At 64.2% G+C, this 111,842-nt stretch carries 106 protein-coding genes and 6 tRNA genes (2 of these 112 cut by a window edge); 81 read left to right on the plus strand and 31 right to left on the minus strand.

What is annotated here, in order from left to right:
• From DNK34_RS06670 to DNK34_RS06680, 3 genes are all read left to right on the plus strand, one after another.
• Nucleotides 1–574 carry the 3' portion of an RES family NAD+ phosphorylase gene (locus tag DNK34_RS06670; RefSeq protein ID WP_131173933.1) on the plus strand. 179 nt of this gene lie to the left of the window's left edge, so only the last 574 of its 753 coding nucleotides appear in the window; the start codon falls outside the window, past its left edge; it ends in the stop codon at nt 572–574.
• Between the two features lie 532 nt (nt 575–1,106).
• Nucleotides 1,107–1,514: a tetratricopeptide repeat protein gene (locus DNK34_RS06675; protein WP_131173934.1), complete on the plus strand. Its 408-nt coding sequence runs from the start codon at nt 1,107–1,109 to the stop codon at nt 1,512–1,514.
• A 220-nt stretch (nt 1,515–1,734) separates the two neighbouring features.
• A complete protein-coding gene (locus tag DNK34_RS06680; RefSeq protein ID WP_131173935.1) occupies nt 1,735–3,222 on the plus strand; it encodes a DNA recombination protein RmuC in 1,488 nt (495 codons plus the stop codon).
• A gap of 329 nt (nt 3,223–3,551) precedes the next feature.
• Here the strand turns inward: DNK34_RS06680 and DNK34_RS06685 are convergent, their stop codons facing one another.
• Nucleotides 3,552–4,802 (minus strand): MgtC/SapB family protein, encoded by a 1,251-nt coding sequence (locus DNK34_RS06685; protein ID WP_131173936.1) that lies wholly within the window; start codon nt 4,800–4,802, stop codon nt 3,552–3,554.
• Nucleotides 4,803–4,948: 146 nt separating this feature from the next.
• Nucleotides 4,949–8,419, minus strand: coding sequence for a hybrid sensor histidine kinase/response regulator (locus DNK34_RS06690; protein ID WP_131173937.1), 3,471 nt, complete (start codon nt 8,417–8,419; stop codon nt 4,949–4,951).
• A 252-nt stretch (nt 8,420–8,671) separates the two neighbouring features.
• Here DNK34_RS06690 and DNK34_RS06695 point away from each other — a divergent pair, with 252 nt between their 5' ends.
• The 5 genes from DNK34_RS06695 (at nt 8,672) to DNK34_RS06715 (ending at nt 13,317) form a co-directional block, all read left to right on the plus strand.
• Entirely contained in the window at nt 8,672–9,241 is a 570-nt protein-coding gene (locus DNK34_RS06695; protein WP_131173938.1) for a GNAT family N-acetyltransferase, read from the plus strand.
• Nucleotides 9,242–9,243: 2 nt separating this feature from the next.
• A complete protein-coding gene (locus tag DNK34_RS06700; protein WP_131173939.1) occupies nt 9,244–10,092 on the plus strand; it encodes an AraC family transcriptional regulator in 849 nt (282 codons plus the stop codon).
• A gap of 180 nt (nt 10,093–10,272) precedes the next feature.
• Nucleotides 10,273–10,983 (plus strand): AzlC family ABC transporter permease, encoded by a 711-nt coding sequence (locus tag DNK34_RS06705; RefSeq protein WP_131173940.1) that lies wholly within the window; start codon nt 10,273–10,275, stop codon nt 10,981–10,983.
• Nucleotides 10,983–11,306: an AzlD domain-containing protein gene (locus DNK34_RS06710; protein WP_131173941.1), complete on the plus strand. Its 324-nt coding sequence runs from the start codon at nt 10,983–10,985 to the stop codon at nt 11,304–11,306. Before DNK34_RS06705 ends, DNK34_RS06710 begins: the two co-directional genes overlap by 1 nt.
• A gap of 136 nt (nt 11,307–11,442) precedes the next feature.
• The gene (locus DNK34_RS06715) at nt 11,443–13,317 is read left to right on the plus strand and encodes an MFS transporter (RefSeq protein WP_131173942.1); all 1,875 of its coding nucleotides are present in this window, start codon (nt 11,443–11,445) and stop codon (nt 13,315–13,317) included.
• A gap of 185 nt (nt 13,318–13,502) precedes the next feature.
• Here DNK34_RS06715 and DNK34_RS06720 read toward each other — a convergent pair whose 3' ends face one another.
• Together DNK34_RS06720 and rdgC are read right to left on the minus strand one after the other, a co-directional pair.
• Complete coding sequence (locus DNK34_RS06720) at nt 13,503–14,441, minus strand: bile acid:sodium symporter family protein (protein WP_131173943.1); 939 nt, start codon at nt 14,439–14,441, stop codon at nt 13,503–13,505.
• A 172-nt stretch (nt 14,442–14,613) separates the two neighbouring features.
• The gene (gene rdgC, locus DNK34_RS06725) at nt 14,614–15,534 is read right to left on the minus strand and encodes a recombination-associated protein RdgC (RefSeq protein WP_131173944.1); all 921 of its coding nucleotides are present in this window, start codon (nt 15,532–15,534) and stop codon (nt 14,614–14,616) included.
• 279 nt (nt 15,535–15,813) lie between these two features.
• Here rdgC and DNK34_RS06730 point away from each other — a divergent pair.
• Nucleotides 15,814–15,889 (plus strand) — tRNA-Val (locus tag DNK34_RS06730).
• Between the two features lie 12 nt (nt 15,890–15,901).
• Nucleotides 15,902–15,978 (plus strand) — tRNA-Asp (locus tag DNK34_RS06735).
• A gap of 307 nt (nt 15,979–16,285) precedes the next feature.
• On the opposite strand, the gene DNK34_RS06740 is transcribed toward DNK34_RS06735, so the two are convergent.
• The 5 genes from DNK34_RS06740 to DNK34_RS25385 form a co-directional block, all read right to left on the minus strand.
• On the minus strand, nt 16,286–16,915 hold the full coding sequence (locus tag DNK34_RS06740) for a DUF3618 domain-containing protein (RefSeq protein WP_131173945.1): 630 nt from the start codon (nt 16,913–16,915) through the stop codon (nt 16,286–16,288).
• On the minus strand, nt 16,912–17,316 hold the full coding sequence (locus DNK34_RS06745) for a phage holin family protein (RefSeq protein WP_131173946.1): 405 nt from the start codon (nt 17,314–17,316) through the stop codon (nt 16,912–16,914). Before DNK34_RS06745 ends, DNK34_RS06740 begins: the two co-directional genes overlap by 4 nt.
• A complete protein-coding gene (locus DNK34_RS06750; RefSeq protein ID WP_131173947.1) occupies nt 17,313–17,735 on the minus strand; it encodes a hypothetical protein in 423 nt (140 codons plus the stop codon). Before DNK34_RS06750 ends, DNK34_RS06745 begins: the two co-directional genes overlap by 4 nt.
• A gap of 96 nt (nt 17,736–17,831) precedes the next feature.
• The gene (locus DNK34_RS06755; protein WP_165496917.1) at nt 17,832–18,239 is read right to left on the minus strand and encodes a YgaP-like transmembrane domain; all 408 of its coding nucleotides are present in this window, start codon (nt 18,237–18,239) and stop codon (nt 17,832–17,834) included.
• A gap of 68 nt (nt 18,240–18,307) precedes the next feature.
• Nucleotides 18,308–18,457: a hypothetical protein gene (locus tag DNK34_RS25385; protein ID WP_165496916.1), complete on the minus strand. Its 150-nt coding sequence runs from the start codon at nt 18,455–18,457 to the stop codon at nt 18,308–18,310.
• Between the two features lie 348 nt (nt 18,458–18,805).
• Here DNK34_RS25385 and DNK34_RS06760 point away from each other — a divergent pair, with 348 nt between their 5' ends.
• Nucleotides 18,806–20,605 carry a thiamine pyrophosphate-requiring protein gene (locus DNK34_RS06760; RefSeq protein WP_131173949.1) on the plus strand — a complete coding sequence of 600 codons (1,800 nt, stop codon included), beginning with the start codon at nt 18,806–18,808 and terminating at the stop codon, nt 20,603–20,605.
• Between the two features lie 4 nt (nt 20,606–20,609).
• Here DNK34_RS06760 and DNK34_RS06765 read toward each other — a convergent pair whose 3' ends face one another.
• A complete protein-coding gene (locus DNK34_RS06765; protein WP_131173950.1) occupies nt 20,610–21,107 on the minus strand; it encodes a CinA family protein in 498 nt (165 codons plus the stop codon).
• A 138-nt stretch (nt 21,108–21,245) separates the two neighbouring features.
• Between DNK34_RS06765 and DNK34_RS06770 the strand changes: the two genes are divergently transcribed.
• Together DNK34_RS06770 and DNK34_RS06775 are read left to right on the plus strand one after the other, a co-directional pair.
• Nucleotides 21,246–22,046, plus strand: coding sequence for a glucose 1-dehydrogenase (locus DNK34_RS06770; RefSeq protein ID WP_131173951.1), 801 nt, complete (start codon nt 21,246–21,248; stop codon nt 22,044–22,046).
• Nucleotides 22,039–23,853, plus strand: coding sequence for a glycoside hydrolase family 15 protein (locus DNK34_RS06775; protein WP_131173952.1), 1,815 nt, complete (start codon nt 22,039–22,041; stop codon nt 23,851–23,853). Before DNK34_RS06770 ends, DNK34_RS06775 begins: the two co-directional genes overlap by 8 nt.
• Nucleotides 23,854–23,860: 7 nt before the next feature.
• Here DNK34_RS06775 and DNK34_RS06780 read toward each other — a convergent pair whose 3' ends face one another.
• Both DNK34_RS06780 and DNK34_RS06785 read right to left on the minus strand, forming a co-directional pair.
• A complete protein-coding gene (locus tag DNK34_RS06780) occupies nt 23,861–24,112 on the minus strand; it encodes a hypothetical protein (protein ID WP_131173953.1) in 252 nt (83 codons plus the stop codon).
• A 195-nt stretch (nt 24,113–24,307) separates the two neighbouring features.
• Nucleotides 24,308–25,162 (minus strand): DMT family transporter, encoded by an 855-nt coding sequence (locus DNK34_RS06785; protein WP_131173954.1) that lies wholly within the window; start codon nt 25,160–25,162, stop codon nt 24,308–24,310.
• 107 nt (nt 25,163–25,269) lie between these two features.
• On the opposite strand from DNK34_RS06785, the gene DNK34_RS06790 reads away from it, so the two are divergent.
• Both DNK34_RS06790 and DNK34_RS06795 read left to right on the plus strand, forming a co-directional pair.
• On the plus strand, nt 25,270–26,136 hold the full coding sequence (locus DNK34_RS06790) for a LysR family transcriptional regulator (protein WP_131173955.1): 867 nt from the start codon (nt 25,270–25,272) through the stop codon (nt 26,134–26,136).
• A gap of 59 nt (nt 26,137–26,195) precedes the next feature.
• Nucleotides 26,196–27,251 (plus strand): NAD(P)H-dependent flavin oxidoreductase, encoded by a 1,056-nt coding sequence (locus DNK34_RS06795; RefSeq protein WP_131173956.1) that lies wholly within the window; start codon nt 26,196–26,198, stop codon nt 27,249–27,251.
• 16 nt (nt 27,252–27,267) lie between these two features.
• Here the strand turns inward: DNK34_RS06795 and DNK34_RS06800 are convergent, their stop codons facing one another.
• The 7 genes from DNK34_RS06800 to DNK34_RS06830 form a co-directional block, all read right to left on the minus strand.
• Nucleotides 27,268–27,633, minus strand: a complete 366-nt coding sequence (locus tag DNK34_RS06800; protein WP_131173957.1) for a VOC family protein — start codon at nt 27,631–27,633, stop codon at nt 27,268–27,270.
• A 38-nt stretch (nt 27,634–27,671) separates the two neighbouring features.
• Nucleotides 27,672–28,028, minus strand: coding sequence for a DUF5064 family protein (locus DNK34_RS06805; RefSeq protein ID WP_131173958.1), 357 nt, complete (start codon nt 28,026–28,028; stop codon nt 27,672–27,674).
• A 37-nt stretch (nt 28,029–28,065) separates the two neighbouring features.
• A complete protein-coding gene (gene arcC / locus DNK34_RS06810; protein WP_131173959.1) occupies nt 28,066–28,995 on the minus strand; it encodes a carbamate kinase in 930 nt (309 codons plus the stop codon).
• 232 nt (nt 28,996–29,227) lie between these two features.
• The gene (locus tag DNK34_RS06815; RefSeq protein WP_131173960.1) at nt 29,228–30,238 is read right to left on the minus strand and encodes an ornithine carbamoyltransferase; all 1,011 of its coding nucleotides are present in this window, start codon (nt 30,236–30,238) and stop codon (nt 29,228–29,230) included.
• Between the two features lie 45 nt (nt 30,239–30,283).
• Nucleotides 30,284–31,534: an arginine deiminase gene (gene arcA / locus DNK34_RS06820; RefSeq protein WP_131173961.1), complete on the minus strand. Its 1,251-nt coding sequence runs from the start codon at nt 31,532–31,534 to the stop codon at nt 30,284–30,286.
• 13 nt (nt 31,535–31,547) lie between these two features.
• Nucleotides 31,548–32,975 (minus strand): arginine-ornithine antiporter, encoded by a 1,428-nt coding sequence (arcD, locus tag DNK34_RS06825; RefSeq protein ID WP_131173962.1) that lies wholly within the window; start codon nt 32,973–32,975, stop codon nt 31,548–31,550.
• Nucleotides 32,976–33,123: 148 nt separating this feature from the next.
• Nucleotides 33,124–33,393: a hypothetical protein gene (locus DNK34_RS06830; RefSeq protein WP_131173963.1), complete on the minus strand. Its 270-nt coding sequence runs from the start codon at nt 33,391–33,393 to the stop codon at nt 33,124–33,126.
• Nucleotides 33,394–33,866: 473 nt separating this feature from the next.
• Here DNK34_RS06830 and DNK34_RS06835 point away from each other — a divergent pair, with 473 nt between their 5' ends.
• The 14 genes from DNK34_RS06835 to DNK34_RS06900 all read left to right on the plus strand — a co-directional run bounded on the left by DNK34_RS06835 (nt 33,867) and on the right by DNK34_RS06900 (nt 47,773).
• The gene (locus DNK34_RS06835) at nt 33,867–35,090 is read left to right on the plus strand and encodes an aspartate aminotransferase family protein (RefSeq protein ID WP_131173964.1); all 1,224 of its coding nucleotides are present in this window, start codon (nt 33,867–33,869) and stop codon (nt 35,088–35,090) included.
• 139 nt (nt 35,091–35,229) lie between these two features.
• Nucleotides 35,230–36,246, plus strand: a complete 1,017-nt coding sequence (aruF, locus tag DNK34_RS06840; RefSeq protein ID WP_131173965.1) for an arginine/ornithine succinyltransferase subunit alpha — start codon at nt 35,230–35,232, stop codon at nt 36,244–36,246.
• A 96-nt stretch (nt 36,247–36,342) separates the two neighbouring features.
• A complete protein-coding gene (gene astA, locus DNK34_RS06845) occupies nt 36,343–37,359 on the plus strand; it encodes an arginine N-succinyltransferase (protein WP_131173966.1) in 1,017 nt (338 codons plus the stop codon).
• Nucleotides 37,360–37,449: 90 nt separating this feature from the next.
• The gene (astD, locus tag DNK34_RS06850) at nt 37,450–38,913 is read left to right on the plus strand and encodes a succinylglutamate-semialdehyde dehydrogenase (protein ID WP_131173967.1); all 1,464 of its coding nucleotides are present in this window, start codon (nt 37,450–37,452) and stop codon (nt 38,911–38,913) included.
• Complete coding sequence (astB, locus tag DNK34_RS06855) at nt 38,910–40,271, plus strand: N-succinylarginine dihydrolase (protein ID WP_131173968.1); 1,362 nt, start codon at nt 38,910–38,912, stop codon at nt 40,269–40,271. The genes astD and astB overlap by 4 nt, the downstream gene beginning before the upstream one ends.
• Nucleotides 40,272–40,317: 46 nt before the next feature.
• Entirely contained in the window at nt 40,318–40,602 is a 285-nt protein-coding gene (locus DNK34_RS06860; RefSeq protein WP_131173969.1) for a topoisomerase II, read from the plus strand.
• Nucleotides 40,603–40,611: 9 nt separating this feature from the next.
• Nucleotides 40,612–41,619, plus strand: coding sequence for a succinylglutamate desuccinylase (astE, locus tag DNK34_RS06865; protein WP_131173970.1), 1,008 nt, complete (start codon nt 40,612–40,614; stop codon nt 41,617–41,619).
• Nucleotides 41,620–41,681: 62 nt separating this feature from the next.
• Complete coding sequence (gene ltaE, locus DNK34_RS06870) at nt 41,682–42,683, plus strand: low-specificity L-threonine aldolase (protein ID WP_131173971.1); 1,002 nt, start codon at nt 41,682–41,684, stop codon at nt 42,681–42,683.
• Nucleotides 42,684–42,946: 263 nt separating this feature from the next.
• Nucleotides 42,947–45,571: an alanine--tRNA ligase gene (gene alaS / locus DNK34_RS06875; protein WP_131173972.1), complete on the plus strand. Its 2,625-nt coding sequence runs from the start codon at nt 42,947–42,949 to the stop codon at nt 45,569–45,571.
• Between the two features lie 111 nt (nt 45,572–45,682).
• Complete coding sequence (locus DNK34_RS06880; RefSeq protein ID WP_131173973.1) at nt 45,683–46,921, plus strand: aspartate kinase; 1,239 nt, start codon at nt 45,683–45,685, stop codon at nt 46,919–46,921.
• 180 nt (nt 46,922–47,101) lie between these two features.
• Complete coding sequence (gene csrA, locus DNK34_RS06885) at nt 47,102–47,287, plus strand: carbon storage regulator CsrA (protein ID WP_025165378.1); 186 nt, start codon at nt 47,102–47,104, stop codon at nt 47,285–47,287.
• 62 nt (nt 47,288–47,349) lie between these two features.
• Nucleotides 47,350–47,440 (plus strand) — tRNA-Ser (locus tag DNK34_RS06890).
• Nucleotides 47,441–47,549: 109 nt separating this feature from the next.
• Nucleotides 47,550–47,626, plus strand: a tRNA-Arg gene (locus tag DNK34_RS06895).
• A gap of 70 nt (nt 47,627–47,696) precedes the next feature.
• Nucleotides 47,697–47,773, plus strand: a tRNA-Arg gene (locus tag DNK34_RS06900).
• Nucleotides 47,774–47,836: 63 nt separating this feature from the next.
• Here the strand turns inward: DNK34_RS06900 and bamE are convergent.
• Nucleotides 47,837–48,343 carry an outer membrane protein assembly factor BamE domain-containing protein gene (bamE, locus tag DNK34_RS06905; protein WP_131173974.1) on the minus strand — a complete coding sequence of 169 codons (507 nt, stop codon included), beginning with the start codon at nt 48,341–48,343 and terminating at the stop codon, nt 47,837–47,839.
• A gap of 308 nt (nt 48,344–48,651) precedes the next feature.
• Here bamE and mgtE point away from each other — a divergent pair, with 308 nt between their 5' ends.
• Nucleotides 48,652–50,094: a magnesium transporter gene (gene mgtE, locus DNK34_RS06910; RefSeq protein WP_131173975.1), complete on the plus strand. Its 1,443-nt coding sequence runs from the start codon at nt 48,652–48,654 to the stop codon at nt 50,092–50,094.
• Between the two features lie 223 nt (nt 50,095–50,317).
• Here mgtE and DNK34_RS06915 read toward each other — a convergent pair whose 3' ends face one another.
• Nucleotides 50,318–50,653 (minus strand): Arc family DNA-binding protein, encoded by a 336-nt coding sequence (locus DNK34_RS06915; protein WP_131173976.1) that lies wholly within the window; start codon nt 50,651–50,653, stop codon nt 50,318–50,320.
• Nucleotides 50,654–51,252: 599 nt separating this feature from the next.
• Between DNK34_RS06915 and phnC the strand changes: the two genes are divergently transcribed.
• From phnC to phnP, 13 genes are all read left to right on the plus strand, one after another.
• Entirely contained in the window at nt 51,253–52,089 is an 837-nt protein-coding gene (phnC, locus tag DNK34_RS06920) for a phosphonate ABC transporter ATP-binding protein (protein WP_131173977.1), read from the plus strand.
• Between the two features lie 41 nt (nt 52,090–52,130).
• The gene (phnD, locus tag DNK34_RS06925; protein ID WP_131173978.1) at nt 52,131–53,135 is read left to right on the plus strand and encodes a phosphonate ABC transporter substrate-binding protein; all 1,005 of its coding nucleotides are present in this window, start codon (nt 52,131–52,133) and stop codon (nt 53,133–53,135) included.
• 64 nt (nt 53,136–53,199) lie between these two features.
• Nucleotides 53,200–53,994, plus strand: coding sequence for a phosphonate ABC transporter, permease protein PhnE (phnE, locus tag DNK34_RS06930; RefSeq protein WP_131173979.1), 795 nt, complete (start codon nt 53,200–53,202; stop codon nt 53,992–53,994).
• Nucleotides 53,995–54,027: 33 nt separating this feature from the next.
• Entirely contained in the window at nt 54,028–54,762 is a 735-nt protein-coding gene (phnF, locus tag DNK34_RS06935; RefSeq protein WP_131173980.1) for a phosphonate metabolism transcriptional regulator PhnF, read from the plus strand.
• Between the two features lie 29 nt (nt 54,763–54,791).
• Complete coding sequence (gene phnG / locus DNK34_RS06940; protein WP_411269295.1) at nt 54,792–55,238, plus strand: phosphonate C-P lyase system protein PhnG; 447 nt, start codon at nt 54,792–54,794, stop codon at nt 55,236–55,238.
• Nucleotides 55,238–55,849: a phosphonate C-P lyase system protein PhnH gene (gene phnH, locus DNK34_RS06945; RefSeq protein ID WP_131173982.1), complete on the plus strand. Its 612-nt coding sequence runs from the start codon at nt 55,238–55,240 to the stop codon at nt 55,847–55,849. Before phnG ends, phnH begins: the two co-directional genes overlap by 1 nt.
• Nucleotides 55,849–56,943: a carbon-phosphorus lyase complex subunit gene (locus DNK34_RS06950; protein WP_131173983.1), complete on the plus strand. Its 1,095-nt coding sequence runs from the start codon at nt 55,849–55,851 to the stop codon at nt 56,941–56,943. Before phnH ends, DNK34_RS06950 begins: the two co-directional genes overlap by 1 nt.
• A complete protein-coding gene (locus DNK34_RS06955; RefSeq protein ID WP_131173984.1) occupies nt 56,940–57,809 on the plus strand; it encodes an alpha-D-ribose 1-methylphosphonate 5-phosphate C-P-lyase PhnJ in 870 nt (289 codons plus the stop codon). The genes DNK34_RS06950 and DNK34_RS06955 overlap by 4 nt, the downstream gene beginning before the upstream one ends.
• Nucleotides 57,806–58,615, plus strand: a complete 810-nt coding sequence (gene phnK / locus DNK34_RS06960; protein ID WP_131173985.1) for a phosphonate C-P lyase system protein PhnK — start codon at nt 57,806–57,808, stop codon at nt 58,613–58,615. The genes DNK34_RS06955 and phnK overlap by 4 nt, the downstream gene beginning before the upstream one ends.
• A gap of 22 nt (nt 58,616–58,637) precedes the next feature.
• Entirely contained in the window at nt 58,638–59,357 is a 720-nt protein-coding gene (gene phnL / locus DNK34_RS06965; RefSeq protein ID WP_131173986.1) for a phosphonate C-P lyase system protein PhnL, read from the plus strand.
• Nucleotides 59,347–60,492 (plus strand): alpha-D-ribose 1-methylphosphonate 5-triphosphate diphosphatase, encoded by a 1,146-nt coding sequence (locus DNK34_RS06970; RefSeq protein WP_131173987.1) that lies wholly within the window; start codon nt 59,347–59,349, stop codon nt 60,490–60,492. The genes phnL and DNK34_RS06970 overlap by 11 nt, the downstream gene beginning before the upstream one ends.
• Nucleotides 60,493–61,059, plus strand: coding sequence for a phosphonate metabolism protein/1,5-bisphosphokinase (PRPP-forming) PhnN (phnN, locus tag DNK34_RS06975; RefSeq protein WP_131173988.1), 567 nt, complete (start codon nt 60,493–60,495; stop codon nt 61,057–61,059).
• Complete coding sequence (gene phnP, locus DNK34_RS06980) at nt 61,050–61,802, plus strand: phosphonate metabolism protein PhnP (protein WP_131173989.1); 753 nt, start codon at nt 61,050–61,052, stop codon at nt 61,800–61,802. The genes phnN and phnP overlap by 10 nt, the downstream gene beginning before the upstream one ends.
• Nucleotides 61,803–62,223: 421 nt before the next feature.
• On the opposite strand, the gene DNK34_RS06985 is transcribed toward phnP, so the two are convergent.
• The 4 genes from DNK34_RS06985 to DNK34_RS06995 all read right to left on the minus strand — a co-directional run bounded on the left by DNK34_RS06985 (nt 62,224) and on the right by DNK34_RS06995 (nt 63,507).
• Entirely contained in the window at nt 62,224–62,409 is a 186-nt protein-coding gene (locus tag DNK34_RS06985; RefSeq protein ID WP_131173990.1) for a PA3371 family protein, read from the minus strand.
• 30 nt (nt 62,410–62,439) lie between these two features.
• Entirely contained in the window at nt 62,440–62,589 is a 150-nt protein-coding gene (locus tag DNK34_RS25390) for a hypothetical protein (RefSeq protein ID WP_165496915.1), read from the minus strand.
• A gap of 13 nt (nt 62,590–62,602) precedes the next feature.
• Nucleotides 62,603–62,839, minus strand: coding sequence for a hypothetical protein (locus DNK34_RS06990; RefSeq protein WP_131173991.1), 237 nt, complete (start codon nt 62,837–62,839; stop codon nt 62,603–62,605).
• Between the two features lie 200 nt (nt 62,840–63,039).
• Nucleotides 63,040–63,507 carry an Lrp/AsnC family transcriptional regulator gene (locus tag DNK34_RS06995; RefSeq protein ID WP_131173992.1) on the minus strand — a complete coding sequence of 156 codons (468 nt, stop codon included), beginning with the start codon at nt 63,505–63,507 and terminating at the stop codon, nt 63,040–63,042.
• A gap of 201 nt (nt 63,508–63,708) precedes the next feature.
• Here DNK34_RS06995 and DNK34_RS07000 point away from each other — a divergent pair, with 201 nt between their 5' ends.
• The 4 genes from DNK34_RS07000 (at nt 63,709) to DNK34_RS07015 (ending at nt 70,409) form a co-directional block, all read left to right on the plus strand.
• Nucleotides 63,709–67,179, plus strand: a complete 3,471-nt coding sequence (locus DNK34_RS07000) for an indolepyruvate ferredoxin oxidoreductase family protein (protein WP_131173993.1) — start codon at nt 63,709–63,711, stop codon at nt 67,177–67,179.
• 120 nt (nt 67,180–67,299) lie between these two features.
• Nucleotides 67,300–67,374, plus strand: a tRNA-Arg gene (locus DNK34_RS07005).
• 708 nt (nt 67,375–68,082) lie between these two features.
• Nucleotides 68,083–68,757, plus strand: a complete 675-nt coding sequence (locus DNK34_RS07010; protein ID WP_131173994.1) for a YceH family protein — start codon at nt 68,083–68,085, stop codon at nt 68,755–68,757.
• Between the two features lie 287 nt (nt 68,758–69,044).
• Nucleotides 69,045–70,409: an MFS transporter gene (locus tag DNK34_RS07015; RefSeq protein ID WP_131173995.1), complete on the plus strand. Its 1,365-nt coding sequence runs from the start codon at nt 69,045–69,047 to the stop codon at nt 70,407–70,409.
• Nucleotides 70,410–70,462: 53 nt separating this feature from the next.
• On the opposite strand, the gene DNK34_RS07020 is transcribed toward DNK34_RS07015, so the two are convergent.
• The 4 genes from DNK34_RS07020 to flgA all read right to left on the minus strand — a co-directional run bounded on the left by DNK34_RS07020 (nt 70,463) and on the right by flgA (nt 73,097).
• Nucleotides 70,463–71,212, minus strand: a complete 750-nt coding sequence (locus DNK34_RS07020) for a flagellar brake protein (RefSeq protein WP_242675160.1) — start codon at nt 71,210–71,212, stop codon at nt 70,463–70,465.
• Between the two features lie 81 nt (nt 71,213–71,293).
• Nucleotides 71,294–71,761, minus strand: coding sequence for a flagella synthesis protein FlgN (locus tag DNK34_RS07025; RefSeq protein WP_131173997.1), 468 nt, complete (start codon nt 71,759–71,761; stop codon nt 71,294–71,296).
• 51 nt (nt 71,762–71,812) lie between these two features.
• The gene (gene flgM / locus DNK34_RS07030; RefSeq protein ID WP_131173998.1) at nt 71,813–72,151 is read right to left on the minus strand and encodes a flagellar biosynthesis anti-sigma factor FlgM; all 339 of its coding nucleotides are present in this window, start codon (nt 72,149–72,151) and stop codon (nt 71,813–71,815) included.
• 145 nt (nt 72,152–72,296) lie between these two features.
• Nucleotides 72,297–73,097, minus strand: a complete 801-nt coding sequence (gene flgA, locus DNK34_RS07035) for a flagellar basal body P-ring formation chaperone FlgA (protein ID WP_131174077.1) — start codon at nt 73,095–73,097, stop codon at nt 72,297–72,299.
• 112 nt (nt 73,098–73,209) lie between these two features.
• On the opposite strand from flgA, the gene DNK34_RS07040 reads away from it, so the two are divergent.
• From DNK34_RS07040 to DNK34_RS07195, 32 genes are all read left to right on the plus strand, one after another.
• Nucleotides 73,210–74,136, plus strand: a complete 927-nt coding sequence (locus DNK34_RS07040; protein ID WP_131173999.1) for a chemotaxis protein CheV — start codon at nt 73,210–73,212, stop codon at nt 74,134–74,136.
• A gap of 132 nt (nt 74,137–74,268) precedes the next feature.
• The gene (gene cheR / locus DNK34_RS07045) at nt 74,269–75,096 is read left to right on the plus strand and encodes a protein-glutamate O-methyltransferase CheR (RefSeq protein WP_165497289.1); all 828 of its coding nucleotides are present in this window, start codon (nt 74,269–74,271) and stop codon (nt 75,094–75,096) included.
• A gap of 767 nt (nt 75,097–75,863) precedes the next feature.
• Nucleotides 75,864–76,271 (plus strand): flagellar basal body rod protein FlgB, encoded by a 408-nt coding sequence (gene flgB / locus DNK34_RS07050; protein WP_131174078.1) that lies wholly within the window; start codon nt 75,864–75,866, stop codon nt 76,269–76,271.
• 14 nt (nt 76,272–76,285) lie between these two features.
• Nucleotides 76,286–76,729 carry a flagellar basal body rod protein FlgC gene (gene flgC, locus DNK34_RS07055; protein ID WP_131174001.1) on the plus strand — a complete coding sequence of 148 codons (444 nt, stop codon included), beginning with the start codon at nt 76,286–76,288 and terminating at the stop codon, nt 76,727–76,729.
• A gap of 22 nt (nt 76,730–76,751) precedes the next feature.
• Nucleotides 76,752–77,420, plus strand: a complete 669-nt coding sequence (gene flgD / locus DNK34_RS07060; RefSeq protein ID WP_131174002.1) for a flagellar hook assembly protein FlgD — start codon at nt 76,752–76,754, stop codon at nt 77,418–77,420.
• A gap of 44 nt (nt 77,421–77,464) precedes the next feature.
• Complete coding sequence (flgE, locus tag DNK34_RS07065; protein ID WP_131174003.1) at nt 77,465–78,778, plus strand: flagellar hook protein FlgE; 1,314 nt, start codon at nt 77,465–77,467, stop codon at nt 78,776–78,778.
• A gap of 192 nt (nt 78,779–78,970) precedes the next feature.
• Complete coding sequence (locus tag DNK34_RS07070; protein ID WP_131174004.1) at nt 78,971–79,711, plus strand: flagellar basal body rod protein FlgF; 741 nt, start codon at nt 78,971–78,973, stop codon at nt 79,709–79,711.
• 46 nt (nt 79,712–79,757) lie between these two features.
• Complete coding sequence (gene flgG / locus DNK34_RS07075; RefSeq protein ID WP_131174005.1) at nt 79,758–80,543, plus strand: flagellar basal-body rod protein FlgG; 786 nt, start codon at nt 79,758–79,760, stop codon at nt 80,541–80,543.
• A gap of 62 nt (nt 80,544–80,605) precedes the next feature.
• Nucleotides 80,606–81,301 carry a flagellar basal body L-ring protein FlgH gene (flgH, locus tag DNK34_RS07080; RefSeq protein ID WP_131174006.1) on the plus strand — a complete coding sequence of 232 codons (696 nt, stop codon included), beginning with the start codon at nt 80,606–80,608 and terminating at the stop codon, nt 81,299–81,301.
• A 12-nt stretch (nt 81,302–81,313) separates the two neighbouring features.
• Nucleotides 81,314–82,411 (plus strand): flagellar basal body P-ring protein FlgI, encoded by a 1,098-nt coding sequence (locus DNK34_RS07085; protein ID WP_131174007.1) that lies wholly within the window; start codon nt 81,314–81,316, stop codon nt 82,409–82,411.
• Nucleotides 82,412–82,424: 13 nt separating this feature from the next.
• Nucleotides 82,425–83,630, plus strand: coding sequence for a flagellar assembly peptidoglycan hydrolase FlgJ (flgJ, locus tag DNK34_RS07090; protein WP_131174008.1), 1,206 nt, complete (start codon nt 82,425–82,427; stop codon nt 83,628–83,630).
• 9 nt (nt 83,631–83,639) lie between these two features.
• Complete coding sequence (gene flgK, locus DNK34_RS07095; protein WP_131174009.1) at nt 83,640–85,679, plus strand: flagellar hook-associated protein FlgK; 2,040 nt, start codon at nt 83,640–83,642, stop codon at nt 85,677–85,679.
• A 105-nt stretch (nt 85,680–85,784) separates the two neighbouring features.
• Nucleotides 85,785–87,029, plus strand: coding sequence for a flagellar hook-associated protein FlgL (gene flgL, locus DNK34_RS07100; RefSeq protein WP_131174010.1), 1,245 nt, complete (start codon nt 85,785–85,787; stop codon nt 87,027–87,029).
• A 194-nt stretch (nt 87,030–87,223) separates the two neighbouring features.
• Nucleotides 87,224–88,339, plus strand: coding sequence for a DegT/DnrJ/EryC1/StrS family aminotransferase (locus tag DNK34_RS07105; RefSeq protein WP_131174011.1), 1,116 nt, complete (start codon nt 87,224–87,226; stop codon nt 88,337–88,339).
• Between the two features lie 67 nt (nt 88,340–88,406).
• Nucleotides 88,407–88,631 carry an acyl carrier protein gene (locus DNK34_RS07110; protein ID WP_131174012.1) on the plus strand — a complete coding sequence of 75 codons (225 nt, stop codon included), beginning with the start codon at nt 88,407–88,409 and terminating at the stop codon, nt 88,629–88,631.
• 2 nt (nt 88,632–88,633) lie between these two features.
• Nucleotides 88,634–89,674, plus strand: a complete 1,041-nt coding sequence (locus DNK34_RS07115) for a ketoacyl-ACP synthase III (protein ID WP_131174013.1) — start codon at nt 88,634–88,636, stop codon at nt 89,672–89,674.
• A 1-nt stretch (nt 89,675) separates the two neighbouring features.
• A complete protein-coding gene (locus DNK34_RS07120; protein WP_131174014.1) occupies nt 89,676–90,446 on the plus strand; it encodes an SDR family NAD(P)-dependent oxidoreductase in 771 nt (256 codons plus the stop codon).
• Entirely contained in the window at nt 90,443–91,177 is a 735-nt protein-coding gene (locus tag DNK34_RS07125; RefSeq protein WP_131174015.1) for an SDR family NAD(P)-dependent oxidoreductase, read from the plus strand. The genes DNK34_RS07120 and DNK34_RS07125 overlap by 4 nt, the downstream gene beginning before the upstream one ends.
• On the plus strand, nt 91,174–91,821 hold the full coding sequence (locus DNK34_RS07130) for an acetyltransferase (protein WP_131174016.1): 648 nt from the start codon (nt 91,174–91,176) through the stop codon (nt 91,819–91,821). The genes DNK34_RS07125 and DNK34_RS07130 overlap by 4 nt, the downstream gene beginning before the upstream one ends.
• Nucleotides 91,822–91,929: 108 nt before the next feature.
• On the plus strand, nt 91,930–92,979 hold the full coding sequence (locus tag DNK34_RS07135; RefSeq protein ID WP_207401583.1) for an aromatic ring-hydroxylating oxygenase subunit alpha: 1,050 nt from the start codon (nt 91,930–91,932) through the stop codon (nt 92,977–92,979).
• Nucleotides 92,969–93,592 carry a DapH/DapD/GlmU-related protein gene (locus tag DNK34_RS07140; RefSeq protein ID WP_131174018.1) on the plus strand — a complete coding sequence of 208 codons (624 nt, stop codon included), beginning with the start codon at nt 92,969–92,971 and terminating at the stop codon, nt 93,590–93,592. The genes DNK34_RS07135 and DNK34_RS07140 overlap by 11 nt, the downstream gene beginning before the upstream one ends.
• A gap of 3 nt (nt 93,593–93,595) precedes the next feature.
• Nucleotides 93,596–94,831 (plus strand): FkbM family methyltransferase, encoded by a 1,236-nt coding sequence (locus tag DNK34_RS07145; RefSeq protein WP_242675159.1) that lies wholly within the window; start codon nt 93,596–93,598, stop codon nt 94,829–94,831.
• A gap of 7 nt (nt 94,832–94,838) precedes the next feature.
• Nucleotides 94,839–96,731, plus strand: a complete 1,893-nt coding sequence (locus DNK34_RS07150; RefSeq protein WP_131174019.1) for a class I SAM-dependent methyltransferase — start codon at nt 94,839–94,841, stop codon at nt 96,729–96,731.
• Nucleotides 96,731–98,557: an FkbM family methyltransferase gene (locus DNK34_RS07155; protein WP_131174020.1), complete on the plus strand. Its 1,827-nt coding sequence runs from the start codon at nt 96,731–96,733 to the stop codon at nt 98,555–98,557. The genes DNK34_RS07150 and DNK34_RS07155 overlap by 1 nt, the downstream gene beginning before the upstream one ends.
• 61 nt (nt 98,558–98,618) lie before the next feature.
• Complete coding sequence (locus DNK34_RS07160; protein ID WP_411269293.1) at nt 98,619–102,140, plus strand: glycosyltransferase; 3,522 nt, start codon at nt 98,619–98,621, stop codon at nt 102,138–102,140.
• Between the two features lie 404 nt (nt 102,141–102,544).
• On the plus strand, nt 102,545–103,741 hold the full coding sequence (locus DNK34_RS07165; RefSeq protein ID WP_131174021.1) for a flagellin: 1,197 nt from the start codon (nt 102,545–102,547) through the stop codon (nt 103,739–103,741).
• 82 nt (nt 103,742–103,823) lie between these two features.
• Nucleotides 103,824–104,189 (plus strand): flagellar protein FlaG, encoded by a 366-nt coding sequence (locus tag DNK34_RS07170; RefSeq protein ID WP_131174022.1) that lies wholly within the window; start codon nt 103,824–103,826, stop codon nt 104,187–104,189.
• Nucleotides 104,190–104,341: 152 nt separating this feature from the next.
• Nucleotides 104,342–105,757, plus strand: coding sequence for a flagellar filament capping protein FliD (gene fliD / locus DNK34_RS07175; protein ID WP_131174023.1), 1,416 nt, complete (start codon nt 104,342–104,344; stop codon nt 105,755–105,757).
• Nucleotides 105,758–106,144 carry a flagellar export chaperone FliS gene (gene fliS / locus DNK34_RS07180; protein ID WP_131174024.1) on the plus strand — a complete coding sequence of 129 codons (387 nt, stop codon included), beginning with the start codon at nt 105,758–105,760 and terminating at the stop codon, nt 106,142–106,144. It begins immediately after the preceding gene.
• 262 nt (nt 106,145–106,406) lie between these two features.
• The gene (gene fliS / locus DNK34_RS07185; protein WP_131174025.1) at nt 106,407–106,787 is read left to right on the plus strand and encodes a flagellar export chaperone FliS; all 381 of its coding nucleotides are present in this window, start codon (nt 106,407–106,409) and stop codon (nt 106,785–106,787) included.
• Between the two features lie 26 nt (nt 106,788–106,813).
• The gene (locus DNK34_RS07190; RefSeq protein ID WP_131174026.1) at nt 106,814–107,110 is read left to right on the plus strand and encodes a flagellar protein FliT; all 297 of its coding nucleotides are present in this window, start codon (nt 106,814–106,816) and stop codon (nt 107,108–107,110) included.
• 233 nt (nt 107,111–107,343) lie between these two features.
• On the plus strand, nt 107,344–108,816 hold the full coding sequence (locus DNK34_RS07195) for a sigma-54 dependent transcriptional regulator (protein WP_131174027.1): 1,473 nt from the start codon (nt 107,344–107,346) through the stop codon (nt 108,814–108,816).
• Nucleotides 108,817–108,965: 149 nt separating this feature from the next.
• On the opposite strand, the gene hepT is transcribed toward DNK34_RS07195, so the two are convergent.
• Nucleotides 108,966–109,253: a type VII toxin-antitoxin system HepT family RNase toxin gene (gene hepT, locus DNK34_RS25555; RefSeq protein ID WP_278248866.1), complete on the minus strand. Its 288-nt coding sequence runs from the start codon at nt 109,251–109,253 to the stop codon at nt 108,966–108,968.
• Between the two features lie 133 nt (nt 109,254–109,386).
• The gene (mntA, locus tag DNK34_RS07205; RefSeq protein WP_131174028.1) at nt 109,387–109,770 is read right to left on the minus strand and encodes a type VII toxin-antitoxin system MntA family adenylyltransferase antitoxin; all 384 of its coding nucleotides are present in this window, start codon (nt 109,768–109,770) and stop codon (nt 109,387–109,389) included.
• Nucleotides 109,771–110,182: 412 nt separating this feature from the next.
• On the opposite strand from mntA, the gene DNK34_RS07210 reads away from it, so the two are divergent.
• Both DNK34_RS07210 and fleR read left to right on the plus strand, forming a co-directional pair.
• A complete protein-coding gene (locus DNK34_RS07210; RefSeq protein WP_131174029.1) occupies nt 110,183–111,388 on the plus strand; it encodes a sensor histidine kinase in 1,206 nt (401 codons plus the stop codon).
• A 3-nt stretch (nt 111,389–111,391) separates the two neighbouring features.
• Nucleotides 111,392–111,842 carry the 5' end (the start) of a sigma-54-dependent response regulator transcription factor FleR gene (gene fleR, locus DNK34_RS07215; protein WP_131174030.1) on the plus strand. Its footprint extends 959 nt past the window's final position, so the window shows 451 of its 1,410 coding nt (coding positions 1–451); the start codon lies at nt 111,392–111,394; its stop codon lies beyond the right edge, outside the window.

The following is a 111,842-nucleotide window of genomic DNA, read 5'->3' on the forward strand; positions in this document are numbered from 1 at the left end:
CGATGGTCTGCATTACCTGCTCAAGACGCCTTTCCGCTATCCGCCTTTGCGCTGGGGCTCGCGCTTCGGCACGGTGCATGAGCCCAGCCTGTTCTATGCCGCCCAGCGTCTGGACACCGCGATGGCCGAGTCGGCCTACTACCGCTTCGTGTTATGGAGTGGCATGGCAACGGCGCCGCCCAGCGGCCGCATCCTGTCCGAGCATTGTTCCTTCGAAGCGCGTTACCAGGTGGAGCGGGGCGTGCGCCTGCAGCGTCCCCCCTTCGATACGTATCGCGATCGGCTCGCCGATCCCCGGCATTACGCCGCCACCCAGGCCCTCGGCGCAGCCATGCGGGCGGCCGGCGTGCAGGCTTTCGAGTACCGTTCCGCGCGCTGCCCCAGGGGCGGCGTCAACGTGGCGCTGTTGTACCCGACGGCGCTGGCGGAAAAGCGCCCGCGCAACCTGCTCGCCTGGTTGTGCGAAACCACCGCCGACTATGTCGCCTTCAAGAATGCCCAGACTGCGGATGCGCCCAGTCTGTTTCCCCGCGAGCGCTTTTTGCTGGATGGTCAGTTGCCGATGCCAGCCTGACGGTCGCATTGATGACCCAGGCTTGCAGAGCACCCGGATTGGCAAGCCATTCGTCGGACAGTTGGCAGAAAAATGCGCAAGGCGGTGGGTTTATCGATGCACCTGAGGTGTGCATCGGCACCGGGATTTCTCGCCGTCAGGCTCCAGGGCGCATGGTTGCGAGGCCCGCGCCCTGCGCCCCGAAAAAGGGCGTTCGCGCGGCCCTGCGGAAAAACTTGTGCACAATCACGAAGCGCCTTGTCAAGGCGCATATTGTGGCTTGCATAAATCCATGATTTCTCGTAGGAGTTTTTTAACTCACTGAAAAATATGGATTTTTTAAACTGGTGAAAAAATCGTCAGTTTGACTTCAGGCCCCGTTCCATAGGCGCTCGGGGCGCTTGCTCCCATGTTGCGCACAGAGTTATCCACAGCTTCTGTGGATTGTCTGAGCAGGCCTTTCTGCAACGCGGCCTTGGCCGATTCGCAGGGCTTTACCTTGAATGAAAAAAGAGTAGAGTGGCGCGCCTGTCCCGTTACCCCGCTGTTTCCTATGCCCCGCGCACTGCATCGTTCCGCCAGCGAATCGTCCTCTGCCCGTAGCCGATTACCCGTCCGTGTTGCCTCCTGGCTGCTGGACAGGCCACGTCTGGGGCGTGCCCCCAGCATCAAGCGCTTTGCCGGGCGCCTGCTCAAGCAGCCGGCCCGTGAGGGCGTGGTCCAGGCGCAGAGCCGCCTGGGGCAGATGCTCTGCCGCGACTGCGGCAATACCCGTGATCGACGTATCGGTGTGGAACTGCTGCGCCAGGCCGCCCGTGCCGGCGACTGCGTCGCCCAGCTGGAGCTGGGCCGCCTGTACTGCCAGCCGCGCACGCACGAGCCGCAGCAGGCCCGGCACTGGTTGGAGCTCGCGGCCCTGCACGGTTCCGAGGAAGCCAGAAGGCTGCTGGACGAGCTCTGATCCGCGCCCGTGCCTGGGTATACTCTTAAGGTCATGCCTTTCAACATGTTGTCGGCTCGAGAAGAGCGCTGGAGGCTTGAGGCTGGACGAAATGCGGCGTTGCTCTTCTCGTCCAGCCTTCAGCGCTGTTTGCGGCTTTATAGCTGTTGTTACCCGATAGCCGTCTTTCGAAGACGTTGAAAGGCATGACTCTTAAGGCCCTTCTTGCGCGGATCTCTGTATGCCCTCCGATTTTGCTTCCCTGTTGCCGGCCTTGCTGCTTGGCGTGCTGCTCACGGCCATGCCCCTGCTGGCCTGGGTCTGGACGTTGCTGCGGCGGAGCGAGCGTGCGCGGCTGGAATGCGGCGTGCTGCAGGAGCGTCTGAGTGCGGCGCAGTTGGCCCAGGCGGGCCTCGGCGCGCAGCTCGATGGCTGTCGCGAGGAACTGGCCGAGATCGCTGAAATCAAGGCCGACCAGCAGGCCGAACTGGCCGCCCTGCGGCGTGAGGCCGATCTGCTGCAGCACGAGCGCCAGCTCGCTCGCGAGCAGGCCCAATCCGCTCAGGTCCTGCGTGAGCGACAGGAGGCCGAATTGCGCCGCCTGGGGGCCGAGCGCGCGGCACTGGCGGCCGAATTGCACGAGCAGCAGGAGCACCAGCAGCAGCGTCTGGACGACCTGCAGGGCTCGCGCGATGCCCTGCGGGCGCAGTTCGCCGAGCTGGCGAGCAAGATCTTCGACGAGCGCGAGCAGCGCTTCGCCGAAACCAGCCAGCAGCGTCTCGGCCAGTTGCTCGATCCGCTCAAGGAGCGCATCCAGTCGTTCGAGAAACGGGTCGAGGAGAGCTACCAGCAGGAAGCCCGCGAGCGCTTTTCCCTGGGCAAGGAGCTGGAGCGCCTGCAGGGGCTCAATCAGCGCCTGAGCGAGGAGGCCACCCATCTGACCCAGGCGCTCAAGGGGCAGAAAACCCAAGGCAACTGGGGCGAGCTGGTGCTCGAGCGTGTGCTCGAGCATGCCGGCTTGCAGAAAGGGCGCGAGTACCATACCCAGGTCAGCCTGAAGAGCGTCGAGGGCGAACGCTTCCAGCCGGACGTGCTGATCCAGCTGCCTGGCGACAAGCAGGTGGTGGTCGATGCCAAGGTCAGCCTCACGGCCTATCAGCAGTACGTGGCCGCCGATGACGAGGCCACGCGGCAACTGGCCCTGAAGCAGCACGTGCTGTCGCTGCGCGGTCACCTCAAGGGGCTGTCGCGCAAGGATTACCAGCACCTCGACGGTTTGCACAGTCTGGATTTCGTGCTGCTCTTCGTGCCCATCGAGGCGGCGTTCGCCGCGGCCTTGCAGGCTGACCCGGGGTTGTTCCAGGAGGCCTTCGACCAGCACATCGTGGTCGTCAGCCCGACCACCCTGCTGGCCACCTTGCGCGTGATCGACAGCCTGTGGCGCCAGGAGCGGCAGAGCCAGAACGCCCGCGAGATCGCCGAGCGGGCCGGGGCGCTGTACGACAAGTTCGTCGCCTTTATCCAGGACCTGGACGAAGTCGGCATGCGCCTGCAACAACTGGACAAGGCGTATGCCGGGGCGCGCAACAAGCTGTGCGACGGGCGCGGCAATATCGTCGGCCGGGTGGAAAACCTCAAACTGCTTGGCGCCAGGGCCAGCAAGAGCCTGCCGGTCGACCTGCTGGAACAGGCCGCCGCGACCTCCCTGCCGGATGAGCGTGACGAATAGGCCGAGGAAAGCGTATCCGTGTGGGGCGGCCGCAATAAGGCGCAAGCGGCCTTCGGCCTTCGATTAAAAGCGCTTGAGGCTGGAAAGCTGGACGAAAGAGCCCATGGGGTTTGCTTGTCGTTCAGCCTCCAGCCGTAGGGTGGATGACGCTCTTTTCATCCACCATTGCGATTGCCGAGCGGTGGACGGATCGGGCCGCAATAAGGCGCAAGCGGCCTTCGGCCTTCGATTAAAAGCGCTTGAGGCTGGAAAGCTGGACGAAAGAGCTCATGCGGTCTGCTTCTCGTCCAGCCTCCAGCCTCCAGCCTCCAGCGCTCCTGTCGGCCTGGCTAGAGCAACAACGCCGCTCCCGCCAGCAAGCCGGCGGCCATCACCGGCAGCGTCAGCAGCGCCAGTTGGCGGCCGCCGATCAGGGCGATCAGCAGGGCCTTCACCAGGCTGTTGCTCAGGGCTGCGATGAAAATGCCGCGTACGGCCACCTGGGTGTCCAGTTCGCTGCGCGCGCTGCGTGCCAGCGACAGGGTGATGGCGTCGACATCGGCCAGCCCCGAGAGCGCGGCGATCAGGTAGACGCCGACATCGCCCAGCCATTGGCGCGCGCCTTCGACGAGCAACAGGATCAGCGCCAGCAACGCGGCGAAGCGCAGCGCCGCGCCCAGCTCGAAGGGGTTCTTCAGGGGAGGCTCGGTACTCTCTCCGGCCTCGTCGCTCGCCCGCAGCAGGTAGAACAGCGCGCCGCCCGCGTAGACCAGCGTGGCCATGCCCAATGGCCAGAGCAGGGGCGGTAGCAGTTCGGGATTGACCAGGCCGACCTCCAGCAGCACGCGCGGGAACATCAGCGCCGAGGTGGCCAGCAGGCCGCAGGCCAGCACGGCGCGCAGACCGGTGCTGCGCCCGAGACGGGAGAGCGACGCGGTCATCGCCGTGGACGAGACGATGCTGCCCAGCAGCGCGGTGATCAGCAGGCCATGGCGGGTGCCGACCAGGCGTACCGCGACATAGGCGACGAAACCTATGCCGGCGATCAGCACCACCATCCACCAGACGGCATAAGGGTTGAAGGCCTGCCAGGGACCGTATCCCTGGTTGGGCAGGGCCGGCAACAGCACCAGGGAGATGAACAGCAGCTTCAGCGCCCCGGACAGTTCCGCCTCGCCGAGCCGGCGCAGGGCCGCGTGCAGGACGCGTTTGAGGCTCAGCAACAGGGCCACCGCCACGGCCCCGGCGGCGGCGAGCAGGGAATGCCCGGCCAGCGCCAGGCTGCCGAGCAGGAAGGTGATCAGCAGAGCCACCTCGCTGGTCATGCCCATGTCGCCGAAATGCTGCAGTTCGGCAAAATAGGAGGCGATCACCAGGGCGGCGAAACCGGCGAACACCACCGCCCAGGCGGCCACGCCGAAATGCTCGCCGAGCAGCATGGCAAAGCCGCCGAGCAGGCCGGTCAGGCCAAAGGTGCGGATACCGGCGACCAGGTGTTCGTCTTCGCTGTCGCGCTCCTGCCAGCCGCGTTCGGCGCCGATCAGCAGGCCGGCGGCCAGGGCGCTGGCGAAGTTGAGCAGGGTGAGCAGGGCGTCGGACATGGCGTTGGGCTTTGGCGTGGGCGGATTCGCGTAGTCTAGGCCGCTACAAGCTACAAGCTACAAGCTACAAGCTACAAGCTACAAGCAAAAGCAAAGGTGTTACGCCTGACCGCTTTTAACTTGCGGCTTGCGGCTTGCCGCTTGCCTTACCGCAGCGTCAGGTGACGGCTGATCAGGGCGCGCAGGGCCGCCGGTTTCACCGGCTTGGCCAGGAAATCCAGGCCGGCGGCGTGCACCTGGGCGATCAGTTCCGGGCGGCCATCGGCGCTGATCACCACGCCGGGCACCGGTTCGCCCAGGCGGGTGCGCAGCCAGGCCATCAGCTCGGTGCCGGTCTCGCCTTCGTCCAGGTGGTAATCGACCAGGGCCAGGTGCGGGTGCAGCGATTCGCCGAGCAGGGATTCGCATTCGGCGCGGTTGCGTGCCGTCCACACCTGGCAGCCCCAGCGCGAGAGCAGGCTGTGCATGCCGGTGAGGATGCTGTCTTCGTTATCGATGCACAGCACCTGGGTGCCGGTCAGCAGTTGTCCCTTGGGCTCGCCGGCCTGGCGCTGCAGCGCAGGCGCCGGTGTGCGCGCCAGGGGCACGCTGACGCTGAACACGCTGCCCTTGCCTGGCCAGGAGCGCACCTCCAGGCTGTGGCCGAGCACCCGGCACAGGCCGTCGGCGATCGCCAGGCCGAGGCCGAGGCCTTTTTCCGCGCGGGTCTGGTGGCTGTCCAGGCGTTTGAATTCCTCGAAGATCACCTTGCGCTTGTCTTCGGGGATGCCCGGGCCGCGATCCCAGACTTCCAGGCGCAGCTGTCCGGCCTGGCGGCGCACGCCGAGCAGCACGCGGCCCTTGGCATAGCGGAAGGCGTTGGTCAGGAAGTTCTGCAGGACCCGGCGCAGCAGCTTGATGTCGCTGTCGACCCGCAACCGGCTGCCGCGCAGGCGCAGGTCGATGCCATGCTCCACCGCCAGTACCTTGAATTCCGTGCCCAGGGTGTCGAACAGCGTATTGAGGACGAAGGCGTTGCGATCCGGGGTGATGCGGCCGTTTTCCAGGCGCGAGATGTCCAGCAGGTCGGTGATCAGGTCTTCCGCCGAACGCAGCGAGCTGTCCAGGTGACGCACCAGCTCCTGGGCCTCGCGGGGCAGGCTGTCTTCCTGGTGGGAGAGGGCGGCGGAGAACAGCCGGGCGGCGTTCAGCGGTTGCATCAGGTCGTGGCTGACGGCCGCCAGGAAACGGGTCTTGGAGGCGTTGGCCGCTTCGGCGATACCGGTGGCCACGGTCAGCGCCTTGTTCAGTTGCGACAGCTCAAAGGTGCGTTCGGCGACACGCTGCTCCAGGCCCTCGTTGGCGGCCTTGAGGGCGCGTTCGGCTTCGCGGAACTCGGTGATGTCGGTGAAGCTCATGACGAAGCCGCCGCCGGGCATGGGGTTGCCGATCAGTTCGATGACGCGGCCATTGGGAAACACCCGCTCGTAGCTGTGCGCGGTGCCCTGGCGCATCCAGTACAGGCGCTTGGCCACGCTTTCTTCGACATCGTTGCTGCCGAGCATGCCGCGTTCGGCATTGAAGCGGATGATCTCGGCTATCGGTCGGCCGACGCAGATCAGGCCGTCCGGATACTCGAAGATTTCCAGGTAGCGGTGGTTCCAGGCGACCAGGCGCAGGGACTGGTCGACCACGCTGATGCCCTGGGTGATGTTCTCGATGGCGCCCTGCAGCAGGGCGCGGTTGAACTGCAGCACTTCACTGGCTTCGTCGACGATGCGCACCACATCCTCGACCTGCATTTCCCGGCCCTCGATGGCCGCCTTGACCACCGCCCGGGTCGAGGACGCGCCGAGCACGCCCGCCAGCAGGCGCTCGGTGTGGGCGATCCATTCGCTGTTGGCCGGTTGCGCGGCGTTGAGCGGTTTGCCCTGGCGCGAGGCGAAGCGGTTGAAGCTCTGCTGCGCACGCTCCTCGCCGACGAAGCGGCCGGCCAGCAGCAACAGGTCGTCGACCTGCACGGCGAGCATATTGCGTCCGCTCGGTTTGCTGCCGAAGTCATGGTTGACGAAACGCCCGGCCTGCCAGTGTTCGGAGACCCGGGTACGCGAGAAATACGAGACCCAGGCGAACAGCGTCATGTTGCCGGCCAGCGACAGCACCACGCCACGGGTCAGGGCGTCGACCTCGAAGCCCAGCGGCATGTACAGCAGGGTCTGCAGGCCGGGGAAGTGTTCCAGCGGCCAGCCCAGGCCGCGGGCCAGTACCGGCACCACCAAGGTGTAGAACCACAGCAGCGCGCCGCAGATCAGGCCGGCGAACACGCCGCGGCGGTTGGCCTGCTTCCACACCAGGGCGCCGAACATGGCCGGCGCCAGTTGGCCGATGGCGGCGAAGGAAATCTGGCCGATGGTCGCCAGGCTGGCGTTGGCGCCGAGCAGGCGGTAGCAGACGTAGGCCAGCAGCAGGATCAGCACGATGCTCACCCGGCGGGCGGTGAGCATCCAGTGGCGGAAGGCCTCGAACGGGCGCTCGGTGCTTTTGCGGTGCAGCAGCCAGGGCAGCAGTATGTCGTTGGAGATCATGGTCGACAGCGCCACCGAGGCGACGATCACCATGCCGGTCGCCGCCGAGGCGCCGCCGATGAACGCCAGCAGGGCCAGCGCCGGGTGCGCTTCGGCCAGCGGCAGGCTGATGACGAAGGAGTCGGGGCTGATGCCGGGCGACAGCAGCATCTGCCCGGCCAGGGCGATGGGGATGACGAACAGCCCGGCGAGGATCAGGTACAGCGGGAAGACCCAGCGGGCCAGGCGCAGATCCCGGGGCTCGGTGTTCTCCACCACGGTGACGTGGAACTGCCGCGGCAGGCAGACGATGGCGATCATCGCCATGCAGGTCTGCACCAGCATCGCCGGCCAGTTCACCGCCACGGCCCAGTAGGCTTCCAGTTCCGGGTTGCGCTGCGCCTGCTGGAACAGGTCGCCGAAGCCGTTGTACAGGCCGAAGGTGACGAAGGCGCCGACGGCGAAGAAGGCCAGCAGCTTGACCAGCGATTCGAAGGCGATGGCCAGCACCATGCCGCGGTGGTGTTCGGTGACGTCCAGGTTGCGGGTGCCGAACAGGATGGTGAACAGTGCCAGGATCAGCGACACCACCAGGGCGGTGTCCTGGGCGCGGGTGCCACCGGAATCGCTGCCGATCAGCAGGTTGACGCCGAGCACGATGCCCTTGAGCTGCAGGGCGATGTAGGGCAGCACGCCGACCAGGCAGATCAGCGCCACGACGATGGCCAGCGACTGCGACTTGCCGTAGCGCGCGGCGATGAAGTCGGCGATCGAGGTGATGTTTTCCTGCTTGCTGATCAGCACCATCTTTTCGATCACCCAGGGGGCGAACAGCAGGAGCAGGATCGGCCCCAGGTAGATCGGCAGGAACGACCAGAGCTGTTCGGCGGCCTGGCCCACGGCGCCGAAGAAGGTCCAACTGGTGCAGTACACCGCCAGCGACAGGCTGTAGACCCAGGCCCGTACCTTCGGCGACAGGGGCGTGCGGCGACGGTCGCCGTAGAAGGCAATGGCGAACAGGATGGCCATGTAGAGCAGGGCGACCGCGGCGATCAGCCCACTGGACAGCGACATGCGCACTCCGGGAGCAAACTAAGTGGGGCTTGTTCGGTCGTATCATTGCACGTTCGCGTGTGGCCGTTCGGGCCTGCGTCGCGTGCCGTTCAAGCTATTGCCAGGATTTTGCATAGTGTCGCAGCAAAGTGGCGCAGCGTCAGGCGCGACCAAGGTCGCAGGTGCGGGGCGCGGAGCGATGCGGCACCCTGGCAGCGATTGTGAGCGGATTTACAGATTGATATGTTGTGCCCATGGCCGTGGAGGTAACCAATGTTCAAGCCGCAGTTGATCACCCTGCAACGCGGTGCCCTGCGCATCGAGCCGATGCTCGATGCCGATATCCCGGCATTGGTGACCCTGGCCGAGGCCAACCGTCAGGAACTGGTGTACATGAACGGCACCCTGCGCCTGGACTGGTATCGCCAGGGCCTGCTCGATCAGCGCGAGGACAAGGCGCTGCCTTTCGTCATCCGCCTGGGCGATCAACTGGTCGGCACCACCCGCTTCGCCGAGTTCATGCCCACCCTGCCGGCCACCGAGATCGGCTGGACCTGGCTGGACAAGAGCCAGCACGGCACCGGCCTCAACGGCATGATCAAGTACCTGATGCTGCGCCATGCCTTCGAAAGCTGGCAGATGGTGCGCGTGCAACTGAAAACCGCGGCCAGCAACCAGCGCTCGCAGCGCGCCATCGAAAAGCTCGGCGCCGTGCGCGAGGGCCTGCTGCGCAACCACCGCCGGCTGGCCGACGGGCGTCTGGACGATAGTGTGCTCTACAGCATCACCGATCAGGAGTGGCCGGCGATCAAGCAGGAACTGGAGGCGCGTTTCAGCGGTTGACGATGCAGCCGGGAGATCGAGAGCAGGCGCGTTTCAGTTCCTGTGCCGATGTGGGGGGCGTGGAGCTGCTGACCGCGCGTTTCGTCGAGCATCGCTATGCGCCTCATGTGCATCAGAGCTACGCCATTGCGGTGGTCGAGGCGGGTGCGGAACGCTACCGCTATCGCGGTGAAGAGCATGTGGTGAGTGCCGGGCATCTGGCCCTGCTCAACCCGGACGAGGTGCACACCGGTCGCAAGGCTACCGACGATGGCTGGCGCTACCGGGTCTTCTACCCCGAGCCGCAGCAGTTTCAGGCCCTGCTCAAGGAGCTGGAGTTGCCCTCCGCCGTACCAGCCCTGCGTGGCAGCGTGCACCGCGATGAGCTGCTGGTGCCGGCGTTGCTCGACCTGCATCGCCAGTTGCAGGACCCGCTGGTCAGCGTTCTGCAGCGTCAGACGCGCTGGCGCGAGGTGATGCTGCAACTGCTGCAGCGCCATGCTCAGGCGCCGGTGACCGTTGCCGCGGGTAACGAGCCCTTGGCGGTAAGCCAGGCCAGGGAGCTGCTCGCCTCGCGCCTGGCCGAGCCGCCTTCGCTGGAGGCGCTGGCTGCTGCGGTGAATCTCTCGCCCTTTCATTTCGCCCGGGTGTTCCGGCGCTCGACCGGCCTGCCGCCCCACGCCTGGCTGCAGCAGCGTCGGCTGGAGCAGGCGCGGACGCTGTTGCGCGACGGCTGCGCCCCGCTGAGCGTGGCACTGCAGCTGGGTTTCTCCGACCAGAGCCACCTTGGGCGGCAGTTCAAGCAGGCTTATGGCGTTGCGCCCGGCGAGTACCGCAGCGCCTGCCAACGCAGCTCCGTAGCCTGTGGTTGAGCGAAGCGATACCCCGGGCCGCGCTTCCCGGGTATCGCTTCGCTCGACGCCGAGCTACGGGACTGGTGATCGCTTCACCTGCGCAAGATCGTTCAAGACAGGCATGGCATCAGCCGCATAGCCTTTGCCAATCCCGATCGCCCGCAAGCGGGCTCCTGCATGGTCAATGGTTCGCATCTCATGTCCCGTCCACACGAATTCCTGCAAGGCCTGCGCGATATGCTGCCGATGCTGCTCGGTGCCATGCCGTTCGGCGTCATCTATGGCAGCCTGGCAGGCGCCGCCGGCCTCAGCGCCTGGCAGACCATCGCCATGTCCGTGCTGGTGTTCGCCGGCTCCGCGCAGTTCATCGCCATCAGCCTGCTCGGCGGCGGTGCGACCCTGAGCGTGCTGTGGCTGACGACCCTGGTGGTCAATCTGCGTCACGCCCTGTACAGCGCCACCCTGCAGCCCTTCGTTCGCCATCTGCCCAGGCGCTGGCGCATGCCACTGGCGTTCTGGCTGACCGACGAGACCTTTGCCGTGGTTCAGCAGCGCTACGCCGAAGCCGACGTCTCGCCCTACAAGCACTGGTACTTCCTCGGCGCGGCCCTGGCCATGTACGTCAACTGGGTGGGGTGCACGCTGATCGGCCTGGTGTTTGGCCAGGCGGTGCCGGACATCGCCGGCTGGGGGTTGGATTTCGCCATGATTGCCACCTTCATCGGTGTCGTCGTACCGATGCTGCGCAACCTTCCCCAGGTGGCGGCAGCGCTGGTGGCCGGTGCGGTAGCGCTGGTCTGCCACGATTTGCCCTACAAACTCGGCCTGATGGCCGCCGCCTTCGCCGGCATTCTGCTCGGCGTGCTGCTGGAGCGTCGCCGTGGCCTGCCGCAGCACGAGGTGGCCTGATGGATAACTGGATGCTGATTCTGGGCATGCTGGCGATCACCTTCGCCACCCGCTACAGCCTGTTCGCCTTTCCCGATCTGCGTTTTCCGCCGCTGCTGCGCCAGGCCCTGCATTACGTGCCGACGGCGGTGCTCACCGCCATCGTCGTGCCGGGCATGCTGCTGCCCGATGGCGAGCATTGGGCGCTGCGCTGGGACAACGCCTACCTGCTGGCCGGCCTGGCGACCCTGTGCATCGCCGTGCTCACCCGGCATCTGCTGGCGACCATCGGCGGCGGGCTGCTGGTGTTCTTCCTGCTGCGCTGGGCGTTGGGGCAGGTTTGAGCGGCAAGCTGCAAGCCTCAAGCTGCAAGAAACCGCGAAGAGTCGGCAGTCTGGCTTTTACTTGTCGCTTGAGGCTTGCAGCTTGCCGCTCCCGTCGCGTCCAATGCTCTGCGAATCACCCATAGGGAAGGTATCGATGAGCCAGCACTCGCAATTCGCCCTGCTGGGAAGCAGACGCTTCCTGCCGTTCTTCATCACGCAATTGCTCGGCGCCTTCAACGACAACATTTTCAAGCAGTCGTTGATCCTCGCCATTCTGTTCAAGCTGACCGTCAGCGCCGACCGCGATCTGCTGGTCAACCTGTGCGCGATGCTGTTCATCCTGCCGTTCTTCCTGTTCTCCGCCCTGGGCGGGCAGTTCGGCGAGAAATACGCCAAGGATTGGCTGATCCGTCGGCTCAAGTTCTGCGAAATCGCCATCATGCTCGCCGGTGCCGCCGGCGTGCTGCTGGGCAACCTGACGCTGATGCTGGCGGTGCTGTTCGCCATGGGCATGCAGTCGGCGCTGTTCGGGCCGGTGAAATACTCGATCCTGCCCCAGGCGCTGAAGCCCGAGGAACTGGTCGGCGGCAACGCGCTGGTGGAGATGGGCACCTTCCTGGCGATCCTGGCCGGCACCATCGGTGCCGGGATCATGCTCACCAGCAGCCATTACAGCGTCATCGTCGCCGCCTCGGTGGTGCTGCTGGCCGTGCTGGGTTACCTGGCCAGCCGCGCTATTCCGCGGGCGGACGCGGCCTTGCCGAGCCTGAAGCTGGACTGGAACATCCTGCGCCAGACCTGGCTGACCCTGCGCATGGGCCTCAGGCAGCCCCCGGCGGTATCGCGCTCGCTGGTCGGCAATTCCTGGTTCTGGTTTCTCGGTGCGGTGTACCTGACGCAGATACCGGCCTATTCGAAGAAGTGGCTGCACGGCGACGAAAGCGTGGTGACGCTGATTCTCACCGTGTTCTCGGTCGGCATCGCCCTGGGCTCGATGCTCTGCGAGCGCATGTCCGGGCACAAGGTGGAAATCGGTCTGGTGCCGTTCGGCTCCATCGGCCTGTCGTTGTTCGGCATCCTGCTGTGGTGGAATTCGGGCGGTGTGCCGCCCGCGGCGCAGCCGTACGACTGGCTGGCGCTGCTCGGCCATGGCCCCGCCTGGTGGGTGCTGGGCGCGATCCTCGGCATCGGCGTGTTCGGCGGCTTCTACATCGTGCCGCTGTATGCCCTGATCCAGTCGCGCACCGCCGAGGACGAGCGCGCTCGGGTGATTGCCGCCAACAACATCCTCAATGCGCTGTTCATGGTGGTCTCGGCGCTGGTGTCGATCCTCTTTCTCAGCGTCGCCGGGCTGTCGATCCCGCAACTGTTCCTGGTCATCTCGCTGATGAACGTCGCGGTGAACAGCTACATCTTCAAGATCGTGCCCGAATTCGCCATGCGCTTCCTCATCTGGATGCTGGGGCACTCGATGTACCGGGTCTCGCACAAGGGGCTGGAGGCCATTCCCGACGAGGGGCCGGCGGTGCTGGTGTGCAACCACGTGTCATTCGTCGATGCGCTGCTGATCGGCGGAGCGGTGCGGCGTCCGGTGCGTTTCGTCATGTACTACAAGATCTACAACCTGCCGCTGCTCAACTTCATCTTCCGCACCGCCGGCACCGTACCGATCGCCGGGCGCAACGAAGATCTGCTGGTCTTCGACGCGGCCTTCAAGCGTATTGCCGAGTACCTGCACAACGGCGAGGTGGTGTGCATCTTCCCCGAGGGCAAGCTGACCGCCGACGGCGAGATCAACGAGTTCAAGGCAGGCGTGGAGCGCATTCTGCAGGACAATCCGGTGCCGGTGATTCCCATGGCGCTGCAGGGCCTGTGGGGCAGCTTCTTCAGCCGCGATCCGCGCAAGCGGCTGCTGCGCCGCTTCTGGTCGCGCATCGACCTGGTGGCCGGCGCGCCGATCGAGGCGGCCGCCGCCACGCGGCAGGTGCTGCAAGCCGAGGTCGCGGCATTGCGCGGCGACAAGCGCTGATCAGGCGAAGAGGAACCTCGTAGCCTGGGTTGCTTCGTGGGCGGCTCAGCTTCAGGCCGGGAACGTCGTAGGGTGGACGACGCTTGCCTGCGCGGCCCGATCCGTCCACCGCCTTGCGATCGCATTGGTGGACAAAAAGAGCGTTGTCCACCCTACATCCGCTTGCGTCTTGTCATGGCTATTCGCTACTTGTCTCGTTCATCCCTAATGCGCCGCAGGAGGGTCGCCAGCAAGGCGCCGGACAGGTTGTGCCAGACGCTGAACAGGGCGCTGGGCACCGCCGCCAGTGGCGAAAAGTGGGCGCTGGCCAGCGCGGCGCCGAGCCCGGAGTTCTGCATGCCGACTTCGATGGACAGGGTCTTGCGCTGGGCCAGCGGCATGCCGGTGAGCACCCCGGCGAGGTAGCCGAGGCCCAGGCCCAGGCCGTTGTGCAGTATCACCACGGCCATGATCAGCAGCCCGGATTCGGCGATCTTCGCCTGGCTGGCGGCAACCACTGCGGCGACGATTGCGACGATAGAAACCACCGAGATCAGTGGCAATACATCGATTGCCAGCTTCACGCGTTCGCCCAGCAGTCGTTGTGCGACCAGGCCAAGGACGATCGGCAGCAGCACCATCTGAAGAATCGAACTGAACATGGCCCAGAAGGAAACTGGCAGCCATTCGGAAGCCAGCAGCCAAATCAGCGCGGGAGTGACGATCGGTGCCATCAGGGTGGTCACCGCAGTGATACCAACGGACAGCGCTACGTCACCCTTGGCGAACCAGGTGATGACGTTGGAAGCGGTACCGCCTGGGCAGCAGCCGACCAGAATCACGCCCACAGCGATTTCCGCCGGCAAGGCGAACAACTTGCAGAGTAGCCAGGCCAGACACGGCATGATGATGAATTGTGCGAGCACGCCGATCAGCACCCGCAGTGGATGCCGGGCCACTTCGCGGAAATCCCCGGCCTTGAGAGTCAGGCCCATGCCGAACATGATCAGGCCGAGCAGCGGCACGATCCACGAGGTCAGCGGCAGGAAGGCGCCGGGCAGCAGAAAGGCCAGCACGGCGAACAACAGCACCCACAGGGCGAAGGTATTGCCGACGAAGCGGCTCAGGGCGATCAAGGCAGACATGGTGATGGTTCCGTAACGAGGGGCTGGCTCCGTGGACGGGCAGGCGTGCGGAGCCGGTTATTGTTAGAGGAGCAGCCGCAAGCTCCAAGCCTCAAGCTCCAAGCAAAAAGCTAGAGCCTCGTGCAGCCCTGCTTTCACTTGCAGCTTGAGGCTTGCCGCTTGCCGCTGCTTCTTAGATTCCCTGCGGGATGTCTTCGCCGCCCAGGGCTTCGAACAGCGCCGGCAGGAACTCGACGAAGGTCAGCATCATCAGGGTGAAGCTGGCATCCAGTTGGCCGAGGTTGTCGTCGCCGCCATCCTGCTCGGCCTGTTCCTGCAGCAGATCCTCGAAGCGCAGGCGCTTGACCACCAGCTTGTCGTCGAGCACGAAGGACAGCTTGTCCTGCCAGGCCAGGGACAGTTGCACGACCTGCTTGCCGGAGGTCATGTGCAGCTGGATTTCATCGCCGGTCAGATCCTGGCGCTTGCAGCGCACCACGCCGCCGTCTTCGTGGGTGTCGCGCAGCTCGCACTCGTCGAGCACGTAGAAGCCTTCGGCGGCTTTCTGCGTCTTGACCCAGTCGGTCATGGTCGCGCTCGGGGCGATCTTCACGGTCAGCGGACGCACCGGCAGCGAGCCGATGGCTTCGCGCAGGGTGGAGAGCAGGTCTTCGGCGCGCTTCGGGCTGGAGGCATCGACCAGGATCAGGCCCTGGGCCGGGGCGATGGCGGCGAAGGTGGCGGACTTGCGGATGAAGGCCCGCGGCAGGAAGGCCTGGACGATCTCGTCCTTGAGCTGATCGCGCTCCTTCTTGTAGACCTTGCGCATCTGCTCGTTTTCGATCTCGTCGACTTTCTCCTTGAGCGCATCCTTGACCACGCTACCCGGCAGGATGCGTTCTTCCTTGCGCGCGGCGATCAGCATGAAGCCCTGGCTTTCGTGCACCAGTGGCGCATCCGCGCCTTTGCCGAAGGGCGCGATGAAACCGTAGGTGGTCAGTTCCTGGCTGGCGCAGGGGCGGGCGGGCTTGGCGGCCAGCGCGGCTTCGAGTGCCTCGGCAGCGAAGGGAACATCTTGGGTGAGGCGGTAGACCAGCAGGTTGCGGAACCACATGAGCGGGGTGTTCTCCAGTTAGCGGGCGCGCCCAGCGGGCGAGCGGAAATCATGAGTCGGTGCGCAAGGACGCTTGAGCGGCAGGTGAGTCGCGTATGCCGCGCCATGATCGGACCAGCGCGAGCGCGCATTATTCCTTCCCGGGGAGGCTAAGGCCAGGTTTGCGCGATGGCCGTTGCCATAATCCTAACCCTTTGGAACACCAATAAATTTTTTTCACGAAAGGGGGTTGCCAAGGTGCAGGTCGCTCTCTAGAATGCGCCCCACTTCGAGAGTGAAGGGTGATTAGCTCAGCCGGGAGAGCATCTGCCTTACAAGCAGAGGGTCGGCGGTTCGATCCCGTCATCACCCACCAATCGAGGTATGCGCAGCGGTAGTTCAGTCGGTTAGAATACCGGCCTGTCACGCCGGGGGTCGCGGGTTCGAGTCCCGTCCGCTGCGCCATATATCGCTTCCAGGGCCCGCTGAACACCCGGAAGCAACGCAAGAAAGCGCCCCAGGGCGCTTTTTTCGTTTCTGCCTGAAGAACTTCCGCTGGGCTCCGGTGCGGTCGTGCTGAAACGTCAACAGACCCTATGTCGCGCAACGGTCATGTGTCGGCCAGGGCGCAAGCGGCCTTCGGCCTTCGATCAAAAACGCTTGAGGCTGGAAAGCTGGACGAAAGAGCCCATGGGGTTTGCTTGTCGTTCAGCCTTCAGCCTCCAGCCTTTAGCGCTCCTATCGGCTACGCCATTTGATCCGTGCTGTGGCATTAGACCGCACCCGGGCGAAAGGGCGGTTTTTCCTGCAGGCCATCGTCCCGCTCGGGAATGTCGTCGGTGTGCGCCTCGTCCTTGCGCACCGTGCCCAGGATGCCGACCACGGCACCCAGCGCCAGACCGGCGGCGGCGAACGCCCAGGGACGGCGCTGCAGCGTATGGGTCAGGCTGTCGGCTCCCTGCTTCACCTGATGCTTGAGCGTTTCCGCGCCCTCGGCCAGGTCGTGCAGCTTCTGCCTGGCCGCGAGCGTGCCCTGATGCAGTGACTGCTTCGCCTCGTGCAGCGCATCGGCCAGGGTTTCGCCGTCCTCGGTGTCGCCGGGATCGGCCACGGGCTGTGGCCGCCCGCGGCTCTGTTCCACCGCCAGCCAGGCCAGGCCGATGGCGGTCAGCGCCACGGGAACGGGGTTGGTTTTCAGCGTGTGCCCCAGGCGCTCGGCCATTTCCAGGCCGCCGCTGTCGCGTCCGTAAGCCAGGGCCTGATCGAGCAGGCGTCGAGGGGTCAGGCGCGCTTCGACGTCATCGATCAGGGCGTCGATGCGGTTGCGTTGCTGATCGATCTCCTGCTCGAGGAGTTCGGGGGGCTTGCGCGATTCGACTGCAATGCTGCTGCTCGTGCTCATGACATTTGCCTCTGCACCGCTTCCTTGTCTTTCTGCAAGGCGTCCAGGGTGCGTTCCGGGGTGAGTTGAGAGGGGGCGAATTGTTTCTGGCCGATCTTCAGCATGGCCAGGCCGATCAGGATCACCACCACGCCGACGATCAGTGCCGCCAGCCACGGCGCCACTATCGTGCTCAGCCCGTAGACGGCCGACAGCAACAGCATGAGGAAGCCCGACAGGAGGACGATGGCGCCTCCGGCGATGGCGGCGATACCGGCCTTGGTGGCCTGCAGGGACTGGTTCAGCTCGACCTTGGCCAGGGCCAGTTCCTTGGTGAACAGCACCTGTATTTCCCGGGTCAGCTGGCGTAGCAGCCCGAGGATCGAGGGTTCGGGTAGCGGCGCGCCTGGCTCTTCGCTCATTGTGGGGCTCCTTCTGGCAGATCATCGGTTTGTGTGGCGCGGCGCTGGTCGCGTCTGGCCAGCAGGCGGGCGATGCCGAAGCCGATGGCGATCCCGCCAGCGGCCAGCAATAGAGGGTGCGCGTGGGCGAAACTGTCGGCTCTGTGCAGGGCCTCGCCCTGAGCGTTGCGTGCCTTGCCAGCCAGGCGCGAGAGCTGCTGTGCGGCGGCCAGCAGGCGCGCGGAGGCGCCAGGCCCGTCATGGTTTTCCTGATCGGCCACGGTGGAGCGGGCGATGCGCACCCGGGTCTCGAGATCCTGCGCACTCTGCTCGCCGTGCTGGATCTGCGTGCGCAGTTGTTCCCGGGCCTCGTCGCGCCAGTGCCCGGAGATGACCTTGCCGGGTCTTTTATGCGGCCGTTGCTTGCTGTCGTTGTCCATGTGCCTACACCTTGTTCGTGCGTGAAAGTGCGCCGGGGTGGTGCCGAGCGTGGCGTCCGTTCAGGCGATCGCCCCGTATCCGTGGGCGGCTGCTGCTCAGTGGCCGCCGGCCTGCCTGGGGTAGTCCGCGGTAACGCTCATGTCGAGCTCCGGCCCCATGCTGGGCGCCGGCGGAGCCGGCTGCGGCGCGGCAGCGGGCGGATCGACCACCTCCTCGAGCATCATCAGCAATTCCTGGGCGCGCTGGATGCGCGCCCGCAGGTACCTGATCTCTTCGAGTGGATCGTCCACGGCGCTCTTGACGCTGCAATGGCCGCTCAAGCCACGCAGCAGCAACAGGCCGCCGAGGCTCAGTTGACGATTGCCGCGACGGCCTTCCTGGCTGGCGCCCAGGGCGGCGAACAGCAGGCCGCCGCCAATCGACAGCAGGCGCTCCCAGCCCCTGACGTTCTGTTGTGCCGGCTGTGGCCGAGGGGCTTGCGATTGTGGTTCGAAGGCGACCATAGGATCACTCCTGCCAAAGGTGGTGGTTAGCGGCGCCGCGCATCCGAGCGTCGGTTCGGCCACGGGGCTCATACCGGATCGGGCTGCGGCTTGCCGGGCAACTCGTCGTTGTCCTGGTCCTGCCCGGGGCTGCTCGGCTCTTGCGGGGCATCGTCCGCGGGATCGGGAACCGAGCCCGGTATGCGCCGTGGTTCATTCGCGAGCGAGGCGATCGGCATGTGCGTCTCCCATAGGCGTTCGGCTTGTCCTGGTTTGGAGGGCGCCAGCCCCGGTGCGTTCGATCTTTTTAGTGCGGCGCTTGCAACTGCCCCCGAACGCTCATCCGTCGATCCGCGGCCCATCGCGCACGGGTCGCCGCTGCGCGGGATCTGTGGCGTGTGCCGCTGCGCCCGGGGCCGTGGGCGACGGCCGGAAAAACACTAAACCTCTGCGCCGCCGGTCCAGTCAAGATGCCTGTCCGGGCCAGCGCCATCGTGCTGCCGGGACAGCGCATGCACACGCAGCGTGGCAACTCCCATCCATGTCGGTCCGACCACGAGCGGGCCTGAACTTCGAGCGAGTTTTCCATGACCACGACAGTCGCTGACTTTATCGTCGAACGCCTCCACCAATGGGGCGTTCGACGTATCTACGGGTATCCGGGCGATGGTATCAACGGTGTGTTCGGCGCCCTGGCCAGGGCCAACGGCAAGATCCGTTTCATCCAGGCCCGCCACGAGGAAATGGCGGCGTTCATGGCCTCGGCCGATGCCAAGTTCTCCGGCGAACTGGGGGTGTGCATCGCCACATCCGGCCCCGGCGCGTCGCACCTGCTCACCGGTCTTTACGACGCGCGCATGGATCACATGCCGGTGCTGGCGATCGTCGGCCAGCAGGCGCGTAACGCCCTGGGCGGACATTACCAGCAGGAGCTCGATCTGTTGTCGATGTTCAAGGATGTCGCCGGGGCGTTCGTGCAGCAGGCCGCTGCGCCGGCGCAGGTGCGCCACCTGGTCGACCGCAGCATTCGCACGGCGCTGGGCGAACGCCGGGTCACCGCGCTCATCCTGCCCAACGATCTGCAGGAGGCCGCCTACCAGGCGCCGCCGCACGAACATGGCACCCTGCACTCGGGAGTGGGCTACAGCAAGCCAAGGGTCGTGCCCTATCAGGCGGATCTGCAGCGCGCCGCCGATCTGCTCAATGCCGGCAAGAAGGTCGCGATTCTGGTGGGCGCCGGCGCGCTGGGTGCTGGCGATGAGGTGATCCAGGTCGCCGAAACCCTCGGCGCCGGAGTGGCCAAGGCGCTGCTGGGTAAGGCGGTGGTGCCCGACGACCTGCCCTGGGTGACCGGTTCCATCGGCCTGCTGGGCACCAAGCCGAGCTACCAGCTGATGAACGAGTGCGACACGCTGCTGATGATCGGTTCGGGCTTTCCCTATGCCGAGTTCCTGCCCAAGGAGGGGCAGGCCCGTGGCGTGCAGATCGATATCCAGCCGGACATGCTGAGCCTGCGTTACCCCATGGAGGTCAATCTCCAGGGCGACGCCGGCGAGACCCTGCGCGCCTTGCTGCCTTTGCTCGAGCGCAAGACCCGACGTACCTGGCGCAAGCGGGTCGAGCGCTGGCGCGGGCAGTGGGAAACCACCCTGGAACGTCGTGCCATGGCTTCGGCCGAGCCGATCAACCCGCAGCGCGTGGCCTTCGAGCTGTCGCCGCGCCTGCCGGATCGCGCCATCGTCACCTGTGATTCGGGCTCGTGCGCCAACTGGTTAGCCCGTGACGTGAAGATCCGCCAGGGCATGCTGTGTTCCCTCTCCGGCGGCCTGGCCTCGATGGGCGCGGCCGTGCCCTATGCCATTGCCGCCAAGTTCGCCCATCCGGATCGTCCGGTGGTGGCGCTGGTGGGCGATGGCGCCATGCAGATGAACAACATGGCCGAACTGATCACCGTCGCCAAGTACTGGCAGCAGTGGCAGGACAAGCGCTGGATCTGCGCCGTATTCAACAACCAGGATCTCAATCAGGTCACCTGGGAGCAGCGGGCGATGGAGGGCGATCCGAAGTTCGAGGCTTCGCAGAGCATTCCGGACGTGGCCTACCACCGCTTCGCCGAGTCGATCGGCCTCAAGGGCATCTTCGTCGACCGCGAGGATGCCGTGGCAGAGGCCTGGGAACAGGCGCTGGCGGCCGACCGGCCGGTGCTGATCGAGTTCAAGACCGACCCCAACGTACCGCCGTTGCCGCCGCATATCACCCTGGCGCAGGCCAAGGCGTTCGCCTCGACCTTGCTGCAGGGCGATCCCGACCAGGGCGGGGTGATCAGGCAGACCACCAAGCAGGTACTGGGCGCGATCCTGCCGGGCAAGGGCAAGCGCGGCCAGTGAGCCGTCAGCCTGCGCCGGCGAGCAGCTGCGTGTGCCAGTGGGGCACGCGTAACAGGGCATGGCGCGAGGCCTCGCGCAGTACCCGGGGGCGATCACCGAGGAAACGTTCGGTGCTGGAGAACAGCTGCAAGCGTCCCGCATGGCGAAAAGCCCAGGCGAAGCACACCGTACCGGGCTCGATGCCGTCGTGCGCTTCGGGCCCGGCGATGCCCGTGGTGGCGATCGCCACATTGGCCGGGCTGTCGCGCAGGGCGCCGATGGCCATTTCCCGGGCGATTTCCTCGCTGGTCAGGTTGAAGGTGTCGAGCGTTTCCTGGCTGACGCCGAGCAGGCGTTTCTTCGCCGCGGGGGAATACACCACGTGGCCGGCATCCAGGCATTCTCCGCTGCTGGGGCATTCGGCGAGCAGGGCGACGATCATGCCGGCGGTACAGGATTCGGCGGTGGCCAGCAGCAGGTGCTCGCGTTTGAGGTAGTCGAGCAGTTGCTGAATCGCTTGCATGGGGTCTGTTCCTGTTTCTTTTCTTGGTCTGCCCCAGGCGCGGCCAGTGCGATCATTCGGATCGACGGGCATGGGCTTTTGCATGAACTCCGAAGGCGACTCTCCAGTCAGGTGTTACAGGCTGGATGAGGAGGGCTCATGCTTATTTCATTGAATCGCCAGGTCGCCCTGGTCACCGGCGCCAGTTCCGGAATCGGCGCGGCGTCGGCCCGTGCGCTCGCCGCTGCCGGCGCCGCGGTGGTGGTCAATTACCGTTCCCGGCGCCAGGCGGCCGAGCAACTCGTCGAGCAGATCCGCGAGGCGGGCGGCCAGGCCCTCGCCATCGGCGCGGACGTGTCCCGCGAGGAGGACGTCGAGCGGCTGTTCGCCGAGACCCTGGAGGCCTTCGGCCATCTGGATATCCTGGTGGCCAATTCCGGTCTGCAGCGCGATGCCGCCACGGTGGACATGAGCCTGGATGACTGGCAGCAGGTGATCGAGGTCAACCTCACCGGCCAGTTTCTCTGCGTGCGCGCGGCGTTGCGCCAGTTTCTCCGCCAGGGCGTGCGCGAGGGGGTATCCCGGGCCGCCGGCAAGATCATCCAGATGAGTTCGGTTCATCAGCGTATCCCCTGGGCCGGCCGGGCCAATTACGCCGCCTCCAAGGGCGGTGTCGATCTGCTGATGCGCAGTGTGGCGCAGGAGGTCGGCGAGCAGCGCATCCGGGTCAACGCCGTGGCCCCCGGGGCGATCCGCACGGCGATCAATCGGGAGAGCACCGAGGGCGACGCGGCGCGCAAGCTGCTCGGGCTGATTCCCTATGGTCGCCTGGGCGAGGTCGAGGACGTCGCCAATGCCATCGTCTGGCTGGCCTCCGATGCGGCCGACTACGTGCATGGCACCACCCTGTTCATCGACGGCGGCATGAGCCTCTATCTGGAGTTTCGCGACAATGGCTGATATTCACGGCGAGCGACAGCATCCCATCGAGGCCCACGGCGTGGTCGGCGACATGCGCAGCGCGGCGTTGATCGCCGACAGCGGCTGCGTGGATTTCTTCTGCTGGCCGGATTTCGACAGCCCGTCGATCTTCGCGGCGCTGCTCGATACGCCCGAGGCGGGCATTTTCCAGCTGGCGCCGGACCTGCCCGACGCGCGCCGCCAGCAGATCTACCTGCCCGACAGCAATGTGCTGCAGACGCGCTGGCTGGCCCGGGAGGCAGTGGTGGAAGTCACCGACCTGATGCCGATCGGAGTCGGCGAGGATGACCATCCCCGGCTGTTGCGGCGGGTGCGGGTGGTGCATGGCCGTGCCCGGGTACGCATGCGCTGTCGGGTGCGGCACGACTACAGCCGCGCGGCCAGCGTGGCCGAAAGCGACGGCGACGATGTCGGCTTTCACGCCGAGGGCCAGCCCAGTCTGCGCCTGGCCGCCACCCGGCCACTGCGCATCGAGCAGGGCAGTGCGCTGGCCGAATTCGTGCTCGAGCAGGGGCAGTGCGCCGAGTTCGTGCTCGGTGCCTTCGACGATCCCGCGGTGGTGGCCGGTGCCGGCGAGCAGTGCCTGCAGGAGACGCTGGCCTACTGGCGCCGCTGGCTGAAGCATTCCCGCTACCGTGGCCGCTGGCGGGAAATGGTCAATCGTTCGGCGCTGGCGCTGAAACTGCTGACCTCGCGCAAGCACGGCGGCATCCTCGCCGCCGCCACCTTCGGCCTGCCGGAGGCCGCTCAGGGCGAGCGCAACTGGGACTACCGCTACACCTGGATCCGTGACGCTTCGTTCACCGTGTATGCGTTCATGCGGCTGGGTTTCGTCGAGGAGGCCAACGATTTCATGCGCTGGGTGCGGGCCCGGGTCGGCGATTGCACGGCTGAGCCGATGCACTTGCGCATCCTCTACAGCCTCGAAGGCGAGCAGGAGTTGCCGGAAAGCGAGCTGGACCATCTGGCCGGGCATGGCGGTGCACGGCCGGTGCGCATCGGCAATGAAGCCCATACCCAGCGGCAGCTGGATATCTTCGGCGAGTTGCTGGATGCGGTGTACCTGGCCAACAAGTACGGCGAGGCGATTTCCCATGACGGCTGGCGGCATGTGGTCCATATCGTCGACCAGGTGTGCGACAGCTGGCGGCACAAGGATGTCGGTATCTGGGAGATACGCGGTGAGGAGCAGCACTTCCTGCATTCGCGACTGATGTGCTGGGTCGCTCTGGATCGGGCCATCCGCCTGGCCAGCAAGCGCTCGCTGCCGGCCCCGTTCGCACGCTGGAACGAGCAGCGCCAGGCCATTCACGACGACATCTGGAACAACTTCTGGGACCCGGAGTGCGGCCATTTCATCCAGCGCCTCGGTAGCCAGGAACTGGATGGCTCGATGCTGCTGATGCCGCTGGTGCGTTTCGTCGGTGCCAGCGACCCGCGCTGGCTGGCGACCCTGGACGCCATCGAACGCCACCTGGTGCGCGATGGCATGGTCTATCGCTACCGCAGCGATGACGGCCTGAAGGGCGAGGAGGGCGCTTTCGTCGCCTGCTCGTTCTGGTACGTGGAGTGCCTGGCCCGGGCCGGACGCGTCGAGCAGGCGCACCTGGAGTTCGAACAGTTGCTGCGTTACGCCAATCCGCTGGGACTCTATGCCGAGGAGCTCGACCCGCGTGGCCACCACCTGGGCAACACGCCCCAGGCGCTGAGCCACCTGGCGCTGATCAGCGCCGCCAGTTTCCTCGACCACAAGCTCAGCGGCGAACGCACCACCTGGCAGCCGTGAGCGCGAGTCAGGCGTGATCGTTGCCGGGGTTCGTCGGTGGCGTCCTGCGTACCGGGAACACGTCGAGAATCTCGATGCCCAGTTGGTTCATCAGCTGTTTCACCGAGGTCGGCGTGTCGCTGGCGCCGGGCGTACGGTCGGCAGGCAGCTCCGCGTTGAGTACGGTGAATTCGACCGCCTTCATATTGGGGATGAACTTGGTGGTGATGGTTTGGAATCGCCTTTCGCCGTTACGCGAATAGATGATCAAACAATCCATGGCTAGAACGTCCCCTTGAGTCCTGTTGACGATTTCAGTGCGTGCTGCATGGCTGCAGCAAAGGGTCGACGCTCTGCGCCCGTCCTTTGGCCTGTCCCTGAAGTATCGCGTTCCGGCGATCCCCGAGTTCTCAGAATAGGCGATAAAGACCCGGGGGAAAAGGCTTGCTGGAGCGGCTCGTGCCGGTTGCCGCGGTCAGCTCCCCGCGCGCAGGCCCGACCAGGCCACGGCGCTCAGGATCAGGGCGCCGCCGAGCAGCATGCCGCCGCTGGGAACCGCGCCGAACAGCAGCCAGGCGCCGGCGATGGCGTACACCGGCTCGACGGCGATCACCACCGCGGCGGTGTTGGTCCTGACCTGCCTGAGGGCGGCGATGAACAGGCTGTAGGCCAGCCCGGTGCAGAATACCCCGAGCGCCATCAGCAGCAGCCAGTCGCGGCCTTCGATCAGCGGCAGCTCCCGCCACAGCAGCGGGGCGAGCAGGGCGCTGATGGCCAGGCACTGCCACCAGCAGGCCGGCAGCCCCCCGACATTGCTGGAGAAATGCTTGTTGGCCACGGCAATGGCGGCGTAGCTGGCGCCTGACAGCACGCCCCAGAGCAGCCCCGCGGTGCTGCCGTCGTCGAGGTCGAAGGACGGCGTGACCAGCACCAGGCCAACCGATACCAGGATCAGGATCAGGCCGTCGGCGCGCCCCAGGCGCTGGCCGAACAGCAGCCGTTCGATCAGCGCGGTGAAGGCCGGAAACGAGGCGAAACCCAATGTCGCCACCGCCACGCCGCCGGTCTGCACCGCGACGAAGAACAGCAGCCAGTGCATGCCCAGCGCCGCGCCCGTGGCCAGCAGCTTGCCCGCCGTCGTCACGGACACCCCGTGCCAGGGCCGCTGCCGCAGGCACAGGCACAACAGGCTGATGGCGAGCAGGGCGAAGGCCGCCCGGCCAAGGACGATCATGCCGGCGCTGACCGTCAGGGATTTGCCGAGCAGGGCGGAAATGCCGACCAGGAGGGCGGCGCCGTGCAATTGCAGGTGGGCGGTGTATCGGCTCATGGCGTGCTGTCGCGGGTGAGGGAGGCGGCCATGGTGGCGCCGAACGCTCGTCCCGTAAAACGGATTAAACTGGGTTAAGTTATTCGAAAAACGAATGGTGATGACCGATGGCCCGAGAGGATTTGCAGATCGACTGGTTGCAGGCCTTCGTGACCGTGGTCGGCAGCGGTTCGCTGACCGCCGCCGCCGCTCAACTGGCGCGCTCGCAGTCGGCGGTGAGCATGCAGATCAAGAAGCTCGAAGCTGCCGTCGGCCGGCCCTTGCTGTTGCGCGGCCCACGGCACCTGAGCCTGACGCCGGCCGGTGAGGAACTGCTCGGCTATGCGCGCAAGCTGCTGTCGGTACACAGCGAAGCCCTGCTGGCGCTGCGCGGCGCTCGCCTGCAGGGCAAGGTATCGCTGGGTATTCCCGACGACTATGCGCTGGGTTACCTGACGCCCTTGCTCAACAGCTTCGCCGCTCAGCAGCCGGCGGTCGAGGTGAGCCTGGTCTGCGAACCCTCCACGCGACTGATCCCCAAGGTGGAAAGCGGCGAGCTGGATGTCGCCATCGTCACCCGCGACAAGCCGCAGCGTGGCGAACTGTTGTTTCGTGAGGAGCTGGTATGGGTCGGCAATGCCCGCCAGGAAACCTGGCGGCAGACACCGCTGCCGATTGCCGTGTACGAACTGGGCAGCCAGGCGCGCAGCCGCATTCTCAAGGCCGTTGGCGCCCTCGGGCGCAGCTATCGGGTGGTCTACAGCAGCCCCAGCGTTGCCGGGCAGCTGGCGGTTGCCGAGAGTGGCGCGGCGCTCGGGGTACTGACCCGCTGCAGTGTGCCGGCTTCACTGCAGATCCTCGGCGCCGCCCAGGGCTTGCCGGGGCTGCCGATGCTCGAGGTGGTCGCCCTGCGTTGCCGGGCGTCGGCCACGCCGGCGCTGGTCGATGCGCTGTACGGTCAGGTCCTGCAGACATTGCGCCGCGATTTCGAATGAAGCTGGCCGCCGGCACGCTATAGTCGCAGGCTTCTACTGCCCGGATGGAGGAACAACCGATGAGCCACGCACTGCTGAATGTCGCTTACCCGATCATTCAGGCGCCCATGGCGGGCACCGCCACGCCCAAGCTGGCCGCCGCGGTGAGCAATGCCGGTGGGCTGGGCTCGATCTCCATCGCCGCGGTGGACGCCGAGACCGGGCGGCAGATGATCCGCGACACCCGCGGCGCTACGCGCAAGCCATTCAACGTCAATGTCTTCTGCCACCAGCGCAGCACTGCGGATGCCGCGCTGGAACGGGCCTGGCTGGCGCATCTGCAGCCGTACTTCGCCGAGTTCGGGGTGCCGGCGCCCGCCGCCATCGGTGACATCTACAGCAGTTTCCACGATGACGACGCCCAGCTCGAGGTACTGCTCGAAGAGTGCCCGCCGATCGTCAGCTTTCACCTTGGCTTGCCGCCGCAAAGCCGTATCGACGCCCTGAAAAACGCCGGCATCACCCTGCTGGCCTCGGCCACCACCCTGGAAGAAGGGCGGTTGCTGGAACAGGCCGGTATCGACCTGATCGTCGCCCAGGGCATCGAAGCGGGCGGCCACCGTGGCGTGTTCGACCCGCTGCGCGGTGACCAGGGCATCGGCACCTTCGCCCTGGTGCGTCTGCTGGTCAGCCAGCTGTCGCGGCCGGTGATCGCCGCGGGCGGCATCATGGATGGTGCCGGCATCGCCGCCGCGCTGACGCTGGGCGCTTGCGCCGCGCAATTGGGAACGGCCTTCGTGCTCTGCCCGGAGTCGGCCGCCAACGCCGGCTACCGGGCCATGCTCGGTAGCGAGAGGGCGCGCGTCACCCAGGTCACCACGGTGATTTCCGGGCGTCCGGCGCGGGGCATACGCAACCGCTTCATGGCCGAGGTCGGCGCCGCGGGCCATCCGCCGGTACCGGGTTTCGGCATCGCCTACGATGCCGGCAAGCAACTGATCGCCGCAGCGGCCCAGGCCGGCAATCACGAATTCGCCGCCCACTGGGCCGGGCAGGGCGCGGCGCTGGCGCGTTCGCTGCCGGCCGCCGAACTGCTGGCGCTGCTGCATCGGGAATACCTGGCGGCAATGGCCTGAGAGGGACGGCCGGGCGTCAGTCCGCCGGGCGCAAGGCCCGGCTGGAAATGCTGATGCCATTGCCGTCCGGGTCCTTGGCGTTGGCGAAGGCGTAGCCCCGGGCCTGGTGCGTGGGGCCGAATTCCAGGCCCTGGGTCAGCGCCCGCGCCTTGAAGGCGTCCAGCTGTTCGACATCGAACACCAGCTTGACCCGTGCCTGATTGAGGCGCAGGGACTTGGCGGCACGCTGCACGAGCAGCACCAGCCCACCACGGGGATGGCGCAGTTCGACCAGGCCATCTTCCTCCTCCCCGGCGACGAAGCCGAAATGGCGACTGTAGAAGGTGCAGGTTCTGCTCACGTCGTTGGCGTACAGCATGACGCGGTTGATCGGTGCGCTCATCTACGGCTCTCTCGGCGGGTGTTCGCGCGGTAACGCGGCTAGCACAGGTGTTCCGGCTTGACCGGTTCGCCTGGCCGGGCGTGCAACTGCTGGCGGATGTCCTCGAACATCAGGTCGTACTGGCGATGGGCGTGCAGCGGATGCACGGCGGCAGTCGGCAGGCCATTGCGCACGGCGATGCGGGTGGCATTGCTGGCGAAGTTGAAGGCGGTGTCGCGGGGCAGTTCGAAGCTGTCCGCGAAGGCCTTGCCGTTGATTTCCCCGGACATGTCGAAATGCACGACCGTCTCGTGCTCGGCGTTCTGGCGCACCTCGTAGCACACGCTGATCTCGAAGCCGATCTCGCCGGGGAGCAGGGGCGTGTAGTGGATATGCAACTGACCGGGTTTGAACATGCTGGCAATTCTCCTGTGAAAGTTTGGGCTGTGCGGTTCAGCGATAACGTATGCCGGTCGCCGAGAGGCTGACCCGCGTTCCGCCATGGCCCGTGACGATCGCCTCGATATCGGCCAGGGCGCCGATCACCGCGTCCTTGGCGGTATGGCGGGCGAACTCGCAGGCGGCCTGTACCTTCGGGCCCATGGAGCCGGCGGCGAAGTCGAGCTGTTGCAGTGCATCGGGGTGGGCGCTGGCAATGGCCCGTTGCGTCGGTTGTTTCCAGTCGAGGTAGGCCGCGTCGACATCGGTGGCGATCACCAGCAGGTCGGCCTGGAGTTGTTCGGCCAGCAGGGCCGAGCACAGGTCCTTGTCGATCACCGCTTCCACGCCTTCGAGCCTGCCGTTTTCGGCGTAGCGCGTCGGGATGCCGCCGCCGCCGGCACAGATCACCACACTGCCCTGTTCCAGCAGCCACTGCACCGGGCGGATTTCGAAGATCCGCTTCGGCCGGGGGCTGGCCACCACACGGCGGAAGCCGTCACCGTCGGCGGCGATGCTCCAGCCTTTCTCGGCGGCCAGGCGTTCGGCCGCGGCCTTGTCGTACACCGGGCCGATGGGTTTGCTCGGGTGCTGGAACGCCGGGTCGTCGGCGTCCACTTCCACCTGGGTGAGCAGGGTGGCCAGCGGGGTCTCGAACGGCAGCAGGTTGCCCAGTTCCTGTTCGATCAGGTAGCCGATCATGCCTTCGGTCTGGGCGCCGAGCACGTCCAGCGGATAGGGGCTGACCGGGGTGTAGGCGGCGGCCTGCAGCGACAGCAGGCCGACCTGCGGGCCATTGCCATGGGCCACCACCAGTTCGTTGCCGGGCGCGATGCGGGCGATCTGCCGGCAGGCGAGCTGGATATTGGCGCGCTGGTTTTCCGCGCTCATGGGTTCGCCGCGGCGCAACAGGGCGTTGCCGCCCAGGGCGATGACGATGCGCATGGGAATCTCCTGGTTGGCTGAGAGGGTGTTTACAAATTACTGCGCTCGGCCATGCTGCGTTGAAATCAGCCTCAAAATGCTCATGTACAGCTCGTACACTGCGCTTTTTCTGCTGATTTCGCCTTGCCTGGCCATCGCTCGCTACTTTTCTAAACACCCTCTGAAGGGCCCTCGCGGTTGAAGCCGCTCCCACGGGGAGGCGACTTCATCAGTACCGCGCCGGACGGGATGGTTACAAGTCGGCCAGGGTCGAGACGAGGATCGCCTTGATGCTGTGCATGCGGTTTTCCGCCTGTTCGAAGGCGATGTTGCAGGGCGACTCGAACACCTCTTCGGTCACCTCGATGCCACCGGCCAGGTGCGGGTATTGCGCGGCGATCTGCTGGCCGACCTTGGTTTCGCAGTTGTGGAACGCCGGCAGGCAGTGCATGAATTTCGCCCGCGGGTTGCCGGTGGCTTTCATCAGTTCGCTGTTGACCTGGTAGGGCAGCAGCTGGGCGATACGTTCGCCCCAGGCCTCTACCGGCTCGCCCATGGACACCCAGACGTCGGTGTGCACGAAGTCCACGCCCCGCACCGCTTCCCTCGGCTCTTCGCTGAGGGTGATACGCGCGCCGCTCTGCTCGGCGAAGGCGTGGCAGGCGTCGAGATGCTCCTGGTGCGGCCAGAGGGCCTTGGGCGCGGCGATGCGCACGTCCATGCCGAGCTTGGCGCCGACCAGCAGCAGCGAGTTGCCCATGTTGTTGCGGGCATCGCCCAGGTAGGCGTAGCTGATGTCGTGCAGCGGCTTGTCGCTGTGCTCGAGCATGGTCAGCACGTCGGCGATCATCTGCGTAGGGTGGTACTCATCGGTCAGGCCGTTGAACACCGGCACGCCGGCGTATTTCGCCAGTTCCTCGACGATGTCCTGCCTGAAGCCGCGGTACTCGATGGCGTGGTACATGCGCCCGAGCACCCGGGCGGTGTCCTTCATGCTTTCCTTGTGGCCGATCTGCGAGGAGTTGGGGTCGATGTAGGTGACGTTGGCGCCCTGGTCGTAGGCGGCCACCTCGAAGGCGCAGCGGGTGCGGGTCGAGGTCTTCTCGAAGATCAGCGCGATGTTCTTGCCCTTGAGGTGCTGCTGTTCGGTGCCGGTGTACCTGGCCCGCTTCAGGTCGCGCGACAGGTCGAGCAGAAAGCGCAGTTCGCGCGGCGTGTGGTGCATCAGGCTGAGCAGGTGGCGGTTACGCATGTTGAACGACATGGGGTGTTCCTCGTGGCACGGCGGGGGGCTCGTCCCCGCTCGGTCTCAGTAATCGATGGCGTCGCGGATGATCGGGCAGGTCATGCAATGGCCGCCGCCACGTCCGCGGCCCAGTTCGCTGGCGCTGATGGTGATGACTTCGACACCGGCCTTGCGCAACTGGGTGTTGGTGTAGGTGTTGCGGTCGTAGCCGATCACCACGCCGGGCTCCAGGGCCACCACGTTGTTGCCGTCGTCCCATTGCTCGCGTTCGGCGGCGAAGGCGTTGCCGCCGGTTTCCACCACGCGCAGGGCCTTGAGGCCGAGCGCCGCGGCGACGCTGTCGACGAAGCTGGCTTCTTCGCGGCGCACGTCGATGCCGCCGGGCTTGCTCTCGTCGGGGCGCAGGGAGAAGGGCACGATGGCGTTGGCCACCTCGGGGAAGATGGTCACCAGGTCGCGGTCGCAGAAGCTGAACACCGTGTCCAGGTGCATCGCCGAGCGTGAGCGGGGCAGGCCGGCGACGATCACCCGTTCCACCGCCTGCTGCCTGAACAGGTTCTGCGCCAGTTGGCCGATGGCCTGGCGCGACGAGCGTTCGCCCATACCGATCAGCACCACGCCGTTGCCGATCGGCATGACATCGCCGCCTTCCAGGGTGGCGCTGCCGTGATCCACGTCCGGGTCGCCGTACCAGACCTTGAAGTCGGCCCCGGCGAACTGCGGATGGAACCTGTAGATGGCGCTGGCCAGCAGGGTTTCCTGGCGCCGCGCCGGCCAGTACATCGGGTTGAGCGTCACCCCGCCATGGATCCAGCAGGTGGTGTCGCGGGTGAACTGGGTGTTGGGCAGCGGTGGCAGGATGAAGCTGGAATGGCCGAGGAAATCGCGGAACATCTGGATCGTCTGACCGCCGAAGCTGTCCGGCAGGTCGTCGGCGGACACCCCGCCGATCAGGTACTCGGCGATATGCCTGGGCTCCAGGCTGCGCAGCCAGCTCTTGACCTCGTTGACCAGGCCCAGGCCGACCAGGTTCGCCGTCACCTTGCGTTCGAGAATCCACTCCAGGGCCTCGGGCATGGCGACCACATCGGTCAGCAGGTTGTGCATTTCCAGCACCTCGACGTCGCGCTCGCGCATCTTGGTGACGAAGTCGAAGTGGTCGCGTTTGGCCTGGGCGACCCAGAGCACGTCGTCGAACAGCAGTTCGTCGCAGTTGTTCGGCGTCAGGCGTTGATGTGCCAGACCCGGCGAACAGACCAGCACCTTGCGCAGCTTGCCGGCTTCGGAATGGACCCCGAGAGGGACAGTGGACATGGTGATTTCTCCTTCAGAGGCTCAGGAAACCGCTGTACAGACCATAGCCGGCGAACAGCGCGGCGATGACCACGGCGGTGAAGATCAGTTTTTCCAGGGTGGTGAACAGGGGTTGGCCGAGCTCACGCTTGGCCTTGGCGAAGAACAGCACGCCCGGGGCATAGAGCAGGGCGGAGAGCAGCACGTACTGGATGCCGCCGGCATACAGCAGCCAGACCGCATAGAGCAGGGCGATGGCGCCGATCGCCAGATCCTTGCGCCGTTCGCCGGCGGCGCCGGCATAGGTTTCGCCACGCACGGCGAGCAGCACGGCGTAGGCCGCCGACCACAGGTAGGGCACCAGGATCATCGAGGTGGCCAGGTAGATCAGCGACAGGTAGGTGCTTTCCGAGAACAGGGTGATGACCAGGAACAGCTGCACCAGGGCATTGGTCAGCCACAGCGCGTTGGCCGGTACGTGGTTGGCGTTCTCCTGGCGCAGGAAGGCCGGCATGGTGTGATCGCGGGCGGCGGCGAAGAGGATTTCCGCGCACAGCAGCACCCAGGACAGCAACGCGCCGAGCAGGGATACCACCAGGCCGAGGCTGATCAGCACCGCGCCCCAGTGGCCGACCACGTGCTCCAGCACCGCCGCCATGGACGGGTTCTGCAGCCTGGCCAGTTCCGGCTGGGTCAGGATACCCAGCGACAGCACGTTGACCAGGACCAGCAGAAGCAGCACGGTGACGAAGCCGATGAGGGTGGCCTTGCCGACGTCGCTGCGTTTCTCCGCGCGGGCGGAGAAGATGCTGGCGCCTTCGATGCCGATGAACACCCAGACGGTGACCAGCATCATGTTGCGCACCTGGTCCATGACGCTGCCCAGGTCCGGATTGCCCGTGCCCCAGATGTCGGCGGTGAAGATCTCCAGGCGGAAGGCGAACAGGCCGATGAGGATGAACAGCAGCAGCGGCACGATCTTCGCCACCGTGGTCACCAGGTTGATGAAGGCGGCCTCGCGGATGCCGCGCAGCACCAGGAAGTGCACGGCCCACAGCAACACCGAGGCGGCGGCGATGGCCACCGGGGTGTTGCCTTCGCCGAACACGGGTACGAAATAGCCGAGGGTGCTGAACAGCAGCACGAAGTAGCCGACGTTGCCCAGCCAGGCGCTGATCCAGTAGCCCCAGGCCGAGGAGAAGCCCATGTAGTCGCCGAAACCGGCCTTGGCGTAGGCGTACACCCCGCCATCGAGTTCGGGCTTGCGGTTGGCCAGGGTCTGGAACACGAACGCGAGGGTCAGCATGCCCACCGCGGTGATCGCCCAGCCGATGAGAATCGCCCCGGCGTCGGCGCTGGCAGCCATGTTCTGCGGCAGGGAGAAGATCCCGCCGCCGACCATCGAGCCCACGACGAGGGCCACCAGCGCACCGAGCCTGAGTTTTCTGGCGGATTCGGACATGAGGGTTTTGCTCCTACCAGGGAAGGGACGCTTCGATGGTAGGAGTGGTACAGGCGCTCACCCATGACCTGAGTCAGTGAATGACTCGATGGGGCGGCGTGCTGGACCGAGGGCGCGGGTAGCCCCGGACGCCCCGGCGGCCGGCGAGTCAGGCCGTGTGCAACTGGACTTCTTCGACGACGTCGGCGCGTTGCGGGGCCTCCACGCCGGTCAGCTCGCCGATCAGTTGCCATTGCTGATCCAGCTCCAGGCTGACGGCGCCGAGACGGGTGATCATCTTCGAGCCCGCGGCGCGTACGCCTGCATCGCTGCTACGCAACAGGTCGAAGGACAGGGCGGTCATGGCTGCCGCCATATGGGTGATGCTGCGTGAGGTGAGGGTGAGCAGTTCGGTCAGCTGTTGTTCTTTGGCCGTCATCGTGTGCCTCCTTGGCGGGATGAGTCAGGTGGAGCCCTGGCGCGGTCGCGACGGTCCGGGGGCAGGACAGTCTGTCGTAGACCTGACGATGGGCGGTGCGTCAGTGGCGAAGTAATATCACCGCCTCTCGCCAGGCTGGCAAGCCCCGGGTGCGACTCAATACGAATAATTTTCATATAAGCGTTTTAAATGCCACCCGCGCCGCGCTGTCGGCGCAACGGCCCTGACCGCCCGGTCACGGAGGTGGAGCGGGCGTGCCGATAAAAGTCGCCGCGCCCCGTGCGCCAACGACGCGGCAGCGTTTAAACTGCGCCTGGCCGACGCTTTGTGTCGCATTTTCGCAAGCGCCGGTTTTTCGCGGGATGGCGTTGTAAGAAGTTGTCGCATGCCGACAATGCCGCCCCCCGAGCAAACCCTACAATCTTTCGCATCGCCCGCTAGCCATGCAGGTGTTTCTCGTCAGGAGAGTTCCGATGTCCGTTCAGCACGACCCGGTGCAACGCGCCGATTTCGACCAGGTGATGGTGCCCAGCTACGCGCCCGCGGCGTTCGTGCCCGTGCGCGGTTCGGGCTCGCGCGTCTGGGATCAGAGCGGTCGCGAACTGATCGACTTCTCCGGCGGCATCGCCGTCAACGTGCTGGGCCATGTCCATCCGGCGCTGGTCAAGGCGCTCACCGAGCAGGCCAATACCCTGTGGCACGTCTCCAACGTGTTCACCAACGAGCCGGCCCTGCGCCTGGCCAGGAAGCTGATCGACGCCACCTTCGCCGAGCGCGTGTTCTTCTGCAACTCCGGCGCCGAGGCCAACGAGGCGGCGTTCAAGCTGGCCCGGCGGGTCGCCCATGAGCGGTTCGGGCCGCAGAAGCACGAGATCATCGCCGCCACCAACAGCTTCCACGGGCGCACCCTGTTCACCGTCAGCGTCGGTGGCCAGCCCAAGTATTCCGACGGTTTCGGGCCGAGGATCCAGGGCATCAGCCATGTGCCCTACAACGATCTCGAAGCGCTCAAGGCGGCGATCAGCGACACGACCTGCGCCGTGGTGCTGGAACCGATCCAGGGCGAGGGCGGTGTGTTGCCGGCCGATCCGGCCTACCTGCAGGGCGCACGCGAACTGTGCGACCAGCACAACGCCCTGCTGGTGTTCGACGAAGTGCAGAGCGGCATGGGCCGCAGCGGCCATCTGTTCGCCTACCAGCATTACGGGGTGGTCCCCGACGTGCTGTCCAGCGCCAAGAGCCTGGGCGGCGGTTTCCCGATCGCCGCCATGCTCACCACCGAGGCGCTGGCCAGCCACCTGGCGGTGGGCACCCACGGCACCACCTACGGCGGCAATCCCCTGGCTTGCGCCGTGGCCGAGGCGGTGGTCGACGTGGTCAATACCCCTGAAGTGCTGGACGGGGTGAAAGCCAAGCATGAGCGTTTCAAGGCGCGCCTGCAGCAGATCGGCGAGCGCTACGGCGTATTCTCCACGGTGCGTGGCATGGGCCTGCTGATCGGCGCCGTGCTGGCCGAGGCCTGGAAGGGCAAGGCGCGCGCCTTCTTCGATGCCGCCGCCGAGGAGAACCTGATGATCCTCCAGGCCGGCCCCGATGTGCTGCGCTTCGCCCCGAGCCTGGTGGTGGAGGATGCCGATATCGACGAGGGCCTGGCGCGCTTCGAACGTGCGGTGGCCAAGCTGGTCGTCGCCGCGTGAGGGCCGCGGGGTGGCGGCTGCGCTGCCGTCGCCCGGGTCTCCTGTACGGTCGGCCGCCGGGCCGGCCGGTGCCATCCACGAACGATGATTTTCGCTGCCCGGGCGACCTGCGCCCGGGCCTTGCTGAAGGAGTGACACCATGCTGGTGATGCGCCCCGCGCGAATGGCCGACCTCGCTGAAGTACAGCGCCTGGCCGCGGACAGCCCGGTTGGTGTGACGTCCCTGCCGGACAACGCCGACCGCTTGCGCGACAAGATCGCGGCGTCCGAGGCGTCGTTCGCCGCCGAAGTCAGCTTCAATGGCGAGGAACGCTATTTCTTCGTCCTCGAGGACACGGACAGCGCCCGCCTGGCCGGCTGTTCCGGCATCGTCGCCTCCGCCGGCTACTCCGAGCCCTTCTACAGCTTTCGCAACGAAACCTTCGTGCACAATTCGCGCGAGCTGAAGATCCACAACAAGATCCACGTGCTGTCGCTGTGCCACGATCTCACCGGCAACAGCCTGCTGACCAGTTTCTACGTCGAGCGGCCGCTGGTCGGCAGCGTCTGGTCCGAGCTCAATTCCCGCGGGCGCCTGCTGTTCGTCGCCAGCCACCCGGAGCGTTTCGCCGATGCCATGGTGGTGGAGATCGTCGGGCAGAGCGACGACGACGGCGAGTCGCCGTTCTGGGATGCCGTGGGGCGCAACTTCTTCGACATGAGCTACGCCGAGGCCGAGCGCCTGTGCGGCCTGAAGAGCCGCACCTTCCTCGCCGAGCTGATGCCGCATTACCCGATCTACGTGCCGCTGCTGCCGGATTCGGCCCAGGAGGCCATGGGCCTGGTGCATCCGCGGGCGCAGATCACCTTCGACATCCTCATGCGCGACGGTTTCGAAACCGACCACTACATCGACATCTTCGATGGCGGACCAACGCTGCACGCCCGCACCTCGGGCATCCGCTCCATCGCCCAGAGCGTGCTGGCGCCGGTGATGCTCGGCGAGCCGCCAGCGGGCGGCCGTCAGTACCTGGTCAGCAATGGCCAGTTGCAGGATTTCCGCGCCGTGGTGATCGCCCTCGACTGGACGCCGGGACAGCCCGTGATCCTCAGCCCGGAGGCCGCCGAGGCCCTGGGCGTCGGCGAAGGTGCCAGCGTGAGGTTGGTAACGGTTTGAATCGAAGCGGCAAGCTGCAAGCCACAAGCGGCAAGCCAGACTGCCTTCTAACTTGTAGCTTGCCGCTTGAAGCCAATAGCTGATCCGGAGGATCCAATGATCGTTCGTCCCGTACGCACCGCCGATCTGCCGGCGCTGATCGACCTGGCGCGCAGCACCGGGACCGGCCTTACCAGCCTGCCGGCCAACGAGGCGCGCCTGGCCTATCGCGTGGGCTGGGCGGAGAAAACCTTCCGCGGCGAAGCCGAGCGTGGCGATTGCGACTACATGTTCGTACTCGAGGACGACGACGGCCAGGTGCTGGGCATTTCCGCCATCGCCGGTGGCGTGGGGTTGCGCGAGCCCTGGTACAACTACCGGGTCGGCCTGACCGTCAGCGCGTCGCAGGAACTGAACATCCATCGCCAGGTGCCGACCCTGTTCCTGGCCAATGACCTGACCGGCAATTCCGAGCTCTGCTCGCTGTTCCTGCACGCCGATCAGCGCAGTGGTCTGCACGGCCGCCTGTTGTCCAAGGCGCGCCTGCTGTTCATCGCCGAGTTCCGCCAGCTGTTCGGCGACAAGATCATCGCCGAGATGCGCGGCGTCTCCGACGACCAGGGGCGGTCGCCGTTCTGGGAATGCCTGGGCCGGCACTTCTTCCGCATGGAGTTCTCCCAGGCCGACTACCTCACCGGTGTCGGCAACAAGGCCTTCATCGCCGAACTGATGCCCAAGTTCCCGTTGTACACCTGCTTTCTCTCCGAGGCGGCGCGCAGCGTGATCGGCCGCGTGCACCCCGACACCGAGCCGGCCCTGGCCATGCTCAAGGCCGAGGGCTTCACCTACCAGGGCTATGTCGACATCTTCGACGCCGGTCCCGCCATCGAGGCGGAGACGGCGAAGATCCGCGCCATCCGTGACAGCCAGTTGCTGGTGCTGGCCATCGGCACGCCGGGTGATGACGCCCCTGTCTACCTGGTGCACAACCGCAAGTGTGAGGATTGCCGGATCACCGCGGCGCCGGCGCGCATGGCCGCCGGTACCCTGGTGGTCGACCCGCTGACCGCCAGGCGCCTGCGTCTGAACGTCGGCGATCAGGTGCGCGCCGTGCCCCTGGCCACGCAAGCCTGAGCCGGCCATGCCGCCACAGAGCGGCAGCCGTTTGACGTGATGGCCCGCCGCCCATGGCGACGGCTAGCCGAACCCTGGAGTGATAGACGCATGAGCACGCATTACATCGCTGGTCACTGGCAGCTTGGCCAGGGCGACACCCTGGAGTCCTTCGACCCGATCAGCCAGCAGGTGCTGTGGCATGGCCGCGGGGCCACGGTCGAGCAGGTCGAGGCGGCGGTACGGGCCGCCCGCGCCGCGTTCGTGCCCTGGGCCAGCGCCCCCCAGGGCGAACGCAGTGCCGTGCTCGAGCGTTTCGCGGCCATCCTCGGCTCCCGCCGCGACGAATTCGCCCACGCCATCGGCGAGGAGACCGGCAAGCCGTTGTGGGAAGCCGCGACCGAAGTGACCAGCATGGTCAACAAGGTGGCCATCTCCCTGCAGAGCCAGGCCGAGCGTACGGGCGAGAAGAGCGGCCCGCTGGGCGACGCCAGTGCCGTCCTGCGCCACAAGCCCCATGGCGTGGTGGCGGTGTTCGGTCCTTACAACTTTCCCGGGCATCTGCCCAACGGGCATATCGTGCCGGCGCTGCTGGCCGGCAATGCCGTGGTGTTCAAGCCCAGCGAGCTGACGCCCAGGGTCGCCGAACTGACGGTCAAGTGCTGGGTCGAGGCCGGTCTGCCGGCCGGCGTGCTCAATCTGCTGCAGGGCGGGCGCGACACCGGCGTCGCCTTGGCCGCCAACCCGGGCCTCGACGGCCTGTTCTTCACCGGCTCCAGCCGTACCGGAAACCTGTTGCACAGCCAGTTCGGCGGCCGCCCGGAAACCATCCTGGCCCTGGAAATGGGCGGCAACAACCCGCTGATCGTCGATCAGGTCGCCGATATCGACGCCGCGGTGTACAGCATCATCCAGTCGGCGTTTCTCTCCGCCGGCCAGCGCTGCACCTGCGCGCGGCGCCTGCTGGTGCCGCAGGGCGAGTGGGGCGATGGCCTGCTGGCGCGGCTGCTGGGCGTGGCGGCGAGCCTCAAGGTCGGCGCCTTCGACGCCCAGCCGGCGCCCTTCATGGGCGCGGTGATTTCCCTGGATGCCGCCCAGCACCTGATCAAGGTCCAGCAGCGGTTGATCGACAAGGGCGCCCGGCCGCTGCTGGAAATGAGCCAGCCGCTCGAGGGGGCGGCGCTGCTGACGCCGGGCATCATCGATGTGACGGCGGTGCCGGAACGGGTGGACGAGGAGTTCTTCGGCCCCTTGCTGCAGGTGATTCGCTACGCCGGTTTCGATGCCGCCATCGACGAAGCCAACGCCACCCGTTTCGGCCTGGCCGCCGGCCTGCTGTCCGATTCCCCTGAGCGTTACCAGCAATTCTGGCTGCGCAGCCGCGCCGGCATCGTCAACTGGAACAAGCCGCTGACCGGCGCCGCCAGCAGCGCGCCCTTCGGCGGCATCGGCGCTTCGGGCAACCACCGGCCCAGCGCCTATTACGCCGCGGACTACTGCGCCTATCCGGTGGCCTCGCTGGAAAGCGAACGCCTGGCCTTGCCGGACAGCCTGGTGCCGGGAGTCAGCCTATGAGCCGTAGCGCCGAAGCGGCCTGTGAAATGAACGTCGACGGCCTGGTCGGGCCGACCCATAACTACGGCGGTCTGTCCTACGGCAACGTCGCCTCGCAGAGCAACGGCCAGGTCGCGTCCAACCCGCGCGAGGCGGCCAGGCAGGGCCTGGCGAAAATGAAGGCACTGATGGACATGGGCTTCCAGCAGGCCGTGCTGGCGCCCCAGGAACGGCCGGATGTCGCCGCGCTGCGCCGCTTCGGCTTCAGCGGCAGCGATGCCCAGGTCATCCAGCGCGCCGCGCGCGAAGCCATGCCGCTGCTGGTCGCCAGTTGCTCGGCCTCGAGCATGTGGACGGCCAATGCCGCCACCGTCAGCCCCAGCGCCGACACCGCCGATGGGCGGGTGCATTTCACCGCGGCCAACCTCAATTGCAAGTTCCACCGCTCGATCGAGCACCCGACCACCAGCCGTATCCTGGCGGCGATGTTCGCCGACCCGCGCCACTTCGCCCACCACGCGGCCCTGCCGGCGGTCAGCCAGTTCGGTGACGAGGGCGCGGCCAACCACACGCGGCTGTGCCGCGATTACGGCGAGCCGGGGGTGGAGTTCTTCGTCTTCGGCCGCAGTGCCTTCGACCCGCGCCTGCCGGCGCCCCAGCGTTACCCGGCGCGGCAGACCCTGGAGGCGTCCCAGGCCGTGGCGCGCCTGCACGGCTTGAGCGACGCCGGCGTGGTCTATGCCCAGCAGACTCCGGCGGTGGTCGACCAGGGCGTGTTCCACAATGACGTGATCGCCGTGGGCAATGCCGAGGTGCTGTTCCACCATCAGGATGCCTTCCTCGACAATGATCGGATCATGGCCGAGCTGGGCGATAAGCTGGCGCGCCGCGGCGCGCGTTTCCAGCCGGTCTGCGTGCCGCGCGAAGCGGTGAGCGTCGAGGATGCGGTGGGCTCCTACCTGTTCAACAGCCAGTTGTTGAGCCGGGCCGACGGGCGCATGTGGCTGGTGGTGCCGGAGGAGTGTCGCAACAACCCGCGGGTGTGGAACTACCTGCAGACGTTGATCGGCGGCGCCGGGCCGATTGCCGAGGTCAAGGTGTTCGACCTCAAGCAGAGCATGCAGAATGGCGGTGGCCCGGCCTGCCTGCGCCTGCGCGTGGCGCTCAAGGCCGAGGAGCTGGCGGCGGTCAACCCGGGGGTGCTGATGACACCGGCATTGTACGAACGCCTCAACCAGTGGGTCGACGCGCACTACCGCGATCGCCTGAGCGAAAGCGACCTGGCCGATCCGCAATTGCTGGTCGAATGCCGCACGGCACTGGATGAATTGACGCAGATCCTTAAACTGGGTGCCGTCTATCCCTTTCAACTGAACTGAACCGCATGCGCTGCGCAGTTCATGTGCTTATCCTGGAGTTCGATGTATGACCGACGCCCTGCAACTGATCCTCGAAGATGAAGACGGTACCCAGCTGGAAACCTCCTGCACCCGGTTCGCCGTGATCTGGCAAGGCAAGGAGGTGTGGATCCAGCAGGTCGGCAATGGCCAGTTGATGATCGGCGTGGACGTAGCCGAGGGCGATAGCGAATACGCCAACCTGCTGTTGCGCCCGCTGGCCACCAACCTGGTCAGCCTGGAGCTGGAAATGGAGCCGGCGGGTGAGGATGACGACGACCACGTGCACGGCCCGGACTGCAACCACCACTGAGGTATCGCCATGCTCGCCCTCGGCAAGTTGCTCGAACTGACCCTGGCCGGCCACGAGCCGTCGTCGAAGATCCAGCTGACGCCGGACGGCACGCGCCTGCGCTGGCTGGCCGAGGGCGCCCTGGAAGTGACGCCCGCGGTGGCGCGGGACACGGGCCTGGATCTGCTGCTCTCGGCGGGCATCCATGGCAACGAGACCGCCCCCATCGAACTGCTCGACCGCCTGCTGCGCAGCATTGCCCGCAACGAGCTGCAACCCCACGTGCGTCTGCTGTTCCTGTTCGGCAACCCGATGGCGATGCGCCGCGGCGAGCGTTTCGTCGAGCAGGACATCAATCGCCTGTTCAATGGCCGGCACGAGCTGAGCAGTGGCGGCGAGGCCATGCGCGCCTGCGAGCTGGAACACCTGGCGGCGACCTTCTTCGGCGATCCCGGGCGATCCCGTTTGCACTACGACCTGCACACCGCCATTCGCGCCTCGAAGATCGAGCAGTTCGCCCTCTATCCCTGGGCCGAAGGACGGCAGCAGTCGCGCCGCGAGTGCGCGCGGTTGAACGCGGCCGGCATCGAGGCGGTGTTGTTGCAGAACACGCCGTCGACCACCTTCAGCGCCTACAGCTATACGCAACTGGGGGCCGAAGCCTTTACCCTGGAACTGGGCAAGGCGCGGCCATTCGGGGAGAACCAGCCGGGCAGCCTGGAGCGCCTGGAGCAGCGCCTGTGCGCCATCATCGAAGGTTGCGAGCCGCAGGACGAGGCCGGGCTGGCTGGGCTGAAATTGTTCGCCGTGGCCCGCGAGGTCATCAAGCACAGCGATGCCTTCACCCTGCACCTGCCCGCCGATATCGAGAATTTCAGCGAACTGCCGCCCGGCTACCTGCTGGCCGAAGACCTGGCCAGCAGCCGCTGGGTGGTGGAAGAGCAGGGCGCACGCATCATTTTCCCCAACCCGCGGGTGCACAATGGCCAGCGTGCCGGCATTCTGATCGTGCCGGCCGAGGCCTCGCGCCTGGCTTGATGAGCGGCGACGCGGCACTGTCCTCCATTCCCGTTTTCTTCATTGGCCGCCAAGGAGTGCCCATGTCCACCATCGATTTGCGCAGCGACACCGTCACCCGGCCCAGCGCCGGCATGCGCGAGGCCATGTTCGCCGCCGAGCTGGGCGACGACGTGTATGGCGAAGACCCGACCGTCAACCGCTTGCAGCAGCGCCTGGCCGCGCAGCTGGGCTTCGCCGCCGCGCTGTTCGTGCCGACCGGCACCATGAGCAACCTGCTGGGGCTGATGGCCCATTGCGAACGGGGCGACGAGTACATCGTCGGCCAGCAGGCACATACCTACAAATACGAAGGTGGCGGCGCTGCGGTGCTCGGCTCCATCCAGCCGCAGCCGCTGGATATGGAGGAGGACGGTTCGCTGGATCTGGCGCGGGTCGCCGCGGCGATCAAGCAGGACGATTTCCACTTCGCCCGGACCCGCCTGCTGGCGCTGGAAAACACCATGCAGGGCAAGGTGCTGCCGCTGGCCTACCTGGCCGAGGCCCGCGCCTTCAGCCGAGACAGGGGCCTGGCCCTGCATCTCGACGGCGCCCGCCTGTTCAATGCCGCCGTCAGGCTGCAGGTCGAGGCCGGCGAGATCGCCCGGCATTTCGATTCGGTATCGGTGTGCCTGTCCAAGGGGCTGGGCGCGCCCGTCGGCTCGGTGCTGTGCGGCAGCGAGGCGTTCATCGGCAAGGCCCGGCGCCTGCGCAAGATGGTCGGCGGCGGCATGCGCCAGGCGGGCGTGCTCGCCGCGGCCGGGCTGTACGCCCTGGAGCACCAGGTCGAACGGCTGGTCGAGGACCATGCCAACGCCGATTGCCTGGCGGCGGGGCTGCGCGAGCTGGGCTACGAGGTCGAGCCGGTACAGACCAACATGGTCTACGTACGCATCGGCGAGCGCGCCGCGGCACTGAAGGTCTTCTGCGCCGAGCGCGGCATCGTGCTCAGCGCGGCGCCGCGCTTGCGCATGGTCACGCACCTGGATGTCTCGGCCGACGCCATCGGCCAGGTCATCGAGGCGTTCGCCGCCTTCCGGCGCTGAGCCGTGCCCGCCGGCAGGCGGCCAGCGCGAGCGACGATCATCGCCGGTGATGGCCGGCAGAAGGCCGATTCGCGCCCCGCGCCTGGCGCCGCCTCTTGCCGGGCGGCCGTCAAGCTTGCAGCATGGAGCCCTCAGCCGCCGAGCCGCTCGTTCGCCGGTGGGCAAATAATTGCCGGCACGCCCTAGCCGCCACTGACAAGCCCGATATAATGCGGCCCTTTGCCGGCTTCGCCGTGGCCGCCTTGTTTCCGTGGAAAATGCCAATGAAAAGCGCAGAAATCCGTGAAGCCTTCCTCAGCTTCTTCGAAGAGAAGGGACACACCCGTGTCGCCTCCAGCTCCCTGATCCCGAACAACGACCCGACGCTGTTGTTCACCAACGCCGGCATGAACCAGTTCAAGGACTGCTTCCTGGGCCTGGAAAAGCGTGCCTATACCCGTGCCGCCACCAGCCAGAAATGCGTGCGCGCTGGCGGCAAGCACAACGACCTGGAAAACGTCGGCTACACCGCGCGCCATCACACCTTTTTCGAGATGCTCGGCAACTTCAGCTTCGGCGACTACTTCAAGCGCGACGCCATCAACTACGCTTGGGAATTCCTCACCGGCGAGAAGTGGCTGAACCTGCCCAAGGACAAGCTCTGGGTCACGGTCTACGCCAGCGATGACGAAGCCTACGACATCTGGCACAAGGAAGTCGGCGTACCGGCCGAGCGCATGATCCGCATCGGCGACAACAAGGGCGCGCAATACGCCTCGGACAATTTCTGGACCATGGGCGATACCGGCCCCTGCGGCCCGTGCACCGAGATCTTCTTCGACCACGGCGAGCACATCTGGGGCGGCCCGCCCGGTTCGCCCGAGGAAGACGGTGACCGTTACATCGAGATCTGGAACAACGTGTTCATGCAGTTCAACCGCACCGCCGATGGCGTGCTGCACCCGCTGCCGGCGCCGAGCGTGGACACCGGCATGGGCCTGGAGCGCATCAGCGCCGTGCTGCAGCACGTCAACTCGAACTACGAGATCGACCTGTTCCAGAGCCTGCTCAGCGCCAGCGCCCGGGCCATCGGCTGCGCCAACGACGGCGACGCCTCGCTGAAGGTGGTGGCCGACCATATCCGCTCGTGCAGCTTCCTGATCGCCGACGGCATCACCCCGTCGAACGAAGGCCGTGGCTACGTGCTGCGCCGCATCGTGCGGCGCGCCTGCCGGCATGGCAACAAGCTGGGCGCCAAGGGCAGCTTCTTCTACAAGATCGTCGCGGCGCTGGCCAGCGAGATGGGCGACGCCTTCCCCGAACTGAGACAGCAGCAGGCGCATATCGAGCGCGTGCTGAAAACCGAAGAAGAGCAGTTCGCCAAGACCCTGGAGCAGGGCCTGAAGATCCTCGAGCAGGATCTGGCCGAGCTGAGCGGTACGCTGATCCCGGGCGCGGTGATCTTCAAGCTGTACGACACCTATGGTTTCCCGGTCGACCTCACCGGCGATATCGCCCGCGAACGCGGCCTGACCCTCGACGAGGAAGGCTTCGAACGCGAGATGGAGGCCCAGCGCGTGCGTGCCCGCTCGGCCAGCGCCTTCGGCATGGACTACAACAGCCTGGTCAAGGTCGACAGCGACACCCGTTTCCTCGGCTACGCTGCGACCGTGGCCAGTGGCGAGCTGCTGGCGCTGCTGCGCGACGGTCAGTCCGTCGCGACCCTGAACGAAGGCGAGGAGGGCGTGGTGGTGCTGGATCAGACGCCGTTCTATGCCGAGTCCGGTGGCCAGATCGGCGACTGCGGTTTCCTCGAAGGCCCCGGCGTGCGCTTCGAGGTACGCGATACCACCAAGGCCGGCGGCGCCTGGCTGCACCATGGCGTGGTGAGCAAGGGCAGCCTGAGCGTCGGCGCCTCGATCAACGCCGAGGTGGATGCCTCGGTGCGCCAGGCCACCGCGCTCAATCACTCGGCGACCCACCTGCTGCACGCGGCGCTGCGCCAGGTGCTCGGCGAGCACGTGCAGCAGAAGGGCTCGCTGGTGGACAGCCAGCGCCTGCGCTTCGACTTCAGCCACTTCGAGGCGATCAAGCCCGAGCAGTTGAAGGCGCTCGAGGACATCGTCAACCGCGAAGTGCGCAACAATACCCCGGTGCAGACCGAAGAGACCGACATCGAAACCGCCAAGGCCAAGGGCGCCATGGCGCTGTTCGGCGAGAAGTACGGCGACCGGGTGCGGGTGCTGACCATGGGCGATGGCTTCTCGGTCGAGCTGTGCGGTGGCATCCACGCCAAGCGCACCGGTGATATCGGCCTGTTCAAGATCGTCAGCGAAGGCGGTGTGGCGGCCGGCGTGCGGCGTATCGAGGCGGTTACCGGCGCGGCGGCGCTGGCCTACCTCAATGGTGCCGAAGAGCAACTGAAGGAAGCGGCGGCGCTGGTCAAGGGCAGCCGCGACAACCTGCTCGACAAGCTGTCGGCGGTGCTCGATCGCAACCGTCAGCTGGAAAAGGAGCTGGAGCAGCTCAAGGCCAGGGCCGCCAGTGCGGCAGGCAACGACCTGGCCGCCGCGGCCGTCGATATCAAGGGCGTCAAGGTGCTCAGCGCACGGCTCGATGGCCTGGATGGCAAGGGCCTGCTGGCGCTGGTCGATCAGCTCAAGAACAAGCTCGGCAGCGCGGTGATCCTGCTTGGCGGCGTGCAGGACGGGAAAGTCGTGCTGGTGGCCGGGGTGACCCAGGATCTGACCGGCGCACTCAAGGCCGGCGAGCTGATGAAGCAGGCGGCCGCGGCCGTCGGGGGCAAGGGCGGCGGGCGGCCGGACATGGCCCAGGGCGGTGGTGTCGATGCGGCCGCGCTGGACACGGCCCTGGCATTGATCGGGCCGTTCGTCGAGCAGGGGCTGTAAGGTCCCGCTACACAAGCTGGAGCAAGCGTGCGCCCATGCCCGGCGGACGCTTGGCAGTATGCGGTGTTGTCTGTTTAATGGGCGCCCTTCACGGGCTGAGGCAGCTTTGAAATGGCTTTGATCGTACAGAAATTCGGCGGAACCTCCGTCGGCACCGTCGAGCGTATCGCGCAGGTCGCCGACAAGGTGAAGACGTTCCGCGACCGGGGCGATGACATCGTCGTCGTGGTATCCGCCATGAGTGGCGAGACCAACCGCCTGATCGAGCTGGCCAGGCAGATCAGCGACGGCCAGCCGATCGCGCGCGAACTCGACGTGATGATTTCCACCGGCGAGCAGGTGACCATCGCCCTGCTGGCCATGGCGCTGATCAAGCGCGGTGTGCCGGCCGTGTCCTATACCGGCAATCAGGTGCGCATCCTCACCGACAGCGCCTACAACAAGGCGCGCATCCTGCACATCGACGACCAGAAGCTGCGTGCCGAGCTCAAGCAGGGGCGCGTGGTGGTGGTCGCCGGTTTCCAGGGCGTCGACGAGCAGGGCAACATCACCACCCTCGGCCGTGGTGGCTCGGACACCACCGGCGTGGCGCTGGCGGCGGCGTTGAAAGCCGACGAATGCCAGATCTACACCGATGTCGATGGGGTCTATACCACCGATCCGCGGGTGGTGCCGCAAGCCCGGCGTCTGGAGAAGATCACCTTCGAAGAGATGCTGGAAATGGCCAGCCTCGGTTCCAAGGTGCTGCAAATCCGTTCGGTGGAATTCGCCGGCAAGTACAACGTCCCGCTGCGCGTGCTGCACAGCTTCCAGGAGGGCCCGGGCACCCTCATTACCCTTGATGAAGAGGAATCCATGGAACAGCCGATCATTTCCGGCATCGCCTTCAATCGCGACGAAGCCAAGCTGACCATCCGTGGCGTCCCTGATCTGCCGGGCGTTGCCTTCAAGATCCTCGGCCCGATCAGCGCTGCCAATATCGAAGTGGACATGATCGTGCAGAATGTAGCCCACGATAACACCACCGATTTCACCTTCACCGTGCACCGCAACGACTATCAGGGGGCGCAGCAGGTGCTGGAAAGCACCGCCCGTGAGCTGGGCGCCCGGGAAGTGGTGGGTGACGTGAAGATCGCCAAGGTCTCCATCGTCGGCGTCGGCATGCGCTCCCATGCCGGTGTGGCCAGCCGCATGTTCGAGGCGCTGGCCAAGGAAAACATCAATATCCAGATGATCTCCACCTCGGAAATCAAGGTCTCGGTGGTCATCGAAGAGAAATATCTGGAATTGGCGGTGCGCGCCCTGCACACTGCCTTTGAACTGGATGCCCCGGCCCGCCAGGGTGACTGAGGCCCGTCGGAGAGGCGCGGTATTCCGCGCCTTTTGTACTTTTGATCGGTGTAGGCGGAACTTTCTTTCCGCCCGTGCTGGTCAATACCTGGGTGGCGGCAGCTTGGTATCGGGCGTAGCCGGCGCCATTTCGCTTTTGCAGACTGTTGTCCCGAACTATAAATCCGTAAGGAGAAAGGAATGCTGATTCTGACTCGCCGGGTCGGAGAGACCCTGATGGTGGGTGATGAAGTCACCGTCACCGTGTTGGGCGTTAAAGGTAATCAGGTACGGATTGGCGTCAATGCGCCGAAAGAAGTCGCCGTACACCGTGAGGAGATTTACCAGCGCATCCAGAAAGAGAAGGGTGAAGAACCAAGCCATTAATTTTTATCTAATTTTTGGCTTTGCAAACGGGGTAAAGATGAGTATCATGCGCCCCGTGTTGCGGAGAGGTGGCCGAGTGGCCGAAGGCGCTCCCCTGCTAAGGGAGTACACCTCAAAAGGGTGTCGGGGGTTCGAATCCCCCCTTCTCCGCCATATTTCGCCTTGTAGGGTGCGGTAGTTGTCTTGATCCGATAAGCCACTGGAATTAATTGGATTAAAGCTTGATTATCGGTTTTCACTCCTTATAATGCGCACGCTTCACGGACTCATAGCTCAGCTGGATAGAGTACTCGGCTACGAACCGAGCGGTCGGAGGTTCGAATCCTCCTGAGTCCGCCATATACGAAGGCCATGCAGCGATGCACGGCATTCGGGCAACCAGAGGTGATCTGGTATAAAAGCACCGACTGGACTCATAGCTCAGCTGGATAGAGTACTCGGCTACGAACCGAGCGGTCGGAGGTTCGAATCCTCCTGAGTCCGCCATACAAGAAGGGCCTGCAGCGATGCAGGCCCTTTTTCTTTGCCTGTTGCACAGGCTCCGGCCTTTCAGCGTGCGCCCTTGACGCAGCCGCTTTCGTCGAAGGTGACGGTACGGCGATGGCTGCCCTGCCTGTCGGCGTAGTGGTAGACGGTCTGGCCGTTGCGCCGGCTGGTGCGTTGCGGCTTGCCCAGGGCGCTTTCCACGTCGTTGCGGGTCATGCCGCTGCGGATCTGCTTGCGGATGATCGCCTCGCGCCGCGTGCTGCCGGTGACGAGGTTACCGCAACCATCCTGCCGTTCGCCGACCACTGTCAGCTGTGTGTCGCCGGCCGTTTGCGTGCCCGGATTCACCTGCTGCCGTGGCCGTTCGGGTTTCGCCAGTGGAACGGCTGCGCCGCTGCCGGGTCTGGGATTATAGGTCTCCTGGATTTGCTGGCTGTGGTTATCGGGGCAGCCATGCAGGGTGAAGGTGACATGGCCGTTGCCGTCTTCGCAGCGCCATACGCTCGAGGCCAGCAGTGGGGTGGGGCAAAGCAGAATGGCGCAGACGGCTGCGCAGTGCAGTCCATGCATGATGACGTCCTCCGTGACGGTCGCTGTCAGTTTAGCCTCTGCCAGGTGTCTTGTCGGCCGCTGCCGGCGTCGGACTCTGCAAATACGTGTCAGTGTGCTCAGGAAAATGCTGCAAGCGCTTGTCTTGCCATGCTTTTGTCACGCGCAAAGCGGGTTCAGAGTGTTATCATCTGTGGGTCAGCCCCGCCGGGGCTTGTGGATCGTCACCATGGACTTACCCAGTAGTTACTCAGAATTCCAAGTGTGCAATCACGTATTAACTGATTGACCCCCTTTGGCGTGCTCTGCCGCTGGGGGTGGAGCGTGCCATGACCGAAGTAGAAACCAAGAAGCCGCAAGAAAGCCTGCAGGATCGACTCGCTCAGGTCGTTGAGCTGTTGCAGCGGCATCGGCTGGTCGAGGACCTGACCCATCGTCAGGAAGGCCAGCACCAGGACCGGGTCGAAGGCCTGGTACACCGGCAGAATCTCGCCGAGCTGCAGCGCAAACTCGATGATCTGCACTCCGCGGACGTCGCCTACATTCTCGAAGCCCTGCCGCTCGAAGAGCGCCTGACCATCTGGCAACTGGTCAAGGCCGATCGTGATGGCGACATCCTCCTCGAAGTGTCCGACGCGGTGCGCGAAACGCTGCTCGCCGACATGGAGGATCACGAGATCCTCGCGGCGGCGAAGGAGATGGACGCCGACGAACTGGCGGATCTGGCCTCCGAGCTGCCGCGTGACGTCGTTCACGAGCTGATGGAAACCCTCGATGCGCAGCAGCGCGAGCGTGTGCGCTCGGCGCTGTCCTACGAGGAGGATCAGGTCGGCGCGCTGATGGACTTCGAGATGGTCACCATCCGCGAGGACGTCAGCCTGGAAGTGGTGCTGCGCTACCTGCGGCGGCTGAAGGAACTGCCGGGGCATACCGACAAGCTGTTCGTGGTCGACTACGACGGCGTGCTCAAGGGTGTGCTGTCGATCAAGCGGCTGTTGGTCAACGATCCCGAGAAGCAGGTGGCCGAGGTCATGGCCAATGATCCGGTGAGCTTCCATCCGGACGAGGACGCCTATGACGCTGCCCAGGCGTTCGAGCGTTACGACCTGATTTCCGCCCCGGTGGTGGACAAGAACGGCAAGCTCATCGGTCGTCTGACCATCGATGAAATGGTCGACCTGATCCGTGAGGAGAGCGAAAGCGAAGTCCTCAACATGGCCGGTCTGCGCGAGGAGGAAGACATCTTCGCCTCGGTCTGGAAATCGCTGCGCAACCGCTGGGCCTGGCTGGCGGTCAACCTGGTCACGGCCTTCCTGGCTTCGCGGGTGATCGGCCTGTTCGAGGGCTCCATCGAGAAGCTGGTGGCATTGGCGGCATTGATGCCCATCGTTGCCGGCATCGGTGGCAACTCGGGGAACCAGACCATCACCATGATCGTGCGGGCGATGGCACTGGATCAGGTCAGCACCGGCAACACCTCGCGGCTGATTCGCAAGGAGCTGGGTGTCTCGCTGATCAACGGCCTGGTCTGGGGCGGGGTGATCGGTATAGTGGCCTATCTGCTGTACGACAGCTGGTCGCTGGGGGTGGTGATGACCGCGGCCATGACGCTCAACCTGCTGCTGGCGGCCTTGATGGGGGTGCTGATCCCCATGACCCTGGTGCGCCTGGGGCGCGATCCGGCGATGGGTGCGAGTGTGATGATCACCGCGGTGACGGACAGCGGCGGCTTTTTCATCTTCCTGGGGCTGGCGTCGATCTTCCTGATGTAGGCCGGGATAGGCTGGGCAGGGCTTTTCGCCAGGCGACTACATAGCCGCCGCAAGCCATGCCCACCTGTTGGCGACGATCCGCAGCAGGGCCGTCAGCAATGGCAGGCAGCCGGAAATCGCCGGGAGCGATTTCCGGCGTCGCTTGCGACGGCCCGTCGGCTGACAGCCTGGAATCGCAGGCAACAAAAAAACCGGCCTTCGAGCCGGTTTTTCGTTTTCTGCCTCAGGCTTGCGTGTCGCCTTCGCTAGCCATTTCCGCGTCATGCGCGATCAGCGCGACGAGGGCGTTCTGCTGGCGGCGCGACAACTGGCGGAAGCGTTGCAGCAGTTCTCGCTCGTGCAAGGACAGCTCCGGGCTGTCCAGGCGCATGCCGAGTTCGTCATCCAGTACGCCTTCCTGGAGCATGCTCTGCTCCAGGCGCGCGATGATCTCGGAATTCATGCTGCGATGGTGGTTGCGGGCGACATCAGCGATGCGCTCGCGCATGCCATCGGGCAAGCGAACAACGAACTTGTCAGCCGTGCGGCTGGAATAAATAGCCTGCTTCATAGGGCGCATACATTAAACCGTTAGTTCAAGGAAACGAAGCTGTCATGGCATAAAGCTATGAGATTGTCCCCAGTTGAGACCATCTTTAGCCGCCGCCGTTCAACCACTGGAGCCATTTTGTATCGTTTAGCGTTTCAGGGCACCAAATAATTGGCGCCAATTACGTGTCGTATTCTGGCCCGGGTAAAGGCTTTTTGCCAGCACCAATTATCAGAAAAAGCAGCGAATGGGCGCAACGTCGCATTTTTCGCGGTCTGCCATCCCCTGGCAGCCACCCCTGCGGGCCATCGCTCGCCCATCCGGCGGGCCGACTCGAACGGTGTCCGAATGGCTTTCGGTCAGCTTAGGCACGAAACCTTCAAGCAATCGTCACTCAAGCGTCATGGCCTGTTAACGGCGCTGACACAGGATCTGCCTACCTTGGTCTACACCAAGCGGCGACTCCGCAGTCGTCAAACGCTGTCAATCGGCTACTGGAAGGTTACTGCCCGACAAGCTCGTGCGTCGTAGAAGGCTTTCGCAAAAACGGTCGAAACCGGCATTTTGCGCAGGTTCTCGCGTAAGCAGGAGCGGGCGGCCTGCCCTGGCCACGCAAGAGAGGCCATGCCATGCAGACGGCTATTCGTGTCGAGCGCCTGAACAAGACCTTCGCCCGGAAACTGGCGCTCAGGAACCTCGACCTGGCGGTTTCTTCAGGCGAGATCGTCGCCCTGATCGGTGCTTCCGGCTCCGGCAAGTCCACTCTGTTGCGGCACCTGGCCGGCCTGGCCTGTGGCGATCGCGCTGGCGACAGCCGTATCGAGGTGCTGGGCCAGCAGGTGCAGGTCCAGGGGCGCCTGAGCGGCAATGTTCGCCGCCTGCGCGCCGACATCGGTTACATCTTCCAGCAGTTCAATCTGGTCGGGCGCCTGAGCGTGTTGCAGAACGTGCTGCTCGGCTGCCTCGGGCGCATGCCGCGCTGGCGCGGCAGCCTTGGCCTGTTCAATGCCGAGGAGCGCCAGCGGGCCATGCAGTCGCTGGCGCGTGTCGGCCTGGCCGAACTGGCTCAGCAGCGCGCCTCGACACTATCCGGTGGTCAGCAGCAGCGTGTGGCCATCGCCCGGGTGCTGACGCAGCAGGCCGAGGTGATCCTGGCCGATGAGCCGATCGCCTCGCTCGATCCCGAGTCGGCGCGCAAGGTCATGCAGATTCTGGCCGACATCAACCGCGAAGATGGCAAGACCGTGGTGGTGACCCTGCATCAAGTCGATTACGCCAAGCGCTACTGCCAGCGGGCGGTCGCCCTCAAGGCCGGCACCATCCATTTCGATGGCCCCTGCGAAGACCTCAGCGGTCACTTCCTCGACGACCTCTACGGTGCCGAGCGGGACGTCGAGGCGGTCGCGCCCGGCAACCGGCGCCGCTCCGGTAACGCCCAGCGTCAGTTGAGCCTGGCCAAGGCCTGAATTCGAACAAACAACGCCAACCTGCACCAGGAGTGTTCTCCATGTTCAATCGCATCAGCCGCGTCGTGGCCGCTTCCCTTCTGCTCGGCAGTTCGTTTGCCGGCTCCCTGCACGCCGCCGAGAAGGAAATCAATTTCGGCATCATCTCCACCGAGTCGTCGCAGAACCTCAAGGCGATGTGGGACCCCTTCCTGGCCGACATGGGCAGGAAGACCGGCATGAAGATCAAGGCATTCTTCGCCCCGGACTATGCCGGCATCATCCAGGGCATGCGTTTCGACAAGGTCGACGTGGCCTGGTATGGCAACAAGGCGGCCATGGAGGCGGTGGACCGTGCCGGCGGCGAGGTGTTCGCCCAGACGGTCGCCGCCAACGGTTCCCAGGGTTATTACAGCCTGATGGTGGTGCACAAGGACAGCCCGCTGACCTCGATCGACGACGTGCTGCAGAAGGCCAAGGAGCTGACCTTCGCCAACGGCGATCCCAACTCCACTTCCGGTTACCTGGTTCCGGGTTATTACGTGTTCGCGCAGAACAATGTCGACGCCAACAAGATCTTCAAGCGCTCCCTCAACGGCAGCCATGAGGTCAACGCCCTGTCGGTGGCCAACAAGCAGGTCGATGTCGGCACCTTCAACAGCGAGGGCATGGAGCGCCTGGAAGTGACGGCGCCGGACAAGGCGGCCCAGCTCAAGGTGATCTGGACATCGCCGCTGATTCCGTCCGACCCGATGGTCTGGCGCAAGAACCTGAGCGCCGAGGACAAGGCCACGCTGCGTGAGTTCTTCATGAGCTATGGCGATCAGCCGGCGGAACTTAAGGTGCTGGAAGGCTTGCAGTGGGGCAAGTTCCGCGCCTCCGACGACGATCAGTTGCTGCCGATCCGCCAGTTGGAGCTGTTCAAGCAGCGCAGCGACGTGGCCAACAACGGCACGCTGTCCGAGGGCGACAAGCAGGCCAGGCTGAAGGAGCTGGATGCGCAACTGGCAGCGCTGCAGCAGCGCATGGCCGAGCGCGAAAAGAACGACACGGCCAGCGCCGGCTGAATGGAGAAGGGCTCCCGCGGGAGCCCTCGCACGTCACCTTCCGCCGATCTGTAGAGGCTGCGCCATGACTGCTCTGAGTACCGCGACACTGCCCCCGGAGGCGCGCAAGCGCTCCTGGACCCACTTGACCGGCTGGGGCCTGTTCCTCGCTTTTCTGGCCTGGTCCTGGCAGGGCGCGGAGATGAACCCGCTCGGCCTGATCCGCGATGCCGACAACATGGCGACCTTCGCCGCCGATTTCTTTCCGCCGGATTTCAGCGAGTGGCGGATGTACCTGGGCGAAATGCTGGTCACGGTGCAGATAGCCCTGTGGGGCACGGTGCTGGCGATTCTCTGCGCCATCCCGCTGGGCATCCTCTGTGCCGAGAACATCGTGCCCTGGTGGGTGTATCAGCCGGTGCGCCGGGTGATGGATGCCTGCCGTTCGATCAATGAAATGGTCTTCGCCATGCTGTTCGTGGTGGCCGTCGGCCTGGGGCCGTTCGCCGGCGTTCTGGCGCTGTTCATCGGTACCACCGGGGTACTCGCCAAGCTGTTCGCCGAGGCGGTGGAAGCCATCGACCCGGGCCCGGTGGAAGGGGTACGCGCCAGCGGCGCCAGTGCCCTGCAGGAAGTGATCTTCGGTGTCATCCCGCAGGTACTGCCGCTGTGGATTTCCTATTCGCTGTACCGCTTCGAGTCCAACGTGCGCTCCGCCACCGTGGTGGGCATGGTCGGTGCCGGCGGCATCGGCGTGATCCTCTGGGAGGCGATTCGCGGCTTCCAGTTCGCCCAGACCTGCGCCCTGCTGATCGTGATCATTCTGGTGGTCAGCCTGATCGACGTGATTTCCCAGCGCCTGCGCAAACAATTCATCTGACGGAGAGGCGTCGCTGGACGCCTTTATTACGCCATGCACTTGTCTAGACAACAACGCAGTGACGCCGCGCCGCTGGCGCGCCAGGAGCCCCTGTACCGGGAGTTGGCGGCCGTGCTGCGCAGGGAACTGGAGCAGTTCTCGGCCGGGGACTACCTGCCGGCGGAGATCCAGTTGGCGGCGCGTTTCTCGGTCAACCGCCACACCCTGCGTCGTGCCGTCGACGAACTGGTGCTCGAAGGGCTGCTGTTGCGGCGGCAGGGCAAGGGCACCCAGGTGCTGGCCAGACCACTGATCTATCCGATGGAGGCGGGCAGCGCCTACAGCGACTCGCTTTCCGCCCTGGGGCAACGGGTCGAGGCGCAACTGCTCGAGCGGCGCGTGCGCAGCGCCACTGCCGAGGAGTGCCAGTACCTGCAACTGGCCGACGACAGCGAACTGCTCGAACTCACCACCCTGCGCCTGCTGCAGGGGCAGCCGGTGAGCCTGATCCGGCACCGCTTCTGTGCCTCTCACGCCGCACTGCTCGCCGATTACCGTGGCGGCTCCCTGCGCCAGTACCTGGCCGAGCGCGAGCTGCTGTTGAGCCGCAGTTTCAGCCTGATCGGCGCCCGTCTACCCGGCCGCGAGGAAGCGGCCCACCTGCTGATGCCCCGGCACGCGCCACTGCTCACCGTGCTCACCCTGTCCCGCGATACGGCTGGCCGGCCGCTGGAACTGTCGTTCTCGACCAGCCGCGCCGACCGCTTCCAGTACCAGATCACACCCTGAGGGAGTCTTTCGCCATGCCCACTACAGCCTTGCCCACCGATCCAGCAATCGTCGCCCGCCAGCGTTGGATGGGCGTGCTCGCCCGCGGCGCCGACGAACTGAAGCGGCAGGCCGCGACGTTACGCGCCACCGACTACCGGCTCATTCGCGCGCCGGAGGTCGGCATGACCCTGGTACGCGGGCGCATGGGCGGCACTGGCGATGCCTTCAATCTCGGTGAGATGAGCGTGACCCGTTGCGTGGTGCGGCTGGCCGACGGTTGCACCGGTTACAGCTATGTCGCCGGGCGCGACAAGCAGCACGCCGAACTGGCCGCCTTGGCCGACGCCCACCTGCAGGGCGAGCGCCAGGCGCACTGGCTGGCGCAGTTGATCGAACCCATGGCCCAGGCGCAGCGCACGGCGCGCGCTGCCGAGGCTGCACGAACCGCTAGTACCCAGGTGGAGTTCTTCACCCTGATCAGAGGAGAAGATTGATGAACGGCGTTCATGCCTCGCAATGGCTGCAACCTGCTTTCAATGACCCGGTGCTGGATGCCCAGGCCAGTTTCCGCGCCGCGCTCAGGGCCCTGGCCGAACCCGGCCTGGTGCAGCGCCTGGATCGCGCCCTGGCGCTGGAGAGCCTGCAACCGGCCACCTATGCCTTGTGCCTGGCCTTTCTCGATGGCGATACGCCCTTGTGGCTGGCGCCGCGTTTCGACACCCCGGGGATCCGTGCCAACCTGGCCTTTCATTGCGGTTGCCCGATCGTCGTCGAGCGCGAGGCGGCGCTTTTCGCCCTGCTCGATGCCGAGGAGAGCCACGACCTGTCGGCCTTCGACAACGGCAGCGAGCGTTATCCGGATCAGTCCTGCACCTTGCTGATCCAGCTCGATGCCCTCGACGGCGGTCTGCCGCTGCGCTGGCGCGGCCCGGGGATCAAGGATGTGCGCCGGGTCGAGCTGCCCCTCGGCGCGGCGTTCTGGCAGCAGCGTCTGGCGCGCAGCGCCTTTCCCCGTGGTCTGGATGCGTTCTTCGCCGCCGGGCAGCAGGTCATCGGCCTGCCGCGCAGTACGCGGGTACTGGCCAGTGCAGAGGAGGCCGCCTGATGTATGTAGCCGTGAAAGGTGGCGAGCGCGCCATCGACAATGCGCACGCGCTGCTGGCCAGGAAGCGCCGTGGCGATACCCGGGTGCCGGAACTGGACGTCGAGCAGATCCGCCAGCAGATGCCACTGGCCGTGGCGCGGGTGATGAGCGAAGGCGCGCTGTACGACGAACAACTGGCCGCGTTGGCGATCAAGCAGGCGGCCGGGGATCTGCTGGAGGCGATCTTCCTGCTGCGCGCCTATCGCACCACCTTGCCGCGTTTCGCGGCCAGCCAGGCCCTCGATACCACGCGCATGCAGCTGTCGCGGCGGATCTCCGCGACCTTCAAGGATCTTCCCGGCGGGCAACTGCTCGGGCCGACCTTCGACTACAGCCACCGTCTGCTGGATTTCGCCTTGCTGGCCGACGGCGACTACCCGGGCCCCGAGGTGGAGCCGGCCGCCGAGCCGGCGCCGGCCTGTCCGCGGGTGCTGGACTGGCTGGCCGAGGAAGGGCTGATGGCGCGCGAGGTGCCGGACACCGGGCCGGTTCCGGACATCACCCGCGAGCCGCTGGCTTTTCCCAGTAGCCGCGCCGAGCGCCTGCAGGCCCTGGCGCGGGGCGACGAGGGCTTCCTGCTGGCGCTGGGCTATTCCACCCAGCGCGGTTACGGGCGCAATCATCCGTTCGCTGGCGAGATCCGCATCGGTAGGGTGCAGGTCTGGCTCGAGCCCGAGGAGCTGGATTTCGCCGTGCCGCTTGGCGATATCGAGATAACCGAGTGCGAGATGGTCAACCAGTTCGTCGGCGGCAAGGGCGTCGACCCGCAGTTCACCCGCGGCTATGGCCTGGCGTTCGGTCACGCCGAGCGCAAGGCCATGGGCATGGCCCTGGTCGACCGGGCCCTGCGCGGTGCCGAGTACGGCGAGGAAGCCGAAGGCCCGGCGCAGCAGGAAGAGTTCGTCCTGATGCACTGCGACAACGTCGAGGCCGGGGGCTTCGTCTCGCACCTGAAGCTGCCGCACTACGTCGATTTCCAATCCGAGCTGGAGCTGATCCGCAAGCTGCGCAAGCAGCCGTGCGCACAGCCGGCCACCGAGGAGAAGCGCGCATGAATGCTCACGTACAACGCTCGAGCGACACGGGCTACAACTTCGCTTACCTGGACGAGCAGAGCAAACGCATGATTCGCCGCGGCCTGCTCAAGGCGGTCGCCGTGCCGGGCTACCAGGTCCCCTTCGGCGGCCGCGAGATGCCGCTGCCCTATGGCTGGGGCACGGGGGGCATGCAGCTGACCGCGGCCATCCTCGGCGCCGAGGATGTGCTCAAGGTCATCGATCAGGGCGCCGACGACACCACCAACGCGGTGTCGATCCGCCGCTTCTTCGCCCGTACCGCCGGCGTGCGCACCACCGAGCGCAGCCCTGAGGCGAGCGTGATCCAGACCCGCCACCGGATTCCGGAAACGCCCCTGGGCAACGAGCAGATCCTGGTTTTCCAGGTGCCGATTCCCGAGCCGCTGCGCTTTATCGAGCCCTCGGAAACCGAGACCCGCACCATGCACGCCCTGGGCGACTACGGAGTGATGCACGTCAAGCTCTACGAGGACATCGCCACCTTCGGCCATATCGCCACCAGCTACGCCTACCCGGTGACGGTGGACGGGCGTTACGTCATGGATCCGTCGCCCATTCCCAAGTTCGACAACCCCAAGTTGCACATGAGCCCGGCGCTGATGCTGTTCGGCGCCGGGCGCGAGAAGCGCCTGTATGCCGTGCCGCCCTATACCGAGGTGGTGAGCCTGGATTTCGAGGATCACCCCTTCGAGATCCAGCGCTGGGAGCAGCAGTGCGCGATGTGCGGCAGCGCCGACGCCTACCTCGATGAACTGATCGTCGACGACAGCGGGCGCAAGGTCTTCGTCTGTTCCGACACCGACTATTGCGCGCAGCGGCGTGCGGCACAGGAGGCTGGCCAATGAATGCCGTGCCATCGCTCGCCCGCCGTCCCGACCTGGCCACGCCGTTGCTCAGCGTGCGCGACCTGAGCCGTCTCCATGGCCCGCAGAAGGGCTGCCAGGGCGTTTCCTTCGACCTGTATCCGGGGGAGGTGCTGGGCATCGTCGGTGAGTCCGGCTCGGGCAAGTCGACCCTGCTCAACGTCTTGTCCGGGCGCAGCCAGCCCGATGGCGGGCAGGTCGTCTACCGCGACAAGGACGGCCGCCTGCAGGATCTGTACGCCGCCAGTGAAGCCGAGCGGCGTACCTTGCTGCGCACCGAGTGGGGCTTCGTCGAGCAGAACCCGCGTGACGGGCTGCGCATGACGGTGTCGGCCGGGGCCAATATCGGCGAGCGCCTGATGGCCCAGGGCGTGCGCCATTACGGTCGGTTGCGCGAGGCCGGGCTGGACTGGCTGCGCCAGGTGGAGATCGACCCGCAGCGCATCGACGACCTGCCGCGGACCTTTTCCGGTGGCATGCAGCAGCGCCTGCAGATCGCCCGCAACCTGGTCTCCGCGCCGCGCCTGGTGTTCATGGATGAGCCCACCGGCGGCCTCGACGTCTCGGTGCAGGCCCGCCTGCTCGACCTGTTGCGCGGGCTGGTGCGCGAGCTGGATCTGGCCGTGGTCATCGTCACCCATGATCTGGCCGTGGCGCGCCTGCTGGCCGATCGCCTGATGGTCATGCGCCGCTCCCAGGTGGTCGAGGCCGGGCTCACCGATCAGATCCTCGATGACCCGCAGCACCCGTATTCGCAGTTGCTGGTGTCGTCCGTCCTGCAGCCATGAACCGCGCCATTGGAGAATCATCATGGATAAGCTGATCGAGGTTTCCGGCCTCAGCAAGACCTTTACCCTGCACCAGCAGCACGGCGTGGTACTGGATGTGCTGAGCGGGCTGGATTTTTCCGTGGCGCCGGGCGAGTGCCTGGTGCTGCACGGGCATTCCGGGGCCGGCAAGTCGACCTTGCTGCGCACCCTCTACGGCAACTACCTGGCGGCGGGCGGCAGCATTCGCATTCGCCACCGGCAGGCGTGGGTCGAACTGGCCGGCGCCGAGCCGCGCCAGGTGCTCGATGTGCGTCGTCACACCCTGGGCTATGTCAGCCAGTTCCTGCGGGTGATTCCACGCGTCGCCACCCTGGACGTGGTGATGGCGCCCGCCCTCGAACGGGGCCGTCAGCGCGGCGAGGCACGGCGTCGTGCCTGCGAGTTGCTCGAGCGGCTGAACATTCCCGAGGCGCTCTGGCAGCTGGCGCCCGGCACCTTCTCCGGGGGCGAGCAGCAGCGCGTCAACATCGCCCGCGGCTTCATGGTCGACTGGCCGCTGCTGCTGCTGGATGAACCCACCGCCTCGCTGGACGAGCGCAATCGCCAGGTGGTGCTCGAGCTGATCGCCGAGGCCAAGGCCGCCGGCAGCGGCCTGATCGGCATCTTCCACGACCGCGCCGTCCGCGAGGCGGTCGCCGATCGCGTGCTCGACATGAGCCCGCGTCCCACCTCTGCGCAGGAGTACATCTATGCCGGCTGAACGTATTCTGAGCAATGCCCGGGTGGTCACCGCCGACCAGGTGTTCACCGGCAGCGTGGTCATGCGCGACGGGCTTATCGCCGCTGTCGACGAAGGCCGCAGCCAGTTGCCCCAGGCCGAGGATCTGCAGGGCGATTACCTGCTGCCCGGGCTGGTCGAACTGCACACCGACAACCTGGAAAAGCACATGAGCCCGCGCCCGGGGGTGGACTGGCCGTCGGCCTCGGCGGTGCTGACCCACGACGCGCAGATCGTCGCCGCGGGCATCACCACGGTGTTCGATGCCCTGTCCATCGGCGACATCAACCCGCGCGGCAAGCGCATGCAGCAACTGCCGGCCATGCTCGAGGCCATCGCCGAGGCCCAGCACAGCGGTGACGCCCGCGCCGATCATCGGCTGCACTTGCGCTGCGAACTGTCGCACCCACAGGTGCTCAGCGTATTCCGCGACCTGGTGGAGCACCCCCTGGTGCAACTGGTCTCGGTCATGGATCACTCGCCGGGCCAGCGCCAGTTCGCCAAGGAAGAAAAGTACCGCGAGTACTACATGGGCAAGTACAGCCTCAATGAGCTGGAGATGGATGCCTTCATCGAGGAGCAACTGGGCAACGCGCGGATCTTCAGCGACCGCCACCGTCGTGCCATCGTCGAGGATTGCCGGGCCCGTGGCCTGTCCGTCGCCAGCCATGACGACGCGACCCTGGCCCATGTGCAGGAGTCGGCCGCATTCGGCATGTCCATCGCCGAGTTCCCGACCACCCTGGAAGCGGCCAGGGCCAGTCATGCCGCCGGGCTGCAGGTGCTGATGGGGGCGCCGAACATCGTGCGCGGCGGCTCGCACTCGGGCAATATCGCCGCCGCCGAGCTGGCGCGTCACGGCGTGCTGGATATCCTCTCCAGCGACTATTATCCGGCCAGCCTGTTGCCGGCGGCGCTGCTGCTGGCCGGGCAGGATAACGGCTATGATCTGCCACGGGCCATGGCCGCGGTGAGCCGGGTGCCCGCCCGGGCCGCCGGGCTGGATGATCGCGGCGAGATCCGCGTCGGGCTGCGGGCCGACCTGTTGCAGGCGCGGGTGCGCGGCGGGCAGGCGGTGATCCGTCAGGTCTGGCGGCAAGCGAATAGGGTGTTCTGAATGACGGGCAGGTTGATCTATCTGATGGGGCCTTCGGGTTCGGGCAAGGACAGCCTGCTGGATGCCGCGCGCGAGCGTCTGGCGGCGCGCGGTTGCCGGGTCGCGCGGCGGGTCATCAGCCGATCCGCCGAGGCCGTGGGCGAGGACGCCGTGGCGGTGTCGGCGCAGGCGTTCGAGCAGCGCCTGGCGGACGGCGAGTTCGCCATGAGCTGGCGGGCCAACGGGCTGGCCTATGGCATCCCGCGGCAGGTCGACGAGTGGCTGGCAGTCGGTGACGATGTGCTGGTCAATGGTTCACGCGGGTATCTGGCCGAGGCCCTGCGGCGCTATCCGCATCTGCTGGCGATTCTGCTCACGGTCGAGCCCGCGGTGCTGCGCGCGCGCCTGCTGGCCCGCGGCCGGGAAACCCTCGCCGATATCGAAGCGCGGCTAACGCGCAATGCGCGTTTCGCCCCGGCGGGCGGTGACGTCGAAGGGGCCGATCTGATCTGCCTGGACAACTCCGGCGAACTGGAGGGCACGGTGCGGCAACTACTCGATCTGATCGGCAGTCGCGCATGCGCCTGACCCTGCTCGGTACCGGTGATGCCCGCCAGGTGCCGGTCTACAACTGCGCCTGCGCCGCCTGCGACAGTGCGCGCGTCTACCCGCAGCGGCGCCGTGGCCCCTGTTGTGCGCTGGTCGAATGCGGCGGGCAGCGCTGGTTGATCGACAGCGGTCTGAGCGACCTTGCCGAGCGCTTCGCCCCGGGCGCCCTGAACGGCATCCTGCAGACCCACTATCATGCCGACCATGCCCAGGGCCTGCTGCACCTGCGCTGGGGGATGGACATGCGCCTGCCCGTCCATGGCCCGGCTGACCCGGAGGGCCTGGCCGACCTGTACAAGCATCCGGGAATCCTGGATTTTTCCGCACCGTTCAAGGCGTTCGAACGCCGCCAGTTGGGCGAGTTGTCGGTCACCGCATTGCCACTGGTGCATTCGAAACCGACCTTCGGCTATCTGCTCGAAGGCGGCGGGCGGCGCATCGCCTACCTGACCGACACCGTGGGCTTGCCCCAGGCCACGGAGCATCTGCTGCGGCGCATGTCGCTGGATCTGTTGCTGCTCGACTGTTCCCTGCCACCCCAGGCCGAGACGCCGCGCAATCACAATGATCTGACCCTGGCCCTGCACAGTATCGAACGGCTGCGCCCGGCCAAGGCGCTGCTCACCCACATTGGCCACACCCTGGACGCCTGGTTGCTCGAGCAGCCGCACTCGCCCTTGCCGGATAACGTGCAACTGGCCCGTGACGGGATGCAGCTTTGAAGGCAGGAGCTGTCTCCCTGTCTTCGCCGCAGTGCTATCGCGCAGCAAACAGGTCGATGCAGACAAAGTAGGATGGGTGCTAACCCATCAATTACCGATGGGGTAGCACCTACGCGGCCCGGCCCATCCTGAAATTTCTAAATTCATATAAATCAATTGCTTATATGATTTTCGAGGAGAGGGGAACAGGTGTGAAAGACCCTGTCTCGGCACAATGGCTGCGATCGCATCGCGCCGGGGGCGACGCTCCTACGGGTTGGTGAGCACTGCGCGTGTGTAGGGGGGCGACCTAGCGGCGATTGGGACGCGCTATGGTGTGAAACGACCTTTCCGCATTCGGGGCAGCCAAGCGGCCATGGCCGTTAGCGGACTAGATTGGCGGGACACCGCTACAACCCCGGGTTCGACGGGCAGGGTGGTGTCAGCGCAGTACCGGATCGAACTTGACCCGTTTGCCGACCAGCAGGGCGATCACCAGCGACAGGCTGCAGACTACCAGCAGCACCTTGGCGGTGCTGGCCAGCCAGCCGGCGTGTTCGGGTGCGATCCACAGCAGGGCGCCGGATATCAGGGTCAGCAGCAGGAACAACAAGGCTGGTTTGGACATCACACTCTCCTTGTGCCGCTCGTTCGGCAGTCAGAAAAAAGGATCATAGGGACCGTTGCGCTCGTCATCGGCCTGGCTGGAAGACGGGGTGGCGTCACTGAGCCCGTCGATCAGCCAGATGGCGATGCAGGTGATGGTGGCCAGGAGCAGGACGAAGCCCGGAAAAAATACACTCCACATCGCGGCGCCCACCTTAGAACGTGAAGCGCTGCTGCGGGCGTGGCTGCCACTCGCTGCTTTGCAGCGGTTTGGCGGCGAACTGGCCGGGTTCGGCTTTGCTGGCGTACTGGAACTGTACGGTGGTCGGACGGATTTGCTGAACCAGCTGCATGGCGGTGGCCTGCTGCTGGTTGGTCTTGATCGCGGCGAATGCGGCGCCGACAAGCAGGGTCAGAGCGATGGCGGCGGCCAGGGCGATGAGGCTGTTCATGATGGGAATCTCGCATCCGGTTTCTTGTCATACACAGAGCAGTTCCCATGCCAATCTTTTTTGTTTAAAAAATCCTTTAAAATCAAATAGTTATCTTATATTGAAAATAGCTTTCCCGTGCATGTTGCAAGGTGCCTGAATTGGCGCATTGCAAAATGCATGATGGCCTCTGGCGGCAGGCAGCGACGGGCGGGCCATGCTCAGCCCAGCGGCAGCTCCGTGGTGCGCTTGACCTCGCTCATGGCGATGCTGGAATGGGCTTCCTGGACATGGGGGCGTTGCAGCAACTGGTCGCGTAGAAAGCGCTCGTAGCTGGCGATATCGCGCGCCACCACCTTGAGCAGGTAGTCGGAACCGCCGGCCATGGTGAAACACTCCAGCACTTCGGGATAGCCGACGATGGCCTGCTCGAACTCTTCCAGATTGCTGCGGCCATGTGCCGACAGCTTGATACTGACGAACACCGTGATGCTGAAGCCCAGGCGCTTGTGGCTGAGCAGGGCGACCTTGCGCTCGATGAGGCCGTCTTCCTGCATGCGGTTGATGCGGCGCCAGCAGGGCGACTGGGAGAGCTCGACCTTCTTGGCGATTTCCGCCGCGGAGAGGTCGGCATTGCGTTGCAGCAGACGCAGGATGCGGCGATCGATGGGGCTGAGCGTCTCGTGCATGGTCGTTCCCGATTTCTTGTTGTTGTTGAAACGTTCATGTCCAGTATTGGCCCCTTTGCCATAAATGAGAAAGAAAAAATCGCCCCGACGCGGTCTATGCTTAATGCAGATGCCGGGACAGCGATCCTGACTGGCATGAACAGGACGGCACCCACCGTTGCCGTCCTCGAAGGTCGCCATAACAACAATAGGAGCGCCCCCATGCCTCTGGCCGAAATCCGTCTGGATGACAAGTATCGTCTCGCCACCGGTCATCTCTATCTCACCGGTACCCAGGCGCTGACCCGACTGCCCATGCTGCAGAAGCAGCGTGATGCCGCCCGTGGCCTGAACACCGCCTGTTTCATCTCCGGCTACCGTGGCTCGCCCCTGGGCGGGCTGGACAAGAGCCTGTGGGAAGCCCGCGAGTTCCTGCAGCAGAACGCCATCCATTTCCAGCCCGGGGTCAACGAGGAACTGGGGGCGACGGCCGTGTGGGGCAGCCAGCAGACCAACCTGTTTCCCGGTGCCCGCTACGATGGCGTGTTCGCCATGTGGTACGGCAAGGGGCCTGGGGTCGACCGCAGCGGCGATGTGTTCAAGCATGGCAACTCGGCCGGGGTGTCGCCCCATGGCGGGGTGTTGCTGCTGGCGGGGGACGACCATGGCTGCAAGTCGTCGACCATCGCGCACCAGAGCGAGCATGCCTTTATCGCCGCGTCGATTCCGGTGCTCAACCCGGCCAACGTCCAGGAAATCCTCGACTACGGCATCATCGGCTGGGAACTGTCGCGCTACAGCGGCTGCTGGGTGGCGTTGAAGACCATCGCCGAGAACGTCGATTCGTCGGCCGTGGTCGATGTCGATCCGCAGCGCGTCCAGCTGCGCGTGCCCGAGGATTTCACCCTGCCCGAGGACGGTGTGCATATCCGCTGGCCGGATCCGCCCCTGGCGCAGGAACGACGCCTGAACGTCTACAAGATCTATGCGGCGCGGGCCTTCGCCCGGGCCAACCAGCTGAACAGGGTCATGCTCGACGCGCCCAATCCGCGGCTGGGCATCATCACCACCGGCAAATCCTATCTCGATGTGCGTCAGGCCCTGGAAGACCTCGGCCTCGACGATGGGCTGTGCGCCAGCATCGGTCTGCGGGTGCTCAAGGTGGGCATGAGCTGGCCGCTGGAGCCGGTCTCCGTGCATGGCTTCGCCGAGGGGCTGGACGAGATTCTGGTGGTCGAGGAGAAGCGCAGCATCATCGAGGATCAACTGACCGGCCAGCTCTACAACTGGCCGGTGGGCAAGCGCCCGCGGGTGGTCGGCGAGTTCGACGAGCAGGGCCGCTCGCTGCTGCCCAACCTGGCCGAACTGACCCCGGCGATGATCGCCCGGGTGATCGCCCGGCGCTTGGCGCCGATCTACAGCAGCGAGGTGATCGAGGCCCGACTGCAGTTTCTCGAGGCCAAGGAAAAGGCCCTGGCCGCGCGCAGCTACAGCACCGTGCGCACCCCGCATTTCTGCTCGGGCTGCCCGCACAACAGTTCCACCAAGGTGCCCGAGGGCAGCCGCGCCATGGGCGGCATCGGTTGCCACTACATGACCCAGTGGATGGATCGCAGCACCGAAACCTTCACCCAGATGGGCGGCGAGGGCGCCACCTGGATCGGCCAGGCGCCGTTCACCGAAACGCCCCATGTGTTCCAGAACCTGGGCGACGGCACCTACTTCCATTCCGGTCATCTGGCCGTGCGTGCCGCCGTCGCCGCTGGCGTCAACATCACCTACAAGATCCTCTACAACGATGCCGTGGCCATGACCGGCGGCCAGCCCATCGACGGCGAGCTGCGCGTCGATCAGTTGAGCCAGCAGGTCTTCGCCGAAGGCGTGAAGCGCATCGCGGTGGTCAGCGACGAGCCCGACAAATACCCGAGCCGCTCCACCTTCGCCGCCATCGCCACCTTCCACCATCGCCGTGAACTGGATGCGCTGCAACGCGAAATGCGTGAGATCAAGGGCGTGTCGGTGATCATCTACGACCAGACCTGCGCCACCGAAAAGCGTCGCCGGCGCAAGCGCGGCAAGATGCTCGACCCGGCGCGGCGGGCGTTCATCAATTCCGCGGTGTGCGAGGGTTGTGGGGACTGCAGCGTCAAATCCAACTGCCTCTCGGTGCTGCCCCTGGAAAGCGAACTGGGGCGCAAGCGGATGATCGACCAGAACGCCTGCAACAAGGATTTCAGTTGCCTGGAAGGCTTCTGCCCCAGCTTCGTGACCCTCCACGGTGGCCAGCTGCGCCAGCCCGAGGCGATTGGCGCCAATGCCCTGTTCATCGCCTTGCCGCCGCCGCGTCAGCCGTCCCTGCGGCGGCCCTGGAACATTCTCATCCCTGGGGTCGGCGGTAGCGGCGTGACCACCGTCGGCGCCTTGCTGGGTATGGCCGCGCACCTGGAGGGCAAGGGCTGTACGGTGCTCGACCAGGCTGGGCTGGCGCAGAAGTTCGGGCCGGTGAACACCCATGTCCGCATCGCCGCACGGCAGGACGATATCTACGCCGTGCGCATCGCTGCCGGCGAGGCCGACCTGCTGCTCGGTTGCGACCTGGTGGTGGCCGCTGGTGAAGAGTCCCTGGCCAAGCTGAACGACCAGGTGGCCCACGCGGTGATCAATGGCCACGAGTCGGCCACCGCCGAGTTCACCCGCAACCCGGATGCCCAGGTGCCGGGCGCCGCGATGCGTCAGGCGTTGATCGATGCGGTGGGAGAGGACAAGATCTGGTTCGTCGATGCCACGCGCCTGGCGACCCGGCTGCTCGGCGACAGCATCGCCAGCAACCTGTTCATGCTCGGCTACGCCTACCAGAAAGGCCTGGTGCCGGTCGCCGCCGAAGCCATCGACCGCGCCATCGAGCTCAATGGCGTGGCGGTGGCGTTCAACCAGCAGGCTTTCCTCTGGGGACGGCGTGCGGCCCATGACGGCAACGCCGTGGAGAAACTGGTACGCCCGGCGGTGGCCGAGGAGGCGCCTCGCTGCCAGACCCTGGAGGAAATCGTCAGCGACCGCGTCGAGCGGCTCAGCGCCTACCAGAACGCGGCCTATGCCGAGCGTTATCGGCGCCTGGTGGAGCGCGTGCGCGCCCGTGATCAGGATCCGCAGATGGCGCTGAGCAAGGCGGTCGCCCGCTATTACTTCAAGCTGCTGGCCTACAAGGACGAATACGAGGTGGCGCGCCTCTACAGCGACGGTCGCTTTGTCAGCCAGTTGCAGGCGCAGTTCCAGGGCGATTACCGCCTGCAGTTCCATCTGGCGCCGTCCTGGCTCAGCGGACGTGATCCGGCCAGCGGCGAGCCGCGCAAGCGCAGCTTCGGCCCGTGGATGCTCAAGGCTTTCCGGGTGCTGGCCGCCTTCAGGTTCGTGCGCGGCACGCTGTTCGACCCGTTCGCCCGCAGCGCCGAGCGCAAGGTCGAGCGGGGCTTGATCGAGGCCTATGAGCACAGGGTCGACGAGCTGCTGCAGGTACTCGATGACGATAACTACCGGGTGGCGGTCGCCATTGCCGAGTTGCCGGAGCAGATCCGTGGCTATGGCCATGTCAAGGAACAGGCATTGGCCAGGGTGCGCGATCAGGAGCAGCAGTTGCTGGCACGGCTGCATGCCGGGGAAATCAGGGCCGTGCAGATTTTCGAGCCGGCGGCCTGAAGGCCTGGCTGCGCTTGCCGCCAACCGGCTGGCATTGCGGCAGCGTCGACGGCATGACAAATCCACTCGCAGTGGGTAACATGCCGCCCGGCTGCCGTGATCGTCAGCCGGATCGATCGGGTCTCCTTAGTTCAATGGATAGAATAAGCCCCTCCTAAGGGCTAGATGCTGGTTCGACTCCAGCAGGGGACGCCATGATCCGCCGATCACGGGCTGCGGAAGCCGGCGTTCGGAAAACGCGCTTCCACGCTTATGCCGTGCCCTGATATCATTCGGCCACTGAGCGGTACAGCCACACCAGTTTGCGTTAGCCTGAAAAAAACCACAGAAAAAAAAGACCCGGCAAAGAGCCGGGTCAATAACCGTGATTAGCCTGATGAGGAGATAAACTGGAAGCGTCCGACTGGATGCCGTTCAGATTATCGTGCCAGCTTCGCAGCCGACGAAGTAGATAATAATCATTCTCGTTTTTTCGTCAATAGAAATCTTTCTTATTCCGCACATTCTTTCTGTGGGCGTGCCATCCCTGGCGGGCTAATGCCGCTGAGATGAGGGTTTTCCCTCGTCTCCATTGTGGGGAGCAGGCTGTGTACAGGAGCAAGGGCGCCTGCATGAAGAGCGGCAAACCGCCGCCCGGTGTAGGAGCGCCGATCTCGGCGCGATGCGGTGGTGGCCATTGCACAAAGCGTGTCATGGCCACCAATCGCTGCGGGGTCGCGGCTCTACAGGGCCAGGGCAAACCGCCGTTTTGCGGGCCAAGGCATAACTGACGGGCATTCCCTGGCGGTCGCTCCGGCTTTGCTGAGACGGCTGCGCCCCGTGCAACACTTAATGCGCGTGCGGCCATGTCAACTTGCCTGCTCACAGGCTACCCTAGCGGCAATTTCGTAGCGGGGTAAGCACATGTCCGATGACACCCTTGGAGCGTCCGGCGAAACGCCGCTGACTGCCGTTGAGGCCCGTATTCTCGGCTGCCTGATCGAGAAACAGGCGACCACGCCGGAGGCTTATCCTCTGACGCTGAATGCCCTGGTGCTGGCCTGCAATCAGAAAACCAGCCGCGAGCCGTTGATGAACCTCAATCCCGGAACCGTCGGGCAGGGCCTGCGTAGCCTGGAAGGGCGCGGCCTGGCGCGCCTGGTCATGGGCAGCCGTGCCGACCGCTGGGAGCAGCGTGCGGAAAAGACCCTGGAGCTGGTGGCGCCGCAGCTCATCCTGATCAGCCTGCTGTTGCTGCGTGGCCCGCAGACGGTCAACGAGTTGCTCACGCGCAGCAATCGCCTGCATGACTTCGAGGACGCCGAGCAACTGCAGCATCACCTCGAGCGCCTGATGAGCCGTGGCCTGGTGCGCCAGATCGGCCGGCAGCCGGGGCAGCGCGAGGATCGTTACGCGCAGTTGCTGGGCGATCCGGCCGAGTTGCAGGCGCAACTGGAGTCGCGTGCCAGTCTGGTCGAACGGCCAGCCTCCGCCGCTGCCCAGGAGGCGCGTATCGATGCGCTGGAGAGGCGTGTCGCCGAGCTGGAGGCGCGGCTGGCGTCGCTCGAGGAGCATGAGCGAGGCACTTCCCTGGATTAAAGGCACCGAGACTGTGTCGTGATGCTCTGTGCCGAGCGTCTGAAAGACGCAGTGTTGCCATCGCCAAGGTTTTCCAACGGCCTGTCAAAGGGCGGAACTGTTATCCGCTGCGCTTATCGAAAAGGCGGTACTCAATCCCGGCAGGGCGGTGGCTCGCATACCGTTGCTGCCGGCAGCCGAGGCGCTGGTTGTCCGGCGAGCGCCCATGAGGGCAATGGCCACCTGGCCTGTTTGAAGGGATCGGCGCCTGTGCCGATCCGCTGTCACAAGGAGTCGTTCGCAGTCCAATGCGCCTGATCTGGAAGTCTTTCAGTTCGCTGTATATCGCCACCCTGCTCATGCTGCTGGGGTCCGGCTTGTTGAGCACTTATCTGGCGCTGCGTCTGGCGGAAACGGGCGACGGGGTCTGGGCGGGCGCGCTGATGGCCGCCAACTATTTCGGCCTGGTGCTGGGCGGCAAGATCGGCCATCGACTGATCGCCCGTGTCGGCCACATCCGGGCCTATGTCGCCTGTGCCGGCGTGGTCACCGCTGCGGTGCTGGGCCATGGGCTGCTCAACTGGCTGCCGGCCTGGCTGGTGCTGCGGATGCTGGTCGGGCTGGGGATGATGTGCCAGTACATGGTGATCGAGAGCTGGCTCAACGAGCAGGCGGACAGCAACCAGCGCGGTCTGGTCTTTGCCGGCTATATGGGCGCTTCCTATCTCGGTCTGGTGCTCGGGCAACTGGTGCTGGTGGTGCATCCGACCCTGGGGCTGGAGCTGCTGATGCTGGTCGCGCTGGCCTTCGCCCTGTGCCTGGTGCCGGTGGCCCTGACCCGCCGTCTGCACCCGGCGGCGTTGCGCCCGGCGCCACTGGAGATGCGTTTCTTCTTGCAGCGCGTGCCGCTGTCGCTGACCACCATTGCCGTCGCCGGTCTGCTGGTCGGCTCCTTCTACGGCCTGGCGCCGCTCTATGCCTCGCAGATGGGCCTGGCGACCGAGCAGGTGGGCCTGTTCATGGGCGGCTGCATTCTCGCCGGGCTGGTGGTGCAGTGGCCGTTGGGTTGGCTATCGGATCGCTATGACCGGGTCAAGTTGATCCGTGGCGCGGCGGCAGCCATGGCGGTGATGGCGTTGCCACTGGCCATCCTGCCCCAGGTGCCGCTGCTGCTGCTGGCCATCGTCGGTTTTACCGTGAGCCTGCTGCAGTTCAGCCTTTATCCGCTGGCGGTGGCCTTCGCCAACGACCATGTCGAGGGGGAGCGCCGGGTGTCCCTGACGGCGATGCTGCTGGTCACCTTCGGCGTCGGTGCCAGTATCGGGCCCTTGCTGGCCGGCGTGCTGATGCGTTTTCTCGGCGCCAACATGCTGTATGCCTTCTTCTGCGCCTGTGCGCTGATCCTGGTATGGCGCGTGCGCACGAACAACGTGACCCATCTGCACCAGGTCGACGACGCGCCATTGCAGCACGTGGCCATGCCGGCGAACATGACCAGTTCGCCGCTGGTGGCGGCACTCGATCCGCGGGTCGACGAGCAGGTCGTGCAGGAGCAGATGCAGGAGCAGATGCAGGAGAGTGTGGCGCCGCCGGATGAGGCGGCGCAGCAGCAGGCCTCGGCCGAGGCGCCGGGCGGTGAGGCCGACCTGGATTCGCCGCTGTCTGGCAGATGAGTGCTGCAGGGGGCCGTTGACGTTCGGGGCCAGCCACGCGGCCGGGCGCGCGCTCAGAGGAAGCTTTCGCTCTCGAAGCGTCTGGCCTCGCGCTGCAACTGATAGACGAAGCGTTCGACCATGCGTTGCACCAAGCCGCTCATGTTCGCGAAGCGCAGGCCGACGAAGGTGATGTCGAGTTTCTCGTCATGGTAGGCATGGCGCAGTTCCACGCTGGTTTCCAGCTTGCCGAAGGGCAGCTGGGCAGAAAAGCGCTCATAGATCTGGCCGGGATGCAGGCTGGCCACGACATTGCCGGGCAGGCGCAGCTTGCAGCCAGAGGCGGAAATATCGAGCATCAAACCGCTGATGGGCGCGCGCAGTTTGTCGCCGTCGAGTTCGATCCTGACCTGATCCGACTGCTTGAGCGTCGCGCGGAAGGCATTGCGACGCTGATGGTAGTGCACTTCGGCCGGAATGCCGCCGATGTAGCAGCGTTCGCCCTGAAATTCGCTCAACTGCATGCTGGCGGCGCATTCCCAGGCAATGCGTACCCCCTCGTGAAACGATTCCACTCGGAACGCCTCGCCGTTCTGCAGGTAGCGCTCGCCATCGCTGGGGATCATCTCGTCGAGAACGAGCCGGTTCTGCTCGCGGTCGACGTCGATCACGTAGCTCCGGAAGCGTTGATTGCGCTCATGGAACATGATGATCAGCGGGTCGTGATGCTGTTGCAGCAGGCGTAGGTTGGCAACGATTTCCACGGGTGCCTTGAGCACTTTCGGCGGTTGTGGGCCATCTTCCTGAACGAAGGGGTTGGACACGGTCCTGTGGTCTCCGGGGCAAGGTACTGCAGTGCTGTCATGATGCCATTGCTGGGCATCAATGCACATCTTGTCGTTATGTCAGGCCTGACTGAGCGGGCGCTTGTTGCCGATCTTAGCGGTACTGCCGCTGCTGTCATAGAGCGATGGGGTCTCGCCGCCGCGCAGGATGCCGAGCATGTTGGCGGTGGACTTCTGGCTCGAGCGGATGATGCGCCCGTTGCGCAGGTTGGCTGCCTGGCAGCTTTCCAGCAGTTCGCTCAGGCGGTCGCTGGCGGCGAGCAGCTCATGACCCTGATCCGAGCGCCCGGCCAAGCTCTGCAGGCCGGCACGATCGGCACTGAGTCCAAGCTGCAGGAGGGTCTGGGTGCGGGTTTTGCCGTGCTGCTCGAGGGTGACGAGCAGGGGCTGCTTGTCTGCCAGGATCTGTTGCAGACCGGGCAGGTCGTGCTCGCTCAAGGCCTGGTACTCGGCTTCTATCAGCTCAAGCAATTGCTCGGCGGTGCCGATATCGTGGTTGAACAGTTCAAGCAGGGAAATGGCATTCATGTTCGGGCCCTTGGGGGTTAGGCGTCCAACACCCCCAGCGCAGCCCTGGGACTAGCGCTGGGATTCGAAATTGAGCAGCTTGCTGGCGACGCGCTGGCTGTCGACCTGGTAGCTGCCGTCGGCGATGGCCTGCTTGAGCTTGGCCACCCGATCGGAATCGACGGCCGGTTGGTCACGCAGCGTGTCGACGGCTTTCTGCAGTTGCTGTGCTTCGCTGCTCAGCTGTACGGATTCACCGCTTTTGCTGGCGCTGCCGCTCTGCTGGCCGCCGAGGTCGGCCGCAGCGGCCTTGTTGTCGATGGCTTCGTTCTTGCCGCCCTGCGTGCTACCGGTACGCGTGGTGCTGGCAGGCGTAGCGGTGTTGTTGAGTCGGTTGAAGTCGATGACCATGATGCAAAACCTCTGACAGTGTGTGGACGCTTGCCTAGTGTGTCGGCCATGCCTGAGAAAACTTTAGGACAATAAAACGTGCGTCGGGCCACAGTCTAAAACACGATGAAGCAGTCGTCAGCTAAATGCTAAACAAGAATCGTGCCTACATGGCAACCTCGACCTGCCCGGGCCCGGTCACCCTGGCTCTGACCACCCGTTGCGAGCGTTGGTTGCGCACGCTGATCTGTTTGCCCAGAGCGCCGTCGGAGAGGGCTTCACCGGGCATGCGCACGTTGATGCCGCCACTGCGTGCGGTGATCACCACCTGGTCGCCGCGGCGGATGACCTCCGCCTGGCGCAGATGCAGCGGGGCGATGACCTGGTCGGGAAGCAGGGCACGTGTCACTTTTCTGCCTACGGCCTGGTCCAGGTCGGTCAGGTAACCCTGGTTCAGCAGACCGACATCGCGCTCGGCCAGGGCCAGGTCCATTTCCGCCAGCACGCTTTCGCGCTTCACCGGACGCGCCAGGGTCACCACCTCGCGATACAGGCGCACCTGGCCGGGCACGAATACGGTCCATGGCGTGCTGCCGTCGCAGCGCACCCGCGTGGTCACCCGACCAACGGGCTCCGCCGGATTTTCCAGGGTCGTCGTCAATTCCTTGTCGCACAGGGGCAGGCGCAGGCGGGGGTCCAGGCGGTTGACCTGGACCTCATGGCGGGCCTGGATATTGCTGCGCTGCAAATACTCATCCACGGCCTGCTCAAGAAAGCTCTGGGTCGCGCCGATAAGCTGATCGGGCACGGTCACCGATGCAGGTGTCAGGGGGCTATAGCCGAGCGCGAGCAAAGCAGGTAAAACTGCCAGCCAGCGAAGGCTCTTGATGGTCGGCCATTGCTGGCGGCCACCCTGCGTGCCGTCGCTGCGCGACGTTAAAGATGGCTCCCGGCCATTTTTCGCCATTGCGCGTCGATTAATTGTCGTTTGTGCATTCATGTCTGGTTAAAAGCAAGGCGCGTGCCGCCTGCTACGCTAAGCACATCAGATGCACCCTTTAGATCATGGGAGTCCGTACATGGCCGGTGTGATGGATTCCGTCAATCAGCGTACCCAGCTGGTTGGACAGAATCGCCTGGAACTACTGCTGTTTCGTCTCGATGGCCCGCAGCTGTACGGGATCAACGTCTTCAAGGTGAAGGAGGTGCTGCAATGCCCGAAACTCACCATCATGCCCAAATCGAGCCCGGTGGTTCGCGGGGTGGCGAACATCCGCGGCGGCACGATTCCGATCCTCGACCTGTCCATGGCCACGGGCAGAACCCCGTTGCGCGACCTGCAGGGCAGCTTCGTCATCATTACCGAGTACAACACCAAGGTTCAGGGGTTCCTGGTGCGTTCGGTGGAACGCATCGTCAACATGAACTGGGAGGAGATTCATCCGCCACCCAGGGGCACCGGGCGCGACCACTACCTGACGGCCGTCACCCGCCTGGACGACAAGCTGGTGGAAATCATCGACGTGGAGAAGATCCTCGCCGAGGTGGCGCCAACCTCCGAGGCGATTTCTGCCGGGGTGGTGGACGTCGAAACCCAGGGCAAGGCCATCAGCAAGCACGTACTGATCGTCGACGACTCCTCGGTGGCGCGCAAGCAGGTGATGCGCTGCCTGCAGACGGTCGGTGTCGAAGTCACGGCCTTGAATGACGGGCGCGAGGCATTGAACTACTTGCGCAAGATGGCGGACGAAGGCAAGTCCGTGGAGGACGAGTTGCTGATGATCATTTCCGACATCGAGATGCCGGAAATGGATGGCTACACCTTGACCGCCGCGATTCGCGCCGATGCGCGCATGCAGAAGTTGCACATTCTCTTGCATACTTCGCTATCCGGCGTGTTCAACCAGGCCATGGTCAAGAAGGTCGGGGCCAATGACTTCCTGGCGAAGTTTCGTCCAGATGATCTGGCATCGCGTGTGGTCGAGCGTATCAAGTCGGTCGATTAGCCAGGGTGAGGAACGGTTGCGTCCGGTGATCTGCCGCTGGGCGCGGTGCGACGTTCGGGTATGTGCAGGAAAGCCGGGAACGGGCGTGTCGCCCGTTTGCCGTATACGACTTTGATGGGCGGGGCCTCGCTAGTGTCTTCAGGTAATTTGGATTTCGAGCAATTCCGGATCTTTCTGGAAAAAGCCTGTGGCATCGTGCTGGGAAACAACAAGCAGTATCTGGTTTCCAGCCGACTGAACAAGTTGATGGAGCACAATGGCATCAAGAGCCTGGGCGAGCTGGTGCAGCGCATGCAGGCGCAGCCGCGCAGTGGCCTGCGCGAGCAGGTGGTGGATGCGATGACCACCAACGAGACCTTGTGGTTTCGCGACGCCTATCCTTTCGAGGTGCTCAAGAGCCGGGTATTGCCCGAACTGATCAAGGCCTATCCCGGGCAGCGCCTGCGGATCTGGTCGGCGGCCTGTTCGTCCGGGCAGGAGCCTTATTCGTTGTCGATGAGCATCGACGAGTTCGAGCGCAGCAATCTCGGCCAGCTCAAGGCCGGGGTGCAGATTGTCGCCACCGACCTGTCGCCGACCATGCTGAACAACTGCAAGTCCGGTGAGTACGACAGCCTGGCCATGGGCCGTGGCCTGTCCCAGGAGCGCCTGCAGCGCTATTTCGAGCCCAAGGGGCCGGGGCGCTGGGTGGTCAAGGCGGCGATCAAGAACCGTGTCGAGTTTCGCCCGCTGAATCTGCTGGACAGCTATGCCAGCCTGGGCAAGTTCGACGTCGTCTTCTGTCGCAACGTACTGATCTATTTCTCCGCCGAGGTGAAGAAGGACATCCTGACCCGTATCCACGCCATGCTGAAGCCGGGCGGCTACCTGTTCCTCGGCGCTTCCGAGGCGCTCAACGGCTTGCCCGACCATTATCAGATGGTGCAGTGCAGCCCTGGCATCATCTACAAAGTGAAGTGATGCCCAGAGCGGTAACCGGGAAGCGGGAGGCCATTGGCCTCGCGCCGAGGTCGACGCTCCTGCACGGTCGGTGGCTTTGCGCAATTCTGTAGGAGCCGCGACCCCGCGGCGAATGGTAGCCACGCCATGGACTCTGCGCGATGGCCACCATCTCACGCGCCGAGGTCGACGCTCCTACCCGAACCGTGGTTTGCCGCGATCTTGTAGGAGCCGCGACCTCGCGGCGAATAGCGGCCACGCCACGGATTCTGCGGGATGGCCGCAATCGCATCGCGCCGGGTCGACGCTCCTACACGGCGGTGGTTTGCCGCGATCCCGTAGGAGCCGCGACCCCGCGGCGAATAGCGGCCAAGCCACGGATTCTGTGGGATGGCCGCAATCGCATCGCGCCGAGGTCGACGCTCCCACATGGGCTGCGGTTTGCCGCTTTTCTGTAGGCGCCTCTACTCCTACAAAAAACCTTATCTGATCGGCATTGGCCCTTGGTCTCCCGTTTTCGTTTGTGCGTCTCGCATGCTGATGCGCCGGGGGGTTGAGTCGTTTCCGTGCGCCGCCATGGCCGGTGTCAGGGCGAGAGGGAAGTGGCAAGCGGCCTGCCGATTTGCCGCTGCGCTTTGCCAGGCAGCGGAAAAGCCTTGCCGCTTAATCCCGTATCGGGTGGTAATTTTATTTTATCTTGTTGATATATAAGATAAAAATAAGTTGGCATGCGCTTTGCTAAATGTCTTGCACGTACACAGGCAAGCCCTACGGCAAAGGTTCCTGATATGAGCATGAGTTTCGACAAAGCATTGGGTATCCACGAAAAGGCGCTCGGTTTCCGCGCCCAGCGTGCCGAAGTGCTGGCCAACAACATGGCCAACGCCGATACCCCGAACTACAAGGCCCGTGATCTCGATTTCGCTTCGGTTCTCGCCGAGCAGAGCGCCAAGGGCGCGCGTGGCGTCACCAGCCTCAATCGTACCGACAGCCGCCATATCGCAGCAGAAGGCGTGCCAATGGGCGATGCCAGCCTGGCGTACCGGATTCCGACGGCGCCGTCGATCGATCAGAACACCGTCGATGCCCAGGTCGAGCAAGCCAATTACGCGGAAAACGCGGTGGCTTTCCAGGCCAGCTTCACCCTTCTCAACAGCAAATTCAAAGGGCTCGTCAGTGCCCTGCGCGGCGAATAAAGGAGACTGATGCCATGTCACTCGCCAGTGTTTTCAATATCGCCGGAACCGGCATGAGTGCCCAGAGCACTCGCCTGAACACCATTTCCAGCAATATCGCCAACGCCGAGACCGTCTCGTCGAGCATCGACCAGACCTATCGGGCCCGCCATCCGGTATTCGCCACGGTCTTCCAGCAGGCCCAGGGCGGCGATCGCGGTTCCCTGTTCGCCGAGCAGGACGAGGCCGGCAAGGGCGTGCAGGTGCTGGGCATCGTCGAGGATCAGAGCAGCCTGATGCCGCGCTACGAGCCGAACCATCCGTCCGCCGACGAGAACGGTTACGTGTACTACCCCAACGTCAACGTGGTCGAGGAAATGGCGGACATGATCTCTGCCAGCCGTGCCTTCCAGACCAACGTCGAAATGATGAATACCGCCAAGCAGATGATGCAGCGTGTGCTGACGCTGGGTCAGTAAACCGCCATTAGGGGAATAAGCGATGAGCAGCGTCGATGGCGTCAGTTCGGTACTCGACCAGTATCAGATGAAGCAGGACAGCACCACGCAGAACAAGGAGCTCGGCAAGAACGAGTTCCTCAACCTGCTGGTGGCGCAGTTGAACAACCAGAACCCGCTGGAGCCGCAGGGCAACGGTGAGTTCATCGCCCAGTTGGCCCAGTTCAGTACGGTCGAAGGGGTCGAGAAACTGAATTCGAGCATGCAGACCATCCTCTCCGGGTACCAGTCTTCCCAGGCGCTGCAGGCTTCGTCCCTGGTCGGGCGCAAGGTGATCGTGCCCACCGAGAGCGCGGTGGTCGACACCAGCGAAAGCTTCAAGGCCAGCCTGGTGCTGCCGACCTCCAGCAGCAACGTCTACGTCAACGTATACGACAGCACGGGCTCGGTGGTCAGTCGGGTGAACCTGGGCGAACAGGCCGCGGGCACCGTCAGCTTCATCTGGGACGGCAAGGACGCCAGCGGCAATACCTTGCCGCCCGGCACCTACAAGTTCGAAGCCCAGGCGACCTACGGCAACGAAACCAAGGGGCTTTACACCCTGCTGCCAGCCAACGTCGACAGCGTCACCCTGGGTGGCAGCGAATTGATGCTCAACCTTGCGGGGCTCGGCAGCGTGCCGCTTTCGCAAGTGCAGGTCATTGGTCAATAACTAACCGGCTTTAAAGTGCCGGCGATACCGGCAAGGAGATTTCCATGGCGTTCAATATCGGTCTGAGCGGCCTGCGTGCTGCGACCAATGACCTCAACGTGACCGGCAACAACATTGCCAACGCCGGCACCGCCGGCTTCAAGCAGTCGCGCGCCGAGTTCGCCGACGTCTATGCGGCCTCGATGCTCGGGAGCGGTTCCAACCCGCAGGGCAGCGGTGTGCTGCTCAGCGACGTGTCGCAATTGTTCAACCAGGGCAATATCAACTACACGCAGAATTCCCTGGATCTGGCGATCAACGGCAATGGCTTCTTCGTCACCAGCAACAATGGCGCCATCAGCTATACCCGTGCCGGTTACTTCGGCACCGACCGTGAAGGTTTCATCGTCAACAACTTCGGCTACAAGCTGCAGGGTTATGCGGTCGATGCCAATGGCAATCTGCAGAACGGTATCGTCACCGACCTGAAGGTGGAGAAGGCCAGTCAGGCGCCGAAGGCGACGACGACCATCACCCAGCCGTTCAACCTCAATTCGACCAGCACCGTGCCGACCACGACGCCGTTCGATCCGAGCGATCCGACCACCTTCAACAACTCCACCTCGGTGAACATCTACGACTCCCAGGGCAATGCCCACTCGTTCACCCAGTATTTCGTCAAGACCGGGGCCAATACCTGGGACATGAAGATCCTGGTCGATGGCCGTAACCCGCTCGATCCGACCAGCACCGAGGCACTCACGGCCGGGGTGACATTCGACGCCGCGGGCAAGCTGCAGGCCATCGATCCGGCGAACCTGAGTGCCGGCCTGTCGCTCAACGCCGACGGCACCATCAACATGGACGGCTGGGTGCCGGCGGCGCCGAACGATGCCGTGCCGCCCGTCTGGGGCGCGAATGGTTCCACGGCCAGCGCCAGCGGGGTGAAGTTCGATTTCCGTGCCTCGACCCAGTTCAACAGTACCTTCGCGGTGAGCAGCCTGAGTCAGGACGGCTATACCACGGGCGAGCTGTCGGGCCTCGAGATCGATGACAGTGGCGTGCTCTTCGCCCGTTACACCAATGGTCAATCGAAGGTGCAGGGGCAGATAGTGCTGGCCAACTTCGCCAACATGCAGGGGCTGACGCCGGTCGGCAAGACGGCCTGGGTGCAGTCCTTCGAGTCCGGCGAACCCGTATTGGGCACGCCCACCAGCGGTACGCTCGGGGCCTTGCAGTCCGGCGCGCTCGAGGACTCCAACGTGGAATTGTCCGACCAGTTGGTCAACCTGATCGTCGCTCAGCGCAACTACCAGGCCAACGCCAAGACCATCGAGACCGAGAGCACCATCACCCAGACCATCATCAACCTGCGTTGATGGCGTCAGCGAGTTGTTGCCGCCAGCGGCAACAACTCGCCAAACGACAATTTACAGGCTCCTTCGGGAGCCTTTTGTTTTTTATAAAACCTTTTTAATTCAATGGTTTGAGTTTTATTTTCTGGGGTGGCACGCGGTTTGCTATGAAACCTGCAACAGAGTCGCGGGCAAGCAGCCCACCTCGGAGGTTCCATGGACAAGATGCTGTACGTCTCCATGACTGGCGCCCACAACAACACGTTGGCCCAGCGTGCTCACGCCAACAACCTGGCGAACATTTCCACCAGCGGATTCCGCCGCGATTTCGAACAGGCGCGTTCGATGCCGATTTTCGGTGAGACCCAGCCTTCGCGTGTGTTCGCCATGAGCGAGCGGCCGGGCACCGACTTCACCCCCGGCACCCTGCAGGAAACCGGACGCGATCTCGACGTCGCCATTGGCGGGCAGGGCTGGCTGGCGGTGCAGGCGCCCGATGGCAGCGAAGCCTACGTGCGTACGGCGAGCCTGAATGTCGACTCCATGGGCATGCTGCGTACCGGCAACGGCTTGCCGGTGATGGGCAATGCCGGCCCGATCGCCGTTCCGCCAGAGCAGAAGGTCGAGATCGGCCAGGACGGCACCATCAGCATCCGCGCCCTGGGCGAAGCGCCCAACGTGCTGGCCGAAGTGGATCGGCTGAAGCTGGTCAATCCGGATCTCAGGCAGATGGAGAAGGGCACCGACGGCATGATCCGCTACACCGGCGAGCAGCCTGTGCTGGAGGATGCCACGGTGCAGATCACCTCGGGGTTTCTGGAGTCGAGCAACGTCAATGCCGTCGAGGAAATGACGGCGATCCTGTCGCTGTCCCGGCAGTTCGAACTGTCGGTGAAAATGATGCGTACCGCCGAAGACAACGACACCGCCATGGCTCGGGTCTTGCAGATCAGCTAATTACCAACACGCGACGCCGTGAAACTGGCGTCCGAGGAGAATAGACATGCTTCCGGCACTGTGGGTCAGCAAGACCGGTCTGTCCGCCCAGGACATGAACCTGACCACCATTTCCAACAACCTGGCCAACGTGTCCACCACGGGCTTCAAGCGTGATCGGGCCGAGTTCGAGGACCTGCTCTACCAGATTCGCCGTCAGCCCGGCGGCCAGTCCAGCCAGGACAGCCAGCTGCCGTCCGGCCTGCAGCTCGGCACCGGTGTGCGCGTGGTCGGCACGCAGAAGATCTTCACCGCCGGCAGCCTGCAGACCACCGAGCAGCCGATGGACCTGGCGGTCAACGGCCGTGGCTTCTTCCAGGTGCTGATGCCCGATGGCACGGTGTCCTATACCCGCGACGGCAGCTTCCACCTGAATTCCGATGGTCAGGTGGTGACGTCCCAGGGCTTCGCCCTGGAGCCGGCCATCGTGCTGCCAGCCGAAGTGCGCACCTTCACCGTCGGTGAGGACGGTACGGCGTCGGTGACCACCACCGGCAATCCGCAGCCGCAGGTCATCGGCAACCTGCAGATCGCCGACTTCATCAACCCGGCGGGCCTGGAAGCGATCGGCAACAACCTGTTCCTGGAAACCGCCGCCAGCGGCGCCCCGCAGGTGGGTACGCCCGGCCTGAACGGCCTGGGCACCACGCTGCAGAACACCCTGGAAAACTCCAACGTCAGCGTGGTCGAGGAGATGGTCAACATGATCACCACCCAGCGCGCCTACGAGATGAACTCGAAAGTCATCTCCACGGCCGACCAGATGCTGTCCTTCGTGACGCAGAATCTTTAACCACCGGGGCCGGGCGTGAACCCGGCTCCTTGATGTGCCAGAACGCTGTGAGGTAAGTGGTTATGAACCGCCTGGTGTGTGTGCTCTCTCTGTTCGCTGCCGTGCTGTCCAGCGGTTGCGTGGCGCCCGTCGCCAAGCCCAACGACCCGTACTATGCGCCCGTGCTGCCGCGTACTCCGCTGCCGGCGGCGCAGAACAACGGTTCGATCTATCAGTCGGGCTTCGAGAACAACCTGTTCGGTGACCGCAAGGCCTACCGCGTAGGCGACGTCATCACCATCACCCTGAACGAGCGCACCCAGGCCAGCAAGAACGCCAGTTCGCAGATCCAGAAGGACAGCAGCGCCAATATCGGTCTGACCTCGCTGTTTGGCGGTGGCGTGTCGGCGAGCAATCCGCTGACCGGCAACCCCATGTCCCTCGGCGCCGAATACGGCGCCCAGCGCGACACCCAGGGCTCCGGCCAGGCCGGGCAGAGCAACAGCCTGACCGGTTCGATCACCGTGACCGTGGCCGAAGTGCTGCCCAACGGCATTCTGGCCGTGCGCGGCGAGAAATGGATGACCCTCAACACCGGCGACGAGCTGGTGCGCATCGCTGGCCTGATCCGGGCCGACGACGTGGCCACCGACAACACCGTGGCCTCGACGCGCATCGCCGACGCCCGTATCACCTATTCCGGCACCGGCGCCTTCGCCGATGCCAGTCAGCCGGGGTGGCTGGATCGTTTCTTCATCAGCCCGCTGTGGCCGTTCTGAGGTAGATGACTTATGCGTAAATGGATCCTCGCCGTTGCCGCCTTGCTGCTGGCCACCACCGCTCACGCCGAGCGACTCAAGGATCTGGCCAGCATCCAGGGCGTACGCAGCAACCAGTTGATCGGTTACGGCCTGGTGGTGGGGCTCAACGGCAGCGGCGACCAGACCACCCAGACGCCCTTCACCGTGCAGACCTTCAACAACATGATGGCGCAGTTCGGCATCAAGGTGCCGGAGGGCGGCAACGTGCAGCTGAAGAACGTCGCGGCGGTGTCGATCCATGCCGATCTGCCGCCCTTCGCCAAGCCGGGGCAGACCATCGACGTGACCATCTCCTCGATCGGTAACGCCAAGAGCCTGCGCGGCGGCAGCCTGCTGATGACGCCGCTCAAGGGCATCGATGGCAACGTCTATGCCGTCGCCCAGGGCAACCTGGTGGTCGGCGGTTTCGATGCCAGCGGCGCCGATGGGTCGCGCATCACCGTCAACGTGCCATCCGCCGGTCGCATCCCCGGCGGCGCCACCGTCGAGCGCCCGGTGCCCAGTGGTTTCGACCAGGGCAACTACCTGACCCTGAACCTCAACCGCCCGGATTTCACCACGGCGAAGAACATCGTCGATCACATCAACGAACTGCTTGGCCCGGGCGTGGCCCAGGCCCTGGATGGCGGCTCGATTCGGGTCAGCGCGCCGCTCGACCCGAGCCAGCGCGTGGACTACCTGTCGATTCTGGAAAACCTCGAGGTGGAAGTGGGGCAGGCGGTGGCCAAGGTCATCATCAACTCGCGCACCGGCACCATCGTCATCGGCCAGAACGTGCGCGTGCAGCCGGCGGCGGTGACCCATGGCAGCCTGACCGTGACCATTACCGAAGACCCGATCGTCAGCCAGCCCGGGGCGCTGTCCGGCGGGCAGACCGCGGTCGTGCCGCGCTCGCGTGTCGGCGCCGATGAAGAGATGAAGCCGATGTTCAAGTTCGGCCCGGGCACCACCCTGGACGAGATCGTACGGGCGGTGAATCAGGTGGGCGCGGCGCCATCGGATCTGATGGCCATCCTGGAGGCGCTCAAGCAAGCCGGCGCCTTGCAGGCCGACCTGATCGTGATTTAAGGAGGCATGGGACATGGATACTCGACTCTCGGCCGCAGGCACCAGCACCCCCGACACGGGCGCCTACACCGATCTCAATCGCCTCAACCAGTTCAAGGTCGGTGGCGACAGCGAGCAGAACATCCGCAAGGTGGCGCAGGAGTTCGAGTCGCTGTTCCTCAATGAAATGCTCAAGGCCATGCGTTCGGCCAACGAAGCGTTCGGTGAAGGCAACTTCATGAACAGCAACGAGAGCAAGACCTACCAGGACATGTACGACCAGCAGTTGTCCGTGACCATGTCCAGCAGCAAGAACGGTATCGGCCTGGCCGACGTGCTGGCCCGGCAGATGACGAAGATGAAGGAGGTCAGCGATCGACCCAACCCCTTCGCCCAGGTCGATGCGCCGGTGCCGAGCGCACCGAGCAAGCCACTGGCCAGGCGCGAGGCCGTGGAGGCGGGCGCCTCGGCGGCGTCCCTGGCCAAGGTCGACAGCGACCGCAATGACGTGTCCTTGATCAACCAGCGCCGCCTGTCGCTGCCGGGCAAGCTGGCGGCGCGTGTGCAGGCCGGCATCGTGCCGGGTGCCGAGCCGGTCAGCGCGGCGACCGTGGCCGGCACGCCTGCCGGCTCGGCGGTCGGCAAGCCGCTGGTGCAGGGCGACTGGTTGCCGGCCAAGGCTTATGCGGCACCGGCCGAGCGCAGCCTGAGCATCAATGGCAGTACCGGGAAGACCACCTTCAGCAGCCCGCAGGAGTTCATCGACGCCATGCTGCCGATGGCCGAGCAGGCTGCCCGCAAGATCGGTGTCGATGCCCGTTACCTGGTGGCCCAGGCCGCTCTGGAAACCGGCTGGGGCAAGTCGATCATCCGCCAGAAGGATGGCACCACCAGCCACAACCTGTTCGGCATCAAGACCCACAATGTCTGGAGTGGCGAGTCGGCCAAGGTGATGACCACCGAATACCGGGATGGCAAGGCCGTCAAGGAAGCCGCCTCGTTCCGCGCCTACGAGTCCTTTGCCCATAGCTTCGAGGATTACGTCAGTTTCCTGCAGAACAATGGCCGCTACGAGAAGGCCCTGGACTCGACCGCCAATCCGGAGCAGTTCGCCCGTGAGCTGCAGAGGGCCGGCTACGCCACCGATCCGCAGTACGCCCGCAAGGTGACGCAGATCGCCCGGAAAATGTCGACCTATCAGATGATCGCCGCTGCTGGCACGCCACCCAACCGGGGATGAGAATGAACCATGGCTGACTTATTGAGCATTGGTCTGTCGGGCCTGTCGGCGAACAAGACGTCGCTGGCGGTCACCGGCCACAACATCAGCAATATCAACACCCCGGGCTACAGTCGCCAGGATACCGTGCAGGCCACCCGCACCCCGCAGTTCAGCGGGGCGGGCTATATCGGTTCGGGCACCACCCTGGTGGATATCCGCCGCAGCTACAGCGAGTTCCTCAATACCCAGTTGCGCAGCAGCACTTCGCTGAGCAGCGATGTGGCGGCCTACAAGAGCCAGATCGATCAGCTGGATTCGCTGCTGGCGGGCACCACCACGGGGATAACCCCGTCGCTGCAGAAGTTCTTCTCGGCCCTGCAGACCGCCGCCGAGGACCCGTCCAACCTGCCGGCGCGGCAGCTGGTGCTGTCGGAGGCCGAAGGGCTGAGCCGGCGTTTCAACACCGTCTACGACCGCCTGAACGAGCAGAACACCTTCGCCAACAAGCAGATGAGCGCGGTGGCCGACCAGGTCAACCGTCTGGCCGGCTCCATCGCCAGCCTCAACAACTCGATCGCCATCGCCCAGTCCAACGGCAGCCAGCCGAACGACCTGCTCGATGCCCGCGACGAAGCCGTACGCCAGTTGTCGACCTTCATCGGGGTCAATGTGGTGCAGCAGGACGATGGCTCGCAGAACATCTTCATCGGTTCGGGCCAACCGCTGGTCGTCGGCTCCACGGCGGGACGCCTGGAAGTGGTGCCCGGCGCCAATGACCCCAATCGGGCCGAAGTGCAGTTCGTCATCGGCAATTCACGCCAGGGCATCACTTCGCAGATCAGTGGCGGCGAGTTGGGCGGCATCCTGCGCTATCGCGAGGAAGTGCTGGACACCACCTTCAACTCCCTCGGGCGTCTGGCCCTGGCGGTCAGCGACCAGGTCAACAGTCAGCTGGGACAGGGGCTCGACCTCAAGGGGCAGGTCGGTACGGCCTTGTTCGGCGATTACAACGAGACGTCCCTGGCGCGTTTGCGCGTGCTCAGCTCGTCGGGTAACAGCGGCAACGCCCAGCCATTGCTCAACATCACCGACACCTCGGTACTGACTACCAGCGACTATCGCCTGGAATTCGATGGCACCAATTACTCGGCGCGGCGCTTGAGCGACGGCAAGGCCATGACCGTGGTGCAGAACCCGCCGGGTACGCTGAGCTTCCAGGACGATGCCGGACGTGATCAGGGCTTCCAGGTGGTGGTCGGTACGCCCGCCCCCGCCGCTGGCGACACGTTCCAGTTGCAGCCGACCCGCATCGGGGCGTCGACCATTTCCACGGTGCTCGATCAGGCCGATCAACTGGCCTTCGCCGCCCCCGTACGGGCCGAGGCCAATCTGCAGAACAAGGGCAATGGCGTGATCAGCCAGCCCGAGCTGCAGTCCACTGGCGCGAACATAGACATCGCAGCCCTGCAGGCCGCCTTTCCGCCGCTGACCCTGACCTATGACGCGGCCACGGGGGGCTTCTCCGGCCTGCCGGCCGGCGCCACGCTGACACGGGTCGACGCCAAGGGAGAGCCGATCACGCCTGCGCCGTCGCCGCTCTTCGAGCCGGGGCAGCAGAATAACTATGCGTTGCAACTGGCCGACGGCACGACCGTGCGGATGAGCCTGAGCGGTCGTCCGGAAAATGGTGACCGTTTCGACATCGCCTTCAACCAGAACGGCGTATCGGACAACCGTAACGCGCTCAAGCTGGTGGGGTTGCAGAGCAAGCAGGTCGTGGGGGTCGATAGCAGTGTGAGCGGTATCGGTACCGGTTCCACCCTCACCGACAGCTATGGCGACCTGATCGAGCGCGTCGGTACCTTGACGGCCCAGGCGCGGCAGGACAGCGAGGCGACCACGGCCATCCTCAAGCAGGCCCAGGACAACCGCGATTCATTGTCGGCGGTCAACCTGGACGAAGAGGCGGCCAACCTGATCAAGTTCGAGCAGTACTACAATGCTTCGGCACAGGTCATTCAAGTTGCGCGCTCCTTGTTCGATACCCTTATCGGTACGTTCAGGTAATCGGTTCCACAGCGCGGTATGGCCGCGCGACCAATAGCTTCCTCATCCCCGCAGGGATGGGGCATCTGGCAGGCGCCAGGCCGTGGCAGACAGAAGAGGCAGCACATGCGCATTTCCACCATCCAGGCTTTCAACAATGGCGTTCAGGGTCTGCAGCGCAACTACGCCAATGCCATTCGTACCCAGGAACAGATCAGTACCGGCAACCGCATCCTCACGCCCGCCGACGATCCGGTGGCCTCGGTGCGCCTGCTGCAGCTGGAGCAGCAACAGAACGTGCTGACCCAGTACAACGACAACCTGACCGCGGCGAAGAACAGCCTGGACCAGGAAGAGGTCACCCTGAATTCGGTCAACACCGTCCTGTTGCGCGTGCAGGAGCTGGCCGTGAGGGCCGGTAACGGCGCCCTCAGCGCGGAAGACCGGAACTCCATCGCTGCCGAACTGCGTGAGCGCGAAGAGGAACTGCTGGGGCTGATGAACACCAAGAACGCCCGTGGCGAGTACCTGTTCTCCGGTTTCCAGGGCAAGGCCGAGCCCTTCGTGCGCAACGCCGACGGCACCTATTCCTACCAGGGTGATGAAGGGCAACGCAAACTCGAGGTGGCAAGCTCGCTGCAATTGGCGATCAGCGATAACGGCAAGAAGGTATTCCAGAACGTCACCAATGCCGGGCGCCTCGACGCCGTGCTCAGCAGCCAGCCGGGGTCGACGCTACGGGCCTCGACGCCGCTGGTGCAGGACGAGGTGGCATTTACCGGTACGCCGGCTTTTCCCGAGGGCGGCATCGATATCGTCTTCGGTAACCCCGACGCCAACAGCTATGAGGTATTCGCCGCCGGCACCACGACGCCCGCGTTGGCCAGCGGCTCGATGGACGAGAATGTGAATTCTCCGGACAAGCTGGTTTTCCGGGGCGTGGTCATCAACTTCGATGGCGTTCCGGCCAGCGGTGACAGCGTTACCGTCACGGCCGATCCGCAGAGGCAGAAGCAGGGCGTGCTCGACACCATTGCCAACCTGCGGAAAGCCCTGGAGGAATCGCCGGCGACGCCCGAGGGCAATCTGGCGGTGCGCGATGCCGTTGCCGAGGCCATCACCAACCTGGCCAGCGCCAGTATCACCATCGACAGCACACGCGGGGAAATCGGCGCGCGCCTGAATATCATCGAGAGCACCCTGACCGACAACGAGGACGTGGCCCTGGTCAACAAGTCCGTCCAGGCCGAACTGCGCGAACTGGACTACCCGGAGGCGCTCTCGCGCCTGTCATTCCAGACGCTGATCCTCGAGGCCGCCCAGCAGAGCTACGTGAAGATCAGTAGCCTGAACCTGTTCAATAAGCTGTAAAGGTTTCAGGTGCTTCCACAGGCCGGTTCCCGCCCGGCCTGTCTCGAGCTTCCCTGGCGAAGCTTTTGCATATACTCAGGAAGGCGCCAAGAAATAGACGAGTTCGATGTCTGGCCAGTTACCATTGGCTATCCCCTTGAGCCGGTCGGCGTAGGTTCATCGGTCGATCCAATGCATCTGACAGAGATTCTGCTATGGCCACTCCTATCCCGGTCACAAGCCCGCTGCTACCGCCTCTCGACGAATTCATCCCCTACCTCGAGGAGATCTGGAAGAGCCGTTTCCTCACCAATGGCGGGGCCATGCACCAGGCGCTCGAGCAGGCGCTGTGTGAGTACCTGGGTGTCAAGCACATCTCGCTGTTCGCCAATGGCACCCTGGCCCTTCTTACCGCGCTGCAAAGCCTGAGGGTGACGGGGGAGGTCATCACCACGCCTTATTCCTTCGTCGCCACCAGCCATGCCCTCAGCTGGAACGGCCTGCGGCCGGTGTTCGTGGATATCGACCCGGTCACCTTGAACCTTGACCCGGATAGAATCGAGGCGGCCATCACGCCGCGAACCACGGCGATCATGCCCGTGCATTGCTACGGCAATCCCTGTGCGGTGACCGAGATCCAGCGTATTGCCGAGACCTACAACCTGAAGGTCATCTACGACGCCGCCCACGCCTTCGCCGTGCGTGACGAGGGCGGGAGCATCCTGCGTCACGGTGACCTCAGCGTTCTGAGCTTTCATGCGACCAAGGTCTTCAATACCTTCGAGGGCGGGGCGATCATCTGTCCGGACGAGGCGACCAAGCAGCGCATCGATCACCTGAAGAATTTCGGTTTCCTCGACGAAGTCACGGTGATCATGCCCGGGATCAACGGCAAGTTGAACGAGGTGAGCGCCGCGTTCGGGCTCCTGCAGCTCAAGCATGTCGACCATGCCTTGCTACGGCGGCGGGAGATAGACGGGCTCTATCGGGAGCTGCTGGCCGGCGTCGCGGGCATACGCTGCCTGGCGCCAGGCCCCCAGGCATTTGCCAACCATGCGTATTTCCCGGTTTTTGTCGAGGAGGGCTTTTCATTGTCGCGTGATGAGTTGCACCATTACCTGCGCGACCATGATGTTCTCGTACGCCGTTATTTTTACCCGTTGATCAGCGATTTCCCCATGTACAGCGGCTTGCCTTCCGCTGCACCGGCAAGCTTGCCCGTCGCGCGATCCGTGGCGGCGAAGGTGCTTTGCCTGCCGATCTATCCGACACTTGGCAAGGCCGAGATCGAACGGGTCGTGCAGTTGATCGCCCACGCCGGCCAGGCGTGACCCGTCTCAAGTTTCAGTTCATATCGGCCGATATGTTCAACAACAGCCAACCCCAGGGAACACCTTCATGAGCCAAGAGCAATTCATCGAAAACTTCCTTTCCGCGACCGACTTTCAAAATCCCGTTGAAGTGACCATGGATACCTTGCTGCTCGATCTGCCCGAGTGGGATTCGCTCGCCGCGCTGGGCGTCATCGTCATGTTCGACATGGAGTACGGCAAGACCATCACGGGCGATGATCTGCATAAAATCAGCAGTGTGGGCGAGCTCTACAAGCTGACAGGGCTGTAACCATGGCGACCTCCACGCTGAGAAACGTGCGTTTTGCCGGTATGGCGACCTGTGTGCCCAAGCGCGTGGTTTCCAATTTGACCGATTGCCGGCCCCAGCTGCGCTCCGAGCGTGAGCGCCTGGTGCGCAACATCGGCATCGAGACGCGGCGAATGGCGCCGAAGTGGCAATGTTTCTCCGACCTGGCCTTCGAGGCCACGGAGAAACTGCTGGAACAACTGGCGTGGAAGCGTGAAGAGATCGATGCGCTGATCGTCATGACCCAGTCGCCGGACTACCTGATCCCGTCAACCGCGATCATCCTGCAGGATCGGCTCGGCCTATCCAATGCCACCATCGCCTTCGACGTCAATCTGGGCTGTTCGGCCTACCCGTTCGGCATTCATCTGGTCGGCTCGATGATCGCCGGTGGCGGCGTGAAAAAAGCGCTGCTGCTGGTGGGTGACCGCAGTGCCCGCCTGGATGACCCGATCTTCTCCGATGCGGGCACCGCCACGGCGCTTGAGTTCAGCGAAGGTGCCGCGCCCATGTACTTCGACCTGAACAGCGATGGCAGTGGCTACAAGGCCATCATCCTGCCGGTCGGTGGCCACCGTGACCCGATTGGCATCCAGCACCTGGTGCCGTTCCGCGAGGACGAAAACGACCATTGGCACCGTGCCACCGACCTGGTGCTCGATGGCCCTGCGGTCTTGAGTTTCTCGACTCAACGCGTACCGCCGGCGGTGGAAAAGCTGCTCGACTATGCGAGGGCGAGCAAGGACGAAGTGGACTACTTCATCTTCCACCAGGCCAACCGCATGATCAACGAGACCATTCGCAAGAAGTTGGGCCTGCCGCAGGAGAAGGTGCCCTCGACCCTGCGGGACTTCGGTAACAGCAGCGGGGCGTCCCTGCCCGTGACCATGACCGCGCGGATCAACAAGGAGCTGGAAACGGGGCGCAACCGCGTCGTGCTGTCCGGCTTCGGCATCGGTCTTTCCTGGGGCACTGCCCTGGTGGATATCGAGAATGCCATCTTCCCGGATCTGATCGAGGCATGAAATGAGTGATGCGACCTCCGCGGATGCCTTCAGCCTGGAGGGCAAGCGCATTCTTGTCACCGGCGCCTCATCCGGCATCGGCCGACAGATCGCCATTAGCTGCGCGCAGATGGGCGCGCAGCTGGTCATCAGCGGACGGGACATGACCCGCCTGCAGGCCACGCTTTCAGCGTTGCCGGATCAGGGGCACACGCAGGTCGTGGCCGATCTCGGCAAGCAGGAGGATATCGATCGCCTCGTGGCGGAGGCGGGCCTGTTGAACGGGGTCGTTCACGCCGCCGGTATGTCCAAACTGGTGCCGCTGCGCTTGATCAACCGGGCCCACCTGGATGAGATGTTCGCCAGCAATACCTTCGCGCCGATGTTGCTGACCAAGGGGCTGCTGGCCAAGAAGCGGATGGCGGCCGGTGGCTCCATTTTGTTCATTGCCTCGGTGGCGTCCCACATAGGCCCCATGGCCAGTAGCGCTTATGCGGCCAGCAAGAGTGCCTTGCTGGGCATGGTGCGTTCGCTCGGGATGGAAGTGGCCAAGCAGAACATCCGCGCCAACTGCATCGCCCCGGGCTATGTGCGCACCCCGTTGCTGGACGGGTTGCAGGGCAGTGGCGGCAATATGGACGGCCTGTTCGACCTGACGCCGCTGGGCATGGGGGAGCCGGAGGACATCGCGCATGCCGCGGTATTCCTGCTGGCTGACGCCAGTCGCTGGATCACCCGCAACTATTTCATCGTGGATGGCGGGTTGACCGTTCCCATGGATATCTACGCATGAGCAATCCCGCATACAAGGCCTTCTCGCTCGAGGGCAAGACCATCCTGGTCACTGGCGCCTCGTCGGGGCTGGGCAAGCAGATCGCCATTTCCTGCGCCGAGCGCGGCGCTCGTATCGTGCTGACCGGGCGCGATGCCGAGCGTCTGCAGGCCACCCATGAGCTGCTCCCGGGCGAGGGGCATATCAGTGTGCTGGCCGATCTCACCGAGGCGCGGGAGCGTGAACGCCTGCTGCTGGCCGATGTGAAATTCAATGGCGTCGTGCATTGTGCCGGCATACAGAAGCATTGCCCCATACGGCAGTTGACCGAGCAGGCGATGACGGACATATACAGCGCCAACTTCCTCGCGCCGGTCATGCTCACCCAGCGGCTGCTGCAGGCCAATGCCATCGCGGCGCAGGGATCGATCATCTTCATGCTGTCTACCGCCGCGCACCTCGGCACGCGTGGCGTTGGCCCCTATTCGGCGATGAAAGCCGGGCTTGTCGGCATCATCAAGTGCCTGGCCCTGGAGCAGGCCAAGCACAAGGTTCGGGTCAATGGCATTTCACCGTCGGCGGTGGTGACGCCGATCTGGGGGCAGGATCAGCTCGAAGCGCAGAAGGCCCGTCACCCGCTGGGGCTGGGCGAGCCGCGTGACGTGGCCAACGCGGCGGTGTACCTGTTGGCCGATGCCAGCCGCTGGGTCACCGGCACCAGCCTGGTGATGGATGGCGGGTCGATCCTATGACCTATCCCGTGTTCATCATCGGCGCGGGAGGCTGGGGGCGTGAGGTGTTGGCGCAGATGCAGGGCGACCCGGCATGCGAAACGACATGGCACATTGGCGGCTTCCTCGATAACCGTTCCCACATTCTCGACGGCCTGGGGTGCGACGTGCCTATCGTCGGCAGTCCCGAGACTTACCAACCGCAGCGCGACGACCATTTCGTCTGCGCCATCGGCGATCCGCGAGCGCGCGCGCATTATGCGCGCCCGCTGCTGGACAAGGGGGCGCGATTCATTTCCGTCTTGACCGGGGCCTACATGAATCCTCGCGTGCATATCGGCCAGGGCTGCTTTCTCTGTCATCGTGTTCAGCTCAGCCCGGATGTCTGGCTGGGGGATTTCAGCAACGTCCATAGCAACAGCATGCTCGGGCATGACGTGCGTGTCGGTCACTACGCACAGATAGGCGCCATGACCTTCATCGGTGGCGGTGCCTGCATAGGCGACTTCGCCACGGTGCACCCGCACGCCACCATTCTGCCCGGCATCCGCATCGGCGAAGGCGCCATCGTTGGGGCCGGGTCTGTGGTGATCAAGCATGTAGCCGACGGAACCTCGGTGTTCGGTAACCCGGCCAGGCCCATCTTCCAGACCCAGACCGTTTGAGCGAGGTGGTCGATGCGCTCCAGGATGCATCCCAAGTATTACCTGTCCCCGGAGATCTTCGCCCGTGAGCGGCGGAAGATCTTCCGCAAGGTCTGGTTGTTCGCGGGATTGAAAACCCTGCTGTCCGGGCACAACGCGTTCATCACCCGCAAGATCGCCGGCATTCCGCTGGTCATACAGAACTTCCACGGCGAGCTGCGTGCCTTCGAGAACGTCTGCCTGCATCACAGCGCGCTGCTTCAAAGCGAGCCGGTAGGGCGGCGGCCCTTGGTCTGTCCCTATCACGCCTGGCGTTACAACCAGGAGGGGCAGGTCGACAATATCCCCGACTGCGATGCCATCTACCGGTTTTCCGAGGCGCAGAAACAAGGGTTGAAACTGCGCGAGTTCGCGCTGCGGGCAGTGGGCAATGTGCTGTTCGTCAACCTGGATGAACATCCGCTCCCGTTCGAGGAGCAGTTTTCACCTGAATTCCTCCAGCTACTGGAAAGCAGTTCCAGCTCTTACGACACTGAAGTGATGGTGACCACCTGGCACGGCCGCTACAACTGGAAGCTGGCCTACGAAAACCTGCGCGATGGCAACCACCCGAGGTTCGTCCATCCCAAGACCCTGGCGAAAACGGTCAGGTTCGTTGCACAGGTGAACGAGGCCAGGCTCGCGGAATCCACCGAGCCGCTGCCGGATAGCCACCCGACCGCGTTGCGCCGTGAAATGCGTCGCTTCAGTCATGGCGGCGCCAGTGCGCCCATCACCGATCTGCGGCACTTCGGCTGGCATGAACTGGTGGAGCGCTGGGGTAGCCAGGATTCCTACTACAACTGGCTGGCCTTTCCCAATCTGCACATCGCCAGCGCCAATGGTGGTTTTTCCTTCACGCTGGAACATCATATTCCAGTGGCGCCTGATCGCACGGATCTGGAGATCTACTGGTTCTCCGCCCGCAAGAAGCAGTCTTATGGGTTTTCCCAGCAAGTGCTGTTGGCGCAGATGCATGGCAGCAAGTTGGTCGTGGGGGAGGATATCGAGGTCATGGAGCGGGTGCAGTCGGCATTGCACGACGATGCGCCCGTGCCGACCCAGGGCGCCTACGAATCGATGAATCGATTGGTCGAGCGTTGGTATACGACCCTGATGGAGACCGAGCATGGCATCTAAGTGGGTCGTGGGCGCCAGCGCCTACCTGGAGCAGGCTTTCCAGGCCTGGAAACAGGCGCGTCCGCAGCAGTCGCTGGAAAGGATCGAAATTCTCCAATACGCCGATTACAGCTTCGATCTCGCTGTGATCGACAGCCTGAATCCTGCCGACGGCGACATGTTCGTCGCCTTCGACGAGCGTTTCGGCAACTTCAAGCGCATGGAACTCATGCAGGCGGCCATGGCGCGGGGCTTCAAGCTGGAGGCATTCATCCACCCGAGCGCGGTGGTCGGGGCCGGCGTGAGCATTGGCATGAATGTGTTCGTGGGGCCACTGGCCGTGATCGGTCATGGCACCCGCATCGATGACAACAGCGTGATCCATGCGGGTGTGCATATCGGCGCCGGCGGGAAAATAATGTCTTCGTGCTGGATCGAGAACGGCGTACAGCTAGGGGCGGCCGTCGAACTCGGCGCCCATTGCACGATCCGCATGGGGGCCTCGATTCGCGCCGGTGTCAAGGTCGGCCACGGCTGCGAGTTGGCCTGGCCGCGTCTCTACGAGCGCGACGTGCCGAACAGGACGGTGTTCGATTGCCGTTATGACGAACCCATTCATACCTATGGAGCCTGAAACATGGTGAGTCGCCTCGCGGTCACGGACATTCAAGGCAAGAACAACGTCGATCCCCAGGCCATGGGCGACGTTTTCCTGGCCGCCGCCAATGCTCTGGCTTCCGACCCGATGTTCGGTGTGCCGCGGGACGTGCGCGATGTCCTGGCCCGGCACGGGGCTGCGACCAGGGTCGTCATTCTTGGAACCAACGGCTTCGGCTCGCACCTGATGAGCGTGAAGGGTGAGCGAAACGGTGAGGTCATTGCGGCGGTTGATGACTTCCGTTACCACTCCGGGGCGCTGTATTACGGCTTGCCGATCATCTCGACGGACAAGTTTCTCGAGCTGGCCAGGCAACAGGGCGATCTGGTCGCCGTCAACACCTGCCGTTACGACCGCCCCAAGCGCTTCTTCGATAGCATCTGTCGGGCGCACGGCATCCCTCATCTCAACTTCGAGCAGACGGTTCGCGCTTTTCGACTGCAGGGCCGGGTCGATTACCGAGTCGATGACTGGGGGCCCGAGATCATTCGCAACATTCCGGCGCTACAGGCATTGGCCGGGCGCATGGCCGACGACTATTCGGTCCGGACCTTGCACGCCGTCCTGAATTTCCACCTGGCCTGCGAGCCCGAGTACTACCACGAAGTGGAGCGGCCTTATTCCACCCTGTACTTTCGCTCGGGGTTACTGCAGTTTTCCGATGCGGAAAGCATGGTGGATTGTGGCGCCTCGATCGGTGAGTCCCTGGCCGGGCTGGTCGGTGTCACCAAGGGGCGCTTCGAACGCTCCTGGATGATCGAGCCGGATCGTATCAATCAGCAGACGTTGCAGAACGTGCTGCGTCGCTACGAGGGCACGCCCTTGGCATCGCGGATCACTTTGCATGACTGTGGCGTGGGTGAAACCAGTTGCCAGGTGCCGTTCAATCACGAGGGCGGTCATGGCGGCTTCGTCAGGCCGGCCGATGACACTTACGATGTCGCCGACCTGATCGAGGTTCGCCCCATCGATGAAATCATCGATGACGTGCCGACCTTCATCAAAATGGATATCGAGGGTTATGAACTGGCCGCACTCAAGGGCGCCCGCAAGACCATCAGCGAGCACGCGCCCAAACTGGCCATCTCCGCTTATCACCGCTCGACCGATCTGCTGGATCTGACGGGCTACGTTCTGGCCTTGAACCCGGATTACAAGGTCGGGCTGCGGCACCATACCCCGGATCGCTGGGATACCTGTCTCTATTTTTATTGAGTCGACGATGAAGTGGAATTGCATTGCCTGCGTTGAGGATCTGGTTCGGCCCGCGGAGTTGCTGGGGGCTTTCCCCGTGCCTCTGCTGACACTGGTCGGCGAGCCCATACGGCAGGGCGTACGACAGGCGCCCTTGTTCGAGCCCGGGGCCGGGCTGCCGACACGTCTGGTCGAATATGGCGGGCAGCGATTCGACTGGGCGGAGTTCACACGCCTGGCGTATGACGAGGAACATTCGTCCTGGGAGCAATTGAATTTCTCCCTTCCCGAGCCTGCCGGAGCCTATTTGCGTACCTGCATCGCGCCGGGCACGTTGCTGCTGGCGGTGGAAATGCCGGCCTGGTTCAAAGCCTGGTGCAACGAGTACGCGATCGACTATCTGGACCTGCGCATTTCTCCGCTGCGCTTTGCACGTGATTTCTATGTCGCCATCGATACCAACTGCGCGGCGCTCTATGAGCGTATCGAGCCGCAGGGGGTTCTGCCCGAGGAAGTGGCGCTGGAAGCAACGGCGATGTCGGCTTCGGCGCTTAAACAGCGTTGGGAGCTGGATCGACGGGGAACCTATGCGCAGGACCTGGGCGATACCCTGATTTTCATCGGGCAAACGTCATTCGATGCCGCCATCATCGGTTCCTCGGGGCGGCACCTGCGCTGTGAGGATTTCACCGAGCGCCTGCGCGCTATTGTCCGTTCCCGACCAGGCTATCGGGTGCTGTACAAGCCGCATCCGTACGATGACGGTTTTGCCGCGCAAGAGTTGCAATCGCTGGCGTCGATCATCGACCGGCCCATTGCACCGTGCCCGAACAACAGTTACCAGGTGTTGTGCTCGACCTCCAACGTTGAGCTGATCGCTATTTCGTCCGGGGTTCTGCAGGAGGCCGAGTTCTTCGGCAAAACCGTGCATTGGCTGCATGAGCCGCTGGTTCCACTGGCATGGCCGGGTGAGCGCGCGCGCTCGGGACACTATCTGCAGGTGCATTTCCAGGAGCTTCTCGCTCCCTCGTTCTGGCATCGGATCCTCGATCCCGAACAGGCTGCTCCCCGTATTCCCCGACTGCCCGCGCTGGCGCCAGACCATGGGCGTGAGCTTTTGGACACCTGGTGGGATTACTCCAAGTTCAAACTGTGGCAGCGCAACTTCTGGATAGAGGCTTTCGAGCGTTCTGGCGGCGGGCTGTTGCGCCAGCGTGTGGCTGCCCTGGAGGCGGCCGATACGTCGATCGGGCAGGCCCCACAGGCTCCTGTCGAGGCCGCCGATGAGCGATGGTCGCGTTGCCTGCACGAGATTCAGGCAAGGATCAAGGCCCAGCCTCAGCAATTCGGCCGAGGCGAGTTGTACCAGGCGCATGAAGCCTGGGGGGTTCCGGGCCAGCGTCCCACCCTGCAGCGCATCGAGGCGTATCAGTTGCAGGCCTGGCTACCAGCCCATGCCCGGGTGCTGGATATCGGTTGCAACATCGGCATGTTCGGTCTGGCGCTCTCGACACGGATCCACAGCTATTACGGCTTCGACAACAACCCACTGTTGATCGACGTGGCCCGGCAGATTGCCAGTGTTCGCGAGATCGGCAACTGCCATTTCGAGTGCGAGAGTTTCGAGGATTTTTCCTTGCACAACCAGGGACGCACCTTCGATATGGTGCTTTCCTTCGCGGTGCATGTGTGGATCGGTATGACACCTGGCGACTATGCGCGAACCCTGTACGGTTTGCTGCGGCCGGGCGGCCTATTGGTTCTGGAGAGCAATCGCCTGGATACCAATGACAAGGATTTCTTTCGCAACGTGCGTTACTTCCTCGACGAGGGGTTCGATGTGCGCTTCTGCGGGCGGTTGAAGGATGATGGCATCATCGAACGCGGTTTCTATGTCCTTGCGAAAGAGGGGCCGTGTTGATGAGCCTTCAGTCCGCAAGTGACGTGCCGCACCCGCAACGGATTCGGAGCAACCTGGCGGCCGAGTATGCCAACCGGGCGATTTCGCTGATGGGGCGACAGAGCCTTGCACAGGCAGAGCGCTACTTGAGCCAGGCTATCGAGCTGGAGCCGGAAAACGCCCAGTGGCATCTGGAGATGGCGCGTCTGCAGCGCCTGCAGAGCCCTGAGAGGGCCAGGCAGGCGTATGCAACGGCATGTGCGCTGGGCAGCCCTTGTGCAACCTTCGAGGCGGCGGCCCTGTATGCCGTCCCCGGCGCTGTCGAGTATGTGTCGCCGCTGTCACTCTGGCAGGCGGATCGCCTGGATATTGCGGTAAAGCTCCTTTACGTGCGGGCTTACTTGAATCCGACAGGCGATCAGGCCGACGCTGCGCGTGCTCTCTATCGTCGGCATATTCTTCAGCGTACCAACGGGCGAGAGCCGGAGTCCTTGGGCAAAACGTGCCTCGAAGACTATGAACGCAGCTTTATCGCCCTGATCGAGTCGATCAGGGCCGAGGGTCTCCAGGAGGCGTGCGCGATCCCGGTGGACGGGGAAGGAAGAATCCTCAACGGTGCCCATCGTCTGGCCATCGCTTTGGCGCTGGGCCTGAAATCCGTACCGGTAGTGCGTCTGCCGCCGCCCTGGAAGGGGCTGGAGTGGGGGATGGGCTGGTTTCTTCATTACGGCTTCAAACCCGCAGAAATCAATCGACTGCTCCAATGCTGGATCGAAGCTCATCCTGATCGGGCCGGGTTGTTGATCATCGAGCATTTCGGTTCGGGGGTTGCGGTGGAGCTGATGGCTGAACTGGCACAGCGATTCCGGGTGCTGGCCTGGCGCGATCTGTGTCCCGATGTAGAGCCGTCCTCGCCGTTGTGCGGGAGCCCGGCACTGCCCAGGGGACCTTGGCGATATGTATGGGTTGACGCGACCGAGCGCGCGCTGCAGGCGTTGAGTACCCACCTGAATGAGCAATATGCCGGCCGCTTGCGCTGCCTGGCGCTCTTCGGCCCATCGGCCCGGGCCTGGATGCAGGATCTGCTCGATGAAGACACCGTCGCAGCCTGGCACTCGACCTCTGCGGTGCCAGCCTCGGATGCGTCATCCATAGCGCTGTGGACAGGCTATGTGGGCGAATCGAAGGTCGGGCTGCAAGCGGGCGGTACGGGGTTCGTTAAGTGGAGGAATCTTCAGGGGCTGGAGGATGTGCACACCATCATCGATGTCGGAGTGGCCAATGGTACGCCGGATTTATACCGTAACCTGAGCCCTGAACATGTGGTCTTCATCGAGCCGGTGACGATTTTCCGGGAGCGCATCGAGGAACTGCGAGCCGGGTTCAGCAGTAGTCAGTATCTAGCCGTCGGACTGTCCAGTCAGGATGAGGAGGCTATCATCAACTACAGAGAGGACATGCCCATCCTGACCTCCTTGCTGAAAAGCAGTGCGTTGCGCGATACCGGTAACGAAAGGATCACCCCGCTACCCGTTGCTCTGCGGCGCCTGGATGCCATTTTTCCGACCCTCCAGGGGATTGGTTATCCCATACTGTTGAAAATCGACACGGGGGGACATGAGCTGGAAGCCCTCCGAGGCGGGGTCGAGTCCTTGAAAAGGATCAAGTACCTGATGCTCGAGGTTCCCGTCATCGAGCGGTTCGAGGGCTCCTATAGCTGTCGTGAACTGTTCGAGTTTCTCCAGCGGCACGGTTTCATACTGCATACCTGCCTGTCCGCGAGTGTGGATGCCAAGGGGTTTTGCCGAGTCATCGATGCTGTGTTCATCAATACTTCCCTATCCTGATGCTCCAGGCGATAACGCCGGGGAATCGAAATAGGTTTCAGACTTCAAGGTGATCGATACCGTGAGCGCAGATATTGTCGTCAGCATCGTCATGCCGACCTACAAATTCCAGTATTTCGAGGCCGCTCTCGATAGCGTCCTGAATCAGTCCTACTTTGACCTGGAACTGGTCATCTGTGATGACAGCCCTGACGAACGCATTGCCCAACTGATCGAGCAGAAGCGGCAAGGGACCTCGTTCCCCATTCGTTATGTCAGGAACGAGAAGCGCCTTGGTGAGCTCGGCAGCACGGCCAAGGCCATCCGGCTGGCCGAGGGTCGGTACATCAAGTTCCTGCACGACGACGATGTATTGGAGCCCGACTGCGTTGCCGAACTGGTGACGGTGATGGAACGCGAGCCCGATATCGCGCTGGCTTCGTCGCGGCGCCGGCGGATAGGTGAGGAGGGCGAGCCGCTGGCGGATATCCTGCATACCTGTTTTCCCTTTGCCAGCGATGTGGTGATCGATGGCAAGGAGCTGGTTTCCTTCCTTGGCGACCACACCATCAATTTCATCGGTGAGCCGAGTTGCGTACTGGCGAAGCGGGAAGACCTGCTGCAGATCGCCGACCAGTTGATGTCGCTCAACGGCACGCTGATCCACTGGGTCGGCGACCTGGCGCTGTATGCCAAGCTGTTGCAGCGTGGCAACCTGGCCTTTCTGTCCCGGCCCCTGACCAACTTCCGGGTTTCCACGTCGCAGTTCAGTCAGGCCGGCCGTGACCAGCTGGGCATCGGGGAAAAGGGGCACGCCGACTTCCGCAAAGCGGTGCGCGACCTCGGCTGGTATCGCGGTTCGGGCGATAACCGTTTCGTCCGGGTAGCGCCGATCACCCAGCTCAAGGCGCGGGTATTCAAGTCGGTCAACCTGCTGTCCGCCATCCAGCGGGCTGGGGGGCTGGGCGGCGTGCCGCTGTTCGCCTGGCAGGGTGAGCGTTGGCCAAGAGAGGTACAGAAAACGCTGATCGATTCGCGTCTGCGCAGTGCCGGCGGCGGGCCCCGTTTCGGCATCATGCTGCTCGATCGGCAAGCCGATCCGCAGCTCGTCGAGCGAACGCTGGCCAGCCTGGAAAGCAGGAACCTCTACCGCAATCTGGAAGTCCGGGTTTTTTCACCACTGGCGTTGCCGGGCCTCGAGGCGCGGTGCGAGGTATTGCCACTGGTGACAGGGCAGGAGGTGGCGGCGCTCAATGGCGCGGCGGCCTCCAGCGAGGCTGACTGGCTGCTGGTGGTGGAGGCCGGGGTCGAGTTCACGACCAGCGGTCTGCTGATCACCGCACTGGATTTGCTCGAGGCGCCGGAAGACTGTCGGGCCGTTTACGCCGACGAACTGATGCGCATGGACGATGGCGAGCATGGCCTGGCCCTGCGTCCGGATCTGAATCTGGATCTGTTGCTCAGCTTTCCGGCCGGTCTTTCCAGGCACTGGCTGCTGCGCCGCGATGCTTTTGTGGCACAGGGTGGTTTTGCCGCCGACTGCGGCGCTGCGTTCGAACTGGAGTACCAGTTGCGCCTGATCGAGACCGGCGGCCTGGGCTGCATCGGCCATATCAGCGAGACGCTGCTGAGCAGCGATGCCTTCGCTCTGCAGGATAGCCCGCAAGAGCGGGCCGTGATCGAACGGCACCTGCGTGCGCGGGGGTATGAGCAGGCCAGGGTGGACAGCCATCTGCCGGGTCGCTACGAGCTGGACTATGGGCACGCGCAACAGGGTTCGGTGAGCATCCTGATCGTGGTCAAGGATCGTCTGCCGCAGATCCAGCGCTGCATGGAAACCCTGCTGGAAAACACCGACTACACCAATTACGAAGTACTGCTGCTCGACCATGGCAACACCGCTGCGCAGGTCTGCGACTGGCTGGCCGGTGTGGAAGCGCTGGGGACGGAGCAGTTGCAGGTGATGCGCTTCGATGCCGGGCTGTCGGAAGCCGCGATCTGCAACCAGGCCGCACGGCAGGCGCGTGGCGACTTCCTCCTGTGGCTGGGGGACGGGGCCGGAATCCTGGGCCAGGGCTGGCTGCAGCAGTTGCTCAACCACGGGATGCGTCCTGAGGTCGGGGCCGTGGGCGGTAAGTTGCTGGCGGCCGATGGGCGGATCCACCACGCGGGCTGGTTGCTTGGCCTGCGTGGCCCGGCCGGACGCGCCTTCGAGGGTGCTTCGTTCGACGATGCCGGTTACATGCAGCGCTTGCAGGTCGATCAGAACTACTCGGCCGTCAGCGGCGAGTGCCTGATGGTATTGCGCGAGCTGTTCCTGCAGTTGGACGGCTTCGACGAGAGCCCGCTGCTGGCGCCCTGGAAGGACGTGGATCTGTGTCTGCGGCTGCAGCAGGCGGGCTATCTGAACGTCTGGACGCCACGGGTGCAGGTGTTGATGGACGCCGCCGAGCCGCGCGCCTCGAGCGTGGAGCAGGATGACGCGATGTATGCGCGCTGGTTGCCGGCCCTGGCCCGCGATCCGGCCTATAACCCGGGGTTCAGCGTGCAGGCCGAGCAGGGCTTCAAGCTGGCCGATCCGCAACTGTCCTGGCGGCCGTTGCAATCCTGGCGTCCGTTGCCGGTGGTGTTGGCCCGTTACGCGGATCGACAGGGGTGCGGCCATTACCGGATGATCCAGCCGTTCAACGCCATGCGCGATGCGGGAGAACTCGAGGGTGTGCTCTCCATGGGCACCTTGTCGCCGGTGGAGCTGGCCCGCTTCGCGCCGGACGTGATCGTGCTGCAGCGGCAGGTGGAAGACGAGGAGCTGGAGGCCATGCGCCGGATGAAGGCGTTCTCGACGGCTTTCCGGGTCTTCGAGCTGGACGACTATCTGCCGAACCTGCCGCTCAAGAGTATCCACCGGCTGCACATGCCCAAGGATATCGTGCGCAGCCTGCGCCGCGGGCTGAGCTACGTCGATCGCTTCGTCGTCTCCACCGAGCCACTGGCCGAGGCCTTCGCGGGGTTGCACGGCGAGATCCGGGTCGTCCGGAACCGCCTGCCGGTCGGCTGGTGGGCGGAGCTGAGCAGCGAGCGGCGCGTGGGTGCCAAACCGCGTGTCGGCTGGGCCGGTGGTGTCGGGCACACCGGCGATCTGGAGTTGATCGTGGATGTGATCAAGGAGCTGGCGGGTGAGGTCGAATGGGTGTTCTTCGGCATGTGTCCGGACAAGCTCAGGCCCTACGTGCACGAGTTCCATGGCGGGGTGCCGATCCATCAGTACCCGGCGCTGCTCGCCAGCCTGAATCTGGATCTGGCCCTCGCGCCGCTGGAACAGAACCTGTTCAACGACTGCAAGAGCAACCTGCGTCTGTTGGAGTACGGGGTCTGCGGTTTCCCGGTCATTTGCTCCGACGTACGCTGTTACCAGGGGGATGATCTGCCGGTGACCCGGGTGAAGAATCGCTTCAGGGATTGGGTCGACGCCATCCGTGCGCATATCGGTGACCTCGATGCCACCGCCAGGATAGGCGATGAACTGCGCGCCAAGGTTCGGCGCGACTGGATGCTGGACGGGAGCAGCGTGCAAGCCTGGCGCAAGGCCTGGTTGCCGGATTGACTGGAGAAGGCCGGAGCGTCCTGCTCCGGCGTCGCGGCGGAGCGCCCGGTGCAGGGCCTGGCGCCCACGCAGAACACCCCTTCGATGGCGCAGAGCCCGTGTGCGCCTGGATGCCGGCCGATCGTCGTGGCTGCCTCTGCTGCTAGGGCTTGCACTCTCTGTCCCTCGACACTACAGAAAAACCGCTGCGGGCCGATAAGGAGGGTGCACGGGCTCGGGTCGGCCCGGCGCAGAGGGGATGTTCAGGGCTTGCAAAAAAATTGAGCCTTCCCTCTAAAGATTGCTGATCCAGCGTCGATAAAGACTACGAATGCGAAGTAACTGGGTGCCTGAGCAAGGCGATGACCCGAGCGCTCGCACAACCAGGCTACCTTTAGTACCCCGCCCATTGGAGGCAAAACATCATGGCTCTTACCGTCAACACCAACATTGCGTCGCTCAACACTCAGCGTAACCTGAACTCTTCCTCCAATGCGCTGGCCACCTCCCTGCAGCGTCTGTCCACCGGTAGCCGTATCAACAGCGCCAAGGACGATGCCGCCGGCCTGCAGATCTCCAACCGTCTGGGCAGCCAGGTCAGTGGTCTGAACGTTGCGGTGAAGAACTCCAACGACGGCATTTCCATGGCGCAGACCGCTGAAGGCGCTCTGCAGCAGTCGACCAACATCCTGCAGCGTATGCGTGACCTGTCCCTGCAGGCTGCCAACGGTTCCAACAGCGAATCCGAGCGTACCGCGCTGAACGATGAAGTCACCCAGCTGAAGAAAGAGCTGGATCGTATCAGCAACACCACCACCTTCGGTGGTCGTCAGTTGCTCGATGGTAGCTTCGGCACTACCAGCTTCCAGGTGGGCGCTGCTGCAAACGAGATCATCAGCGTCTCCATTGGCGAAATGAGCTCGAAGTCGCTCGAGTCGACCCACTACGAAACCACCATTGCTGCTTCGTCGGCCGATGCTGCTACTGCCCCTGCGACCGGTGCCGCTGCCAGTGGTGGTGTGCAGGTCAGTTTCGCGGTAGGCGGCAAGGAGTACACCGTCGATGCGAAATACGCCAGGGGCGATAGCGATGTGCAGATCAACCAGAAGATCGCTGCCGCCATCAACGATACCAACTCCGGTGTGGGTGCCTTCGTTGACGAAACCAGTGGCGATATCACCATCGTGGCGAAGGAAGGTACGACTGCCGGCGAGTCCGCATTCGAGTTCACCAGCGTGACCCAGACGAGTGGTGCTGGCTTCACTGGTGGCACCGTCACGGGTACCGCTACTGGAGATGCGAGCTCCACCAGGATCAGCGATATCGACCTGAGCACTGCAAAAGGTGCCCAGATTGCGGTACAGGCCATTGACGAGGCGATCAAGTCCATCGACTCCCAACGCGCCGAACTGGGTGCGGTGCAGAACCGCTTCGAGAACACCATTTCCAACCTGCAGAACATCGCTGAGAACGTATCGGCTGCTCGTGGTCGAATCCAGGACACCGACTTCGCTGCTGAAACCGCGAATCTGAGCAAAAACCAGATTCTGCAACAGGCCGGCACCGCGATCCTGGCCCAGGCCAACCAGTTGCCGCAGGCGGTGCTCAGCCTCCTGCAGTAAACTGAAACGGTTAGTCTGCTATAGACTGCGGGGGGAAGTGCTTTGCGCTTCTCCCCGTTTTGCCTTTGCGAGGTAAAAGGAAATGGATATTGGAATAGGCAATTCGCTGGTAAGGGGACATACCAAGGCAGCAAGCGTGCCTGCCCAGGAGCCTGTGGTGGCGAGGATCGCCACTATCGAGGATAAGCCACGGCCAGTGCCTGCCGCTGCTCCTGCCGATGTGTCTCGTGAACCGGTCGAGCAGGCGGTTACGTCGATCCAGAACTTCATGCAGACCATTCGGCGCGATCTCAACTTCAGCCTGGATGACTCCACGGGGCGGATGGTGATCAAGGTCACCGACAGCACGTCAGGTGATGTGATCCGTCAGTTGCCCTCCGAGGAAGCGCTACGGCTGGCCGAAAGTCTGGAAGAAGTGCGCAGTTTGTTGTTCAAGGCAGAGGCCTAGGGCTGTCCGTTCGTTTGCATGTGCCGCTCGCTGAGCGGCCTGTCCGTGCAAACGGTTTCAGCGGTTCGTATTGGGGCTCGTTCGAGTGGCATATTTTTTGAAGGGTTGTGTTTTTAAGCACAAAACGTCAAATCGATGACGAGGTAAACAGCATGGCGATTACAACGCTCAGTGGCCTGAATTCTGGCTTGAACATATCCGATATGGTCACTGCCATGGTCAATGCCGAAAAGGCGCCCAAGGAATCGCAGCTGTCTCGCCTTTCCGCGACGACCACCACCAAGTTCACGGCGCTTGGCACCCTGAAGGGCGCGCTGAGCGAGTTTCAGACCGCCATGAAGGATCTGAACAGCGCTGCGTTGTTCGAGAAGCGTACGGCTACTTCGTCCAACGCCTCGGCGCTGACCGCCACTGCCGGTAAAACCGCGACTGCGGCGAGTTATCAGATTGAAGTCAACAGCCTGGCGGTAGGCAGCAAGGTGGCAACGGCTGCCCAGTCCAGCAGCTTTTCCAGTGGTGATGCGGAGCAGGTCATCACGGTGAAGCTGGGCGAGGATGATGTCGGTGTCGAGGTCAGGATTGCCGCCGGTTCCGATCTGGCCAGTATCCGTGATCAGCTGAATGAGGGCCTGAAGGACAAGGGCGTGACGGTCAATACCATCAACGACCCGGCAACCGGCAAGGCGCGCCTGGTATTCAGCGGCAGCGAAACCGGCACCGGCAAGGACGTAATCGTTTCTGGCACGGGCGATCTTGCCGTGCTTGATGCCGATGGCCGCACCGCACTCGATGCGAGCAGCGCGGACGCCGCCGGCTATATCGTCAAGGCTGCCAATGCCGAGTTCACCATTGACGGGCTGGCGCTGAGCAGTGCCACCAACAAGGTGACCGATGCCATTGCCGACGTCAGTTTCGACCTGTTGGCCAAGACCGAGGCCGGCAAGCCCCTGACCCTCAAGGTGGGGCAGGACACGAGCGGCGTGAAAGCGGCTGTCACCAAGTTCGTCGATGCCTACAACAAGCTGATTACCACCAGTAACCAGCTCACCGCGGTGACCAAGGTCAGCGATGACGCGGCGCCCGTGACGGGCGGTCTGGTAGGTGATGCCACGGTACGTAGCCTGCTGAGTAGCATTCGTACCGAGCTGGTCAATGCCTCGGGTTCGGATGGCATCCGAGTGTTGGCGGATATGGGCATTACCACGCAAAACGATGGCAAGCTCACGATCGACGACACCAAGCTCGATGCGGTAATCAAGGATAATTTCGAGGCCGTCGGTGCCTTCTTTACCGGCGAAACCGGTTTGATGAGTCGGGTCGACAAGCGCATCGATGGCTTTATTCAGACGGGCGGCATCATCGAGCAGCGTCAGAAGGCCTTGCAAAGCACGCTGACCGATATCGACAAGCAGAAAGAGAAGCTGAACCTGCGTGTGGAGCAGATGCAGACGCGACTGCTCGCCCAGTTCAATGCCATGGACGCCCTGGTGGGGCAACTGAACAATACCAGTAGCCAACTCGACCAGGCATTGAGCAACCTGCCCGGCGTGGTTAAGAAGAGCAAATAAATGAACAAGCCAATCGATACCTACAAAAGCGTCAAGACCAGTCAGGAGGTCACGCCTTACCAGGCGGTGCAGCTCCTGCTCGATGGTGCCATCGAGCGCATTTCCCTGGCACTGCTGGCGCAGCAGCAGGGCAATCCCGGGCTGCGCGGCGAGGCGGTGGGCACCACCATTTCCATCATCGCGGTCCTGCAATCGAGCCTGGATAAGGAACTGGGTGGCGAGTTGGCGCAGAATCTCGACGATCTCTACGATTACATGAACCGTCGCCTGGTGGGTGTGGCGTTGGACAATACGCCGCGCCGGCTGGAAGAGGTGCAGGATCTGCTGACGCAGATCCGTGATGCCTGGAAGGTGATTGGCCCTGAAGTCGAGCCAGCCGCAAAGTAACTCCCTGGTGTTCTCTCTCTGTAGGAGCGGCGCCCCCGCCGCGATTAGTGGCTGTGACACCATTATGCGTAATGGCTGCATTCCAGTCGCGCCGAGGGCGACGCTCCTACTCGGCTGGTTGTAAATCAGCTATCTGCAGGCTTGGCTTCATTGCCGTTCAGGTCGGCTTCAAGCCCTGCATTTATAATTGATCCCCACTAAAGCTCACGCCTGCCATGCCGATACATTGAGTATTCCCGCTGTACACTGGAGTACATTCAGCATGAACGCGATAGCCGCAATGCGTCAGTATCAAAGCGTCAATACCCAGGCCCAGGCTGTCGATGCCAGCCCCCATCGTCTGATTCAGATGCTGATGGAGGGCGGCCTGACCCGTCTGGCCCAGGCGCGTGGTGCCATGGAGCGCGAGCAGTATGCGTTGAAGGGCGAGTTGATCGGCAAGGCAATCGGTATCATTGGTGGATTGCGCGCCGGGTTGGATCTGCAGCAGGGCGGTGAGTTGGCCGAGAACCTGGATAATCTTTACGACTACATGGTTCGTCGCTTGAGCGAGGCCAACCTGAAGAACAGTGCCGAGCCTCTCGACGAGGTGGCCGGGTTGCTGCGTAACGTGAAAACCGGTTGGGACGCGATTGCCCAGTAATGGCCGCGTATGAAAGGAGTATCGACATGAATGCATCTGTTCAGCGTTTGCAGGAGACCGGCACTGCCATGCGTCAGGCCTTGTCCACTCAGGACTGGGCTGCCATTGGCGAGCTGGATATGCAGTGCCGGCAGGCCGTTGAAGACGCCATGGTCGACGCGGTACAGGACGAGGGCGCTTTGCGTGCGCGCATGCAGGAGTTGCTGGATCTGTACAAGGAGCTGGTCAGCGCCTGCCAGTTCGAGCGCCAGCGTCTGGCGGGCGAGCTGATCCAGCTCAACCAGTCCCAGCAGGGGGCCAAGGTCTACCAGCTTTTCGGTTGAGTTCGCTGCAAACACGCGTCGTATCCCTCATGCGATCTTCCCCTGCGAGCTTCTTTTTGACGAGAAGCTCGTTTCGTTATTCTCTCAATCAGTTAGTCTTTCTGTCGGGCCAAGCAAAAAAGTTACGTCATAAAATTGACTAATCGCCAATAATTGACTTAACTAATGGCCAAATGCTGGCGTTTCTTGTGCGTTCAGCGCGGCTTTTTCCCTCCAGGGTCAGATCGACGACTATGTGGCGTGAAACCAAACTCCTACTGATTGACGACAACACCGAGAGACGTCGCGATTTAGCGGTGATCCTGAATTTCCTGGGCGAAGACCATATCGCCTGCGGTAGCCAGGACTGGCGTGATGCCGTGGCACAGGTCGAGTCCAGCCGGGGCGTCCTGAGTGTGTTGCTCGGCGAGGTGCGGCTCAAGGGGGGGGCGCTGGATCTGCTCAAGCAGTTCGCCGTATGGGACGAATTCCTGCCGGTGCTGCTGATCGACGATCATGCAGGCAACGAATGGCCCGAGGAGTTTCGCCGGCGCGTACTGGCAACGCTCGAGATGCCGCCCAGCTACAACAAGTTGCTCGACTCCCTGCACCGGGCCCAGGTCTACCGCGAGATGTACGATCAGGCCCGCGAGCGTGGCCGTCAGCGCGAGCCGAACCTGTTTCGCAGCCTGGTAGGCACCAGTCGCGCCATTCAGCAGGTGCGCCAGATGATGCAGCAGGTGGCCGATACCGAGGCCAGCGTGTTGATTCTTGGCGAGTCGGGTACCGGCAAGGAAGTGGTCGCGCGTAACCTGCACTATCACTCCAAGCGCCGTGAGGCGCCATTCGTGCCGGTCAATTGCGGTGCCATCCCGGCCGAACTGCTCGAGAGCGAGTTGTTCGGCCATGAAAAAGGCGCTTTCACCGGGGCGATCACCAGCCGGGCGGGGCGCTTCGAGCTGGCCAACGGCGGCACGCTGTTTCTCGATGAGATCGGCGACATGCCGCTACCCATGCAGGTCAAACTGCTGCGGGTGCTGCAGGAGCGCACCTTCGAGCGGGTGGGCAGCAACAAGACCCAGAACGCCGATGTGCGGATTATCGCGGCGACGCACAAGAATCTGGAGAGCATGATCGAGGCGGGTAGTTTCCGTGAGGATCTGTATTACCGGCTCAACGTATTCCCCATCGAGATGGCGCCGCTGCGCGAGCGCATCGAAGATATTCCCTTGTTGATGAACGAGCTGATCTCGCGCATGGAGCACGAGAAACGCGGTTCCATCCGTTTCAACTCCGCTGCGATCATGTCGCTGTGCCGCCACGACTGGGCCGGTAACGTGCGCGAGCTGGCCAACCTGGTCGAGCGGATGGCGATCATGCATCCCTACGGTGTGATCGGCGCGGGTGAGCTGCCGAAGAAATTCCGCCATGTCGACGACGAAGACGAGCAGATGGCTGCCAGCCTGCGTGAAGAGCTCGACGAGCGTGCCGTGCTCGTCTCCGGCCTGCCGGGTATGGATTCGCCGGCCATGCTGCCGCCTGAGGGGCTGGACCTGAAGGACTACTTGGGCGGGCTGGAGCAGGAACTGATCCAGCAGGCCCTGGACGATGCCGGCGGCATCGTGGCGCGTGCCGCGGAACGCCTGCGCATCCGCCGTACCACGCTGGTGGAGAAGATGCGCAAATATGGCATGAGCCGGCGTGAGGACGAGGCCCAGGAAGAGTGAAGGGGCGGCGCGCCAGCCTGTAGGGCGATCAGCCGAAGGTGTAATCCGGCGGGCGTTCGGCAGGCTGCGGGGTTTGAGTCGGCGCGATGCCGATGTCGGATGCTCACGACGCAGGCGCCTGCGGCAGCTTCCCTTCTGCGCACTACACCTTATTGACTCTGATCGCGCTCGAAAATGAGCTTGACCACCTGCCTGGCGAAGTTCTCAAAGTCCTGCAGGTGGCGGGTGGCGATACTGTGGACTATCGCCCAGTTGATCGCTTCATAGTTATGCACGGCAAGATTACGGAAGCCCACTGAGCGCTTCAGTTGTTCGGCCAGTGGGGCTTCCAGCACTTGTTCACGGACGAGCAGGTCGAAGGCCTGACCCATGGTGTCCGGCGGCGGTTGCCTTCGTTCACTGAGAATATGTACGGCGATATCCACGCAAATCTGCACGGCGCGCGGCTCAGGTTGAGCACGAGCACGTCCTGCAGATCCAGGTCGTTTTCCAGAGGGGCGACATCATCAGGTGTCTTGTCGCGAATGCGGGCCAGGCAGCGCTGCAGTGAGTCCAGCTTGCGCTCGATGATCAACCTATCCATGCCTGTCTCCGTTCGGCGAGCATGCGCTCGACGTAAGGCATGAAGTCCTCGTTGCTCAACACATGTCGAGATACCCATTGCGCATGCAGGACGGCGTCCCCGCGGATGCGCACGCCATGCCGCAGAATCTGACCCAGCAGGGGTTCACCGACGGTGGCGAGGTCTATCAGGTCGACGGGGCGACCGGTGGCCGAAGCAATATCCGAGATCAAGCGGGCCTTGTACTCTGCATTCAGCTTAGCTGTCGTCAGGACGGCAACGTCCACATCGCTGTTCGCACCGGCCTTGCCGCTCGCGATCGAGCCGAATACATAGGCCAGTTTGATATCCGGATGGTACGCCAGGCAGGCCTCTACTGCTTCGATTGTCATGCTTAGCCTCCATGAGCGGGTATTGCCATGAGACCGGGTTGTCAGAAAAAAGTCCAGCGAACGCCCCATCGCGCCAAGCCGTGGGCTTGTAAGGCGGATTAGCCGGCCGTTTAGCTGGCACTGCGCCGCTCTTCCCGGCAACCCGGCGTGGCGTAGTTGCGCGTAACGAGGGACGCGTCCGCGGCGGGGCTACGCCCCGCGTTCCATCCTGCCAAATTCCGATGCTGCAAATCCTTGGCGTATTGGCCGAATGTTCTACGGCATTTCGCGTTGTCACAGTCACCAGATTGACGCGCTTCGCTAAAAAATAATCTATCCAATTGAAAATAAAGGTAATTATTTTCAGGCACGAGTATTGCTATCTCTCAGGCAACTGACTGTCTTATGACGGCTCGCCACGCGAGAGATGATGATGAAACCCAGCCTCCAGCTCCCCGATAGCTTCGACCCGCGACCTGTTGCGCCTGCCGGTCGTGTGGATCTTGAACAGTCGCTTTCCCTGTTCAGCCAGATGTCGAGTCAGCTCGGCGACTCGTACAACATGCTGGAGAACCGGGTCAACGAGCTTACCGGGCAACTGGCGCTGGTCAGCGAGCAGCGCATGCAGGAACTGGGCGAGAAAGAGCGTATCGCCCATCGGCTGCAGAGCCTGCTGGATCTGTTGCCTGGCGGCGTCATCGTGATCGACGGGCAGGGTGTCGTACGTGAAGCCAACCCGGTCGCCCGCGATATGCTCGATCAGCCGCTGGTGGGCATGCTCTGGCGCGAGGTGATTGCCCGCAACTTCGCTCCGCGCAAGGACGACGGTCATGAGATCTCGCTCAAGGACGGGCGTCGGCTATCCATCGCCACGCGTTCGCTGCATGGCGAGCCGGGGCAACTGGTGCTGCTCACCGACCTGACGGAAACCCGTCGCCTGCAGGATCAATTGTCGCGTCATGAGCGCCTCAGCGCCCTGGGGCGCATGGTCGCTTCGCTGGCGCATCAGGTGCGTACGCCCTTGTCGGCGGCACTGCTGTACGCCAGCCATCTGACCGAGCAGGTACTGCCGGTCGAGCAGCAACAGCGCTTTGCCGGACGTCTGAAGGAGCGCCTGCACGAGCTGGAGCATCAGGTGCGTGACATGCTGGTATTCGCCCGGGGCGACCTGCCGCTGTCGGATCGCCTCGCTCCCGCTGCGCTGTTCGATGCCTTGAGGCGGGCAGGGGAGCCCCATGTGCAGGGGATGAACGTGCGCTGGCAATGCGATGCCCGTGCCGGCGAATTGCTGTGCAACCGCGACACGCTGGTCGGCACGGCGCTGAACCTGGTGGAGAACGCCATCCAGGCGGCTGGCCGCGACGTTCGCCTGAAGATCCACCTGTACGTGCGCAACGACACCCTGCGTCTGTGCGTCAGCGACAACGGCCCGGGCATTGAGCGCGGGACCCTGGCCCGTCTGGGCGAGCCGTTCTTCACCACCAAGACCACCGGCACCGGCCTGGGACTGGCGGTGGTCAAGGCGGTGGCCCGTGCCCACAAGGGCGAGCTGCAACTGCACTCCCGGCCTGGTCGCGGTACCTGTGCCTTATTGATTCTGCCGCTGCTCGGCGCGGCACAACCCTCGATTCAGGAGTAACCCATGGCTGCCAAAGTCCTGCTGGTCGAAGACGATCGCGCCTTGCGTGAGGCCCTGGCCGATACCCTGGCCCTGGGGGGGCACGCTTACCGTGCCGTGGATTGCGCCGAGGCGGCGCTGACGGCCATGGCCGAGGAACCTTTCGGGCTGGTGGTCAGCGACGTCAACATGCCCGGCATGGATGGGCATCAGTTGCTCGCTGTGATCCGTGAGCGCCAGCCGCAATTGCCGGTATTGCTGATGACCGCTTTCGGCGCCGTCGAGCGCGCAGTGGATGCGATGCGCAAGGGGGCGGCGGACTATCTGGTCAAGCCGTTCGAACCCAAGGCTTTGTTGGCCCTGGTCGAGCGTCACGCCCTGGGACGAGTGGGCGGCTGCGAACAGGATGGCCCCGTGGCGCTGGAACCGGCCAGCCTGCAACTGCTGGAACTGGCTGCGCGTGTTGCCCGCAGTG

Origin of the sequence: Phytopseudomonas dryadis (assembly GCF_004327355.1) — a bacterium.
Taxonomy (GTDB): Bacteria; Pseudomonadota; Gammaproteobacteria; order Pseudomonadales; family Pseudomonadaceae; genus Aquipseudomonas; species Aquipseudomonas dryadis.

What these genes read in the sequence shown, in the direction of transcription:
- DNK34_RS07000 (WP_131173993.1), top strand. Translation starts at nt 63,709, where the DNA reads ATGCCTCTGGCCGAAATCCGTCTGGATGACAAGTATCGTCTCGCCACC.
- DNK34_RS25385 (WP_165496916.1), bottom strand. Translation starts at nt 18,457, where the DNA reads ATGCCGATCGCCTCGCTCGCGAATGAACCACGGCGCATACCGGGCTCG.
- DNK34_RS06715 (WP_131173942.1), top strand. Translation starts at nt 11,443, where the DNA reads ATGAGCCAGCACTCGCAATTCGCCCTGCTGGGAAGCAGACGCTTCCTG.
- DNK34_RS07010 (WP_131173994.1), top strand. Translation starts at nt 68,083, where the DNA reads ATGTCCGATGACACCCTTGGAGCGTCCGGCGAAACGCCGCTGACTGCC.
- DNK34_RS07190 (WP_131174026.1), top strand. Translation starts at nt 106,814, where the DNA reads ATGAATGCATCTGTTCAGCGTTTGCAGGAGACCGGCACTGCCATGCGT.
- DNK34_RS06775 (WP_131173952.1), top strand. Translation starts at nt 22,039, where the DNA reads ATGGCTGATATTCACGGCGAGCGACAGCATCCCATCGAGGCCCACGGC.
- DNK34_RS06680 (WP_131173935.1), top strand. Translation starts at nt 1,735, where the DNA reads ATGCCCTCCGATTTTGCTTCCCTGTTGCCGGCCTTGCTGCTTGGCGTG.
- arcA (WP_131173961.1), bottom strand. Translation starts at nt 31,534, where the DNA reads ATGTCCACTGTCCCTCTCGGGGTCCATTCCGAAGCCGGCAAGCTGCGC.
- flgL (WP_131174010.1), top strand. Translation starts at nt 85,785, where the DNA reads ATGCGCATTTCCACCATCCAGGCTTTCAACAATGGCGTTCAGGGTCTG.
- DNK34_RS06720 (WP_131173943.1), bottom strand. Translation starts at nt 14,441, where the DNA reads ATGTCTGCCTTGATCGCCCTGAGCCGCTTCGTCGGCAATACCTTCGCC.
- ltaE (WP_131173971.1), top strand. Translation starts at nt 41,682, where the DNA reads ATGTCCACCATCGATTTGCGCAGCGACACCGTCACCCGGCCCAGCGCC.
- DNK34_RS06755 (WP_165496917.1), bottom strand. Translation starts at nt 18,239, where the DNA reads ATGGTCGCCTTCGAACCACAATCGCAAGCCCCTCGGCCACAGCCGGCA.
- DNK34_RS06950 (WP_131173983.1), top strand. Translation starts at nt 55,849, where the DNA reads ATGTATGTAGCCGTGAAAGGTGGCGAGCGCGCCATCGACAATGCGCAC.
- phnF (WP_131173980.1), top strand. Translation starts at nt 54,028, where the DNA reads ATGCACTTGTCTAGACAACAACGCAGTGACGCCGCGCCGCTGGCGCGC.
- DNK34_RS07150 (WP_131174019.1), top strand. Translation starts at nt 94,839, where the DNA reads ATGAAGTGGAATTGCATTGCCTGCGTTGAGGATCTGGTTCGGCCCGCG.
- mgtE (WP_131173975.1), top strand. Translation starts at nt 48,652, where the DNA reads ATGACCGAAGTAGAAACCAAGAAGCCGCAAGAAAGCCTGCAGGATCGA.
- flgA (WP_131174077.1), bottom strand. Translation starts at nt 73,097, where the DNA reads ATGGCGAAAAATGGCCGGGAGCCATCTTTAACGTCGCGCAGCGACGGC.
- DNK34_RS07145 (WP_242675159.1), top strand. Translation starts at nt 93,596, where the DNA reads ATGGTGAGTCGCCTCGCGGTCACGGACATTCAAGGCAAGAACAACGTC.
- DNK34_RS07195 (WP_131174027.1), top strand. Translation starts at nt 107,344, where the DNA reads ATGTGGCGTGAAACCAAACTCCTACTGATTGACGACAACACCGAGAGA.
- fliS (WP_131174025.1), top strand. Translation starts at nt 106,407, where the DNA reads ATGAACGCGATAGCCGCAATGCGTCAGTATCAAAGCGTCAATACCCAG.
- bamE (WP_131173974.1), bottom strand. Translation starts at nt 48,343, where the DNA reads ATGCATGGACTGCACTGCGCAGCCGTCTGCGCCATTCTGCTTTGCCCC.
- DNK34_RS06750 (WP_131173947.1), bottom strand. Translation starts at nt 17,735, where the DNA reads ATGGACAACGACAGCAAGCAACGGCCGCATAAAAGACCCGGCAAGGTC.
- DNK34_RS06705 (WP_131173940.1), top strand. Translation starts at nt 10,273, where the DNA reads ATGTCCCGTCCACACGAATTCCTGCAAGGCCTGCGCGATATGCTGCCG.
- DNK34_RS06675 (WP_131173934.1), top strand. Translation starts at nt 1,107, where the DNA reads ATGCCCCGCGCACTGCATCGTTCCGCCAGCGAATCGTCCTCTGCCCGT.
- phnH (WP_131173982.1), top strand. Translation starts at nt 55,238, where the DNA reads ATGAACGGCGTTCATGCCTCGCAATGGCTGCAACCTGCTTTCAATGAC.
- DNK34_RS06800 (WP_131173957.1), bottom strand. Translation starts at nt 27,633, where the DNA reads ATGAGCGCACCGATCAACCGCGTCATGCTGTACGCCAACGACGTGAGC.
- arcC (WP_131173959.1), bottom strand. Translation starts at nt 28,995, where the DNA reads ATGCGCATCGTCATCGCCCTGGGCGGCAACGCCCTGTTGCGCCGCGGC.
- DNK34_RS07040 (WP_131173999.1), top strand. Translation starts at nt 73,210, where the DNA reads ATGGCCGGTGTGATGGATTCCGTCAATCAGCGTACCCAGCTGGTTGGA.
- DNK34_RS06780 (WP_131173953.1), bottom strand. Translation starts at nt 24,112, where the DNA reads ATGGATTGTTTGATCATCTATTCGCGTAACGGCGAAAGGCGATTCCAA.
- mntA (WP_131174028.1), bottom strand. Translation starts at nt 109,770, where the DNA reads ATGACAATCGAAGCAGTAGAGGCCTGCCTGGCGTACCATCCGGATATC.
- DNK34_RS07120 (WP_131174014.1), top strand. Translation starts at nt 89,676, where the DNA reads ATGAGTGATGCGACCTCCGCGGATGCCTTCAGCCTGGAGGGCAAGCGC.
- DNK34_RS06970 (WP_131173987.1), top strand. Translation starts at nt 59,347, where the DNA reads ATGCCGGCTGAACGTATTCTGAGCAATGCCCGGGTGGTCACCGCCGAC.
- flgK (WP_131174009.1), top strand. Translation starts at nt 83,640, where the DNA reads ATGGCTGACTTATTGAGCATTGGTCTGTCGGGCCTGTCGGCGAACAAG.
- DNK34_RS06995 (WP_131173992.1), bottom strand. Translation starts at nt 63,507, where the DNA reads ATGCACGAGACGCTCAGCCCCATCGATCGCCGCATCCTGCGTCTGCTG.
- DNK34_RS06835 (WP_131173964.1), top strand. Translation starts at nt 33,867, where the DNA reads ATGTCCGTTCAGCACGACCCGGTGCAACGCGCCGATTTCGACCAGGTG.
- DNK34_RS07070 (WP_131174004.1), top strand. Translation starts at nt 78,971, where the DNA reads ATGGACAAGATGCTGTACGTCTCCATGACTGGCGCCCACAACAACACG.
- flgB (WP_131174078.1), top strand. Translation starts at nt 75,864, where the DNA reads ATGAGCATGAGTTTCGACAAAGCATTGGGTATCCACGAAAAGGCGCTC.
- flgE (WP_131174003.1), top strand. Translation starts at nt 77,465, where the DNA reads ATGGCGTTCAATATCGGTCTGAGCGGCCTGCGTGCTGCGACCAATGAC.
- flgD (WP_131174002.1), top strand. Translation starts at nt 76,752, where the DNA reads ATGAGCAGCGTCGATGGCGTCAGTTCGGTACTCGACCAGTATCAGATG.
- DNK34_RS07015 (WP_131173995.1), top strand. Translation starts at nt 69,045, where the DNA reads ATGCGCCTGATCTGGAAGTCTTTCAGTTCGCTGTATATCGCCACCCTG.
- alaS (WP_131173972.1), top strand. Translation starts at nt 42,947, where the DNA reads ATGAAAAGCGCAGAAATCCGTGAAGCCTTCCTCAGCTTCTTCGAAGAG.
- DNK34_RS06860 (WP_131173969.1), top strand. Translation starts at nt 40,318, where the DNA reads ATGACCGACGCCCTGCAACTGATCCTCGAAGATGAAGACGGTACCCAG.
- DNK34_RS06795 (WP_131173956.1), top strand. Translation starts at nt 26,196, where the DNA reads ATGAGCCACGCACTGCTGAATGTCGCTTACCCGATCATTCAGGCGCCC.
- DNK34_RS07025 (WP_131173997.1), bottom strand. Translation starts at nt 71,761, where the DNA reads ATGAATGCCATTTCCCTGCTTGAACTGTTCAACCACGATATCGGCACC.
- csrA (WP_025165378.1), top strand. Translation starts at nt 47,102, where the DNA reads ATGCTGATTCTGACTCGCCGGGTCGGAGAGACCCTGATGGTGGGTGAT.
- astD (WP_131173967.1), top strand. Translation starts at nt 37,450, where the DNA reads ATGAGCACGCATTACATCGCTGGTCACTGGCAGCTTGGCCAGGGCGAC.
- DNK34_RS06785 (WP_131173954.1), bottom strand. Translation starts at nt 25,162, where the DNA reads ATGAGCCGATACACCGCCCACCTGCAATTGCACGGCGCCGCCCTCCTG.
- DNK34_RS06695 (WP_131173938.1), top strand. Translation starts at nt 8,672, where the DNA reads ATGTTCAAGCCGCAGTTGATCACCCTGCAACGCGGTGCCCTGCGCATC.
- phnL (WP_131173986.1), top strand. Translation starts at nt 58,638, where the DNA reads ATGGATAAGCTGATCGAGGTTTCCGGCCTCAGCAAGACCTTTACCCTG.
- DNK34_RS06790 (WP_131173955.1), top strand. Translation starts at nt 25,270, where the DNA reads ATGGCCCGAGAGGATTTGCAGATCGACTGGTTGCAGGCCTTCGTGACC.
- DNK34_RS07110 (WP_131174012.1), top strand. Translation starts at nt 88,407, where the DNA reads ATGAGCCAAGAGCAATTCATCGAAAACTTCCTTTCCGCGACCGACTTT.
- flgG (WP_131174005.1), top strand. Translation starts at nt 79,758, where the DNA reads ATGCTTCCGGCACTGTGGGTCAGCAAGACCGGTCTGTCCGCCCAGGAC.
- phnD (WP_131173978.1), top strand. Translation starts at nt 52,131, where the DNA reads ATGTTCAATCGCATCAGCCGCGTCGTGGCCGCTTCCCTTCTGCTCGGC.
- flgJ (WP_131174008.1), top strand. Translation starts at nt 82,425, where the DNA reads ATGGATACTCGACTCTCGGCCGCAGGCACCAGCACCCCCGACACGGGC.
- DNK34_RS06685 (WP_131173936.1), bottom strand. Translation starts at nt 4,802, where the DNA reads ATGTCCGACGCCCTGCTCACCCTGCTCAACTTCGCCAGCGCCCTGGCC.
- DNK34_RS07170 (WP_131174022.1), top strand. Translation starts at nt 103,824, where the DNA reads ATGGATATTGGAATAGGCAATTCGCTGGTAAGGGGACATACCAAGGCA.
- DNK34_RS07140 (WP_131174018.1), top strand. Translation starts at nt 92,969, where the DNA reads ATGGCATCTAAGTGGGTCGTGGGCGCCAGCGCCTACCTGGAGCAGGCT.
- fliS (WP_131174024.1), top strand. Translation starts at nt 105,758, where the DNA reads ATGAACAAGCCAATCGATACCTACAAAAGCGTCAAGACCAGTCAGGAG.
- DNK34_RS06745 (WP_131173946.1), bottom strand. Translation starts at nt 17,316, where the DNA reads ATGAGCGAAGAGCCAGGCGCGCCGCTACCCGAACCCTCGATCCTCGGG.
- DNK34_RS06915 (WP_131173976.1), bottom strand. Translation starts at nt 50,653, where the DNA reads ATGCGCCCTATGAAGCAGGCTATTTATTCCAGCCGCACGGCTGACAAG.
- DNK34_RS07115 (WP_131174013.1), top strand. Translation starts at nt 88,634, where the DNA reads ATGGCGACCTCCACGCTGAGAAACGTGCGTTTTGCCGGTATGGCGACC.
- DNK34_RS06690 (WP_131173937.1), bottom strand. Translation starts at nt 8,419, where the DNA reads ATGTCGCTGTCCAGTGGGCTGATCGCCGCGGTCGCCCTGCTCTACATG.
- astE (WP_131173970.1), top strand. Translation starts at nt 40,612, where the DNA reads ATGCTCGCCCTCGGCAAGTTGCTCGAACTGACCCTGGCCGGCCACGAG.
- rdgC (WP_131173944.1), bottom strand. Translation starts at nt 15,534, where the DNA reads ATGTGGTTCCGCAACCTGCTGGTCTACCGCCTCACCCAAGATGTTCCC.
- DNK34_RS07105 (WP_131174011.1), top strand. Translation starts at nt 87,224, where the DNA reads ATGGCCACTCCTATCCCGGTCACAAGCCCGCTGCTACCGCCTCTCGAC.
- DNK34_RS06815 (WP_131173960.1), bottom strand. Translation starts at nt 30,238, where the DNA reads ATGTCGTTCAACATGCGTAACCGCCACCTGCTCAGCCTGATGCACCAC.
- phnK (WP_131173985.1), top strand. Translation starts at nt 57,806, where the DNA reads ATGAATGCCGTGCCATCGCTCGCCCGCCGTCCCGACCTGGCCACGCCG.
- phnE (WP_131173979.1), top strand. Translation starts at nt 53,200, where the DNA reads ATGACTGCTCTGAGTACCGCGACACTGCCCCCGGAGGCGCGCAAGCGC.
- DNK34_RS06765 (WP_131173950.1), bottom strand. Translation starts at nt 21,107, where the DNA reads ATGCAAGCGATTCAGCAACTGCTCGACTACCTCAAACGCGAGCACCTG.
- DNK34_RS06985 (WP_131173990.1), bottom strand. Translation starts at nt 62,409, where the DNA reads ATGTCCAAACCAGCCTTGTTGTTCCTGCTGCTGACCCTGATATCCGGC.
- flgM (WP_131173998.1), bottom strand. Translation starts at nt 72,151, where the DNA reads ATGGTCATCGACTTCAACCGACTCAACAACACCGCTACGCCTGCCAGC.
- DNK34_RS06740 (WP_131173945.1), bottom strand. Translation starts at nt 16,915, where the DNA reads ATGAGCACGAGCAGCAGCATTGCAGTCGAATCGCGCAAGCCCCCCGAA.
- DNK34_RS06830 (WP_131173963.1), bottom strand. Translation starts at nt 33,393, where the DNA reads ATGACGGCCAAAGAACAACAGCTGACCGAACTGCTCACCCTCACCTCA.
- DNK34_RS07155 (WP_131174020.1), top strand. Translation starts at nt 96,731, where the DNA reads ATGAGCCTTCAGTCCGCAAGTGACGTGCCGCACCCGCAACGGATTCGG.
- DNK34_RS06990 (WP_131173991.1), bottom strand. Translation starts at nt 62,839, where the DNA reads ATGAACAGCCTCATCGCCCTGGCCGCCGCCATCGCTCTGACCCTGCTT.
- DNK34_RS25390 (WP_165496915.1), bottom strand. Translation starts at nt 62,589, where the DNA reads ATGTGGAGTGTATTTTTTCCGGGCTTCGTCCTGCTCCTGGCCACCATC.
- DNK34_RS06955 (WP_131173984.1), top strand. Translation starts at nt 56,940, where the DNA reads ATGAATGCTCACGTACAACGCTCGAGCGACACGGGCTACAACTTCGCT.
- phnC (WP_131173977.1), top strand. Translation starts at nt 51,253, where the DNA reads ATGCAGACGGCTATTCGTGTCGAGCGCCTGAACAAGACCTTCGCCCGG.
- DNK34_RS06880 (WP_131173973.1), top strand. Translation starts at nt 45,683, where the DNA reads ATGGCTTTGATCGTACAGAAATTCGGCGGAACCTCCGTCGGCACCGTC.
- flgC (WP_131174001.1), top strand. Translation starts at nt 76,286, where the DNA reads ATGTCACTCGCCAGTGTTTTCAATATCGCCGGAACCGGCATGAGTGCC.
- astA (WP_131173966.1), top strand. Translation starts at nt 36,343, where the DNA reads ATGATCGTTCGTCCCGTACGCACCGCCGATCTGCCGGCGCTGATCGAC.
- DNK34_RS06760 (WP_131173949.1), top strand. Translation starts at nt 18,806, where the DNA reads ATGACCACGACAGTCGCTGACTTTATCGTCGAACGCCTCCACCAATGG.
- aruF (WP_131173965.1), top strand. Translation starts at nt 35,230, where the DNA reads ATGCTGGTGATGCGCCCCGCGCGAATGGCCGACCTCGCTGAAGTACAG.
- flgH (WP_131174006.1), top strand. Translation starts at nt 80,606, where the DNA reads ATGAACCGCCTGGTGTGTGTGCTCTCTCTGTTCGCTGCCGTGCTGTCC.
- DNK34_RS06770 (WP_131173951.1), top strand. Translation starts at nt 21,246, where the DNA reads ATGCTTATTTCATTGAATCGCCAGGTCGCCCTGGTCACCGGCGCCAGT.
- DNK34_RS07165 (WP_131174021.1), top strand. Translation starts at nt 102,545, where the DNA reads ATGGCTCTTACCGTCAACACCAACATTGCGTCGCTCAACACTCAGCGT.
- fliD (WP_131174023.1), top strand. Translation starts at nt 104,342, where the DNA reads ATGGCGATTACAACGCTCAGTGGCCTGAATTCTGGCTTGAACATATCC.
- DNK34_RS07085 (WP_131174007.1), top strand. Translation starts at nt 81,314, where the DNA reads ATGCGTAAATGGATCCTCGCCGTTGCCGCCTTGCTGCTGGCCACCACC.
- phnP (WP_131173989.1), top strand. Translation starts at nt 61,050, where the DNA reads ATGCGCCTGACCCTGCTCGGTACCGGTGATGCCCGCCAGGTGCCGGTC.
- DNK34_RS07130 (WP_131174016.1), top strand. Translation starts at nt 91,174, where the DNA reads ATGACCTATCCCGTGTTCATCATCGGCGCGGGAGGCTGGGGGCGTGAG.
- DNK34_RS06710 (WP_131173941.1), top strand. Translation starts at nt 10,983, where the DNA reads ATGGATAACTGGATGCTGATTCTGGGCATGCTGGCGATCACCTTCGCC.
- phnN (WP_131173988.1), top strand. Translation starts at nt 60,493, where the DNA reads ATGACGGGCAGGTTGATCTATCTGATGGGGCCTTCGGGTTCGGGCAAG.
- DNK34_RS07210 (WP_131174029.1), top strand. Translation starts at nt 110,183, where the DNA reads ATGAAACCCAGCCTCCAGCTCCCCGATAGCTTCGACCCGCGACCTGTT.
- DNK34_RS07125 (WP_131174015.1), top strand. Translation starts at nt 90,443, where the DNA reads ATGAGCAATCCCGCATACAAGGCCTTCTCGCTCGAGGGCAAGACCATC.
- DNK34_RS06805 (WP_131173958.1), bottom strand. Translation starts at nt 28,028, where the DNA reads ATGTTCAAACCCGGTCAGTTGCATATCCACTACACGCCCCTGCTCCCC.
- astB (WP_131173968.1), top strand. Translation starts at nt 38,910, where the DNA reads ATGAGCCGTAGCGCCGAAGCGGCCTGTGAAATGAACGTCGACGGCCTG.
- DNK34_RS06700 (WP_131173939.1), top strand. Translation starts at nt 9,244, where the DNA reads ATGCAGCCGGGAGATCGAGAGCAGGCGCGTTTCAGTTCCTGTGCCGAT.
- arcD (WP_131173962.1), bottom strand. Translation starts at nt 32,975, where the DNA reads ATGTCCGAATCCGCCAGAAAACTCAGGCTCGGTGCGCTGGTGGCCCTC.